Annotated in this window: 106 protein-coding genes, 3 tRNA genes and 1 riboswitch (2 of these 110 only partly in view); of the genes, 57 read left to right on the top strand and 52 right to left on the bottom strand. The window is 63.9% G+C overall.

Annotated elements, in window-relative coordinates; all coding sequences use genetic code 11:
• A protein-coding gene (locus tag RQP55_RS06925) for a leucyl aminopeptidase family protein (protein WP_315609458.1) crosses the window boundary here: on the bottom strand, window positions 1–28 show its 5' portion. It extends 1355 nt beyond the left edge of the window; only the first 28 of its 1383 coding nucleotides appear in the window; it begins with the start codon at window positions 26–28; the stop codon falls past the left edge of the window.
• Between the two features lie 50 nt (window positions 29–78).
• Between RQP55_RS06925 and RQP55_RS06920 the strand changes: the two genes are divergently transcribed.
• A complete protein-coding gene (locus RQP55_RS06920) occupies window positions 79–885 on the top strand; it encodes a DUF3298 and DUF4163 domain-containing protein (protein WP_315609457.1) in 807 nt (268 codons plus the stop codon).
• A gap of 45 nt (window positions 886–930) precedes the next feature.
• Window positions 931–1758 carry a type I methionyl aminopeptidase gene (gene map, locus RQP55_RS06915; RefSeq protein ID WP_315609456.1) on the top strand — a complete coding sequence of 276 codons (828 nt, stop codon included), beginning with the start codon at window positions 931–933 and terminating at the stop codon, window positions 1756–1758.
• Window positions 1759–1778: 20 nt separating this feature from the next.
• Here map and RQP55_RS06910 read toward each other — a convergent pair whose 3' ends face one another.
• Together RQP55_RS06910 and ccmA are read right to left on the bottom strand one after the other, a co-directional pair.
• The gene (locus RQP55_RS06910) at window positions 1779–2438 is read right to left on the bottom strand and encodes a heme exporter protein CcmB (RefSeq protein ID WP_315609455.1); all 660 of its coding nucleotides are present in this window, start codon (window positions 2436–2438) and stop codon (window positions 1779–1781) included.
• Window positions 2435–3013 carry a heme ABC exporter ATP-binding protein CcmA gene (gene ccmA / locus RQP55_RS06905; protein WP_315609454.1) on the bottom strand — a complete coding sequence of 193 codons (579 nt, stop codon included), beginning with the start codon at window positions 3011–3013 and terminating at the stop codon, window positions 2435–2437. The genes RQP55_RS06910 and ccmA overlap by 4 nt, the downstream gene beginning before the upstream one ends.
• A gap of 47 nt (window positions 3014–3060) precedes the next feature.
• Here ccmA and RQP55_RS06900 point away from each other — a divergent pair, with 47 nt between their 5' ends.
• Window positions 3061–3357: a 4a-hydroxytetrahydrobiopterin dehydratase gene (locus RQP55_RS06900; protein ID WP_315609453.1), complete on the top strand. Its 297-nt coding sequence runs from the start codon at window positions 3061–3063 to the stop codon at window positions 3355–3357.
• Window positions 3358–3380: 23 nt separating this feature from the next.
• On the opposite strand, the gene RQP55_RS06895 is transcribed toward RQP55_RS06900, so the two are convergent.
• From RQP55_RS06895 to RQP55_RS06880, 4 genes are all read right to left on the bottom strand, one after another.
• Complete coding sequence (locus RQP55_RS06895) at window positions 3381–3791, bottom strand: hypothetical protein (protein WP_315609452.1); 411 nt, start codon at window positions 3789–3791, stop codon at window positions 3381–3383.
• A gap of 1 nt (window position 3792) precedes the next feature.
• Window positions 3793–4599, bottom strand: a complete 807-nt coding sequence (locus RQP55_RS06890; protein ID WP_315609451.1) for a DNA/RNA non-specific endonuclease — start codon at window positions 4597–4599, stop codon at window positions 3793–3795.
• Window positions 4600–4685: 86 nt separating this feature from the next.
• Window positions 4686–5492 (bottom strand): SDR family oxidoreductase, encoded by an 807-nt coding sequence (locus RQP55_RS06885; protein ID WP_315609450.1) that lies wholly within the window; start codon window positions 5490–5492, stop codon window positions 4686–4688.
• A 40-nt stretch (window positions 5493–5532) separates the two neighbouring features.
• Window positions 5533–6150, bottom strand: coding sequence for a DNA-3-methyladenine glycosylase 2 family protein (locus RQP55_RS06880; protein WP_315609449.1), 618 nt, complete (start codon window positions 6148–6150; stop codon window positions 5533–5535).
• A gap of 88 nt (window positions 6151–6238) precedes the next feature.
• Between RQP55_RS06880 and RQP55_RS06875 the strand changes: the two genes are divergently transcribed.
• The 29 genes from RQP55_RS06875 to RQP55_RS06735 all read left to right on the top strand — a co-directional run bounded on the left by RQP55_RS06875 (window position 6239) and on the right by RQP55_RS06735 (window position 36509).
• A complete protein-coding gene (locus tag RQP55_RS06875) occupies window positions 6239–6556 on the top strand; it encodes a 2Fe-2S iron-sulfur cluster-binding protein (RefSeq protein ID WP_315609448.1) in 318 nt (105 codons plus the stop codon).
• A 63-nt stretch (window positions 6557–6619) separates the two neighbouring features.
• Window positions 6620–7627, top strand: a complete 1008-nt coding sequence (locus RQP55_RS06870; RefSeq protein WP_315609447.1) for a cysteine synthase A — start codon at window positions 6620–6622, stop codon at window positions 7625–7627.
• Between the two features lie 17 nt (window positions 7628–7644).
• The gene (locus RQP55_RS06865) at window positions 7645–7956 is read left to right on the top strand and encodes a hypothetical protein (protein WP_315609446.1); all 312 of its coding nucleotides are present in this window, start codon (window positions 7645–7647) and stop codon (window positions 7954–7956) included.
• On the top strand, window positions 7937–8668 hold the full coding sequence (locus tag RQP55_RS06860) for an ABC transporter (RefSeq protein ID WP_315609445.1): 732 nt from the start codon (window positions 7937–7939) through the stop codon (window positions 8666–8668). The genes RQP55_RS06865 and RQP55_RS06860 overlap by 20 nt, the downstream gene beginning before the upstream one ends.
• 330 nt (window positions 8669–8998) lie before the next feature.
• Window positions 8999–9496, top strand: coding sequence for a division/cell wall cluster transcriptional repressor MraZ (locus RQP55_RS06855; protein WP_315609444.1), 498 nt, complete (start codon window positions 8999–9001; stop codon window positions 9494–9496).
• Window positions 9493–10443, top strand: coding sequence for a 16S rRNA (cytosine(1402)-N(4))-methyltransferase RsmH (rsmH, locus tag RQP55_RS06850; RefSeq protein ID WP_315609443.1), 951 nt, complete (start codon window positions 9493–9495; stop codon window positions 10441–10443). Before RQP55_RS06855 ends, rsmH begins: the two co-directional genes overlap by 4 nt.
• Window positions 10440–10958, top strand: a complete 519-nt coding sequence (locus RQP55_RS06845; protein WP_315609442.1) for a hypothetical protein — start codon at window positions 10440–10442, stop codon at window positions 10956–10958. Before rsmH ends, RQP55_RS06845 begins: the two co-directional genes overlap by 4 nt.
• Window positions 10955–12679 carry a penicillin-binding protein 2 gene (locus RQP55_RS06840; protein WP_315609441.1) on the top strand — a complete coding sequence of 575 codons (1725 nt, stop codon included), beginning with the start codon at window positions 10955–10957 and terminating at the stop codon, window positions 12677–12679. The genes RQP55_RS06845 and RQP55_RS06840 overlap by 4 nt, the downstream gene beginning before the upstream one ends.
• Entirely contained in the window at window positions 12676–14127 is a 1452-nt protein-coding gene (locus RQP55_RS06835; protein ID WP_315609440.1) for a UDP-N-acetylmuramoyl-L-alanyl-D-glutamate--2,6-diaminopimelate ligase, read from the top strand. Before RQP55_RS06840 ends, RQP55_RS06835 begins: the two co-directional genes overlap by 4 nt.
• On the top strand, window positions 14124–15581 hold the full coding sequence (gene murF / locus RQP55_RS06830) for a UDP-N-acetylmuramoyl-tripeptide--D-alanyl-D-alanine ligase (RefSeq protein WP_315609439.1): 1458 nt from the start codon (window positions 14124–14126) through the stop codon (window positions 15579–15581). Before RQP55_RS06835 ends, murF begins: the two co-directional genes overlap by 4 nt.
• Before the next feature lie 7 nt (window positions 15582–15588).
• Window positions 15589–16659 (top strand): phospho-N-acetylmuramoyl-pentapeptide-transferase, encoded by a 1071-nt coding sequence (gene mraY, locus RQP55_RS06825; RefSeq protein ID WP_315609438.1) that lies wholly within the window; start codon window positions 15589–15591, stop codon window positions 16657–16659.
• The gene (murD, locus tag RQP55_RS06820) at window positions 16656–18002 is read left to right on the top strand and encodes a UDP-N-acetylmuramoyl-L-alanine--D-glutamate ligase (RefSeq protein ID WP_315609437.1); all 1347 of its coding nucleotides are present in this window, start codon (window positions 16656–16658) and stop codon (window positions 18000–18002) included. Before mraY ends, murD begins: the two co-directional genes overlap by 4 nt.
• On the top strand, window positions 18002–19219 hold the full coding sequence (locus RQP55_RS06815; RefSeq protein WP_315609436.1) for a putative peptidoglycan glycosyltransferase FtsW: 1218 nt from the start codon (window positions 18002–18004) through the stop codon (window positions 19217–19219). The genes murD and RQP55_RS06815 overlap by 1 nt, the downstream gene beginning before the upstream one ends.
• The gene (gene murG / locus RQP55_RS06810; RefSeq protein ID WP_315609435.1) at window positions 19216–20391 is read left to right on the top strand and encodes an undecaprenyldiphospho-muramoylpentapeptide beta-N-acetylglucosaminyltransferase; all 1176 of its coding nucleotides are present in this window, start codon (window positions 19216–19218) and stop codon (window positions 20389–20391) included. Before RQP55_RS06815 ends, murG begins: the two co-directional genes overlap by 4 nt.
• 11 nt (window positions 20392–20402) lie before the next feature.
• Window positions 20403–21815: a UDP-N-acetylmuramate--L-alanine ligase gene (gene murC / locus RQP55_RS06805; RefSeq protein WP_315609434.1), complete on the top strand. Its 1413-nt coding sequence runs from the start codon at window positions 20403–20405 to the stop codon at window positions 21813–21815.
• Window positions 21812–22708, top strand: coding sequence for a UDP-N-acetylmuramate dehydrogenase (murB, locus tag RQP55_RS06800; protein WP_315609433.1), 897 nt, complete (start codon window positions 21812–21814; stop codon window positions 22706–22708). Before murC ends, murB begins: the two co-directional genes overlap by 4 nt.
• Window positions 22705–23652 carry a D-alanine--D-alanine ligase gene (locus tag RQP55_RS06795; RefSeq protein ID WP_315609432.1) on the top strand — a complete coding sequence of 316 codons (948 nt, stop codon included), beginning with the start codon at window positions 22705–22707 and terminating at the stop codon, window positions 23650–23652. Before murB ends, RQP55_RS06795 begins: the two co-directional genes overlap by 4 nt.
• A complete protein-coding gene (locus RQP55_RS06790; protein WP_315609431.1) occupies window positions 23649–24845 on the top strand; it encodes a cell division protein FtsQ/DivIB in 1197 nt (398 codons plus the stop codon). The genes RQP55_RS06795 and RQP55_RS06790 overlap by 4 nt, the downstream gene beginning before the upstream one ends.
• Window positions 24845–26125 (top strand): cell division protein FtsA, encoded by a 1281-nt coding sequence (gene ftsA / locus RQP55_RS06785; protein WP_315609430.1) that lies wholly within the window; start codon window positions 24845–24847, stop codon window positions 26123–26125. Before RQP55_RS06790 ends, ftsA begins: the two co-directional genes overlap by 1 nt.
• A gap of 135 nt (window positions 26126–26260) precedes the next feature.
• Window positions 26261–27862, top strand: a complete 1602-nt coding sequence (gene ftsZ, locus RQP55_RS06780) for a cell division protein FtsZ (protein WP_315609429.1) — start codon at window positions 26261–26263, stop codon at window positions 27860–27862.
• Window positions 27863–27970: 108 nt separating this feature from the next.
• Window positions 27971–29773, top strand: coding sequence for an SPOR domain-containing protein (locus RQP55_RS06775; protein ID WP_315609428.1), 1803 nt, complete (start codon window positions 27971–27973; stop codon window positions 29771–29773).
• 107 nt (window positions 29774–29880) lie between these two features.
• A complete protein-coding gene (locus RQP55_RS06770; RefSeq protein WP_315609427.1) occupies window positions 29881–30387 on the top strand; it encodes a YbjN domain-containing protein in 507 nt (168 codons plus the stop codon).
• A 10-nt stretch (window positions 30388–30397) separates the two neighbouring features.
• Complete coding sequence (gene proC, locus RQP55_RS06765; RefSeq protein WP_315609426.1) at window positions 30398–31210, top strand: pyrroline-5-carboxylate reductase; 813 nt, start codon at window positions 30398–30400, stop codon at window positions 31208–31210.
• Window positions 31211–31316: 106 nt separating this feature from the next.
• On the top strand, window positions 31317–32063 hold the full coding sequence (locus RQP55_RS06760) for a Bax inhibitor-1/YccA family protein (RefSeq protein WP_315609425.1): 747 nt from the start codon (window positions 31317–31319) through the stop codon (window positions 32061–32063).
• Between the two features lie 163 nt (window positions 32064–32226).
• Entirely contained in the window at window positions 32227–32988 is a 762-nt protein-coding gene (locus RQP55_RS06755) for a hypothetical protein (protein ID WP_315609424.1), read from the top strand.
• Window positions 32989–33068: 80 nt separating this feature from the next.
• A tRNA-Ala gene (locus RQP55_RS06750) sits at window positions 33069–33144 on the top strand.
• Window positions 33145–33376: 232 nt separating this feature from the next.
• Window positions 33377–34432, top strand: a complete 1056-nt coding sequence (obgE, locus tag RQP55_RS06745) for a GTPase ObgE (protein ID WP_315609423.1) — start codon at window positions 33377–33379, stop codon at window positions 34430–34432.
• Between the two features lie 38 nt (window positions 34433–34470).
• Window positions 34471–35601, top strand: a complete 1131-nt coding sequence (proB, locus tag RQP55_RS06740) for a glutamate 5-kinase (protein ID WP_315609422.1) — start codon at window positions 34471–34473, stop codon at window positions 35599–35601.
• The gene (locus RQP55_RS06735) at window positions 35598–36509 is read left to right on the top strand and encodes an NAD(P)-dependent oxidoreductase (protein ID WP_315609421.1); all 912 of its coding nucleotides are present in this window, start codon (window positions 35598–35600) and stop codon (window positions 36507–36509) included. The genes proB and RQP55_RS06735 overlap by 4 nt, the downstream gene beginning before the upstream one ends.
• Before the next feature lies 1 nt (window position 36510).
• Here the strand turns inward: RQP55_RS06735 and RQP55_RS06730 are convergent, their stop codons facing one another.
• The 9 genes from RQP55_RS06730 to RQP55_RS06690 form a co-directional block, all read right to left on the bottom strand.
• A complete protein-coding gene (locus tag RQP55_RS06730; RefSeq protein WP_315609420.1) occupies window positions 36511–37296 on the bottom strand; it encodes a phosphoadenylyl-sulfate reductase in 786 nt (261 codons plus the stop codon).
• Window positions 37289–37717, bottom strand: coding sequence for a DUF934 domain-containing protein (locus tag RQP55_RS06725; RefSeq protein WP_315609419.1), 429 nt, complete (start codon window positions 37715–37717; stop codon window positions 37289–37291). The genes RQP55_RS06730 and RQP55_RS06725 overlap by 8 nt, the downstream gene beginning before the upstream one ends.
• The gene (locus RQP55_RS06720; RefSeq protein WP_315609587.1) at window positions 37710–39338 is read right to left on the bottom strand and encodes a nitrite/sulfite reductase; all 1629 of its coding nucleotides are present in this window, start codon (window positions 39336–39338) and stop codon (window positions 37710–37712) included. The genes RQP55_RS06725 and RQP55_RS06720 overlap by 8 nt, the downstream gene beginning before the upstream one ends.
• Window positions 39338–39634: a DUF2849 domain-containing protein gene (locus RQP55_RS06715; RefSeq protein ID WP_315609418.1), complete on the bottom strand. Its 297-nt coding sequence runs from the start codon at window positions 39632–39634 to the stop codon at window positions 39338–39340. The genes RQP55_RS06720 and RQP55_RS06715 overlap by 1 nt, the downstream gene beginning before the upstream one ends.
• Window positions 39631–40404, bottom strand: coding sequence for a uroporphyrinogen-III C-methyltransferase (gene cobA / locus RQP55_RS06710; RefSeq protein WP_315609417.1), 774 nt, complete (start codon window positions 40402–40404; stop codon window positions 39631–39633). Before cobA ends, RQP55_RS06715 begins: the two co-directional genes overlap by 4 nt.
• Before the next feature lie 66 nt (window positions 40405–40470).
• On the bottom strand, window positions 40471–41319 hold the full coding sequence (locus RQP55_RS06705) for a mechanosensitive ion channel family protein (protein ID WP_315609416.1): 849 nt from the start codon (window positions 41317–41319) through the stop codon (window positions 40471–40473).
• Complete coding sequence (metC, locus tag RQP55_RS06700; protein ID WP_315609415.1) at window positions 41316–42542, bottom strand: cystathionine beta-lyase; 1227 nt, start codon at window positions 42540–42542, stop codon at window positions 41316–41318. The genes RQP55_RS06705 and metC overlap by 4 nt, the downstream gene beginning before the upstream one ends.
• Window positions 42543–42566: 24 nt before the next feature.
• Entirely contained in the window at window positions 42567–43409 is an 843-nt protein-coding gene (sseA, locus tag RQP55_RS06695) for a 3-mercaptopyruvate sulfurtransferase (protein WP_315609414.1), read from the bottom strand.
• 139 nt (window positions 43410–43548) lie between these two features.
• Window positions 43549–44697, bottom strand: coding sequence for a hypothetical protein (locus RQP55_RS06690; protein ID WP_315609413.1), 1149 nt, complete (start codon window positions 44695–44697; stop codon window positions 43549–43551).
• A gap of 119 nt (window positions 44698–44816) precedes the next feature.
• On the opposite strand from RQP55_RS06690, the gene queF reads away from it, so the two are divergent.
• Window positions 44817–45275 (top strand): preQ(1) synthase, encoded by a 459-nt coding sequence (gene queF / locus RQP55_RS06685; RefSeq protein WP_315609412.1) that lies wholly within the window; start codon window positions 44817–44819, stop codon window positions 45273–45275.
• Between the two features lie 4 nt (window positions 45276–45279).
• On the opposite strand, the gene RQP55_RS06680 is transcribed toward queF, so the two are convergent.
• From RQP55_RS06680 to RQP55_RS06660, 5 genes are all read right to left on the bottom strand, one after another.
• Entirely contained in the window at window positions 45280–46434 is a 1155-nt protein-coding gene (locus tag RQP55_RS06680) for an acyl-CoA dehydrogenase family protein (protein WP_315609411.1), read from the bottom strand.
• A complete protein-coding gene (locus RQP55_RS06675) occupies window positions 46431–47420 on the bottom strand; it encodes an acyl-CoA dehydrogenase family protein (protein ID WP_315609410.1) in 990 nt (329 codons plus the stop codon). The genes RQP55_RS06680 and RQP55_RS06675 overlap by 4 nt, the downstream gene beginning before the upstream one ends.
• A 27-nt stretch (window positions 47421–47447) precedes the next feature.
• Window positions 47448–47523 (bottom strand) — tRNA-Thr (locus RQP55_RS06670).
• Window positions 47524–47553: 30 nt separating this feature from the next.
• Window positions 47554–48426 carry a hypothetical protein gene (locus RQP55_RS06665; protein WP_315609409.1) on the bottom strand — a complete coding sequence of 291 codons (873 nt, stop codon included), beginning with the start codon at window positions 48424–48426 and terminating at the stop codon, window positions 47554–47556.
• A complete protein-coding gene (locus tag RQP55_RS06660) occupies window positions 48423–49739 on the bottom strand; it encodes a replication-associated recombination protein A (protein ID WP_315609408.1) in 1317 nt (438 codons plus the stop codon). The genes RQP55_RS06665 and RQP55_RS06660 overlap by 4 nt, the downstream gene beginning before the upstream one ends.
• A 125-nt stretch (window positions 49740–49864) precedes the next feature.
• Here RQP55_RS06660 and RQP55_RS06655 point away from each other — a divergent pair, with 125 nt between their 5' ends.
• Window positions 49865–50323 carry a hypothetical protein gene (locus RQP55_RS06655; protein ID WP_315609407.1) on the top strand — a complete coding sequence of 153 codons (459 nt, stop codon included), beginning with the start codon at window positions 49865–49867 and terminating at the stop codon, window positions 50321–50323.
• Between the two features lie 3 nt (window positions 50324–50326).
• Here RQP55_RS06655 and RQP55_RS06650 read toward each other — a convergent pair whose 3' ends face one another.
• From RQP55_RS06650 to typA, 6 genes are all read right to left on the bottom strand, one after another.
• A complete protein-coding gene (locus RQP55_RS06650) occupies window positions 50327–51487 on the bottom strand; it encodes a glycosyltransferase family 1 protein (protein WP_315609406.1) in 1161 nt (386 codons plus the stop codon).
• 37 nt (window positions 51488–51524) lie between these two features.
• Window positions 51525–53111, bottom strand: a complete 1587-nt coding sequence (locus RQP55_RS06645; RefSeq protein WP_315609405.1) for a HAMP domain-containing sensor histidine kinase — start codon at window positions 53109–53111, stop codon at window positions 51525–51527.
• A complete protein-coding gene (locus RQP55_RS06640; RefSeq protein WP_315609404.1) occupies window positions 53108–53800 on the bottom strand; it encodes a response regulator transcription factor in 693 nt (230 codons plus the stop codon). The genes RQP55_RS06645 and RQP55_RS06640 overlap by 4 nt, the downstream gene beginning before the upstream one ends.
• 32 nt (window positions 53801–53832) lie before the next feature.
• Window positions 53833–55365, bottom strand: a complete 1533-nt coding sequence (locus RQP55_RS06635; protein ID WP_315609403.1) for a DUF4173 domain-containing protein — start codon at window positions 55363–55365, stop codon at window positions 53833–53835.
• 133 nt (window positions 55366–55498) lie between these two features.
• Complete coding sequence (locus RQP55_RS06630; protein WP_315609402.1) at window positions 55499–57310, bottom strand: DEAD/DEAH box helicase; 1812 nt, start codon at window positions 57308–57310, stop codon at window positions 55499–55501.
• A 5-nt stretch (window positions 57311–57315) separates the two neighbouring features.
• Window positions 57316–59145: a translational GTPase TypA gene (gene typA / locus RQP55_RS06625; RefSeq protein ID WP_315609401.1), complete on the bottom strand. Its 1830-nt coding sequence runs from the start codon at window positions 59143–59145 to the stop codon at window positions 57316–57318.
• A gap of 153 nt (window positions 59146–59298) precedes the next feature.
• Between typA and RQP55_RS06620 the strand changes: the two genes are divergently transcribed.
• The 5 genes from RQP55_RS06620 to RQP55_RS06600 all read left to right on the top strand — a co-directional run bounded on the left by RQP55_RS06620 (window position 59299) and on the right by RQP55_RS06600 (window position 67810).
• The gene (locus tag RQP55_RS06620; RefSeq protein WP_315609400.1) at window positions 59299–61929 is read left to right on the top strand and encodes a TonB-dependent receptor; all 2631 of its coding nucleotides are present in this window, start codon (window positions 59299–59301) and stop codon (window positions 61927–61929) included.
• Window positions 61930–62052: 123 nt separating this feature from the next.
• Window positions 62053–65034 (top strand): M16 family metallopeptidase, encoded by a 2982-nt coding sequence (locus RQP55_RS06615; RefSeq protein WP_315609399.1) that lies wholly within the window; start codon window positions 62053–62055, stop codon window positions 65032–65034.
• A gap of 96 nt (window positions 65035–65130) precedes the next feature.
• Window positions 65131–66504, top strand: coding sequence for a class II 3-deoxy-7-phosphoheptulonate synthase (locus RQP55_RS06610; RefSeq protein ID WP_315609398.1), 1374 nt, complete (start codon window positions 65131–65133; stop codon window positions 66502–66504).
• Complete coding sequence (locus RQP55_RS06605) at window positions 66501–67187, top strand: spermidine synthase (protein ID WP_315609397.1); 687 nt, start codon at window positions 66501–66503, stop codon at window positions 67185–67187. Before RQP55_RS06610 ends, RQP55_RS06605 begins: the two co-directional genes overlap by 4 nt.
• An 86-nt stretch (window positions 67188–67273) precedes the next feature.
• On the top strand, window positions 67274–67810 hold the full coding sequence (locus tag RQP55_RS06600; RefSeq protein WP_315609396.1) for a transglycosylase SLT domain-containing protein: 537 nt from the start codon (window positions 67274–67276) through the stop codon (window positions 67808–67810).
• Here RQP55_RS06600 and RQP55_RS06595 read toward each other — a convergent pair.
• From RQP55_RS06595 to yghU, 4 genes are all read right to left on the bottom strand, one after another.
• Window positions 67807–68784, bottom strand: a complete 978-nt coding sequence (locus RQP55_RS06595) for a quinone oxidoreductase (RefSeq protein ID WP_315609395.1) — start codon at window positions 68782–68784, stop codon at window positions 67807–67809. The genes RQP55_RS06600 and RQP55_RS06595 overlap by 4 nt on opposite strands.
• Before the next feature lie 72 nt (window positions 68785–68856).
• On the bottom strand, window positions 68857–70131 hold the full coding sequence (locus tag RQP55_RS06590) for an HD-GYP domain-containing protein (RefSeq protein ID WP_315609394.1): 1275 nt from the start codon (window positions 70129–70131) through the stop codon (window positions 68857–68859).
• Window positions 70132–70322: 191 nt separating this feature from the next.
• Window positions 70323–70397: transfer RNA gene (locus RQP55_RS06585), tRNA-Gln, on the bottom strand.
• 45 nt (window positions 70398–70442) lie between these two features.
• Complete coding sequence (yghU, locus tag RQP55_RS06580) at window positions 70443–71288, bottom strand: glutathione-dependent disulfide-bond oxidoreductase (protein WP_315609393.1); 846 nt, start codon at window positions 71286–71288, stop codon at window positions 70443–70445.
• Between the two features lie 126 nt (window positions 71289–71414).
• Here yghU and RQP55_RS06575 point away from each other — a divergent pair, with 126 nt between their 5' ends.
• Both RQP55_RS06575 and RQP55_RS06570 read left to right on the top strand, forming a co-directional pair.
• Entirely contained in the window at window positions 71415–71846 is a 432-nt protein-coding gene (locus tag RQP55_RS06575; RefSeq protein WP_315609392.1) for a hypothetical protein, read from the top strand.
• 230 nt (window positions 71847–72076) lie between these two features.
• Window positions 72077–73129, top strand: coding sequence for an aspartate-semialdehyde dehydrogenase (locus RQP55_RS06570; RefSeq protein ID WP_315609391.1), 1053 nt, complete (start codon window positions 72077–72079; stop codon window positions 73127–73129).
• Window positions 73130–73138: 9 nt separating this feature from the next.
• Here the strand turns inward: RQP55_RS06570 and RQP55_RS06565 are convergent, their stop codons facing one another.
• The 5 genes from RQP55_RS06565 to RQP55_RS06545 form a co-directional block, all read right to left on the bottom strand.
• Window positions 73139–73519 carry a copper resistance protein CopC gene (locus tag RQP55_RS06565; RefSeq protein WP_315609390.1) on the bottom strand — a complete coding sequence of 127 codons (381 nt, stop codon included), beginning with the start codon at window positions 73517–73519 and terminating at the stop codon, window positions 73139–73141.
• Window positions 73520–73533: 14 nt separating this feature from the next.
• A complete protein-coding gene (locus RQP55_RS06560) occupies window positions 73534–74427 on the bottom strand; it encodes a copper resistance protein B (protein ID WP_315609389.1) in 894 nt (297 codons plus the stop codon).
• A complete protein-coding gene (locus tag RQP55_RS06555) occupies window positions 74424–76163 on the bottom strand; it encodes a copper resistance system multicopper oxidase (protein WP_315609388.1) in 1740 nt (579 codons plus the stop codon). Before RQP55_RS06555 ends, RQP55_RS06560 begins: the two co-directional genes overlap by 4 nt.
• Before the next feature lie 55 nt (window positions 76164–76218).
• Complete coding sequence (locus RQP55_RS06550; protein ID WP_315609387.1) at window positions 76219–77304, bottom strand: branched-chain amino acid aminotransferase; 1086 nt, start codon at window positions 77302–77304, stop codon at window positions 76219–76221.
• A gap of 438 nt (window positions 77305–77742) precedes the next feature.
• Entirely contained in the window at window positions 77743–78267 is a 525-nt protein-coding gene (locus tag RQP55_RS06545) for a hypothetical protein (protein ID WP_315609386.1), read from the bottom strand.
• A gap of 47 nt (window positions 78268–78314) precedes the next feature.
• On the opposite strand from RQP55_RS06545, the gene RQP55_RS06540 reads away from it, so the two are divergent.
• The 6 genes from RQP55_RS06540 to RQP55_RS06515 all read left to right on the top strand — a co-directional run bounded on the left by RQP55_RS06540 (window position 78315) and on the right by RQP55_RS06515 (window position 82834).
• Window positions 78315–79082, top strand: coding sequence for a TlyA family RNA methyltransferase (locus RQP55_RS06540; protein ID WP_315609385.1), 768 nt, complete (start codon window positions 78315–78317; stop codon window positions 79080–79082).
• A gap of 75 nt (window positions 79083–79157) precedes the next feature.
• Window positions 79158–79712 (top strand): TspO/MBR family protein, encoded by a 555-nt coding sequence (locus RQP55_RS06535; RefSeq protein ID WP_315609384.1) that lies wholly within the window; start codon window positions 79158–79160, stop codon window positions 79710–79712.
• A 38-nt stretch (window positions 79713–79750) separates the two neighbouring features.
• The gene (locus RQP55_RS06530; protein WP_315609383.1) at window positions 79751–80011 is read left to right on the top strand and encodes an accessory factor UbiK family protein; all 261 of its coding nucleotides are present in this window, start codon (window positions 79751–79753) and stop codon (window positions 80009–80011) included.
• A 38-nt stretch (window positions 80012–80049) separates the two neighbouring features.
• Entirely contained in the window at window positions 80050–80649 is a 600-nt protein-coding gene (locus RQP55_RS06525; protein WP_315609382.1) for a DNA repair protein RecO, read from the top strand.
• Between the two features lie 12 nt (window positions 80650–80661).
• On the top strand, window positions 80662–81705 hold the full coding sequence (gene leuB / locus RQP55_RS06520) for a 3-isopropylmalate dehydrogenase (RefSeq protein ID WP_315609381.1): 1044 nt from the start codon (window positions 80662–80664) through the stop codon (window positions 81703–81705).
• A gap of 1 nt (window position 81706) precedes the next feature.
• On the top strand, window positions 81707–82834 hold the full coding sequence (locus tag RQP55_RS06515) for a glycosyltransferase family 2 protein (protein WP_315609380.1): 1128 nt from the start codon (window positions 81707–81709) through the stop codon (window positions 82832–82834).
• Here RQP55_RS06515 and RQP55_RS06510 read toward each other — a convergent pair.
• Window positions 82831–84114: a phospholipid carrier-dependent glycosyltransferase gene (locus tag RQP55_RS06510; RefSeq protein ID WP_315609379.1), complete on the bottom strand. Its 1284-nt coding sequence runs from the start codon at window positions 84112–84114 to the stop codon at window positions 82831–82833. The genes RQP55_RS06515 and RQP55_RS06510 overlap by 4 nt on opposite strands.
• A gap of 78 nt (window positions 84115–84192) precedes the next feature.
• Between RQP55_RS06510 and RQP55_RS06505 the strand changes: the two genes are divergently transcribed.
• From RQP55_RS06505 to RQP55_RS06490, 4 genes are all read left to right on the top strand, one after another.
• Complete coding sequence (locus RQP55_RS06505) at window positions 84193–85398, top strand: trans-sulfuration enzyme family protein (RefSeq protein WP_315609378.1); 1206 nt, start codon at window positions 84193–84195, stop codon at window positions 85396–85398.
• 3 nt (window positions 85399–85401) lie between these two features.
• Window positions 85402–86274, top strand: coding sequence for an EamA family transporter (locus tag RQP55_RS06500; protein ID WP_315609377.1), 873 nt, complete (start codon window positions 85402–85404; stop codon window positions 86272–86274).
• A gap of 73 nt (window positions 86275–86347) precedes the next feature.
• On the top strand, window positions 86348–86746 hold the full coding sequence (gene apaG, locus RQP55_RS06495; RefSeq protein ID WP_315609376.1) for a Co2+/Mg2+ efflux protein ApaG: 399 nt from the start codon (window positions 86348–86350) through the stop codon (window positions 86744–86746).
• A gap of 12 nt (window positions 86747–86758) precedes the next feature.
• Window positions 86759–87547 (top strand): LysR family transcriptional regulator, encoded by a 789-nt coding sequence (locus RQP55_RS06490; protein WP_315609375.1) that lies wholly within the window; start codon window positions 86759–86761, stop codon window positions 87545–87547.
• Window positions 87548–87556: 9 nt separating this feature from the next.
• Here the strand turns inward: RQP55_RS06490 and RQP55_RS06485 are convergent, their stop codons facing one another.
• Window positions 87557–88855: an amidohydrolase family protein gene (locus RQP55_RS06485; protein ID WP_315609374.1), complete on the bottom strand. Its 1299-nt coding sequence runs from the start codon at window positions 88853–88855 to the stop codon at window positions 87557–87559.
• A 158-nt stretch (window positions 88856–89013) separates the two neighbouring features.
• On the opposite strand from RQP55_RS06485, the gene RQP55_RS06480 reads away from it, so the two are divergent.
• The gene (locus tag RQP55_RS06480) at window positions 89014–89859 is read left to right on the top strand and encodes an alpha/beta hydrolase (RefSeq protein WP_315609373.1); all 846 of its coding nucleotides are present in this window, start codon (window positions 89014–89016) and stop codon (window positions 89857–89859) included.
• Here the strand turns inward: RQP55_RS06480 and RQP55_RS06475 are convergent.
• The 11 genes from RQP55_RS06475 to RQP55_RS06425 form a co-directional block, all read right to left on the bottom strand.
• Window positions 89856–90479: a trimeric intracellular cation channel family protein gene (locus RQP55_RS06475; protein WP_315609372.1), complete on the bottom strand. Its 624-nt coding sequence runs from the start codon at window positions 90477–90479 to the stop codon at window positions 89856–89858. The two genes, RQP55_RS06480 and RQP55_RS06475, sit on opposite strands and share 4 nt — an antisense overlap.
• Window positions 90476–91282 (bottom strand): hypothetical protein, encoded by an 807-nt coding sequence (locus RQP55_RS06470; RefSeq protein WP_315609371.1) that lies wholly within the window; start codon window positions 91280–91282, stop codon window positions 90476–90478. Before RQP55_RS06470 ends, RQP55_RS06475 begins: the two co-directional genes overlap by 4 nt.
• 7 nt (window positions 91283–91289) lie before the next feature.
• Window positions 91290–91493 carry a hypothetical protein gene (locus RQP55_RS06465; protein WP_315609370.1) on the bottom strand — a complete coding sequence of 68 codons (204 nt, stop codon included), beginning with the start codon at window positions 91491–91493 and terminating at the stop codon, window positions 91290–91292.
• A gap of 121 nt (window positions 91494–91614) precedes the next feature.
• Window positions 91615–93015: a dihydrolipoyl dehydrogenase gene (gene lpdA / locus RQP55_RS06460; RefSeq protein ID WP_315609369.1), complete on the bottom strand. Its 1401-nt coding sequence runs from the start codon at window positions 93013–93015 to the stop codon at window positions 91615–91617.
• A gap of 120 nt (window positions 93016–93135) precedes the next feature.
• Window positions 93136–94338 (bottom strand): 2-oxoglutarate dehydrogenase complex dihydrolipoyllysine-residue succinyltransferase, encoded by a 1203-nt coding sequence (odhB, locus tag RQP55_RS06455; RefSeq protein WP_315609368.1) that lies wholly within the window; start codon window positions 94336–94338, stop codon window positions 93136–93138.
• A 12-nt stretch (window positions 94339–94350) separates the two neighbouring features.
• The gene (locus RQP55_RS06450; protein ID WP_315609367.1) at window positions 94351–97191 is read right to left on the bottom strand and encodes a 2-oxoglutarate dehydrogenase E1 component; all 2841 of its coding nucleotides are present in this window, start codon (window positions 97189–97191) and stop codon (window positions 94351–94353) included.
• Window positions 97192–97260: 69 nt separating this feature from the next.
• The gene (gene sucD / locus RQP55_RS06445; protein WP_315609366.1) at window positions 97261–98151 is read right to left on the bottom strand and encodes a succinate--CoA ligase subunit alpha; all 891 of its coding nucleotides are present in this window, start codon (window positions 98149–98151) and stop codon (window positions 97261–97263) included.
• Window positions 98152–98177: 26 nt separating this feature from the next.
• Window positions 98178–99140, bottom strand: a complete 963-nt coding sequence (gene mdh, locus RQP55_RS06440; RefSeq protein ID WP_315609365.1) for a malate dehydrogenase — start codon at window positions 99138–99140, stop codon at window positions 98178–98180.
• Window positions 99141–99375: 235 nt separating this feature from the next.
• The gene (locus tag RQP55_RS06435) at window positions 99376–101301 is read right to left on the bottom strand and encodes a putative bifunctional diguanylate cyclase/phosphodiesterase (protein ID WP_315609364.1); all 1926 of its coding nucleotides are present in this window, start codon (window positions 101299–101301) and stop codon (window positions 99376–99378) included.
• 99 nt (window positions 101302–101400) lie between these two features.
• On the bottom strand, window positions 101401–101709 hold the full coding sequence (locus RQP55_RS06430) for a hypothetical protein (protein ID WP_315609363.1): 309 nt from the start codon (window positions 101707–101709) through the stop codon (window positions 101401–101403).
• A gap of 160 nt (window positions 101710–101869) precedes the next feature.
• Window positions 101870–103024, bottom strand: coding sequence for a cell wall hydrolase (locus tag RQP55_RS06425; RefSeq protein ID WP_315609362.1), 1155 nt, complete (start codon window positions 103022–103024; stop codon window positions 101870–101872).
• A 146-nt stretch (window positions 103025–103170) separates the two neighbouring features.
• Window positions 103171–103374: riboswitch (cobalamin riboswitch) on the top strand.
• 59 nt (window positions 103375–103433) lie between these two features.
• Here RQP55_RS06425 and RQP55_RS06420 point away from each other — a divergent pair.
• Genes RQP55_RS06420 through RQP55_RS06405 form a run of 4 tightly spaced genes read left to right on the top strand, consistent with a single transcriptional unit; the run spans window position 103434 to window position 107894 of the window.
• Window positions 103434–105284 carry a TonB-dependent receptor plug domain-containing protein gene (locus RQP55_RS06420; protein WP_315609361.1) on the top strand — a complete coding sequence of 617 codons (1851 nt, stop codon included), beginning with the start codon at window positions 103434–103436 and terminating at the stop codon, window positions 105282–105284.
• On the top strand, window positions 105281–106204 hold the full coding sequence (locus RQP55_RS06415) for an ABC transporter substrate-binding protein (protein WP_315609360.1): 924 nt from the start codon (window positions 105281–105283) through the stop codon (window positions 106202–106204). Before RQP55_RS06420 ends, RQP55_RS06415 begins: the two co-directional genes overlap by 4 nt.
• Window positions 106201–107163, top strand: coding sequence for an iron ABC transporter permease (locus RQP55_RS06410; protein ID WP_315609359.1), 963 nt, complete (start codon window positions 106201–106203; stop codon window positions 107161–107163). Before RQP55_RS06415 ends, RQP55_RS06410 begins: the two co-directional genes overlap by 4 nt.
• On the top strand, window positions 107163–107894 hold the full coding sequence (locus tag RQP55_RS06405) for an ABC transporter ATP-binding protein (protein WP_315609358.1): 732 nt from the start codon (window positions 107163–107165) through the stop codon (window positions 107892–107894). The genes RQP55_RS06410 and RQP55_RS06405 overlap by 1 nt, the downstream gene beginning before the upstream one ends.
• Window positions 107895–107947: 53 nt before the next feature.
• Here the strand turns inward: RQP55_RS06405 and RQP55_RS06400 are convergent, their stop codons facing one another.
• Window positions 107948–108724 (bottom strand): hypothetical protein, encoded by a 777-nt coding sequence (locus RQP55_RS06400; RefSeq protein ID WP_315609357.1) that lies wholly within the window; start codon window positions 108722–108724, stop codon window positions 107948–107950.
• A gap of 52 nt (window positions 108725–108776) precedes the next feature.
• A complete protein-coding gene (locus RQP55_RS06395; protein WP_315609356.1) occupies window positions 108777–108917 on the bottom strand; it encodes a hypothetical protein in 141 nt (46 codons plus the stop codon).
• On the opposite strand from RQP55_RS06395, the gene uvrA reads away from it, so the two are divergent.
• On the top strand, window positions 108916–111810 hold the full coding sequence (gene uvrA / locus RQP55_RS06390) for an excinuclease ABC subunit UvrA (RefSeq protein ID WP_315609355.1): 2895 nt from the start codon (window positions 108916–108918) through the stop codon (window positions 111808–111810). The two genes, RQP55_RS06395 and uvrA, sit on opposite strands and share 2 nt — an antisense overlap.
• 136 nt (window positions 111811–111946) lie before the next feature.
• Here uvrA and RQP55_RS06385 read toward each other — a convergent pair whose 3' ends face one another.
• Window positions 111947–112992: the 3' portion of a DNA sulfur modification protein DndB gene (locus RQP55_RS06385; protein WP_315609354.1), read on the bottom strand. It continues 412 nt past the right edge of the window; only the last 1046 of its 1458 coding nucleotides appear in the window; its start codon lies beyond the right edge, outside the window; the stop codon is at window positions 111947–111949.

The raw sequence follows: 112992 nt of genomic DNA, 5'->3' as shown, positions 1-112992 counted from the left end.
GCTGGATCGTTGCATGCTTATCGGTCATGGTCCTGCCATAGCCGCGCTTCGGCGCGAGGTGCGAGAGGAAATTGGCAAATGCGCAAGGCTTCGATCCTGTTCCTGCTGCTGCTGGCGGCCTGTGTTCCGGAAAAGAATGAGGCCAAGGTGCCAGAGGCCACCACTGCTGCCGCAACAGAAGCCGCTGCAACCGCTGCCGCCACGATCGCGCCGCTGGCCCGCAAAACGCAGGAGCGGACCTCTTCCTTCCTGTTCGAATACAACTATCCCGCTGAAGCTGCTGCTATCCCATCGTTGGTCGCTGAGCTGGAAGCAGATTTGGCCAAGCGACGGCGCGAACTGGCCGAAGCGGCAAAGGAAGGTCGCGCTTTGGCCAAAGAGTCCGACTTTGAATTCAACCCTTATAGCTACACGGTCAATTGGACTGTCGTGGCCGATTTGCCCGGCTGGCTGAGCCTGACGGCGGGGGCAGAAGAGTATACCGGCGGCGCCCACCCTAACCATTGGGCTCAGGCCCTGTTGTGGGATAAATCTGCCGACCAGAGCCGGGTGGCCTCCGATCTGTTCATTTCCCGTGCCGCACTTGCCTCGGCAATCCGCGAACCCTTCTGCAAGGCGCTCAACCGCGAACGGGCCGAGCGCCGGGGCGAGCCGGTCAGCGCGGATAGTGACGACCAGTTCGACCAGTGCATTGACCCGACAGCATCGACCGTGATCCTTGGCTCGTCGAACAAGCAACAGTTTGACCGGATCGGAATACTGATCGCACCTTACGAGGCCGGGCCCTATGCCGAAGGTGAGTATGAGATCACCTTGCCGGTAACCAAGGCGGTGCTGGCCGTGGTCAAGCCGCAATACCGGTCAGTCTTTGCGCTGGGCCGCTGAAGCCAGTCTCGCTTTTTGGCCCGGCAGCGTCTATATGGCGCGGCGATGACACAGTATCAGGTAGTAACCGGAACCGAGACCGTCCTGCGCGACGGCACGATCAAGCTGCATGGGCCCGAAGGGTTCGATGGGATGCGCCGCGCCGGGCGGCTCGCGGCCGAAATCCTTGATGCACTGGTCCCGCATGTCCAGCCAGGCGTTTCGACCCAGGAGCTTGATGACATTGTCCGGCAGATGACGCTGGATGGTGGCGCGGTTCCGGCCACGCTCGGCTATCGCGGCTATACCCATTCGTGCTGCATTTCGATCAACCACGTTGTCTGCCACGGCATTCCTTCGGACAAGGTCCTGAAGGACGGCGATATCGTGAATATCGACGTTACTCCGCTGCTCGATGGCTGGCACGGTGATACCAGCCGGATGTATCTGGTCGGCGATGTGCCGCTTAAGGCGAAGCGGCTGGTCGATGTGACCTATGAATGCCTGATGTTGGGGATCGAGGCAGCCAGCCGCCCCGGCGCGCGGCTGGGCGATATCGGTGCGGCGATCCAGTCCCACGCCGAAGGCAATCGCTATGGCGTAGTCCGCGAATTCTGTGGCCACGGCCTGGGCCGCCTGTTCCATGACGCCCCCGAAGTGATCCACGCTGCCCGCGCCGGCACCGGGCCGGAATTGAAGCCGGGCATGTTCTTCACGATTGAACCGATGATCAACCTTGGCAAGCCAGGGGTAAAGGTGCTGGAAGATGGCTGGACGGCAGTCACCCGTGACCGTTCGCTTTCTGCCCAGTTCGAACATTCGATCGGGATTACCGAAAACGGGGTAGAGATCTTCACCAAGTCGCCGAAGGGGCTGGATAAGCCGCCTTACTAAGCGGGCGTAACCAAGCCGCGTTACTGGCCCCGCGCGCTGCGGATTGCGGCGCCTGCTGCAAAAGGCGTGATCGCCAACAGCACCAGGCTGAACGCGGCGGTCAGGGCAATGCCGGCTTCTCCGCCAGCGGACAGGCTGCCTGCACCAAAGACCAGCAGCGGCACGGCCAGCGGAATGACCAGCAGGCCACCAAGCGCTGCACCGCCGCGCAAACCGGCCGTCAGCGCGGCAACCAGTACGCCGAGTGCAGCCAAACCGGGCGTTCCCGCGAGCAGACCGAGTTCAACGGCCGCCAACGTCGCCCCATCAATCCCGACCAGAGCGCTGGCGGGAAGCGCGGCCATCAGCAGCGCCGGAGCGAAGCTCAACCAATGGGCCAGCATTCGCGCAGTCATCGCCAGTTCTTCACTGATCCCGCGTAGCGCGAGCTGATCAAACAGGCCGAGTTCCAGATCGGGCTCAACCAGCCGGTCAAGCGGCAGGATCGCCGCCAGCAGCGCCGCAATCCACAGCACGCCGCCACCAGTCCGCGCCAGCACCGGCGCATCCGGGCCGACCGCAAAGGGATAGAGCATCGCCACTGCCAGGAAGAACAGCACCGGCAGCAAGGTCGCGCCGCGGCGCTCTCCGCCCAGCAGTAGGCCCAGGTCGCGGCGCAGCAGGATCAGGAAGTGCCTCATGCGGTATAGTCCGCCAGGTCAATCGCAGCCCCGCCGGGCAAGGCGATCGGCTGGTGCGAGGCAACCAGGGCAATGCCGCCCTGCGCGCAATGCTGCGCTATCAAAGCTTCGACCAAGGCAACGCCGCGCGTGTCGAGGCCGTTGAGCGGCTCATCCAGCAGCCAGATCGGCGCTTCCTGCCCCAGCAGACGAGCCAGGGCCGCGCGCTTTTTCTGTCCGGTTGAAAGATAGCGCACCGGCACTTCAAGCAGTCCGGAAAGGCCCAATCGGGCCAGTTCCGCGTCGCCCGGCCCATCAAGCCGCCGCCAAAAGCCCAGCGCGCTGCCCAGCGGCAGGCCGGGATCGAGGGCAGGGCGCTCATCAAGCAGGCCAACGCTGCCCGCGCGCTCAACCGTGCCCACCAGCGGGCGCAGCAGACCGGCGAGGATACGGATCAGGCTGGACTTGCCAATCCCGTTGGCCCCCTTGACCTGCATGGCCTGGCCGGCGGTCAGTTCCAGCGCCAGCCCGCGGAACAGCAGCCGCTCGCCGCGCTGGCAGGCAAGGTTGTTGGCAGAAAGGCGGCACGCTTGCATCGCCACGCGCGATAGGGGAAAGCGGGGCCACTGCCAAGGAGCCGCACATGTCGATCGCCCGCCTGACCGAAGCCGAACTGTCCGACCTGCTGGCGCGGCACCCACAATGGACCCTGCGCGGCGATGGCCTGGCGCTGCAACGGACCTTTCGTTTTGCCGACTTTAACGCGGCTTTCGGCTTTATGACCCGCGTCGCGCTCTATGCCGACAAGGCCGATCACCACCCTGAATGGTTCAATGTCTACAACCGGGTGGAGATCACGCTGACCACCCACGACGCCGGCGGCCTTTCCGCCCGCGACGCGGCAATGGTGGAGTGGCTGGCGGGGATCGGGGACGGCTGATCGATGAAGGCTAACGCAGCGCGCTAGTCAGGATAGACCCAGCCGTCAGACGAGCCATAATCTACTGGCTTCTTTCCGAGGTGCTTTTGTAGAAGCCGCATTTCGCGGTCGTGCCAGCTTTCCTCGGGATCAATTTCCGTCGGGTACGTAAAATTGAATGTAAAGTCCGCGTCATTGATGACGAGTTCGAAGTATTCCCAACGCTTCCCTTCAGGTTCGGCATGCCATGCATCGCACACCGGATCGGATAAATCATCCAGCATGTAGTGCCAAAAGATATGGTCGCCTTCGTCCGAGTAAACCGCGACGCTGACCATACCTCCATCGGTCATGCAGTAACTGAAGATCTTTCCTTTCGATTCAACATGATTGTCGATTGTCTCGACTATCCGTTGATAATGCGGATTCGCGATGTTTCCATTGCTGGCACTCATATCAAATCCCCTTCTCGTTCGGTATACTGATCGAGTGCTTTCGGCCATTGGAGTACCAAATGACATCTATTCGGCCTGGACGAGCAGATGCATTCTTAAACCGAGGTCTGATGTCGACGACCACCTTCTTTCCATGGCCAAGGTCTCTGGCCCATTCCGCTTCAAGCGCACGATATCGCCCGCGGTTCACATTTGCATCCTGAGCGAAATGGTTGAACTTTTCGCGCGGGCCGTTGAACCGGGTGGCAATGTAATGGCCGCCGTCATCTGTTGGCAGTCGATCGGGCCTCCCGGCACCGGACTGCATTGAGCGGCTTCGCGTTGAGCGCGGGCTATCGGTCAGTGAGCCAGTGATTTGCCGCGTGCGGTGCTGCGCATCCATGGCAAAGGCATAGCCATTGGCGTGAATGGTTTGGACGATCGGGCTGGGTGGTCTTGGGCGATGTGCACTGGAATCCGGCGAAACGACTGCGGGCGTGATTGGTTTCCGAAGTTGCGGTTTCGTCTTCGGTTTTTTGTGGCCAGGCGCATCCCAGGAACCTGACGCACCGCCGCCGCCAGTGTCACCGCCGCCGAAAACGCCAGTTGCACCACCACCGTCAAAACCCCGGCCGCCGCCGCCATAGCCACCAAACTTGGGCGGCACCTTCCTGCCCATGCCGGCCCGCGTGAAGCGGCCGTCTTCGATGTCGTGCCACGGATTGTACTTGAGCGCGAACGGGGCGGCAGGATCGCCCAGCATCACGCCGGTGCGCAGATAAATCTCAAATGCGCTCTTGCCGCGTTGCAGCCATTCTTGTGGAATCATCGCCAAACTCCAAATGGGTCGGCGATTCGGCTATAATATCAAATATTTGTGGGAAAACGAAAAACTGCCACAAAATCGGACGCGATTTACTGCCCCAGTGGCCTAAGCGTTGAACGGACCTGCTTGCGCAAGCGGCCCGGCATCCAGCGGCTGGCGAAGGCCAGGCGGTGGGCAGTCTTGCCAACGCGGTTGTGGAGCTGGTTGCCGTGGACGGCGGCCCAGGCGGTTTCGGCCACTTCGGTTACCGCGGTAATCTCAAGCCCGGCGCTCTGCACGCGGCCGCGGATGTCCTCGTTGGTGCCCTGGTTGGCAGTATGGTCCAGCAGCGGCGTATCGATGAAGGCGGGCATCAGACTGGCGACCTTGATCCCGTCCTCGGCCCATTCGCCATCCAGGCTTTCGGTGATCGCGCGCACGCCGAACTTGGTGGCGGAATAGACCGAGGCGCCCGGCGTGCCGTAAATGCCTGCGGCACTGGCGGTGTTAAGCAGACACGATCCGGGCGCGCTCGCCTTGAGCCAGGGATAGGCGGCCTGGGCACCGAACAGAACGCCCTTCAGGTTGATATCGAGGCAACGCTCGATCTCCTCAACCTTGTTATCGACCAGCGCGCCGCCCAGCGGAATACCCGCATTGTTGAACACCGCGTCGATCTTGCCACCTGCGGCCTTGGCAAAGGCGGCGAGGGCCTGATCCCAGGCGGCGCGATCGCGGACGTCTAGCTTGTGCTGCGAGGAAGCACCGGCTGGAAGAAGCGCCGCTGTTTCCTTCATCCCGCTTGCGCTGATGTCAGCCAGGCCAACAAACCAGCCGTTGGCGGCGAATTTCTGTGCCACAGCGCGGCCAATACCCGATCCACCGCCCGTGATGAAAATCGCCTTACGCTCTGACATGCCCCACTCCGAATCACACTTACACTGTTGTCAGCAGTGCTTACAGCGCCGGGTTGTTATAGCAATGCCAGGTAAAGATCGCGGTAGCGCCGCGGTGTGGACGCCAGGCTTCGGCCAATTCGCGGGTCAGCTTTTCAGATGGGCGCTCGGGCAGGTTGAGCAGTTTGTGCAGGCCGGCCTGCACGGCCAGGTCGCCCGCGGGCCAGATATCCGCCCGGCCTTCGGCGAAGAGCAGGTAAATCTCGGCCGACCAGCGCCCGATGCCCTTGATCTGGGTCAGTTGGGCGATGGCGGCTTCGTCATCGGCGGGGAGGGAATCGAAATCGAGCTCGCCGTTCACCACCAGCTCGCACAATGATCGCATATAGCCCTGCTTCTGCTTGGACAGGCCGCAGGCGCGCAGGGTGTCAAAATCGGATTCCAGCACTTTTTCAGGCGGCAGGTCAGGCCCCAGGTGCGCTTCAAACTTGCGCCACATCGATGCCGCAGCCGCTACGCTGACCTGCTGGCCCACGATCGTGCGCATCAGCGTGGCATAGCCGCGTGATCGGATCCGCGGTTCGGGATAGCCGGTGCGGGCGAGGGCCGATGCGAAGCGCGGCTCGATCTGCGCCACGCTATCCAGGCCGTGCTTCAGTTGCTCTGCGGTCAATCCCACTGGAAATGGTCCTGCTTGCCAAAGGAAAGCACCTTGGTTAGCAGCCGCGGCGTGGCGCCGATAGGGTGCAAGTAAGAGGAACGAAACGATGCCGAAGCTGGTAGTGGTCAATCGGGCTGGTGAAGAAAAGACGGTCGATGCTGCGGCCGGCCTGTCGGTGATGGAAGCGATCCGTGACAACGGCTTTGACGAACTGCTGGCGCTGTGCGGTGGCTGCTGCTCTTGTGCGACCTGCCACATCCATGTCGACGCGGGCTGGGCTGACAAGCTGCCTGCGATGAGCGAAGACGAAAACGATCTGCTCGATAGCTCGGATCACCGCAATGCAACCTCGCGCTTGTCGTGCCAGATCCAGCTGACGGACGATCTGGATGGCCTGAAGGTCGCGATTGCACCGGAAGATTGAGCTACTGACGGGCCAAGCGCAAATGCATTGCGCCGGGCCTGCAGCAGTCCTACCTCTCGGGCGATGACTATGGCGCTCGTACAGAACAGCACGCTCGACCTGATCGGCAACACCCCGCTTGTCCTGCTCAAGGGACCAAGCGATGCGGCTGGTTGCGAGATCTGGGGCAAATGCGAATTCACCAACCCCGGCGCCTCGGTCAAGGACCGCGCCGCGTTGTGGATCATTCGCGATGCGGAAGCCCGGGGCGAGTTGAAGCCCGGTGGTACGGTGGTTGAAGGGACCGCCGGCAATACCGGGATTGGGATCGCGCTCGTTGCCAATGCGCGCGGTTACAAGACCGTAATCGTCATGCCGGATAACCAGTCCAAGGAAAAGATGGACACCCTGCGCGCGCTGGGGGCTGAACTGGTGCTGGTGCCGCCAACCAAGTTCGCCGATCCGGCGCATTTCGTCCACACCTCGCGCCGGCTTGCCGAAGAGACCGATGGCGCGGTCTGGGCCAACCAGTTCGATAATGTTGCCAACCGCAAGGCCCACATCGAAAGCACCGCCCCCGAAATCTGGCAGCAGCTGGACGGCCGGCTCGATGGCTTCACCTGCGCAGCCGGTACGGGCGGGACGATCGCCGGGGTCGGGCTGGGGTTGAAGTCGTTTGATGAGAACATCCGCATCGCGCTGACCGACCCGCACGGCGCGGCGCTGTACAGCTATTACGCCTGCGGCGAGCTCAAGGCCGAAGGGACCTCTGTCGCGGAAGGGATCGGGCAGGGGCGGATCACGGCCAACCTTGAAGGCGCGCCGATCGACACCCAGTTCCGCATCGCCGATGAAGAAGGCTTGGAATGGGTTGCCCGGCTGCTGCGCGAGGAAGGGCTGTGCCTGGGCCTGTCATCGGGCATCAACGTGGCCGGTGCGATTGCACTGGGCAAGCAGTTGGTAGCCGAAGGGCGCCAGAATGTTCGGGTCGCAACGATCCTGTGTGACACCGGCTTCCGTTACTTGTCATCGCTCTACAATGCCGAGTGGCTGCGCGCGAAGGGCCTGCCGGTCTTTCCCTGGCTGGCCTGATCGGTTAGGCTCAAACGATGGCAACGCAGCCTAACCGCCCTGATCAGCGTCCGGTCCCGCAGCATTTTGAGCCGCCGACCGCGCGTGAACTTCGCGCTCAGGCAGTGCAGCGGCTTCAGGCCGGGCTGTTCGGCCTGGCGGCCATTGTCCTGCTGGTTGGCTTGGCGAATATCATTAATGATCGGGCCCGGTCTTCAGAGAGCCCTGCTCCAGCTTCAGCTGCTCAGGCCAAGGCCGATGACCGGGGCGATCCGCTGGCCGACATTGGCGTGGTTCCAGCGGCGGCGCCAAGCGCTTCACCCAAGTCCAGTGTCGCGCCCAAGAATTAGGCGGCTGGCGCCGGTCCTGCTCTCAGCAGTCGCGCTGGCGATCTTTGCCTGGACACTTCGCCCGAACCCAAGCGTACCGCGCGAGCCGGTCGGCCTGTTTAGCTCAATGCCAATCCTGTGGGGTGAAGCAGATGGGCTGAGTAACCTGTTGTCGAATGATCGTGCGGCGCACCGGATCAAGTTGGCACTTTCCGCGCGCGGGCCGATCATGCCGCTGGACACGCTGGAAGCGCTGCCATCAGAGCTGCGGCAGTTGGTGATCGTACAGCCCCGGCCGCTTTCGCCGGTAGAGAATTTCAAGCTGGATGGCTGGGTGCGGGGCGGGGGGCGCCTGCTTTTATTGGCTGATCCGATGCTGACTGAACCATCGATCTATGCGCTTGGTGATCAGCGCCGACCGCAGGATATCGTGCTGCTTTCGCCAATTCTGGCCCAATGGGGGCTGGAGCTGACTTTTGACGAGTTACAACCAAGCGGATTGCAACGCCATTCGATTGGAGGCGTGACGGTCCCAGTCAGCCTTGCCGGGGCATGGCAAACCCGTAACGCGAATTGCCGCATTGATGGGGCGGGCGTCCTGGTTACCTGCCAGATCGGGAAGGGGCGTGTGGTCGCCCTCGCTGATGCCGAAGTTGCTGCTGCGCAAGACCCTGAGGGGCTGCGCGAGCCAGCTCTGGCCAGCATGCTTGACCGGGCCTTTGGCAGGCCCTGATCGGGACATTCCGGGGAAAGTACGGGAAGGAACCCGCCGACTGGCCGAGTCGGACGGTAAACTGCTGATTTTTTGTAAGAACAAATCGGCAACAAAATGCTGTATGGCGCTCGCCATATTGTTTCCATGACAAGAAAATCAATTATTTAACGACTTATCCCGCATTTTCCCGCAAAAATCCCTTCCATCCCCGGGCTGTGGGGGTTAAGAAATCATTTCATCGAAAGTGAAGTTTGCCTTCGTGCCCCGCGCAGGGGTCCCGGTCGCCAGCGAGGCGATTGGAGCGGAGGGGGTTTTAACCGCCGGTTTTCGGCATTTGGGGCAGGTGGCGTGGAGGCGGTTCGGCCGATCAGCTATAGCGGACAGGGCTTCTCGCTCCTTGGCGAGAAGGGTCGGTTCGTGCTGCCGCCAGACTTCCGCAAGGCTGTCCGCGATTCCGGTCTTGGTGAGCGGGTGCTTTGCCTGGCCAAGCATCCCCGCTGGAAGTGCCTGATTGGGTTCGGTCTGGGCCGCGTCAACGAATTCGAGGCTGAGCTTGACCGTGAAGAGCGCATCGCGCTTGAGCGCGGGGCCGAATATGATCGCGAACTGCGGGCCAATCAGCTTTATGGCTTCGCGCGCGTGCCTTTTGATGATTCCGGTCGCTTTGTCCTTCCGGATCGGTACTTCAAGCTCGGTGGGCTGGTTGGCGCTGCGTTCTTTCAGGGGGGCGGTAAGTCCTTCACGATCTGGAATCCAGAAGAGCTCGCCAAGATGGGTGCTGGTTGGGAAGATGCGCAGGAGGCCTGCGCAGAACTTGCCGCCCAGGCCGGAAAGGCCCGCAAGTGAGCGCGGCTCCTCACATCCCAGTTCTGCTTGATGAGGTGATCGCTGCGCTTGCGCCGGCTCCCGGGGCAGTGATTGTCGATGCCACGTTTGGTGCTGGCGGCTATACGCGTGCACTGCTTAATGCCGGAGCGACGGTACACGCTTTCGATCGCGATCCCGATGCGATCGCCGCTGGTCGGACTTGGCCCGAATGCAACGAGCAACCGCCGCGGCTGGTGCTGCATCCGCGCCGATTCTCAGAAATGCTTGCCGCGCTGGCCGAGGCTGGAGTGGGTCGCGTCGACGGCATTGCCATGGATATCGGCGTCTCCTCGATGCAGCTCGATCAGGCTGACCGCGGCTTCGCCTTTGCGGTTGATGGCCCGCTCGACATGCGGATGAGCCAGGACGGCCCAAGCGCGGCTGACTTCGTCAATACCGCGCCCGAGGGTGAGATCGCTGACGTCCTGTTCAACTATGGGGAAGAGCGGCAGTCGCGTCGTGTTGCCCGTGCTATTGTCGCGGCGCGCCCGCTGGAAACCACCGGTCAGCTTGCTGCTGTGGTCCGCAAGGCGCTGGGCCACCATCCGGGCATGCCCAAGGATCCTGCGACCCGCAGCTTCCAGGCCATCCGCATCCACGTCAATGCAGAGCTGGATGAGTTGAACGCCGCGCTTGATGCGGCCGAGCAGCTCCTTGCGCCAGGTGGCCGGCTGGCCGTTGTCAGCTTCCACAGCCTTGAAGACCGAATTGTGAAGCAGTTCCTGCGCGAAGCTGCAGGGGCCCTCGCTAACACATCGCGGCATCTGCCGCAGGTTGCGCCTGCTGCCGCGCCGACCTTCGATCACATCGCCAAGGCGGTTCGTCCTTCGACTGTCGAGATCAACCGCAATCCCCGTGCACGTTCGGCCACCCTGCGGGCCGCCGTGCGCACCGCTGCTCCCGCTCGCCATAGGAGGGCTGCATGAATCTGACCCGTGACCGGATGCGTTCAATCGGTTGGGTGGCACTTCTTGCCATCTGTGCTGCGTTGACCCTCGTGCTGATGGTCCGCGTCAACGCGGTGAAAAGCGAGGTGCAGCTTGCCCAGCGCCAGATCAATGCGCTCAAGCAGGAAAAGCTGTTCCTCGAGACCGAGTTTCAGACACGCGCGAGCCAGCAGCAACTCCGCAACCTCAACGCAATCGAGTTTGGCTATCAGGCGCCGAGCGCCGGCCAGTACCTTGAAGGCGAACGCCAGCTCGCCGCGCTTGGCAAGGTTCGCGGACCTGACGCGCCGAGCCCGATCCGCGTTGCCAGCGCGGCCGAGGCCATTGGCGATCAGAATCCAATCCAAGCCATGGTATCGCCGCTGACCGGCCAGGCGATCTCTGCCAAGGCCAAGGTGGCGGATTCCCGCGATGCTGCAGAGCGGGCCACCACTCCGGCCAAGCTTAGTGCCCGGCTCACCAGGCTTGATCGGGCGGAGGTCCGCGCCGAATGAACACCCTGGCGGTTTCCAGCATTGTTGCCTCTGGCCGGGTGGAAATCGCCAACACACGCCGCCAGGCCTTGACCATGGCAAAGGCCCGAATTGTTCTGGTTTGCGGCCTGTTCACTCTGTTTGCCGTCGTTGCCCTGCTGCGGGTGATTTACCTTGGGCTGTTTGAAGGTACACCTGCCAGCGCCAGTGCGTTTGGCCTTACCCCGCAACGTGGCGATATTGTGGATCGCAATGGCATCCCGCTGGCCCGCACCTTTCCTGCTTATTCGTTGTGGTACAACCCGGACGCCCTTGGCGACAATGGAACCCCGCTGGTCCGCCCGGTGGGCGAGGTCGCGGCCGCGCTGAACCGGATTTTCCCCGACATGGATGTCGCCCAAACGGCCGCACGGCTGGCCTCGGGTCGATCAGGCTATCTGCGCCGTCGGATCCTGCCAGAGGACGCCAACCGGGTCCATGCTCTGGGCGAGCCGGCGCTGGAATTTCCGAGGGAAACGGAGCGGTTTTATCCGCAGGGTTCGCTGGCTGCCCATGTGCTTGGGTTCGTGGGTGCCGATGGCCGTGGACATGTCGGCATGGAGGGCGTCTTTGATAAACGCCTGACCGATCCGGCCACCCGGGGCACCCCGGCCGTGCTCTCGCTCGACAGCCGGGTCCAGGGCGCGCTCGAAGACGAATTGCTCAAAGGCATCGCCGATACCAACGCCAAGGGCGCGGCTGGACTGGTGCTGGATGTGGAAACGGGTGAAGTCCTGGCGCTCGCCTCGTTGCCGTCATTCAACCCGAACCTGATCGACAATGCCAGCGCCGGCAACATCTTCAACCGCGTCACCAACCAGGTTTACGAGCTTGGCTCAACCTTCAAGCCGATCACCGTTGCTGCAGCGATTGACGCCGGTACTGTCACCGACCTTTCACGCCGCTATCACTCGGGCCGACCGCTGGAAATCGGCGGCTTTCGCATTCGCGATTCGCATAGCTTCGGGGCATCGCTGAACGTGCCTGAGGCGCTGATCCACTCGTCCAACATCGTCACTGCGCAGATTGCCGATGAGCTCGGCGGTGCGCGGCTGAACGCGACGATGCGCTCGCTCGGCATGAACGAGCGTCCCTATATCGAACTCCCGGCGCGGGGTTTCCCGCTTTGGCCGAAAGGTGACTGGGCCCGGATCACGACTATGACCGTGTCTTACGGCCACGGCATAGCCGTCACCCCGCTGCACCTTGCCACCGCCTATGCCGCGCTGGTGAATGGTGGGTTCTGGCGTCCGGCCACGCTCCGCAAGGTTGGCCCAGGCCAAACACCCAAGGGGCGTCGGGTGTTCAAAGCTTCGACCAGCGCGCGTATGCGCCAGCTGTTGCGGATGATCGTCGTCGATGGCACCGGCAAGAAAGCGGATGCCGTGGGCTATCGGGTTGGCGGCAAGACCGGTTCGGCCGAAAAGCCCGGCGTCGGCGGCTATCAGCGGAGCTCGCTGGTTTCTACTTTTGCTGCCGCTTTCCCCATGGATAATCCGCGCTATGTGCTCATTGCCATGCTCGATGAGCCGCAGGGCACCGCCGCAACTTCCGGTCAGCGTACGGCTGGCTGGACCGCGGCGCCGATTGTCGGACGGGTCGTGCCGCGCATCGGTCCGCTGCTCGGCATCATGCCTGAACCGCACCGCGATGTTGATATTTCAGACCTCTCGCCGCTGGTTGGCAGTGGAGAGGGTGAATGAATCTGGCGCAGCTGGCAAAGCTTGCCGGCATTCCCCTCGCCAGCGCAGCCGATGCACCGGTAACAGGCTTCGCGATCGATAACCGCAAGGTCGCACCCGGCACGGTGTTTGGCGCATTCCAGGGCGCGGCAGCAAATGGTGAGGACTTCATTCCTGCTGCCATCGCGGCCGGTGCTATTGCCGTCGTTGCCTGTCCTGAAGCGAAGGTAGAAGGCGCAGTTCACATTGCAGCCGCCAATCCTCGCCAGGCTTTTGCCCGGCTGGCCGCGCAGTTCTTCACGCCCGTGCCGGCCACGCTGGTGGCGGTCACCGGCACCAACGGCAAGACGTCCACGGTTGAGATGACGCGCCAGATCTGGCGCATGGCCGGCCACAGCGCCGCATCGATCGGCACGCTGGGGATCACCACTGCGGACGAGAGCGTCTCCACTGGGCTGACCACCCCCGATATCGTCACCTTCCTCGCCAATATGAGCGGCCTTGCCCGCGAAGGGGTCACCCACGTTGCCTATGAAGCATCAAGCCACGGCTTGGCGCAGTATCGCAACGAAGGGCTGATGGTTGTTGCCGGTGGCTTCACCAATCTCAGCCGCGACCATCTCGATTATCACAAGACCATGGAAGACTACTTCGCGGCCAAGATGCGGCTGTTTGACGAAGTGGTTGCCGATGATGGCACGGCGGTGATCTGGGCCGACGACGAATGGTCCGATCGCGCAATCAGCCATGCCGCCAGCCGCGGACTCAAGCTGCTTACCGTTGGTGAGAAGGGCGAAGCCATTCGCCTGGTTAGCCGTACGCCGGGCCAACTCGGGCAGTTGCTGGAACTGGTCCATGGAGGCCAGAGCCGCACGGTTAACTTGCCGCTGATCGGGGCGTACCAGGCCGCCAATGCCCTCGTCTCTGCGGGGCTGGTTCTGGCGACCGGGGGCAATGCGGCGCAAGTGTTCGATGGGCTTTCCCGCCTGCAACCCGTGCGCGGGCGGCTTGAACGCGCGGCGATCAGCCGGGCCGGCGCGCCGGTCTATGTCGACTATGCCCATACCCCCGATGCGCTTGAGGCAGCGATCGCCGCACTGCGCCCGCACTGCTCTGGCCGCCTGATCGTCGTGTTCGGCGCGGGCGGGGATCGTGACCAGGGCAAGCGACCGGAAATGGGCCGGGTTGTTGCCGACCAGGCCGATCTGGGCATTGTCACCGACGACAATCCTCGCAGCGAAGATCCCGCCGCAATCCGCGGCGCGATCCTGGCTGGCGGCGTCGGGAAACTGAACGAAACGGGCGATCGCCGCGCGGCCATTGCCGCCGCGATTACCGCAGCCGGGCGCGATGACATCGTGCTGATCGCCGGCAAGGGCCATGAACAGGGGCAGATTATCGGCGCCGGGGAAACCATGCGTGTGCTGCCATTCGATGACGTTAGCGTAGCCAGGGAGTGTGCTGCATGAATGCCTTTGCCCGGATCCTTGAGTGGCCGATCGAAGTCGAAGATGCGCATGGTTTGGCGCTGTGGACAGCGGGCGAGATCGCCGCGGCGACCGGCGGCACGGCCAGTGGCGACTTTGCGGTCTCTGGCGTCGAGATCGACAGCCGCGACGTCATGGAAGGTGACCTGTTCTTTGCCCTCAAGGGCGAAGCGATGGACGGGCACCGCTTTGTCGACGCGGCATTCGCCAAAGGTGCGGCCGCTGCCGTGGTTGACCGCCCGATCGATGGGCCGCACATTCTGGTTGAGGACACCTCCAAGGCGCTTGAGCTGTTGGCCAAGGCCGCGCGCGAGCGCACGCTGGCACGGGTAATCGGCGTCACCGGCTCGGTCGGCAAGACCGGGGTCAAGGAAGCGATCTTCGCCGCGCTCGACCGTTCAAGCCGTGGGCGCGCGCATCGGTCGGTCAAGAGCTACAACAACCATGTCGGCGTGCCGCTGAGCTTGGCCCGCACCCCGGCGGGGACGAAGTTCGGCGTCTTCGAAATGGGCATGAACCACGCGGGCGAAATCCGTGCGCTGACCAGCCAGGTGCGCCCGCATGTCGCGCTGATCACCACCATCGCCCCGGCTCATATCGAAAACCTGGGTTCGATCGAGGCTATTGCCGATGCCAAGGCCGAGATCTTCGAAGGGCTGGAGCCCGGCGGCACTGCAATCGTTCCGGCAGATGTTGCCCAATATGGCCAGTTGCGCCGCACCGCCGAACGGCTGGGGGTGAAGATCGTTTCCTTCGGGCGCAGCGATTTTGCCGATGTCCGGCTGCTTGATGCGGTCCCGGCCCCCGGTGGCGGCTCGCTGGTGACGGCAGACATGGGCGATCGCCGCCTCTGCTACACCGTTGCGACCCCTGGCGAGCACTGGGTCGTCAATTCGCTGGCGGTCATTGCCGCCGTGCGGGAACTGGGCGGTGACCTTGGTGCAGCCGGTCTGGCTCTGGCTGAGCTGGAAGGCCTCAAGGGCCGGGGTGCTCGGCATCGGCTGTCGGTCGATGGCGGTGTCGTACTGCTGATCGACGAGAGTTATAACGCTAACCCCGCCTCGATGAAGGCTACCCTTGCCGAACTCGGCAAGACTGTCGCCGCGCGCCGTATCGCCGTCCTCGGCGCGATGAAGGAACTGGGCGATCATGGTCCGGCCTTCCATGCCGACCTCGCTGTCCCTCTTCGGGACGCAGAGGTCGATCACGTGGTGCTGGTGGGCGATGAGATGCTGCCATTGGCTCGGGAACTGGGGAAATCAGCCACTACGGCGCTTGGCAAGGCCATGTCCTTCGCTCATTGCCAGACGGCTGGGGAAGCATTGGCGGCACTTGCGGAACTTGGTCTGCGGGCCGACGATGCCGTACTCATCAAGGGGTCGAATTCCGTTGGGTTGGGGGCCGTCGTCGCCGCCCTGACGCAGAACAAGGATTGAGATCAGGATGCTTTACCTGATCGCCGAATACTTCGAGTTTTCGGGGCTGGCGAACCTTATCCGCTATCAGACGTTCCGCGCGGGCGCAGCATTGATGACGGCACTGGTGATCGGCCTGATCATCGGTCCGAAGTTCATCAACATGCTGCGTGTCCGCCAGGGCAAGGGGCAGCCCATCCGCGAGGATGGCCCGCAAAGCCACCTGGCCAAGCGTGGCACGCCGACCATGGGCGGGCTGATGATCATGATTGCGCTGGTCGTGTCGATGCTGTTGTGGATGGACCTGTCCAGCCCGCTCGTCTGGGCTTGCCTGATGGTCACCAGCGGGTTTGGCCTGATCGGGTTCCTTGATGATTACGACAAGGTCAAGAAGCGCAGTACGGCCGGTGTTTCGGGTCGCGCACGGCTGGCGGCTGAATTCTTCGTCGCCGGGCTCGCATCGTGGATCATCGTCAGCCAGACCAGCACCAACCTCTATGTTCCGTTCTTTTCGGGTCATTATATCCCGCTGGGGCCAATCTACTTCCTGTTCGCCGCCTTCGTGATTGTTGGTGCCGGCAATGCCGTGAACCTGACAGACGGGCTTGATGGCCTGGCGACCATGCCGGTGATTATTGCCGCCGGTACCTTTGCCATCATCGCCTACCTTGCAGGCCGGGCAGACTTTTCGGCCTATCTTGGCATTCCACACATTCCGCGCGCCGGTGAACTTGCAATCCTTTGTGCGGGGATCATGGGTGCCTGCTTGGCGTTTCTGTGGTTCAATGCGCCGCCAGCGGCCGTGTTCATGGGCGATACGGGCAGCCTTGCCTTGGGTGGTGCACTGGGTGCCATTGCCGTTTCCTCGCGTCATGAGATCGTGCTGGCAATCGTGGGCGGCCTGTTTGTGGCCGAGGCACTTTCCGTGATTATCCAGGTTGCCGTTTACAAGCGTACCGGCAAACGGGTGTTCAAGATGGCGCCGATCCACCATCACTTCGAGCAGTTGGGCTGGAAGGAATCGACTGTGGTGATCCGCTTCTGGATCGTCTCTATCGTCCTGGCCTTGATCGGCTTGTCGACGCTCAAGCTGCGATGATTACGACCTCCGCCTTTGCCGGCAAGCGCTATGCCGTCCTCGGACTTGCCCGCTCGGGCATGGCTGCGGTGGAAAGCCTGCTGGCGGGCGGGGCGGAAGTAACAGCTTGGGACAGCCGCGAGGAACCACGTCGCGCGCTGGAGGGGCGGGTCGAGCTCGCCGATCCGCTGGGCATCGACTTGGCTGGCTTTGCCGGTGTGGTCGTTTCGCCCGGTGTGCCGCTGAATAGCCACCCGATTGCATCTCACGCCGAAGCCGCCGGTGTGCCGGTGATCGGTGACATCGAACTGTTCGCCTTGGCCCGACCGGATTTGCCTGCGCACCGCGTGGTTGGGATCACCGGGACCAACGGGAAGTCGACCACGACGGCGCTCGTCCACCACGTGCTGCAAAGTGCTGCCCTGCCTGCGCGAATGGGTGGGAATATTGGCTTGCCGGTTCTGGGGCAGGCGCCGCTGCCGCCGGGCGGCGTCTATGTGCTGGAGCTGTCGAGCTATCAGATCGACCTGACCCATTCGCTGGCCTGTGATGTCGCGGCCTTGCTGAACATCACCCCTGATCACCTTGACCGCTACGACGGGTTTGAAGCCTATGCCGCAAGCAAGGCGCGCCTGTTCGCGATGCAGGACGCGGATCAGTTTGCCGTGTTTGGAGTTGGCGATTCCGAAACCCGCAGCGTTGCGGAGCGCGAGTTGGCGCGCCACCTGCCCGGCAAGGTGCAATCGGTTGATGGGGCTGATCTGTTGTCGCTCCAGCCCGACTGGCCGACACTGCAGGGCCCGCACAATCTGCAGAATGCCGCCGTCGCCGTCGCGATAGCCGAGGCGTTGGGTCTGACCCAGGCCCAGTGGGCCCCGGCCCTGGCCAGCTTCCGCGGCCTGCCGCACCGGATGGAACGTGTTGCTGAGGCCGGCGGTTTGCTGTTCATTAATGACAGCAAGGCAACCAATCCGGCCTCGACTGCCCCGGCGCTGGCGGCGTTTCCTCCCAATCCGAACAAGCGCGTCCACTGGATTGTTGGCGGCCTGCCCAAGGGCGATGATCTGGATGAATGTGCCCCGCACTTCGGTAATATTGCTGCGGCCTATACCATCGGTGAGGCTGGCCCGATGTTTGCTGATTTGCTGCGTCCGCATATGCCGGTGACCCGCAGCGAGATGATGTGTGATGCAATCCAGCAGGCCATGGCCGCGGCCCGGCCTGGCGATGTTATCCTGCTTTCTCCGGCATGCGCCAGTTTCGACCAGTTCCGCGATTATGAGGCGCGTGGTGACAGCTTCCGTCAGATTGTTCACGCGCTGACGACTGACCAGGGTTCGCCCGCTGCCGAAGGATCGCGCTGATGGCTACGCATCCGCCTTTCGTTCCTCGCGCCGGACAGGCGCCGCAGGCGGGGTTGCCGCGGCAGCGCAACCGGCGCAGCGAATTTGCGATCTGGTGGCGCGAAATCGACCGGGTACTGCTGGGGCTGGTCCTGTTGTTGATGGCCTTGGGCACTCTGGCCGTCGCGGCGGGATCCCCAGCCAGCGCGCAGCGGCTTTCCACTGCGCGGGTCAGGCTGGATGATCTCCACTTTTTCTACCTGCACCTGCGCTGGCAATTTGTTGGGTTGCTCGCCATGTTCGGAGCTGCGGTCCTGCCAAGAGACATGGCACGCCGCGTTGGGATTCTGCTGGGCGCGGCCATGTTGGTTGGGCTTTTCCTGGTGCCCATTTTTGGCTCGACCGTGAATGGCGCCAAGCGCTGGCTTAACCTGGGTTTCTCGCTCCAGCCTTCCGAATTCCTGAAACCGGCTTTTGCGATCTGTCTGGCTTGGATCCTGTCGTGGCGGGCCCGCGACCCCAAGCTGCCGGTCCTAGCACTCAGCACTGCGGTCATGCTCTTGGTGATCTGTCTGCTGATGCTGCAGCCGGATCTGGGTTCGGCAATCCTGTTCGCCGGGGTCTGGTTCGTGCTGGCTTTGCTGGCAGGTATTTCAGTCCAGCTTATTGGCCTGGTAATCGCCGGCGGCCTTGGAGCGGTGACCCTTGCGTATATTTTCTATGAGAATGGTCGCAATCGCATTGACGCTTTCCTGGGCGGCGGCACGGCATTCGATCAGGTTGACCTGGCCAGCCGCACGTTGCTCTCGGGGGGGTGGACCGGCACCGGTATCTGGCTTGGCAAGCGCAAGATGGCACTGCCCGAAGCCCACACCGACTATATCTTCTCCGTGATCGGGGAAGAGTTCGGCCTGGTGATGTGCATGGTGATCTTGGCGCTTTATGTTGCGATCGTGCTGCGCGTCCTGTTGCGCTTGCTTAAGGAGGAAGACCTGTTCACCACTCTTGCCGCGGCCGGCTTGACCGCCCAGCTCGGCGGGCAGGCCTTCATTAATATCTTGGTGAACCTGCAGCTGTTCCCGTCAAAGGGGATGACGCTGCCGCTGATTTCATATGGCGGATCGTCCACGATTGCGCTTTGTCTTGGCGTGGGCCTGCTGCTGGCGATTACCCGCCGCAACCCGTTCATCGAGCGTGAGCAATTCAAGATCGACAACCTGGGAGACCTGCTGCGATGACCGGCGTGACGCGGCACTATGTCCTGGCTGCCGGTGGAACCGGTGGGCACCTGATCCCGGCTTTCGCTCTGGCCGTAGAGCTGGAGCGGCGCGGTCACCATGTTGCGCTGGTCACTGACACGCGCGGGGCCAAACTGCCCGGCAAGCCAGACAGCCTGGTGGCGCACATTCTGCCGGCTGGCCGGATCGGCAAGAACCCGCTGCATTGGCCCAAGGGCTTCGGGGCGATCCTTGAAGGCAAGCGGATGGCCGAAAGGTTGTTTGAAAGCTTCCAGCCGTCCTGCGTGATCGGCTTTGGTGGCTATCCCGCATTCCCGACGCTGTGGGCCGCCACGGCCACTGGCGTGCCGAGCGTGATCCACGAGCAGAACGCCGTGCTGGGCCGGGTTAACCGGCTGCTGGCCAAGCGGGTCGATGCGATCGCCACGTCTTGCAAGCAGGTCGATCGGCTCAGGGCCAAGTTCGCGTTGAAGACGCATCTGGTCGGCAACCCGGTCCGGGCAGAGGTGCTGACGCTTCGGAATGAGCCGTTCCCGCCCTTTACCGAGGACGGCCTGCTGCGCGTGCTGGTGACCGGCGGCAGCCAGGGTGCAAGCGTGCTCGCGCATGTCGTGCCCGATGCGCTCGCCATGCTCCCCGCCGCCCTGCGCAGCCGCCTGCAGGTGACGCAGCAGTGCCGGCCCGAGGATATCGAAGCCGTGCGTGCCCGCTATGCCGGGCATGATATCCCGGCCGAATTGGGCACCTATTTCGAAAACATGGCCGAGCGGCTGGCTGATACCCACCTGTTCATCGGTCGCGCCGGCGCCTCGACCATCGCCGAACTGACCGCAGTCGGTCGCCCGGCAATCCTCGTCCCGCTGCCAATCGCGACGGATGACCATCAGGCGGCCAACACGCGAGAAATCTGCACTGCCGGCGGGGCACGGATGATCCGGCAAGACAAGTTTACCGCACCCGAACTGGCCAAACAGATCCTGGCGATTGCGCAGAGCCCGGAAACGCTGGCCAATGCGGCCCACGCCGCCTGGAATTGCGGTTATCCCAAGGCGGTGCAGGACCTGGCGGACCTGGTTGAAAGCTTTGGCGGTGCACCGCTGATGGATGTGATCCGTGTGGCTGAATCATCGACAGCGGGCGTCGCCTTGGGCGGTGCGGCGGCGGCTGGTTAGGAAGACAGGTAATGAAGGGCGTTGGCACAGACATCGGCACGATCCACTTCGTCGGTATCGGCGGGATCGGTATGTCGGGCATTGCCGAGGTGATGCACAACCTAGGCTATTCGGTGCAGGGCAGTGATATCGCTGAAGGCTATGTTGTCGAAGGCCTGCGCGCGCGCGGGATCAAGGTGATGGTCGGCCACAAGGCCGAGAATTTGGGCGATGCCGCGGTTGTGGTGACCTCCACCGCGGTAAAGCGCGAGAACCCTGAAGTTGTTGCCGCGCTGGAACACCGCGTGCCGGTGGTCCGCCGCGCCGAGATGCTGGCCGAGCTCATGCGGCTCAAGCGCACGGTCGCGGTTGCCGGCACGCACGGCAAGACCACCACAACCTCGCTGGTTGCCGCCCTGCTTGATGCGGGCGGGGTCGATCCGACCGTGATCAACGGCGGGATCATCAATTCCTACGGTTCCAACGCCCGCCTTGGCGAAAGCGAATGGATGGTGGTCGAAGCGGATGAGAGCGATGGCTCGTTCCTGCGGCTCGACGGGACCATTGCCGTGGTCACCAATATCGATCCTGAGCACCTGGATCATTACGGCAGCTTCGATGCGATCAAGGACGCCTTCGTCGAATTTATCGAGAACGTGCCATTTTATGGCTGTGCTGTTCTTTGCATCGATCATCCCGAAGTCCAGGCTGTCATTCCCAAGGTCCGCGACCGCCGCGTCGTGACCTATGGATTCTCAGCCCAGGCTGACGTGCGCGGTGAGAATGTCACCCCGTTCCCCGGCGGCAACCGTTTCGACGTGGTGATCCGCCAGCGCGATGGCTCCTCGCGGCGGATCGAGGGGATCGAATTGCCGATGCCCGGTCGGCACAATGTTCAAAACGCGCTTGCCGCGGTGGGTGTGGCGGTTGAAATGGGCTGCGCCGATAGCGTGATCCAGACCGGCTTTGCCAAGTTCGGCGGGGTCAAGCGCCGCTTCACCAAGGTGGGTGAGATTGATGGCGTGACGATCATCGACGATTACGGCCACCATCCGGTTGAAATCCGCGCCGTTCTGGCTGCTGCGCGAGAGGGCGTGCAGAACCGGGTTATCGCCGTGGTCCAGCCACATCGCTTTACCCGCCTGCGTGACCATTTGGCTGAATTTCAGGCCGCCTTCAATGATGCCGATCTGGTTTATGCCGCTCCGGTCTATGCCGCGGGCGAAGCACCGATCGATGGCGTTGATTCCGGCGCTTTGATCGAAGGCATCAAGGCTCGCGGCCACAGATCGGCACACCTTATTGCTAGCGCCGATGCCCTTGCGGCAGAGCTTGCTAATGTTGCCCAGCCGGGGGACATAGTGGTCTGCCTGGGGGCGGGGGATATCACCAAGTGGGCTGGCGGACTTGAGGCTGCTATCCGCGTCTTCCGGACCGGCGGATGAACACCGCGACGCTCCCCTCTGTCCGGGGCAAGCTGACCCCTGCAGCCCCACTCGCCCCGCTGGTCTGGTTCAAGTCCGGCGGCGCAGCCGAATGGCTGTTCGAGCCGAAGGACCTTTCGGACCTGCAGGATTTCCTGCGCACGCTTGATCCGGCCGTGCCGGTGATGGCCCTTGGCCTTGGCTCCAACATGATCGTCCGCGATGGTGGGGTGCCGGGTGTCGTGGTGCGGCTGGGCAAGGCATTTGCCAAGGTTGCCCGCACTGATGACCTCACGCTCGAATGCGGTGGCGGGGCAAGCGGCATTCTGGTTTCATCAACCGCGCGCGACAACGGCATTGCCGGGCTTGAATTCCTGCGTTCGATTCCGGGTACGGTGGGTGGCTTCGTGCGGATGAACGGCGGGGCCTATGGCGGCGAGGTAAAGGACATCCTGGTCGATTGCGATGTGGTGTTGCGGTCGGGCGCGCTGGTTACCCTGCCGGTCGCCGATCTGCATTACACCTACCGTCATTCCGAATTGCCGGAAGGTGCAATTGTCGTGGCGGCACGCTTCCGCGGCCATCCCGGTGAGCCAGGGGCCATCCAGACGGAGATGGACCGGATTTCGGCCAGCCGCGAAGCCAGCCAGCCGCTGCGCAGCAAGACTGGCGGATCGACTTTCAAGAACCCGGCTGGGCACAAGGCGTGGCAGCTGGTTGACGAAGCCGGGTGCCGGGGTCTTCAGCTTGGGGGCGCCCAGGTCAGCGAGAAGCACACCAACTTCATGCTCAATCTGGGCGAGGCGACCAGCGCCGATATCGAAGCCTTGGGCGAGGAAGTGCGCCGCCGGGTTAAAGCGAAGTCGGGCGTTGAGCTCGAATGGGAAATACAACGAGTAGGTAAGCCGAAGTGACCCTCCCCAAACTTCACGTCGCAGTCCTGATGGGCGGCTGGTCGAATGAACGGCCGGTCTCGCTGATGAGCGGGGAAGGGGTGGCCAAGGCACTGGAAGAGCGCGGCCACCAGGTTACGCGGATCGACATGGACCGCGATGTTGCGAGCAGGCTGGCGGCAGCGAAACCCGATGTGGTGTTCAACGCGCTTCACGGCACCCCGGGTGAGGATGGCTCGGTTCAAGGCCTGATGGATCTGATGGGGCTGACCTACACCCATTCGGGCATGGTTTCTTCCGTCATAGCGATCGACAAAGAACTGACCAAGCAAGCGCTGGTCCCGCATGGTATTCCGATGCCCGGCGGGCGGATCGTGCCCGTTGCAGAGATCTTCCAGAAAGATCCGCTTGAACGGCCCTATGTGCTGAAGCCGGTCAACGAAGGATCCTCCGTTGGCGTGGCCATTGTCATGGCTGATGGCAATTACGGCAACCCGATCAGCCCCGATGCCAAGGGCCCTTGGCAGGAATTCGACCAGCTCTTGGCCGAACCTTACATTCGCGGGCGCGAACTGACTACGGCAGTACTGGGCGACCGTGCGCTGATGGTTACCGAGCTGCGCCCGAAGTCCGGCTTTTATGATTTCGATGCCAAGTACACCGAAGGCATGACCGAGCATGTCTGTCCGGCCGACATCCCGGATGAGATTACGCAGGCCTGCCTCGATCTGGCGTTGCGTTGCCACCAGCTTCTGGGGTGCAAGGGTTGTAGCCGTACCGATTTCCGCTGGGATGACGAGCGCGGGGTCGAAGGCCTTTTCGTGCTTGAAACCAACACCCAGCCGGGCATGACTCCGCTCAGCCTGGTGCCCGAACAGGCACGGCACCTGGGGATTGAATATGGTGAACTGGTCGAGATGATCATCGCCGAGGCCCTTGCCGATAAGCAGGGGGGCAGGCGATGAGCCAGACGATCAAGCGGGGCGGCAGGGGCGTCCGCAAGGTTGCTGCAACCCAAGGCAAGGCCCGCCAGGTCCGCGCGGCCAAGACCCGCACCGGCTCCGTAATTGGCACGGTATTGGGCTGGTTGCCAATCAGTGAAGCCCAGTGGCAACGGATATTCCTAGCAGCCATTCTTAGCGGTGCAGCCGCCCTGGCTTGGGTTGTGGCAAGTTTTGCCGGAGTGCCGGCCCTGGCCAACGCGCAACTGGCCGCTGTTTCGCGCAATGCCGGGTTCGAGGTTCGCCGGGTCGAGGTGCGGGGAACAAAGAACCTGAACGAGCTTAAGGTCTATGAGCGCGCCCTGGCCGAGCGTGAGCGGGCCATGACGATGGTCGATGTCGAAGCCCTGCGGGCCGAGCTGCTCCAGCTCTCGTGGGTCGAAGATGCCCGTGTTTCACGTCAGCTGCCGGATTCACTGGTGATCGACATTGTCGAACGCAAGCCGGCAGCGGTGTTGCGCAAGGTCGATAAGCTGGTGCTGATTGATGCAACCGGTCACGAACTCGAAGTGGTCGGACCAGCCCGCGCCCAGGGCAAATTGGTCGTTTCGGGCCTTGGCGCCGGTCAGCAGGTTGTTGCGCTTCAGAACCTCCTCTCTGCTGCGCCTGCGCTTAAGCCGCAGCTGCGCGAGGCAGAATGGGTTGGCAACCGCCGCTGGAACTTCACCTTCAAAACGGGTCAGGTGCTGGCACTGCCTGAAGGTACTGAAAGTTCCGCAAAAGCGCTCATGACCTTCGCTCGGCTCGATGGCGTTAACCGTCTGCTCGGAGGCAAGGCTGCCGCATTCGACATGCGGGCCGGTGATCGGATCTATCTGCGCGTCCCAGGCCGGACCGATCCTGTAGAGCAGCAGGCACCCCAGCCCGTGGCCATTGCCGCTGCCGATCAGCCTGATGACGTTGTCGGACCTGCAAAGGTAGAGCCGAAGGCACAGGTTGAAGCCAAGCCGAAGGCCAAGTCAGAAGCCAAGCCTAAATCCGAAGCCAAGCCCAAAACGGAAACCAAGCCGAAGGCTGAGGCCAAGTCCAAGGCGGAGACTAAGCCGAAGGCTGAGGCCAAGCCCAAACTCCAACCCAAGACCAAGTCGGAACCCAAGACCGAATCCAAGTCAAAGGGTGGTGCTAAGCCCGCCGCCGCGAAGGGAGCTAAGGGCTAATGGCTACAGCCCGCATCGTCCGAACCTTTGGCGCGGTGAATATCGGCTCGTTCCGAATCTCGGCGATGGTCGCCGGGCTGACGGAGACTGGCGAAATGGTGGTCTTGGGATCGGGGCACCGCGCAGCCCAGGGTATCAAGCGCGGCTATGTTACAGATATGCAGGCCGCTACCTATGCCGTGCGCGACGCGGTGGAGCGGGCCGAAAAGTTGGCCAATACAGCGGTCAGCTCGGTCTGGATTGGCTCTTCCGGAGCTGGGCTGGCGAGCCAGGTGGCCCAGGTTGAAATCGACATCGGCGGTCGTCGCATCGAAGAAGACGATATCGAGCATCTGCTGGTGGCCGCACAGGGTGTGATCCAGCCCGATGGGCGCATGGTGCTCCACGCCCAGCCTGCCCATTACACGCTTGATGGTGCCGATGGCGTGTCCGATCCCAAAGGTCTGCATGCCGAACGGCTCGGCGTTGATATCCATGTGATGCTGGCGGACGGTGCGCCGATCCGCAACATTACCGAGGCCGTGCAGAATGCGCACTTGCAGGTTGAGGCCGTTGTCGGTTCGCCGATCGCCGCAGGCTATGCCTGCCTCAGCCCGGAAGAGCGCGACCTTGGGGTTGCCCTGGTTGAATTTGGTGCGGAGGTAACCAATGTCTCGGTTTATGCCGCCGGGATGTTACTTGGGCTCGTAACAATCCCGATGGGCTCGGGTGACGTTACCGATGCGATTGCTTCGGCCTTCGGGATCCGCCGGTTCCAGGCCGAACGACTGAAATGCGTCCACGGCTCGGCCATCGCCAGCCCCTCGGACCACCGTGAGATGATCCCGGTGAATGCTCCGGGCGATGAAATGACCGGGCCGATTGCGCGCCATGCCGACGACAAGAACCGGATTCCGCGGGCCGAGCTGATCTCGGTCATCACGGAACAGATGGCGCGGCTTATGGATGAGGTTTCGCGGGCCCTGAAGTCGCTTGGCTTTACCGGCCAGCGCGGGCAGCAGATTGTGCTGACTGGTGGCGGAGCAGAGCTGGCGGGCCTGGCTGACTATGCGCAGTCTGCTTTGGGCAAGCCGGTTCGCATCGGTCGCCCCCTGCACATCAAGGGGTTGCCCGAAGCCCATGGTACGCCAGGTTTTTCCACGTTGACGGGTCTTGTCCTCTACGCTGCAGCCGACCCCCTCGACATCCGCAAGGTTGGCCGTGCCAAGCAGGACATTACCAGGTTCGACAAGCTTGGGATCGTCGGCCGGGTCTATCGCGCGCTGCGGGAATATTTCTGAATTCCACGCCAGCGGCCTGAAACCTCGGGCCGACTGTGGACAACGTGGCATTGCGGGTTGGAAACTTTGAATCTTGCGGTGCAGTAACCACGTCAGTTGTGGGAATTGTATCCGCTTGCCGGACAGGAGCGCGCCATGAGCATCAATATCGGACCGCCAGCTGTTGAAGAGCTGCGTCCCCGTATCACCGTGATCGGGGTGGGCGGTGCGGGCGGAAACGCCATCGCCAACATGATCACCGCTGGCATCGAAGGCGTTGATTTTATTGTTGCCAACACCGATGCGCAGGCGCTGAATAACTCAATTGCCGAGCATCGGATCCAGCTTGGCCCGGACATCACCCAGGGGCTGGGTGCCGGTTCGCGCCCCGAAGTGGGCAAGGCTGCGGCTGAAGAAACCTTGGCTGAGATTGATCGTGCCCTCGATGGCGCGCACATGTGCTTCATCGCTGCCGGTATGGGCGGCGGCACCGGCACTGGTGCGGCTCCGGTCGTTGCCAAGGCTGCCCGTGAAAAGGGCGTGCTGACCGTAGGCGTGGTCACCAAGCCGTTCCTGTTCGAAGGCACCCGCCGCATGCGCTCGGCCGAAGCTGGGATCGAAGAGCTTCAGAAGCACGTCGACACGCTGATCGTCATTCCCAACCAGAACCTGTTCCTGGTGGCGAAGGCGGAGACGACCTTCAAGGAAGCCTTCCACCTCGCAGACGAAGTGCTGCAGCAGGGTGTCCGCTCGATCACCGACCTGATGGTCATGCCGGGCCTGATCAACCTCGACTTTGCTGACGTTCGCTCGGTCATGGCCGAAATGGGCAAGGCGATGATGGGCACTGGCGAGGGCCACGGTGAAAACCGCGCGCTCGAGGCGGCCGAAAAGGCCATTGCCAACCCGCTGCTCGATGGCGTGTCGATGCAGGGTGCCAAGGGCGTGATCATCTCGATCATCGGCGGCGAAGATATGAAGCTGCTTGAGGTCGATGAGGCCGCGAACCACATTCGCGAGCTGGTCGATCCGAACGCCAACATCATCTGGGGCTCGGCCTTCAATCCTGACCTTCAGGGCAAGATCCGTGTCTCGGTCGTTGCCACGGGTATCGAACAGAGCGCGGCCCAGGCCGAAGAAGCCAGCCGTCCGTTCAACCTGACCGCCGCGCGCGGCCCGGTTCGGCCGCAGGCTGAGCCCCAGCCGATCCAGCCGCTGTTCGAGCGCACCCAGACTGAGCCTGAGCGCGTGGCCGAACCGGTAGCAGAGGTTGCTCCGGAACCGGCTCCTGCGGCTGAGGAGCCTCCGGTTGCGTTCACTTCAGGTGAAGCCGCTTGGGAAGCGACCCCGGCTGCGGAAGAGCCGCAGGCGGAAGCTCCGGTTGAGCCTTTGGAACTAGAGTTCGAGGCCGATGAGCCGGCAGCGGAAACCGAAGCGCCGGTAGCCGATGAGCTTCTCCTCGATGCCTCGCGCTTGGTTGAAGAAGATCAGCCAGTTGCTGGCGGAATGCCAGAGCGTCGCCGCGGTCTTGTTTCGAGCGATAGCGGCGAAGCTGCTGCACTGGGTGAAGAGGCTCCGGCCGCACCTGTGGCCAAGGCTCCGCGGGTGTCTTCGGGCGGGGCGACCTTGTTTGAACGCATGGCCAACCTTTCACGTGGCGGACGTTCGAAGGACGAGAATGAGGATGATGAAGGGGACGATGGCGACGGTCCGTCGATCAGCATCCCTCGCTTCCTGGGCCGTCAGAACAACCAGTAATATGAATTGTACCCGGCGGTTCGGCGCAAAGCCGTTCCGCCGGTGGCAATTTTGGACTATTCGCTGTGGGCTGCCGGTTCAGGCGGTCACTCTTGCATCAGGGTCCCGATGTCCGCCACTATCCCGGCCAGACTGGTCCGTTTCGCGCTCTTAGCCGGGACTTCGTTTGCCATCGGTCTGGCGCCACTATCGGCGCAGGCCGACGATGATGAGATCGACACGGTCAGCCAGCCTGTGGTTCAACCCTTGCCTGGCGGACCGGGCATGCAACTCAATTCAGCGTTGGGGAAGTTGGCCCGGAGCCCGCGCGACGTGGCAGCGCTGGTTGAAGCGGGGCAGGCTTCGGCCGCGATTGGCGATGCGGAAGCGGCCATCGGCTTCTTCCGCCGCGCCGACCAGCTCCAGCCGGCCAATGCCAACATCAAGGCGGGGCTGGCCGGTGCCATGGTCCTCGGCGAGGACCCCTATTCAGCAATTCCGCTTTATGCAGAGGCGGAGCGGATTGGCCCGATCGAGCCACGGCTGCTGTCGGACCGCGGCCTGGCATATGACCTGGTTGGCGATAACGAGCTGGCACAGCGGTATTATCGCCAGGCCCTGGCCGCCAGCCCGGATGATGAAACCCTGCGCCGACTGGCTCTCAGCCAAGCTATTTCGGGTGACCGAAAGGGCATGGAAGTAACGCTCAGTCCGTTGCTCCAGAAGCAGGACAGGGCGGCTTGGCGGACACGCGCACTTGCTTTTGCGATCCTTGGTCTCGCTCCCGAGGCTGAGGCAATCACCCGAGCCAACTTGCCCGAGGCGGCTGCCGGCGGGATGGTTGCCTATTTGCGTTATATGCCGCGATTGACCCGGGCTCAGCAGGCTGCGGCTGCCAACCTTGGGCACTTCCCGCGGGCTGCAGAGATTGGGCGAGACGATCCTCGCATCGCTGCCTTTGTCCGGCCAAAGGCAGCGCTTGCCGCGGCCGAAAAGCCTGTGAGTGCGGCAACAGCGGCCTCGCGCAGTGATCGCTCCAGCCGCGCGCGTAGTCGCATGATTCCGTCGGATGTGCTGCCTGAAACCGCCAAGGGGGCGGCGGGGCGGGTCGATGTTCGGCCCACGCCACCTGAACCCCAGCCGGCGCGCGTAGCACCTGCTGTCGCGCCCGCGCCCGCGCCGGCCCCGGCCCCGGCTTCAGCTCCAGCTTCGACAGAGCCTGCGCCGGTACTTGCTACAGCAAGCGCGCCTGCACCCGCAGGCCCGGGCTTCGCTGTGCTGGACAGCGCCGATGATAAGCCTGCGTCGCCGGCGCCCGTGCCTAACCTCGCGCAAAGGGACGGGGCCGCGGTTGCTGAACCCGCGCCGACCCCGACCGCGACCTCGGCATCGACATCAAAGCCGACAGTCACGGTAATGCCTGCTCCTGCGCCCGCGCCTGCTCCTGCGCCGAAGAAGCCGCGCAATCTGGCAGATGTCTTCGCTGATCTCGCGCCGCCCAGCCGCGAAATTGAGCCAACCGCCGGTGCTGTCGATTTGCGGCGCCTTGCACCTACCCGGCCCAAGGCCGACGATGCAGCCAAGGTCGACGCCAAGATCGATCCCAAAACCGGTAAGCCCAAGGAACCGGCGAAGAGCCCCGCGGCCAGCCAGCCGAGCAGGATCTGGATCCAGCTAGCCGCCAGCCGCGACAAGGCTGGACTGACCGGTGATTTCCGCCGACTTGGCCGCAAGGATCCAGAATTATTCAAGGGGCGCAAGGGTTTCACCAGCGCCTGGGGGGCGGCAACCCGCCTGCTGACGGGGCCGTTTCCAAACGAAAAGGCCGCCACCGGGCTGCTTGCCCAACTCAAGAAGGCCGGGATTTCCGATGCCTTCGTGTGGACCAGTCCAGCTGGCCAGGTGGTCGACCCGTTGCCCGCTACGAAGTAACGCGAGCAGGTCTTTTCCACACCTTGTGAACAGGGTTGTATAGTTTTGCGCAGTTGCGAATAGGCTGCGCATTGTCCCCGCACCCGTTCCCAACGCATCCAGCGTCCATGATACAGGGCAACCGCGATTATCAGCGCGACGAGGATGCGGCTCCAGTCGACATGCTTGCGTCGCTTTTCGAAGCGCGCGGCTGGCCCTGCGAGTTCGTGGGCGAGGACGAGATCTCGGGAGAGATCAAGGGCAGCTGGGCCAATTATACGGTGCGGGGCATCTGGCGGCGGGAAGACCATGTCCTCCAGCTGCTGTGCCTGCCCGATATCCGGATACCCGATGACAAGCGCACCGGGGTTTATGAGCTGCTGTCCCTTGTCAACGAACAGCTATGGGTTGGCCACTTCGATATTTGGTCGAATGGTGGCGTGCTGCTCTATCGTCATGGCCTGTTGCTGGGCGATGAGGGGCTGCTGAGCCTTGCTCAGGCACAAGTCGCGGTCGAAGCTGCGATCGAGGAGTGCGACCGGTTCTATCCAGCTTTCCAGTTCATCCTATGGGGTGACAAGACCCCGGCTGAGGCGCTGGCTGCTTCGCTGGTCGATGCTGCCGGGGAAGCGTAAGAGCTTGCCGATGGGCAAGCTTGATTCGATCCTGATCGTTGGATGCGGCAACATGGGCGGGGCCATGCTGCGCGGTTGGCTGGCTGCCGGATCAGATCCGGCACGATTCACCGTTGTCGATCCCTTGCTGGCAGAGGTGCCAACAGGAGTGACTTTGCTTCGCGAACTGCCGCAGGGCAATTTCGACGGGGTCTTGCTGGGGGTAAAGCCGCAGGGCTTTGCCGAGGTCGCGGCCGTACTCGCGCCGCGCATCGACCGGTCTGTGCTGGTGCTGTCTATGCTGGCCGGGATCGAACTTGCCGGCCTTGCCAAAGCGCTTCCTCAGGCCCGTGGCTGGGTGCGGATCATGCCGAACCTGGCCGCGGCGCTTGGCAAGTCGCCGATGGCGCTGGCCGGCCGCGAGGTTGACCAAGCGTTGCAGGACGAAGTCTCGATGCTGCTGGCGCCGCTTGGTGCGCCGGAATGGATCGATGAGGTGCAATTCGATCTGGCAACGGCCCTGGTCGGTTCGGGGCCGGCCTTCGTCTACCGGTTCATTGATGCCTTGGCGGCGGGTGGGGCGGCCTTGGGCTTCACGCCCGAACAGGCCGAACGGCTGGCGCTGGCCATGGTGGAGGGCGCAGCCGAGCTGGCCCGGCAATCGGCTCATTCGCCAGCCGAGCTGGCCCGGATGGTCGCCAGCCCGGGCGGGACAACCGAAGCCGGGCTCAAGGTTCTGGACGCCGATCAGGCGCTTGAACGGCTGGCGAGCGCAACCTTGCGCGCGGCGCGGGACCGCGGGGCAGAGCTGGCCGCTTTTGCCGCTGCGCCAAAAGATTCCTAATCAGGACTAATACGTTCCGATTTCGCTTGAAAGCGAGTCCGATCTTACCGATATTCCACGCATCGGGCAGCTATCGGGCTGTCTGCAATATGGAGTTTAAGTCATCATGGCTAATTGGAACGATCCCCAGCCCACCAAGACGGGCTTCGGTGCGTCCCCCAGCCTCAATGGCGAAGTGCTTGGCACTGGCACGACCTATGACGCGGGTCTGCGCAAGCACATGCTCGCCATCTATAATTACATGGCCTCGGGCGTGCTGCTTTCAGGCATTGTCGCGCTGCTGTTCGCCAGCTCGGGTCTGGCCGCTCAGGTCCTGGCTACCCCGCTGAAGTGGGTGATCATGTTGGCTCCGCTGGGCTTTGTCTTCGGGATGAGCCTGGGTGCCAACCGCATGGCTACCAGCACGCTGCAAGCGCTGTTCTGGGGCTTCTGTGTGGTCATGGGTCTGTCGCTGTCGTCGATCTTCCTGGTCTTTACCGCCAGTTCGATCGCCAGCACCTTCTTCGCGACCGCCGGTGCCTTCGCGGGCCTGAGCCTCTATGGCTACACCACCAAGAAGAGCCTGTCGGGTATGGGTTCGTTCATGGTGATGGGCCTGATCGGCATCCTGATCGCGATGGTGATCAACATCTTCATGCAGTCGACCGCGCTCCAGCTGGCGATTTCGATCCTTGGCGTGGTGATCTTCGCAGGCCTTACCGCCTGGGATACGCAGCGGCTGAAGCAGGAATACGCCATGCTGCAGGGCACGGAGTTCGCCGGCAAGGCGGTGGTGCTGGGCGCGCTGACGCTTTACCTGGACTTCATCAACATGTTCCAGTTCCTGCTGAGCTTCCTCGGTAACCGCGAGTAACCTCGCGGCCCGCATTATCGGGCTTTGATCGTGCCCGGCGCGCTTTTCGGCGCGCCGGGCATTTTCTTTAGAAAAGTCTGAAGTTAAGAAGCCGCTTCAGCTTCGCGCAAGGTCGCAGCGGGTAGTCTGTCCACGCTCATGGAAGTGGTTCAGGGAGAGGACTGTGCAGAAGATTAGCGGGCTTTTTAACACTGCCCTTGTAGCGGGCGCGCTGTCATTGCTGTTGGTCGCCACCACAGCCGATGCCAAGAAGAAAAAGGCTCCCCCACCGCCGCCACCGCCGCCGGCGCAGACTTGGGTCTTTGTGCCCTGGAAGCCAAGCCCGCCCAATAATGCCTCACCCAATTTCGCCACGCCGCCGGTCGGGGCCGATGGGCTGCGGGTTAGTGTCAACCGCAACATTTCGTCAGCGCAGATGACCTGGAACCTGCGTTCGGGCTATAATGTGGCGGCGCTCAATTGCCTTGAGCCGCGGCATGCGAAGATCGTGGTGAACTACCGGGCCTTCCTGCGCACCCATGCAAAGGCGCTGCGCGCGGCCAATCTTAAGGTCGATAGCGAATGGCGCGGCAAATATGGGGCAGGGTTCATCAAGGCCCGCGAAAAGTACATGACCGAGGTTTACAACCGCTTCGCCATGCCGCCGACGCTATCAGCCTTTTGCGATGCGGCCCTGGCGGTCAGTAACGATGCCAAGCTCGTCAAGCCGGGCCAGCTCGACCGTTTCGCTGCAACGAACCTGCCCAACCTGGAAATTGTGTTTGACGATTTTTACAGGCGTTACGATCAATACAAGACCGAGCTGGCGGCCTGGGAGGCCAAGTGGGCGGGGTACACGCCGGGTACGAACATCTTGGTCCCGGTAACCAGCCCGCTCGCGATTGCCGAAGCTCCGGCGGCAGAGAGCCGCCCGCTTACGCCCTAACTTTGCTCTTCCATGGCCGTGGGGCATTCGCTAAGGGATCGCCTCGCAACGGGCGGCTTGCCGCCTGCTCGCACTGGAACGGGGCCGTAGCTCAGATGGGAGAGCGCGTCGTTCGCAATGACGAGGTCAGGGGTTCGATCCCCCTCGGCTCCACCAGTGTTATTGGGCTGTGATTTGCCCCCGGCCGGGCTGCGAACGGCGGTGTTCTGCGCTTCCGGTGCTTACGACCAGCAGGTCGCTCCGCTCCGGTTCTCGAACCCCGCCATTCTCGCTCCGGCCTGAGCCAAATCCCAACCCGATAACGTGCGGCAAGCTCAGACTCCGCTCTGGCTGAGCTTGCCGAAGCCCTCGCGCGACATTTTCCTCCAAACCCGTTAGAACCCTTCCCATGCATTTTCTCGACCAGGCCAAGATCTACATTCGCTCGGGGCAGGGCGGCCCCGGCGCGGTAAGCTTTCGGCGTGAGAAGTATGTCGAATATGGCGGACCCGATGGCGGCAATGGCGGCAAGGGCGGGGACATCATCTTTGAAGCCGTCGCCGGCCTCAACACCCTGATCGATTTCCGCTATGCCCAGCACTTCAAAGCGCCCCGCGGCGTCCATGGATCGGGCAAGGATCGCAACGGCGCGGCTGGCAAGGACTTGGTCATCAAGGTCCCGGTCGGCACGCAGATCATCTCTGACGAAGACCGCGAAACGGTGCTGCTGGACCTGACCGAGGCCGGCCAGCGTGTCACCTTCCTTGAGGGCGGGCTCGGTGGGCGCGGCAATGCCAGTTACAAGACCAGCACCAACCGCGCCCCCCGCCAGCATCAGCCGGGTGAGATGGGTGAGGAAATGTACGTCTGGCTGCGGCTGAAGCTGCTGGCCGATGTCGGCCTGGTCGGCCTGCCCAATGCGGGCAAGAGCACCTTCATCAACAAGATCACCAACACCAAGGCCAAGGTTGGCGATTATGCCTTCACCACGCTGAAGCCGCAGCTTGGCGTGGTCCGTCATCGGGATCGTGAATTCGTGCTGGCCGACATTCCCGGGCTGATTGCCGGGGCGGCTGAAGGCGCCGGCATTGGTGACCGCTTCCTCGGCCATATCGAGCGCTGCCGAGTGTTGGTTCATCTGATCGATATCAACGGGACCGATCCGGCTGAGGCGCTTGAGATCATCGAGGACGAACTGGCCGCCTATGGCAACGGGCTGGATGAAAAGCCGCGCCTGATTGCCCTGAACAAGGTGGACACGGTCGATGCCGAGCTGGTCAAGATGTTCATTAAGGAACTGAAGGGGGCCGGCGCAAAGAAGATCTATCCGATCTCTGGCGCGACGGGCAAAGGCATGGACGCCCTGCTTGATGCAGTGGTCGAATATCTGCCTGCCGCCACCGTGACCGAACGCCCGGATGGCGAGCGGGAAGAGGGCGAGGACAAGCCCTGGTCACCGCTCTAACCGTTGCATCCCGCGCCGATTCCCTTAATCGGCAAGGCATGAAGATTACCTGCCTGTCCGATCTGGCCGATGCCACGCTTTGTCGCCGCCTGGTGATAAAGGTCGGCTCGTCCTTGCTGGTCGGCAAGGACGGCGTGCGCCGGTCCTGGCTGGTCGGATTGGTGGAAGAGATTGCCGCGGCCCGGGCGCGCGGACAGGAAGTGATCGTGGTGTCATCCGGCGCGATCGCCCTGGGCGCGGCAACCTTGCGGTTGGAGAAGGGCGGGCGCGGCAGCCTGGCCGATGCCCAGGCGGCGGCAGCGGTCGGTCAGATCGCCTTGTCGAGCCTTTGGGCCGAACTGCTCGGTATGCACGGCCTGACGGCGGCGCAATTGCTGCTGACGCTGGAAGACCTTGAGGATCGGCGGCGCTACCTTAACGCCACGGCCACGTTGACCCGGCTGCTCGATGCCGGGGCCGTGCCGGTGATCAATGAAAATGACAGTGTCGCCACGCAGGAAATCCGCTTTGGCGATAACGACCGGCTGGCGGCGCGGGTCGCCCAGGCGGCCCAGGCCAATGCCGTGCTGCTGCTGTCCGATGTCGATGGCCTGTTTGATCGCAATCCGGCCGAACCCGGCGCAAGTCTGCTTTCGGAAGTGCGCGGCGTCACAGCCGAAGTTCATGCCATGGCGACGGGCGGTTCCTCATCGGGCATGGGCTCGGGCGGCATGACTTCAAAGCTTCAGGCGGCCGAAATTGCCGAACGCGCCGGGATTGCGCTGGCGATTGCCAGCGGCCTGCATGATGCCCCGATCGCCCGCGCGACAGCGGATGGGATTGGCACATTGTTCGTGCCGCGTCGCAAGGATGCCGGGCGCAAGGCCTGGCTGGGCGGACGGTTGCGGCTCAAGGGTGCGCTGGTGATCGATGCCGGTGCGGCGCAGGCGCTGGCCAAGGGCTCCAGCCTGCTGGCGGCGGGGGTGATCCGGGTCGAAGGAGAATTCCAGCGCGGCGATGCGGTGGCCATTCGCAACGATGCGGGCGAAACGCTCGCCAATGGCCTGGCCGAATACGATGCCGCTGAATGCGCCCGGCTGATGGGCCGCAATTCGGCCGAACACGCTGCCCTGCTGGGCTATGCGCCGCGTTCCGCGGTCGTCCACCGCGATCAGATGGTGGTGCTGTGACGATTGCCGTTACCGGGGCAACCGGCTTTGTCGGCCAGGCCCTGCTTGACTGCGCTGCCAGGGCGGGAATTGCGGTGCGCGCCTTGACCCGCCGCGATCAGCCCGCGCGTGACGGGGTGGAATGGGTTCGCGGTGACCTTGATGACCAGGCCGCGCTCCGCCGCCTGTGCAAGGGCGCCGAAGCGGTCATCCATGTCGCCGGGGTGGTCAATGCCCCGGATGCCGAAGGGTTCGAGCGCGGCAATGTTGCCGGCACCTTGAACGTGATCGAGGCCGCCCGCGCCACTGGCATACCGCGGCTGGTCCACGTGTCCTCGCTATCCGCGCGCGAGCCGGACCTGTCGGCCTATGGTGCCAGCAAGGCCCGCGCCGAGAAGCTGGTCCGCGCTAGCGGGATCGACTGGACCATCGTCCGCCCGCCCGGCATCTATGGCCCGCGCGACACCGAATATTTCGAGATGTTCCGCCTTGCCCGCTGGGGCCTGCTGCCCGTGCCGCCCAAAGACGGACGCAGTTCGCTGATTCATGTCGACGATCTGGCCCGGCTGCTGCTGGCGCTGTTGCCAGCCAGCGAGGAAGTTTCCCATCAGATCTATGAGCCCGATGATGGCCGCAAGCAGGGCTGGAGCCATTTTGAGCTGGCCCGCACTATCGGCTGGGCCATGGGCCGGCGCCCCTGGGTGATCCACCTCAGCCGCGCCTCGCTTGAACGGATTGCCCGGGCGGACCGGTTCGTGCGCAAACACAAGGCCAAGCTCACGCTCGATCGGGTTGGCTACATGTCGCACCCCGATTGGGTCGTCACCCGCGGCTCGCGCCCGCCCGCGGGCCTGTGGCAACCGCTGATCCCCACGCGCGACGGGCTGAAAGCCACCGCCGAATGGTACCGCGCCAGCAACTGGCTGTGATTTAGAACGCCGGATCGTATCCGGGAGGAAGATCGCTGGCAGCGCCATCGACATGGATGCCGCATTCGGTCTTGTCCCACCCCTTCCAGCGGCCCGAACGCGGGTCTTCGCCCGGCGCGACCTTGCTGGTGCAGGGCGAGCAGCCAATCGAGGGATAGCCTTGCGCGACCAACGGATGGGCTGGCAGGCCGGTTGCCGCGAAATAGGCGCGGATCTGATCGCTTGACCAGGTAACAAGCGGATTGATCTTGAGTCGGCCCTGCGCGTCGGTCTGATCCAGCTCGAACGTCTGCAAGCCGGCGCGGGTTGCGCTCTGGAAGCCCTTGCGGCCGGTGAAGCTGGCATCGAAATGCATCAGCGCAGCGGCCAGCGGCTGGACCTTGCGCAGATCGCAGCAGCCATCCGGATCATAGGACCAGCGCAGCCCGGTTTCGTCGCGCGCGGCAAGCGCCTGGGGCTGGGGTGCCAGGTTGACCAGGTTGGTCATGCCCAGCCGCTGCATGATCTCGTCACGATAGGCCAGCGTTTCAGGAAAGTGCTTGCCCGTATCGAGGAACAGCACCGGGACCGAACGGTCGATCGTGGCGATCAGGTGGAGCAGCACGGCGCTTTCCGCGCCGAAGCTGGATACCGCGGCAATATCACCGGCCAGACCTTCGCGCAGGACGGCACGCAGGATGGCCAGGGTGGGGGCACCGGCAAAGCGCGCATTGAGCGTCTCGACATCGGCCGCGGTGAAACGCGGGCCAGTGTCGAGCACGTCAAGGCGCCGTGCCGGTTCAGCCATGCCGCTTTGACCAGATCGCGGCACGGCCGTCGGTGGTCGGCTGGTAAACCTCGGCATAGCGGCCCAAGGCGTTCTCGGCATCGACCGGATCAAGCGGCACTTCCGGCGCAAAGGCATCAAAGCCGCAGCGACGCAGATAGGCCAGCTGATCCACCAGCACATCACCCACGGCGCGCAGTTCGCCAGCATAGCCGGCTTCGCGCAGGATCCGCGCAGCCGAGTAGCCTCGGCCATCGCCGAACACCGGGAAGTTCACCTCGATCAGTTGCAGCCGGGCCAGGTGCGGGATCAGGTCCCGTGCATCATCACCGGGCTCAAGCCGGACCGCGGCGGCGTTGGTCTGCTCGCCAAAGGCATCGACAGTCACGCCGGGGTCGGCCACGGGCTCGTCATTACGGAAGCGGAACTGGACTTCAGCCATAAATCGCCTCCTTGAACGGGGCCATGCCAATGCGGCGGTAAGTGTCGAGAAAACGTTCATCATTAGCGCGGTTTGCAAGGTAAACTTCGGTCGCCTTCTGAACCGCTTCAACAATACCGTCCTCGTCAAAGCCGGGGCCGGTGATCGTACCAAGCGAGGTATCTGCGCCCTCGCAGCCGCCGAGCAGGAGCTGGTAATTCTCTACCCCCTTGCGGTCCACGCCCAAGATGCCGATGTGGCCGGCGTGGTGGTGGCCGCAGGCGTTGATGCAGCCGGAAATCTTCAGCTTCAGCTCACCAATCTCCTGCTGCTTGCCGGCCAGCCGCTGGCTGATCTTTTGCGCCACCGGGATCGAACGGGCATTGGCCAGGCTGCAATAGTCCAGCCCCGGGCAGGCGATGATATCGCCAACCAGGTCGAGGTTTGCCGTGCCCAGCCCATTGGCTTCCAGCACTTGCCACAGCGCATAGAGATCGGCCTTCTTCACATGCGGCAGGACGATGTTCTGGGCATGGGTCACCCGCAGCTCGTCAAACGAATACTGCTTGGCCAGGTCGGCCATCAGGCGGATCTGCTCACCCGTGGCGTCACCCGGAATGCCGCCAACCGGCTTCAGGCTGATCGTCGCGGCGATATAGCCGGGCTGCTTGTGCGCCAGGCAGTTGTTGTCCACCCACAGCGCGAAATCGGGGTCGCTGCGGTCCAGTTCGTCGGGTGCGCCGGCATCGAACGGTGGGTCGGCGAACATCGCCTTGATCCGCTCCAGTTCGGCCAGCGGCGGCTCGATATTCTGGCTCAGGAGATGGGCAAATTCGGCCTCAACCTGGCGGGTATATTCTTCCTTTCCAAGCTCATGGACCAGAATCTTGATACGCGCTTTGTACTTGTTGTCGCGGCGGCCGTGGCGGTTGTAAACGCGCAGGCAGGCCTCGGAATAGGTGATGAACTGGTCAATCGGCACGAAGGGATTGATGCAAGGCGCGATCATCGGAGTGCGGCCCATGCCACCCCCGACATAGAAGGCCGCGCCGATCTCGCCCGCGTCGTTCTTCACGATCTGGATGCCAATGTCGTGCAGCTTCATCGCCGCGCGATCGATGTCCGATGCGATCACCGCCATCTTGAACTTGCGCGGCAGGAAGCTGAATTCCGGGTGGAAGGTGGACCACTGGCGGATCAGTTCGGCATAGGGGCGGGGATCGACCACTTCGTCCGCCGCGGCGCCGGCGTATTGGTCCGACGTGGTGTTGCGGATGCAATTGCCGCTGGTCTGGATCGCATGCATCTCAACCGATGCCAGGTCGGCCAAGATATCGGGCGCGTCTTCCAACTTGATCCAGTTGTACTGGATGTTCTGGCGCGTGGTGAAGTGGCCATAGCCGCGGTCATACTTGTCGGCGATATCGCCCAGCATCCGCATCTGCGCGCTCGACAGCGTGCCATAGGGAATGGCGACCCGCAGCATATAGGCATGCAGCTGAAGGTAGAGCCCGTTCATCAGCCGCAGCGGCTTGAACTGGTCTTCGGTGATGTGGCCTTCCAGCCGGCGGCGGACCTGGTCGCGGAATTCCTCGACGCGGGCATCGACCATCGCCTGGTCATACGTGTCATACTTGTACATCAGATCACCCAATCGCCAGCGGCAGGATCGGCCGGCTTCAAAGTCAGGTCGGGGCGCACGGTGGGGCCAAGGGCGCGGATGCGTTCCTTGATGTGCGCGGGGCGAACGCCGCCATCATCCTTGGCCGCGTCGATCGCATAGGCCGCGTTGACTCGGCGCGCGGCCAGTTCGCGGGCCAGGATCGTATCGGCATGATCGCCAACATCGACTGCGTCTTCGACATGGAGCGACCACTGCACGCCGTCCCACCAGGTAACGGCGCCGGTCTTCAGGTCATTGCCGGTCAGGATCTTCACTCTGCTGCCTCCAGCGCCAGCGCGCGCAATTGTTCGATTTCAGGTTCGGCGGTCACTTCGCCGATGATGATGATGGCCGGGCTCTTGACCTTCTCGCGCGCGACCAGGTCGGGCAGGCCGGCCAGCGGGCCGCGCAGCACGCGCATCTGTGGCCGCGTGGCGTTTTCCACCACGGCCACCGGCATATCCGGGGCGAGCCCGTCCTCGATCAGCTTGTCGGCAATCGCCTCGGCCGTGGCCAGGCCCATATAGATCACCAGCGTGCGGCCCTGCCCGGTCAGGCCGGCCCAGTTCTGTTCGGACAGGCCCTTGCACTGGCCGGCCACGAAACTGACGATCGAAGCCGAGCGGCGATGCGTCAGCGGCATTTGCGCAGCAGCGGCCGCGCCGATCGCCGCGCTGATCCCGGGTACGACCTCCACGGCCACCCCGGCGGCATGGCAGGCCTCGGCCTCTTCGCCGCCGCGACCAAAGATGAACGGATCGCCGCCCTTGAGCCGGACGACTTCGCTGCCGGCCAGCGCTTCGCGCACCAACAGGGCGTTGATCTCTTCCTGCGGCATGGTGTGGCGCGAGCGCCGCTTGGCAACGGAGATCAGCTTGGCCTCAGGCCGGGCCAGGGCAAGGATCGCCGGATCGACCAGGCCATCGTGGACAATCAACCGCGCGCGCATGATCAAGCGCGCCGCGCGCAGCGTCAGCAGGTCAGGATCGCCGGGGCCGGCACCAACCAGCCAGACCTTGCCGGCATGGGAAGAAGGATAGCTCATCCTGCCAAACTGCGCGCTTGGGCGCGCCGCTGCCAGCCAGAATGCCTTTGCAGGGGCTAAGGATAGCTATTGCGGCTGCATCTGCTCCGGCGGAACGGGCAGCGCGACACCGTTATCCCGGAACAGGTGCCAGACATTGCGCAGAATGGCCGAGCGGATCATGCCGGTGCCGATTTCGGGTTGGCTGATCGAAACTTGGATCTCGAATTCGATGGCCTTTTCGGCAAAGTTTACCAGCCAGACCGCCGGTTTGGGCTCGGGCTGGACGCGCTCAACCCCCGCGACCGCCTGCAGCATCAGCCGCTCCGCCAGCTCCAGGTCATTGCCATAGGCCAGGCGAACGGGGACCTTCAGCCGCTCATCCTTGGTGCTGGCGGTCCAGTTTTCGACCGCCGAGGTCATCAGCACCTCGTTCGGGATCAGGTACTTGATGTGATCGCGGGTGGTTACGGCGACGGCGCGGATGCCGATCCGGTTGACCTTGCCCACGGTTTTGTCCGCTCCGGTGCCGACGGCGATCACGTCACCCGGCTCGATCGAACGGTCCATCAGCAGGATGATGCCCGAAATCAGGTTGCCGAGCGTCTTTTGCAGGCCAAAGCCGATGGCCAGGCCGAATGCGCCGGAAAAGACCGTCAGCGCGGTCAGGTTGATGCCAAGCACATCGACCCCGAACAGCACCAGCGCGGTCCACAGCGCAATATTCGCCAGCTTTTCGCCCAGCACCTGCTGTGCCAGATCGAGCCGGGTCATGCGGCGGAACAGGCGGCGGACCAGCCGGCTCAGCGTCCAGCCGATCACCGTGATGCCGATGACAACCGTGAGGACCTTGAACCCGCCGAGCAGCGAAAGGTGATAGCCGCCGATATCAAAACCGACGGTATCAAGCCAACCGAGGAACTCGGGCCAGCTCATGCTGCGGTCCAGGCGGCAAGGCCGCGTTCCAGGTCAGCGATCAGGTCAGCCGGGCTCTCCAGCCCGATCGACAGCCGCACGCCAAAGCGGTCGGCACTGTCCATGCCGGGCAGCGGCCATTGCGTGGCGCTGCGCAGTGCTGCCGGGTCAATCGGCGTGACCAGGCTTTCGAACCCGCCCCACGAATAGCCGATCCCGAACAGGGTCAGCGCATCAATAAAGGCATCGCGCGCCTTGCCGTCCTTGCCCTTGAACACCAGGCTGAACAGCCCGCAGCCGCCGCTGAAATCGCGCGCCCACAAATGATGGCCCGGCGATCCTGGCAGCATCGGGCAGAGCACCCGCGCCACTTCCGGGCGGGCATCGAGCCACTGCGCCAGGGCCATGACGCTGGCGGTCTCGCGCTCCAGCCGGAGACTCATCGTTCGCAGTCCGCGCAGGGCCAGCGACGCATCGTCGGGCGAAACAACCTGGCCCAGCGCCTGGGCCGTCTTGCGCAGCATGGCGTAGAATTTCTCGCCCGCTGCGGCGCTTCCCATCATCAGGTCGGAATGGCCACCGACATGCTTGGTCAGGCTCATCACCGCGATATCAGCGCCGCGCTCCAGCGCCGGGAAGGCAAGCGGCCCAGCCCAGGTATTGTCGAGCACCACCGCAATCCCGCGCGCGTGCGCAAGGGCGGACAGCGCCGGCACGTCCTGTACCTCCAGCGTCAGGCTGCCGGGGCTTTCCAGCAGGACGGCTTTGGTTCGATCGCAGGCGGCCGCCGCGAAGGCTTGCGGATCGAGCGGATCGAACCAGCGGGTCTCGATCCCGAAGTCTTTGAGCAGGCCGCGCGCCATGAGGCGGGTCGGCTCATAGGCATTGTCGGTCATCAGCAGAACATCGCCCGGCCGCAGGACAGCCAGCAACGCCCCGGCAATCGCCGCAACGCCGGAGGGATAGAGCACGGTGCCTGCCGCGCCGGGTTCCAGTTCGGTCAGGGCATCGGCCAGCGCCCATTGGGTGGGAGATCCCCGCCGTCCGTAATAAAAATGGCCGTCCTCGTTGGGCTTGCCGGCATGGACCGCTGCTGCATTGGGATAGAGGTGCGTTGAGGCGCGCCAGACTGGCGGGCTCACCACCGATCCCGGCTGGCTGGGCGTCCCGGTCCATTCTGCGCTGCGCCCGGCTCCGACAAGGCGGGTGGCCGGTGCGATATTGTCAGGAGATTTCTTGGCCAAGCCCCGTCCGTTCGTACTCGTTATTCAGGCCGCGCCGGTCGCCTTCGGCGTTTCCGGATCGGCCCCCCATTCGGTCCAGCTTCCGTCATAGAGCCTGCCGTCTTCCTTGCCCAGCAAGTGCATCGCAAACAAGAGGACACAGGCCGTAACACCGCTGCCGCAGGTGGTGACAACCGGCCGGCCTAGGTCAATCCCAGCTGCCGAAAAGGCTTCTCCCAGCCCGGCCGTGTCCTTGTAGGTGCCATCGGCATTGAACAGCGCCGAATAGGGAAGGTTCCGCGCGCCGGGGATATGGCCGGCGGCAATGTTCGGCCGGGGATCGGCTTCCTCGCCGGTAAAGCGCGCCGCACCGCGGGCATCGAGCACTTGTTCGGCAAGACTGCCGACATTGGCCAGCATCTGCTCCTTTGTGCGGACCTTGCCCTCTTCCTGCCAGGCCGTGAAATGGCGGTGGCGCAGCGTTTCGCGCCCTTCGGCGAGTGGACGGCCCTCGGCCTTCCACTTGGCGATTCCGCCATCAAGGATGGCGACATCGTGCGCCCCGAACAGCTTGAGCATGAACCAGGCCCGCGCCGCGGTCTTCACCGCGCTGTCATCGTAGATCACGATCCGGCTGCCATCGCCAAGCCCCAGCGATTGCATCCGGCTGGCAAACTTTTCCGGCGGGGGAAGGGTGTTATCGATCGGCGAAGCGGTATCGACCAGATCGGCCAGGTCCATGAAGACCGCGCCCGGGATGTGACCCGCAAGGTATTCTTCCAGCCCGTTCCGGCCTGCCGCGGGCAAGTGCCAGCTGGCATCGACGATCCTGAGATCGCTCGCGCCCATTTCGTTGGCCAGCCATTCAGTGGTGACAAGACTATCCATATGAAACCTTGCGTCCTCCTCACGCTTGCCGACTGTGCGTGCTGTACACGTCGTGTCCGGGCCAGTGCCGCGCTCCTCTTCGCTGCACTTGCGAACGAAGGCTTAACCCGCAAGGCAGCCCGCGTCCATGGCAATTCGGTCAGCCGACCGCGCGTTGCCCCAGCTTGCCGAAAGTGCGCGGTCCCAGGTCAAGCCGGAACGGGCGCAGCGCGCCGCCCGGCTGCTCGGGCAATTCGCCAATTACGAAGGTCTGGGCGAGGACCAGCGGTTCGCTCGCTGCCTGTGCCGCTTCCGTCCGGAGCCGCACGAGCGGAACGAAATAGGCGGTGTTGCCCGAGCGGATCGGCGTGATCGCGGCAAGCGGCAAGCGCATTTCGCCCGAAAAATTGGCGGTTTCGCCCGGGGCCAGTTCCAGCAGGGCGTGGCGCAGGTCCAGCCGCTGCGCGGTATTGGCTATCTGCTTTTCGACCGGCAGCGAGGCGTGCGCGGCAACCATGTCGCCCTCAACCGCGATTGCGCTGAGCGTGGTCGTACCATGGTTGGTCAGGGTCAGGTTATAAGCCAGGGTAGTCGCCACCAGCGAAGCATCAAGACGGCGGGCCTCAAGGGCGATGTGCAGGCCCGTAGGCTTGGCCGCCACAACCGATTCTGCTGCCGAAGTCGGGGCAGGGGCGGGAGTGGGCGCGGCCTTGGGCGCGGCTGCGGGCGACCCTTCGGGCTCCATCGCCGGCACGACGGGCGCTTCGAACGTTACGTCCGGCTTCCTGCCGGGCTGGCGCCGCCGCCAGAGCAGCCCGCCAACCAGAGCGAGCAGCGCCAACGCGCCAACCAGTGCGCCGGTGGCAAAGGCGGCCCAGTTCGATGTACCGGCAGGTTCGGCGGCTGGCGCACTGGCCGTTGCAGCAGGGGCGGCAGTTGGAATGACCGGTGGCAAGTCGCTTTGTGCGGCAGGAGCGGTTGCGCTCGGCCGGATCTGAGGGGCGGACGTAGCACTCGTGCTGGCCGTCGATGCAGGCCGGGCGGCAGCAGTCTGGCGCACGGCCGGTTGGCGTGGAGCGGCAGAAGGTGCGGCCCGCGTGGCTGGCGCGGTGCTGGGCTGCGCCGTCGCCGATTGGGTCGGACGCGGCTGGACAACCGGGGCGTCGCTGTCAACCGGACCAGCAGGCCGCGCGGTGGGGCTGGGCGAGCCGGGAGGCAGGTTGAACACGTCCTGTGCCAGCCCCGGGACTGCGGCACATGCCAGCCCCACAGCCAAACCTGCCTGAACGATCCCCAAACCTGTTTTCACGCTGTTCACTTCCTTCGCTTGTCCGCGCCGCAGGCACGGGCTGCCCTGAATAGGGTGTGAACCCGCCGCTTCCAACCGGTGGCTTGTGTCGGCAGCGCGTTCGGGGCATGGCCTGTGCCATGTCGGACACACTTCAGCCCCTGCACCTTGGTCAGACCAGCGCGCTTCCCGCTTCACCGGAAGAAGCCGTTCTGGACTATGTTCCCAACCCGCGCCCGAGTGCGCTTTATCTGGCGCGCTTTGCGGCGCCGGAATTCACCTCGCTCTGCCCGGTCACCGGCCAGCCCGATTTCGCGCACCTGGTGATCGATTATGCGCCGGGGCAAACGATCGTTGAATCGAAAAGCCTGAAGCTGTTCCTCGGCAGCTTCCGCAATCACGCGGGCTTCCACGAAGACGTAACGGTTGGCATCGGCCAGCGCCTGTTTGACGAGATGCAGCCCCGCTGGCTGCGGATCGGCGGCTACTGGTATCCGCGCGGCGGCATCCCGATTGACGTGTTCTGGCAGAGCGGCACCCCGCCCGAAGGCCTGTGGGTGCCGGACCAGGGTGTTGCCGGTTACCGCGGGCGCGGTTGAACGATCAGCGGGTGCCAAGCCCGCGGGCGATGATCCCGCGCAGGATTTCCCGCGTGCCGCCGCGCAAGCTCCAGCTTGGCGCATTGTGGACGATGTTGGCGAGGACCGAGGCATAGGCCCCGGCCGCGCGCGGATCGGGTTCGGCGTCAATCAGCTCGCGCGCCACATCCGGCAGCGCTTGTTCGAACAGCGCGCCGACATCCTTGACGATGGCCGCCTGGAGGTTGGCGTTCTGATGCTCTTGCAGCATTCCCGCGACCGAGCGTGACAGGCGGCGCAGCACGGCGAGCCGCGCGGTGACGCGGCCGACGGTGATCTGCGCGGCATCGCTGTCACGGCCCTTGAGCACTTCGATCAGCTGGACCATCAGTTCGATTGACGAGAGGAAGCGTTCGGGGCCAGAGCGTTCAAAGGCCAGCTCGCTCATCACCTGATCCCAGCCCTGGCCTTCTTCGCCCAGCAGCATGTCGGCAGGGACAATCGCGTCCTCGAAATGCATTTCGTTGAAGTGGTGCTGGCCCGCCAGGTCGATGATCGGTTTGATCGTCAGGCCGGGGGTATTCTTCAGGTCAACCAGCAGCTGGCTGGTGCCAAGATGGCGATCAGCCGGAGTGCCGCTGGTGCGGCAGAACAGGATCACATAGTCCGCCTCATGCGCGAAGCTGGTCCAGACCTTGGTCCCGGTAACGCGGTAGACATTGCCGTCCTTCACCGCTTTGGTGCGGGTGGCGGCAAGGTCGGAACCCGAATCCGGCTCGCTCATCCCGATCCCGAAGGAAAGTTCGCCCGCCGCGATGCGCGGCAGGAAGGCCTGCTTCTGGGCTTCGGTGCCGAACTTGAGGATCGACGGGCCCGACTGGCGGTCAGCAATCCAGTGCGCGCCCACGGGAGCGCCTGCGGCCAGGCATTCCTCAACAATTACGGCGCGTTCAAAGGCGCTGCGTTCGTGCCCGCCATATTGCTTTGGCCAGGTCATGCCGAGGTAGCCGGCCTGCCCCATTGCCCGGCTGAAGCCGCGATCATAGCCGTACCAGTTATCACTGCGCTGGCGCGGGGTGCGATCCTTCAGCTGCTGGTCAAGGAATGTGCGGAACTCGGCACGCAGCGCGATAACCGCGTCGGTGTCAGCCGGCGGGGCGGGAAACGGAATTGCGCTCATAGTGCAGTCACCATCGGCCAATAGCCCGGGCCGCCCGCCGCCAGCGCGGCGGAACCCAGCAGTTTCGCCCAGGATACCTGGCCGCCGAACTCGTCGCGCCAGGCCCACAGGGCAGTGGTGTAAAGGTGGAGGCGGTGCTCGCGAGTAAAGCCGATCGCGCCGTGCATCTGGGTGGCAATCGCGGCCCCCGCAGTCGCCGCCTCGCGGGCGCGCAGCGTGCCGGCGGCAACGCCATGCAGATCATGGCGGGCAAGGGCTTCCCCGGCCAGATCAGCCGCGGCGGTGGCGCAGGCCAGCTCGCCCGCCAGCTTGGCCAGCTCATGCTGCACTACCTGGTTCTTCTGCAGCGGCTTGCCGAATTGAACGCGGGTGGCGGTGTGGTTCAGCGTCATCTCGAGGGCGGCTTCAAGCGCCCCGGCAATCTGGTATGCACGCACGGTTGCACCCGATGCCAACGGGCACCAGGGCAGCGCGGCTTCGGCATCGATCGCCCAGTCGATCGCCAGCGTCGGGCGCGGGTTGAAGTTGGCAGCAGTGCCGGCCTCGGCAACGGTCCAGCCAGTGCGCGGTACCCGGTAAAGCCTTTCGCCCACCCCAAGCGCGAGGCAATCGAGGTGCTCGCCCCACGCGACCCGGGCGACAGTGCCGGTCAGGCGGCCATTGGTGACGGACAGATCGTCGGCGCGGGCAAGACCCGCGGCACCTGCGGCCAGCGGCAGGCCTGCAGCGGCAAGTAGCTGGTTGGCGGCCATCGTTTCGGCCACGGGGAGCGGCATAGCGTGGCTGCCCAGCAGGCGCAGCGCTTCGCCGGCTTCGGCAAAGGACAGGCCGAATCCGCCCTGATCCTCGGTCAGCAGGGCCAGCGGCAGGCCCATTTCCTCAACTTCGGCCCACAGCGCCGGAAGCCACTGCCCTTCGCGCGCGGCGGCATGCACAGCATCATTAAGCGATCGCTCAAACAGCCGCGTGATCATTTCTGCAAGCATCGCGTGCTCGTCCCTGCGATTGTGGTCTGGTGCCGGCTACAGGATTCGAACCCGTGGCCCCCTGATTACAAATCAGGTGCTCTACCAACTGAGCTAAGCCGGCAACGTGGTCTTTGTGCTGGTGTCCTTAGCGTCAGGCAGCGCCAAAGGTCCACCCCTCTGTTTGGGCAATTGCAGGTGTAAGTCCACAAGGGCTCCAGAGAGCGGGGTCATGCGCGGCATTGCGCAGCCAGGCGGCGGTAATCAAGGCATCGGCGGCATGGTCGGTTATCGCACCCGAGCCAATGGCCGGAGCCGAATCCAGCACCCCTAGGGCGGTATTGAGATCGGCATGGTCACGAATCTTGGATGCGCCAGTGCGGCGGCCCGCGGCGCGGGCAGCAATCGTGGTGTAGATCTCGCACACCACCGAGCCATTGGGCGGCAGCGGATCGATCGGCCAGACCGGCAGGCGGCCCTCGAGCCGGTGCAGCAATCGCATGCCAGTCAGACTCGATTTGCCGACCTGCGCGGCGCCGACCAGGTTGAAGTTGGAATAGGGGCGGCAGCCCATTGCTTCCTGTGCACGCTCAGTCACGCGGAAGCGGCCGCGTCCCCCGCCGAACAGATCACCCTCGCGGCCGCCGTGGCGGCGAAAATGGCGCGAGGCTGCGGGGTGATCGACCAGGCTGCCGGCGGAAAGGTGCAAATCATTGGCGCAGATGCGGTCAATCAACGCCCATAGTTCGCGGGCGCTGCCCGGACTTTCGGCCCAGCCGGGGAAGAAGCTGCCTGCATCAGCATGGGCTAGGCTGATCCCCATATCGAAGCCGACTATGGTGTTATCGGGCAGTTCGCTGAGCAGCCAGTCGAGCACTTCGGGGCGCGACCAGCGATGGCCGGGGCGTACCAGTTGCGGCGCGGCACGGCCCGAACTGCACAGGGCGATTGCGATGCCGTGATGCCGCTCTCCGGCCGCGCCTGACCAGTCAATCGCAACGAATGTCTCAAACCGACGGGTTGTCATTCCCCGCGCAGCTCGCGGCGTTTCTTGTCCCAGTAATCAAGCCGTTTGAGGACTTCGCGCTCAAACCCGCGTTCGACCGGACGATAGTATTCCTGCGCGCCCATCCCTTCGGGCCAGTAATCCGCGCCGGAAAAGCCGTCTTCGGCCTCGTGGTCATAGGCATAGCCTTGACCATAGCCGATGTCCTTCATCAGCTTGGTCGGGGCATTGAGGATATGGGCAGGCGGGGAGAGCGAGCCGGTTTCCTTCGCGCTCTTCCACGCCTCCTTCTGCGCCACATAGGCCGCATTCGATTTGGGTGCGGTGGCAAGGTAGAGGCAGGCTTGGACGATCGCCAATTCGCCCTCGGGGCTGCCTAGGAACTGATAGGCTTCCTTGGCGGCGAGGCACTGGGTCAGAGCCTGCGGATCGGCCAGGCCGATGTCTTCGCTGGCAAAACGCACCAGCCGCCGCAGCACGTAAAGCGGCTCTTCACCCGCAGTCAGCATCCGAGCCATGTAATAGAGGCTCGCCTGCGGATCAGAGCCGCGTAGCGCCTTATGCAGCGCGGAAATCAGATTGTAGTGCCCGTCGCGATCCTTGTCATAAACCGCCACGCGGCGCTGCAGGAAAGCCCCAAGGCCGGCCGGATCGAGCGGCTTAGGGATCTTGGCATTGTAAAGCGTTTCCGCCTGGTTGAGCAGGAACCGGCCATCGCCATCGGCGCTTGCCACCAGCACCTCGCGCGCATCGGGGGTGAGGGGGAGGGGACCAGCCAGGGTTTCGGCGCGGGTCAGCAATTCATCCAGGGCCCGAGCATCAAGCCGGTGCAGTATCAGCACCTGCGCGCGGCTTAGCAGCGCGGCGTTAAGTGCGAAGCTGGGGTTCTCGGTCGTCGCGCCAACCAGCGTGACCGTGCCCTTTTCAACAAAGGGCAGGAAGCCATCCTGTTGCGCGCGGTTGAAGCGATGGATTTCGTCCACGAACAGGAGGGTGCGCTGCCCCATTTTTGCCGCGGTCTCTGCTTCGGCAAAGGCCTTTTTAAGGTCCGCCACACCCGAGAACACCGCACTGACTGAAACGAAGCGCATACCCACGGCGTCGGCCAGCAACCGGGCCGTGCTGGTCTTGCCGGTGCCGGGCGGTCCCCACAGGATCATACTGGAGAGGCGCCCCGCCGCAACCATCCGCCCGATCGCGCCTTCCGGTCCAGTCAGGTGCTCCTGCCCGATCACTTCGCCAAGGTTATGCGGGCGCAGCCGATCGGCCAGCGGTGCGTCTTCGCTTGGTTCTTCCGGGGCGGCGGGCAGGTCTTCGGCAAACAGGTCGGCCATCGGGCCTGCATAGGCCAGTTTGCCGGGCAGGTTAATCGCCTAAACTTGCCCGATCCCCCGGATATTGCTGATCCTGCCATGTGTGGTACCCTCGCGTTATCCCATATGGGATGGGGAGAAGTGCCATGAACGATGCAAATACTGCGGCTCGTCCGGGAGCAGGATACTGGATCGCCGCGCTGGTCAGCCTTGCTTGGAACAGCTTTGGTGGGGTCGATTACCTCATGTCGAAGCTGCGCAACATGGATTACCTGACTGGCGCGATGGGCAGCGAAGATGCGGCAAGGCAGGTGCTGGCCATGCTCGATGCCATGCCGATTTGGGCTCATTTCCTTTGGGGGCTGGGGGTCTGGTCCTCGGTTCTGGGCTCAATCCTGCTGCTGGTTCGCTCTCGCCATGCAGCCGCGGTCTTCCTGGTTTCGCTGATCGCCGCTGCGCTCAGCTTCGCCTATCAGGCCACGCTGACTTTTCCTGCCGCGCTCGACACCACGGCCAACAAGATCATGCCGCTGGTAATCCTGGCGGGGATTGCGGTGCAGTGGTGGTGGGCCCGCAAGCAGCAGGCCAAAGGCTCGTTGAAGTAAGGCTCAGCGACTGTTCAGCGCGGCCTTTTGGCGGATCAGCCGGATATAGGTATCGGCAACGACCTGATTGATCTGATCCCACGAGAAATCGCGGCTGCGCCGCTCGCCCGCTTCGCCATGGGTGCGGCGCAGCGCCGAATCCTGGATATAGGCCTGCAGGGCCTCTGCGAACTGATGAACCGCGCCGGGGCGGATCAATTGCCCTGATCGCCCATTTGCGACCAGATTCTGGCTGCCAGTGGCCGCCGCCGCAACCACCGGCAACCCGCTGGCCATCGCTTCCAGGCTGACATTGCCGAAGGTTTCCGTGGTGGAGGGGAAGAACAGCACATCCATGCTGGCTACGGCCTTGCCCAGGTCCTTGCCCGCCATGAAGCCGGCAAAGGTTGCCTGCGGCAGACGGGCCTCCAGCCAGGGCCGCGCCGGGCCATCGCCCACGATCAGCGTGCGGTGCTTGATGCCCTTGCGGCGCAGTTCGTCGATCGTATCGGAAAAGACATCCAGTCCCTTTTCCATCACCAGCCGGCTGTGGAAGCCAACCAGTACTTCGTCATCGCCGATCCCCAGGCTGCGACGCCACTCCATCGACCGATGCGACGGATCGAAAATTTCGCGATCCACCCCGCGCGACCAGATATCGATATCATAGTTCATCCGCTGGTCGCGCAGGACCTGGGCCATCGATTCAGAGGGTGCGACCAGCGCGTCGCAGCGACGATAGAGACGCCGAAGTCCAGCCTCGACCAGCGGTTCCAGCCAGGCCAGGTTGTAATACCGAAAATAGGTTTCGAACCGGGTGTGGACCGACCCGAGCACGGGAATGTGCCGCTGGCGCGCCCAGCTTACGGCGCGATGTGCCACGAAGTCTGGTGACGATATCTGCACCACATTAGGGTTGAAGGCCTTGAGATCGGTGCGCACCCGCGGGCTCAGAAAAACTGGAACGCGGTACTCGCCACGTCCGGGAAAGGCGAACGACGGTACGCCAACAAGGTCACCAGTCGGTGGGAAGGCGGGTTCAGGCACTACGGGCGCATAGACCCGCACTGCAGCGCCTTGGCGCAACAGATAGCCAACAAGCCGGTTCAGCGCCTGGTTCGCGCCATCGCGGACATAATTGTAATTGCCGCTAAACAGGGCAATGCGCAGGTCGCTGGTCTCCATCGCAAAGGCCCTAGCCGATTGCTGCGTCAGGTGCGAGTCAGGTGCGGGCGAGCGGAAGCGTCAGGACCAAGGTTGTCCCCACCTCGCTGGGTGCAAGTTCAAGCCGCCCAAAGCTGTTTTCCGCCAGTGCCCGGGCGATCGGCAAGCCCAATCCGCTGCCGCCATCGGAGCGCTTGCTGGTGAAAAAGGGATCAAACACCCGCTCGCGATCAGCCTCGGGGATGCCCAGGCCATTGTCTGCCAGCGCGATGCGAACTTCGCCACCGGTCACGGTCGCGCCAATCGCAAACTGGTTGGCTCCGGCCTGCCGGGCGTTTTCGGCCAGAGTAGTGATGATCGCTTCCAGCGCAGCGGTTTCGATAGCCAAGGGCGGTAGGCCGGCGGGCAGATCTGCCACAATGGCGAAGTCATCGTGTCGCAGGACCGAGGATAGTGCCGCCAGCATTGGCGCCAGATTAGCGCGCGCGGTGGGATCGGCCCGTCCCATATCCGCCATGGCCAGTTCCATTAGCCGGCTGACAAGGTGCGATAGCCGCCCGGCATCGGCAGCCATGTTCCTCAGAAACCGCTGGCGCTCATCCTCGGCCATGCTTGCGCCGTGATCCTGGAGCAGTTCGATCCCGCCCGAAAGGCCTGCAAGCGGGGTCTTGAACTCGTGGCTCAAGGCCGCCGCAAAGTCGCGCAGATAGCGCGAGCGCCGGGCAATCGCCGCCGACATCGCCGCAAAATCATCGTAAAGGCTGCCGATCTCGCGCACTTCCAGCGTCGGACGGGGGGGAGCGGCGTGGCGGCCCTGCGCCAGCGCCCGGCTTGCCTGGCTGAGCCGCTCAACTGGGCTAACAATGGCGCGGGCGAGCACCGCGGTCAGCACCACCAAAAGCGAAAAGATCCCCGCCACGCCGAGCGCGATCTTGCCGCGATCCTCCCACATTCCGCGGAACAGGGCGCGCGGGGACCGCGAGACCAGCACGGCTCCCACCACCTTGCCGCGCACCATGATCGGGCGGGCCTGATGCATCCGGATCGAGGTGGCGCGGCTGATCCAGTCAAGCGGCGTATCACGCAGATAGGCGTCATTATGGCGTAGTACGGTGCGCGAGGTGCCCGCCAGGGCGCTGCGCACCTCTGGGACTTGCGCAAGGCTCAAACCCCTTTCGCGCCCATTAAGCAGCAGCCCGTGGTGATCGAGCAGCAGGATCGAGGCCAGCGTGGCACGCTTGGTCTCGGCAACGGCCGGGGCAATCCGCGCGGCGACCATTTGCGCGACCGGATCGACGCGGGCGACACTGGTGCTGGCAGCGGGCCGTTCCGGCAGGACAGGCGATGAGCGCAGGTCGACACCCGTGGGCACATCGTCAAAACTCTCACGCGGATCGTCCGGTTCGTCGATCGGAGCAACCGCTGTGGGCCCAGGCCAGAGCAGCGCCGCACTGGCGGCAATGGCCGCGCTCTGCGCAGTGAGTTCGGCTTCGGTCCGCCGGATCAGGGCGTTCTCGTAAACCCGCAGACCCAACGCGGCGATGCCGGGCAGTGCAGCCACGAACAGCAGCGTTCCAAACAGCAGCCAGCGCAGCCGCGGTACCGGCCAGAGCCGCAAGGCAAGACGGCGCAAGGTTTCGATCATACCGGGGTACAGGGGCCGAGCCGGTAACCCACCCCTGCGCGCGTTTCGACCAGGCTGTCACACCCGGCCTCGGCAAATTTGCGGCGCAGGTTGCGGACATGGCTGTCGATTGTCCGATCGGTGATCGCAAAGCCTGGGCCGTGCAGCCGGTCAATCAGCTCATCGCGCGAGAAGAAGCGCGTTGGCGCTGCGGCAAGGGTCCGCAGCAGGGTAAATTCAGTAACGGTCAGTGCCACATCGCCGCCCTGCCAGCGGGCCGCCCAGCCATCAAGATCAAGCGCCAGCCCGCCGCGGCCAAGCGGTTCGCCTGCAGGCGCGGTATGCCGCACCGAACGGCGCAGGATCGCCTGCGCGCGGGCAACCACTTCGCGTGGGGAAAAGGGTTTGATCACATAGTCGTCGGCACCCAGCTCGATCCCCAGCACGCGGTCCAGCTCATCATCGCGGCTGGACAGGAACAGGATCGGCAGGTCCGAACTGGCGCGCAGGCGGCGGCATACTTCGAGCCCGTCCATCCGCGGCATGTTGATATCCAGCACCACCAGGTCCGGCGGATCGTGGCCAATCATGGCCAGGGCATCCTCACCGTCGCCGGCTTCCGCCGTGGCAATTCCCGCCTTGTCGAAGGCGAAGACCAGCACCTCGCGGATATGCGGGTCATCATCAACAATCAGGACGCGGCGGTTCATGGCCTTGCCTTGTGCCGGTTCCGGCCCGCCAGTCAACCGGGCTCGCCCGCTGGGGCCGGCGGGGCCTGATAGGGCACGCCAGAACAATCGAAGCGCTGCCCCGGATAGTCGCGCACCGGGCCGACCAAAGCCTGGGCCCGCGTCAGGCGGCGCTGGCCAAGCAGGGTCCAGCCCCCTTCATGCAGCAGCTGGGCTTGCCGGTATTGGACCATCTGGCGCAGTGTCTTGACCCGCGCCAACAACACCGGCTCAAGCGGGCGGCCTTCCAATTCGATCAGCGGCAGCAGCGATGACGTGCCCAGTTCAGCGAGATAGCACAGGTCGATCCCGGCGCCGGTATCATCCACCTCGCGGGCGTGGCGCACGTTCCACTGCGCGGCCAGCGCGCCGGTATCGACAAAGGCATAGCCCAGCAGCAGTGTGGCCACGGCAACGCAATTGGCATTGATCAACCAGGCGCCCGACTTTTCCTTCAGCAACCGCCACAGGATAATCCCCAGGCCCAGCGCTACCAGCACCATCCAGGCCAGCGCCGCAATCCGCAGCCGGGTCAGCGAATAGGCATCGATGTAATCGTATAGGCGCAGCATCGCAGAGGCGACCAGCACCACATTCTGCCCGATCCACAGCATGACCAGCCGCCTGACCAGCGGGCTGGCGGCGGTCTGCGACCCAGGGCGCAGCGTTACCAGCACGAACAGTCCGGCCAGTAGCGCCGTAAGCACCAGCGGATAGGCGCCGCGGTGGGCATAGTCGGCCAGGGTCATCCCCTGCGGCAGCGGCACCAGACCCCATAGCCAGGCCAGGTCCATGGCGTTCTGCATCGCAAACAGCAGATTGAAGAGCACCAGGCTAAGCAGGACCGAGACCGGGTTGACGCCCGGCAGGCGAAGCTCGCCCGAGCCGCCGAACGTGCCAAACATCGGCATAGTCCGGCGCGGCCGCAGCACTCCCCAGCTGATCACCGAAACCACGCCCCAGAAAGCGATCCGTTCGAAGGCCAGGTCAGCAGGCAGGGTCAGAGAGAGGCTGGCGAAGAAGCTTTCGATCACCGGGTTGGCCGAAGCGAATAGCATCAGGATTACCGCGGATCCCACCAGCGGCAGGATCAGCGCGGGCAGGGTGCGGCGCAGGCCCTGTACCGCAGCGGGCTTGCGGCGGTGGACGCGGGCGAGCTTGAACAGGTCGATCAGCGGGCCGAACAGCGCCTTGAAGCCGTGCGCAAACAACCGCTGCGCCCAGCGCCAGCCATCATCGAAGCGGGCGGTGCCTGGCAGCAGGATCGCGAGGCCCAGGGCGATCCAGAACAGCAGGAAGGGCAGGATCGTGGCATCGATGGCCATTGCTCCAGCCATCATCACGGCGAGGCTCAGCGCCGCTAGCGCCCGCCGGTCATGCCGCAGCGCCGGCATTGCCAGCCCAGCGGCCAGCGCCAGGACGGCACCGAAAAGGCCCAGCCAGCCATGGCTGTGCCCGCCTTGATAAAACACCCAGTCGGCCAGCGCGACCAGCGCGGCGGCCAGCACCAGTTTGATCCAGAACCCGCGGTGATGGACGCCGCCCATGCAAAATCTCCCGTGATTGCGGGATCGCTTCTAGCCCAGCGCAGCGCAGAGCGTACTGGCGCTGGCGTGGGCATGGTGTGCAGATTTGGTGCAGGCGGGAACGCGCTCGACCTTCCCGCCCACAGTCATGCGGTCAAGCCTGACGCGGGCCCTTGCGGTGGGGCTTGGGCTTGCCCTTGAACGGCGGACGACCGCCGCCGGGACGGGGGCCGCGGTCATTGCCGCGGTTGCCCGGATGGCCGCCACGATTTTCGCCGCGTGGGCGGTTTTCGCGGGCTGCGTCGCGCGGGGTTTCGGGGGAAAGGTCGATCGTGATCCCGCTCTCATCTTCGCTGCCCGGCTGGGCCGTGCGGGCAACCGCGGCGCGGAACTTGGCTTCCAGGGCGCGCGGGATTTGGAAGAAAGTTTCGTTTGCGGCGATACGGATCGCGCCGATCTCGTTGCGGGTCACATGGCCGCGACGGCACAGCAGCGGCAGCAGCCAGCGCGGATCGGCGTTGTGGCGGCGGCCAATGTCCATGCGGAACCAGACGGTATCGTCAAAGCCTTCGCGGTGGTGGACCGGCCGCGCCTGCCCATCGGGCTTGGTGCGCGCCGACATGTCGATCAGTTCTTCGGGTTCGGGCAGGCGGCTGGCATGGGCGCGAACCAGCGCCAGAGCCAGGTCTTCCGGGCCCATCGTCGCCAGCAGCCGGCCCGCCAGTTCGCTTTCAGCCTCGCTGGGTTCGATTGGCGCGGTCAGCGTGGCGATCAGGCGTTCGTGATCTTGGGCGCGGATCGCCTCGGGGCCGGGCACATCCATCCATTGCGCGTCGATCCGGGCGCCGCGCAGCATCATCTCCACCCGGCGGCGGCGCGGGTAGGGGACGATCAGAACGGCGGTGCCCTTCTTGCCGGCACGGCCGGTCCGGCCCGAACGGTGTTGGAGCGCTTCCGCATCGCGCGGGATCTCGACGTGGATCACCAGGCTGAGCGAAGCGATGTCGATCCCGCGGGCGGCAACGTCGGTCGCCACGCAGACGCGCGCGCGCTTGTCACGCAGGGCCTGCAGCGCATGGTTGCGCTCATTCTGGCTGTGCTCACCCGACAGGGCAACCGCCGCAAAGCCGCGCTCAACCAGCGTGGCGTGCAGGTGGCGGACATTGTCGCGCGTGGCGCAGAACAGGATCGCCGTTTCCGCCTCGTGAAAGCGCAGCAGGTTGACCACCGCGTTTTCGATGTCGGAGGGCGAAACAGTTACCGCCTGATAGGCAATGTCGCCGTGGCCCTGCTCGTCACCCACGGTGGAGATCCGCAGCGCGTCGTGCTGATAGCGTTTGGCCAGCGCCACGATCGGCTTGGGCAGGGTGGCCGAGAACAACAAGGTGCGGCGATTGGCCGGGGTGGCGTCAAGCAGTTCCTCAAGATCTTCGCGGAAGCCCATGTCGAGCATTTCGTCAGCCTCGTCGAGGACGACGAAGTTGAGCGCCGACAGGTCAAGTGCGCCGCGTTCCAGGTGATCGCGCAGGCGGCCCGGTGTGCCGACCACGAAATGGGCGCCCTGGTAAAGCGCACGACGTTCACGCGAAGGATCCATCCCGCCGACGCAGGTGGTAACAGTGGCGCCGGTGCCCGCGAAGAGCCAGGTCAGCTCGCGGCTGACCTGCAAGGCCAGTTCGCGGGTAGGGGCTACGACCAGGCCCAGCGGTGCCGCAGCCCTGGGCAGGGCCTGCTCATCGCCGAACAATTGCGCGCCCATGGCAAGACCAAAGGCAACCGTCTTGCCCGAACCGGTCCGGGCCGAGACGACCAGGTCGCGGCCCTCGGCTTCGGGTTCGATCACCGCCGCCTGAACGGCAGTCAGTGCAGTATAGCCGCGCGCGGTGAGCGCGGTGGCAAGGGCGGCGGGAAGGGCGGCAAATGGCGCGGCTGACGCTGCACCAGGCAGCGAGCCTGATTGTGCCATGATAGTTATGCCATTTCCTTCTTGCGCGACGCCTTCTTCCGCTCATGCGGATCGAGGATCGCCTTGCGCAGCCGGACCGATTGCGGGGTCACTTCGACCATTTCGTCATCGTCGATATAGGCAATCGCCTGTTCGAGCGTCATGATCCGCGGCGGGGTGAGACGGATTGCGTCATCCTTGCCGGTCGAGCGGAAGTTGGTCAGCTGCTTCGACTTCATCGGATTGACTTCAAGGTCTTCGGGCTTGGCGTTTTCGCCGATGATCATGCCCTCATAGATCTTGTCCTGCGGACGTACGAACAGCACGCCGCGGTCTTCCAGGCTGTTGAGCGCATAGCCCACGGCCTCACCCGCGCAGTTCGAGATCAGCACGCCATTGGGGCGGCCTTCGATCGCACCCTTGTAGGGACCGTACTTTTCGAACAGGCGGTTCATGATCCCGGTGCCGCGCGTGTCGGACAGGAATTCACCGTGGTAACCGATCAGGCCGCGCGAAGGGGCCGAGAAGGTGATGCGGGTCTTGCCGCCGCCCGAGGGGCGCATATCGGTCATTTCCGCCTTGCGCAGGGCCATCTTGTCGATGACCGTGCCCGAGTGCTCATCGTCCACGTCGATCACGACGGTTTCGTAAGGCTCGGTGCGCTGGCCGTTTTCCTCGCGGAACAGCACGCGCGGGCGGCTGATGCCCAGCTCGAAGCCCTCGCGGCGCATCGTTTCGATCAACACGCCCAGCTGCAGTTCGCCGCGGCCGGCCACATCGAAGCTGTCCTTGTCGGCAGATTCGGTCACGCGGATGGCCACGTTGCTCTCCGCTTCGCGCATCAGGCGGTCGCGGATCATGCGGCTCGTCACCTTGCTGCCTTCGCGGCCGGCCATCGGGCTGTCGTTAACGGCGAAGCGCATCGACAAGGTCGGCGGGTCGATCGGCTGGGCGTAAAGCGGTTCGGTTACCGACGGATCGGCAATCGTGTTGGCCACGGTTGCTTCGGTCAGGCCAGCCAGCGAGATGATATCGCCAGCGCGGGCTTCGTCCACGGGAACGCGTTCCAGCCCGCGGAAGGCCATCAGCTTCGAGGCGCGGCCGGCTTCGATCACGTTGCCATCGGCATCAAGCGCGTGGATCGGCGAATTGACCTTGACCGTACCCGACTGGACCTTGCCGGTCAGGATGCGGCCCAGGAAGTTGTCGCGATCAAGCAGGGTGACCAGGAACTTGAACGGGCCGTCAACATCGGCCGCCGGGGCAGGGACGTGGTTGACGATCTTTTCGAACAGCGGCGTCAGGGTACCTTCGCGCAGGTTCGGGTCTTCATTGGCATAGCCATTGCGGCCTGAGGCATAGAGCACCGGGAAGTCGCACTGTTCATCGCTGGCATCGAGGCTGACGAACAGGTCGAACACTTCGTCCAGCACTTCCTGGATCCGCTCGTCCGGGCGGTCGACCTTGTTGACCACCACGATCGGGCGCAGGCCAAGGGCCAGCGCCTTGCCGGTGACGAACTTGGTCTGCGGCATCGCGCCTTCCGAGCTGTCGACGAGCAGGATCACGCCGTCGACCATGCTGAGGATGCGCTCAACCTCACCGCCGAAGTCGGCGTGGCCGGGGGTGTCGACGATGTTGATGCGGGTGCCATTCCACTCGACCGACGTGCATTTGGCCAGGATCGTGATCCCGCGTTCCTTTTCCAGGTCGTTGGAATCCATCGCGCGTTCTTCCACGCGCTGGTTGTCACGGAAGGTGCCGGACTGGCGGAACAGCTGGTCAACCAGCGTGGTCTTGCCGTGGTCGACGTGGGCGATGATGGCGATATTGCGCAACGGCAGCGGGGCGGACATTCGGTAGGCCTTCGGTTCAGGAGAGGGCGGCGATCTTGCTGCGCCGCAACATTTGCTGGCGCGCCCCCTAGCCGAAGCGGACCTTGCGGGCAAGTGAATCGGTATCTTGTGCGGTATTGGTATTTTGTTTCGTAGGCGCTAGAGGGCCGCTCCATGAAAAAGCATCTCATCCGCGCCGCCTTGCTCGGCGCCGTCGCCCTTCCCGTAACCGCTTACGCTCAGGAAGCCAAGGTAGAGGAAGCCCAGCCGGCTCCCGCCGCAGCTGAAACCGATGTCGCCGAAGGCAACGAAATCGTTGTTACTGCGACCAAGCGTGAGCAGACCCTGCAGGACGTGCCGGTCGCCGTTTCGGTGACCACTGCCGAAACGATCGAGCGCGCCCAGGTCCGCGACCTGAAGGATCTGCAGACCCTCGTTCCGGCCCTGCGCGTATCGCAGCTGCAGTCGAGCGCCAACACCAACTTCATCATCCGCGGTTTCGGCAATGGCGCCAACAACCCCGGCATCGAGCCCTCGGTCGGCGTGTTTGTCGATGGCGTTTACCGCAGCCGCACCGCGGCTCAGATCGGTGACCTGCCTGACGTCCAGCGCGTTGAAGTGCTGCGCGGCCCGCAGTCGACCCTGTTTGGCAAGAACGCCAGCGCCGGCGTGATCTCGATGGTCACCCGCGAGCCGTCGTTTGACTTCAAGGGCAGCGTCGAAGCCAGCTATGGCAATTACGATGCCCTGGTCCTCAAGGGCTATGTGACCGGCCCGATCAGCGACAAGGTTGCCGCCAGCATCGCCGGCGGGATCAACAAGCGCGATGGGTACATCACTGACCTGGGCTACAATGGCACCGCCAACGAGCGTGATCGCTGGTTCGTCCGCGGCCAGCTGCGGATCGAGCCGAGCGACGTGCTCAAGGTTCGCCTGATCGCCGATTATGACAAGATCAACGAAGTGTGCTGCGCCGTTGTCAATGTGCGCCGTTCGGCGGCCACCACCGCGATCGAAGCACTGGGCGGCAAGGTCAACAACAGCGCGACGCCGTTCGCCGGGGTGTCCTATTCGAACTTCCCGTCGACCAACGACATCCAGAATTGGGGCCTGTCGGGCCAGATCGATTACCAGGTCGGCCCGCTCAAGCTGACCTCGATCAGCGCCTACCGTTCCAGCTCGAACCTGACCAACCAGGATTCGGACTTCACCAGCGGCGATCTGATCGGCCAGAACCGCGGCGATGTGAACATCGATACCCTGACCCAGGAACTGCGCCTGAACGCCAGCTTCCTGGACGTTGCCGACCTGATGATCGGCGGGTTCTATTTTGACGAACACGTCAAGTACAACAACGCCCTGACCTATGGCACGCAGTTCCGCCCCTATGCGAACCTGCTTGCGAACGGTGCGATCTCGCAGGTTGAAGCAGCGATCCTGGGCGTTCCCGTCGGGACCTTCCAGAAGACCGGCCAGGGCATCTTCGACAACACCCAGATGGACAACCAGGCCTGGTCGCTGTTCGGCAACCTTGACGTCAAGCTGGGTGACAAGCTGACGTTGACCCTTGGTGGTAACTACACCAAGGACCGCAAGGACGTGACCACCGCGACGGTCAGCACCGATACCTTCTCGGCGCTTGACTTCGTGACGATTGGTGGCGCGGTGATCCGCAGCACGGCAATCGCCACCCAGGTCGGCAGCCTGCTTGGCGTCGGCACGGCTAACGCCAGCCAGATCGCGGCGTTCGCCGCCGCACAGCCGACTGCCTATGGCGCCATTGTCTCGGGTTCGACGGCCTATGCCAATGCCAATGCAACCAACCCGGCGGTCAATTCGCTGCTTGGCCTGCGCGCGCTGCAGTTCCTGCCGCCGTTCCTGAACATCCCGAACGCCGTTGAAAACGGCAAGTCGCGTGATGGCAAGTGGACTTGGACCGCGCGTCTCGCCTGGGAACTGAGCGACACGATCAACACCTATGTGTCCTATGCCACCGGCTTCAAGGCGAGCTCGTTCAACCTTTCGCGTGACAGCCGCCCGCTAGCGAGCGACCTGCCTGCCTTGCGTACCGCTGGCCTGGCTCTGCCCAACCTGACTACGGGTTCGCGCTATGCCGGTCCGGAAAACGCCAAGGTGTTCGAACTGGGCATCAAGGCTAACTGGGGCATGGCCAGCGCCAACCTGACGCTGTTCAAGCAGACCATCACCGGCTTCCAGTCGAACGTCTTCACCGGTACCGGCTTTGCGCTGGCGAACGCCGGCAAGCAGTCGACCAGCGGGATCGAATTCGATGGTACGATCAAGGCAACCAAGGCGCTTAGCCTGAATGTTGCGATGGTCTATCTTGATCCCAAGTATGACAGCTTCACCGCTTCTGCCGTGGGTGATCTTTCGGGCACCCGCCCGGCCGGTATCCCCGAACTGTCGACCACGGTTGGTGCGCAGTGGAACCAGGAACTGGCGAATGGTGACCGCGTGATCCTGCGTGGTGACTGGCACATGGAATCGGAAGTCCAGATCACCGAAGGCCTGCCGGCCTTCATCCAGCGCAACGCGCTGGGCCAGGTGATTTCGAACCAGCCGGCTTTCGATGCGGCCCGCCCGTTCACCCGCGAAGTGAGCGAAATCAACGCTTCGATCACCTATGCCATGACCAATGGCGTGGAACTCAGCCTGTGGGGCCGCAACCTCACCAACAACCGCTACCTGATCCAGATCTTCGATTCGGTGGCGCAGTCGGGCTCGGTTTCGGCTTATCCGAACCAGCCGCGCACCTATGGCGCCTCGCTCCGCTTCAAGTGGTAAGCTGAGCCACACGGCAAAAAACGCGAAGGGGGCGGGCAACCGCCCCCTTTTGCTTTTGGGGAACCGAAGAAGACCGCAGGCTATTCACTGGCCCTTCACCTTTGCGGGGCTTATAGCCAGACCATGCGATCATCGTTCAGCGCGCTGCGCCGTCTCGTCCTTGTTCTTCCGCTGCTTGCGCTGGGCGTCCAGCCGATCGCCGCCAAGACCAGCGTCGCCGCCAAGGCGCGCAAGACGCCAGCGGCCACCGCGGCGCCGGCCAAGTCGACCTCGGCCCCCTGGCTCTATCGCGGCAGCGACGTTCCGCAGGACAAGGAATGGGTGTTCGGCGAATTGGCCAACGGCGTGCGCTATGCCGTTCGCAAGAATGGTGTACCGCCGGGGCAGGTCGCGATCCGCGTGCGGATGGATGTCGGCTCGCTGCATGAAGAGGATGGTGAGCGCGGCTTTGCCCACTTGCTGGAGCATCTTGTCTTCAGGCAGTCACGTTACCTGAATGAGGCGGCGGCAATTCCAACCTGGCAGCGTCTTGGCGCAACCTTCGGTAGTGACACCAATGCTGAGACCAGCCCAGTCTCGACGACTTACAAGCTAGACCTGCCCAATGCGACGCCGGACAAGCTTGATGAATCGCTCAAGCTGCTGTCCGGCATGATGATTGCCCCGGCGTTGACCGAAGCGAACGTCCGCACCGAAGTACCGATTGTCCTGGCTGAAAAGCGCGAGCGGGGTGGCCTGGCAGAACGAGTTGCGGAGGCAACCCAGCAGACCTTGTTTGCAGGACAGCGTCTGGCGATCCGCCCGGTGATCGGCACGACTGAAACCCTACAGGCAGCAAACCAGGCTTCAGTTCGTGCGTTTCACCAGCGCTGGTACCGCCCGGAAAACGCGGTGATCATTGTGGTTGGCGATGTTGAGACGACTGAAATCGAGACAATGGTGCGCCGGCACTTTGCCGACTGGCCCACCGTCGGCAAGTCGGCGATGGCACCGTCATTTGGCGATCCGGTTGCTCCGAATGGAAGCAGTCCGGATAATCCAGTGGGTCCGACCCGCGTGGTGGTGGAACCGGACCTGCCGCGCGGCGTAACCTTTGCGGTTATGCGGCCGTGGCGACCGGTGCAGGATACGATTGCCTACAATCAGGGGATCATGCTGGATTCGCTGGCCCAGGCGATCATCAACCGGCGGCTGGAGGCGCGCGCGCGCGCGGGCGGCAGCTTCCTGTTTGCCCAGATTAACCAAGAAAAAGTGAGCCGCTCCGCGGATGCGACGTTTGTTTCGGTGACCCCGTTGGATGAGAACTGGGCCAAGTCTCTATCCGAAGTCCGCGGCGTGATTGCCGATGCCCTGGCGACGCCACCCAGCGAAGACGAAATTGAACGCGAAGTGGCTGAATTCAACGTGGCGTTCGAAAGCGCGGTTGAGCAGCGCCGCTTGCTCGCTGGGGCCAAGCTGGCGGATGACATGGTCACCGCTCTGGACATTCGAGAGACAATTGCCTCGCCCGAAACCGTGCTGGAAATCTTCAACACCTCGCGCAGCCTTTTTACGCCCGAGGCCGTGCTGGATCATACCCGCCTTCTGTTCAAGGGGGCCGTTACCCGCGCCGTTTACGTGACACCCAGGGCCGGTGAGGCCGAGGCTGCTTCATTGGCTGCGGCCTTGGCCAAACCGGCTGTGGCTGATCCGAAGGCACGCCCTGACAGCAAGCCCGTGTCCTTCGCCGAAATGCCTGCGCTGGGTGCCCCGGGCAAGCTTGTTGGTCAGACCCAAACCGGGATCCTCGGCATCGAGCAACTGGAATTCGCGAATGGGGTGAAGGTCTTGCTTTGGCCCACCACAGATGAGCCGGGCCGGGTCTCGGTCAAGGTTCGGTTCGGTGCCGGCTTCCGCGCTTTCACAGGCGGGGATGCGGCCTATATCGCGCTGGGCGACATGGCGCTGGTCGGTTCCGGGCAGGGCCAGCTTGGCCAGGAAGAGCTCGACCGGATCAGCACTGGCCGCAAGATGGGCTATGATTTCGCGATCCAGGATGCCTCGTTCCAGTTCTCGGCCGATACCCGGTCAAGCGACATGGCCGATCAGCTCTATCTATTCGCGCAAAAGTTCGCCCAGCCGCGCTGGGATAGTGGGCCGGTGCTGCGCGCCAAGGCCGCGGCGCGACTGCGTTACGAGAGCTTCTCTGCCTCACCCCAGGGCGTGCTCGAACGCGATCTCGAATTCCTCCAGCGCGGGCGCGATGCGCGGTTTCGCACGCCAACCCCGCAAGAGGTTGAAGCCGCCACCCCCGATGGGTTCCGCCAGGTCTGGCAACCGATCCTTGAACAGGGCCCGATCGAGGTCCAGCTGTTCGGCGATTTCACCCGCGAACAGGCCGTCGCCGCGCTTGAACGCAGCTTCGGCGCGCTTGCCCCGCGCCAGCCTTTTACCGCGCCGCTGGCTTCGGCGCGGGTGGCAACCTTGCCGCCCTCGATCCAGCCGGTGGTGCTCAATCACCGCGGCGATCCAAGCCAGGCCGGGGCGGTGATCAGCTGGCCCACCGGGGGCGGAATGGCTGGCATTGCCGAGAGCCGTCAGCTCGAAATTCTGTCTAACCTGTTCCAGAACCGCCTGCTTGATGCGATGCGCGAAAAGCTGGGTGAGGCTTATGCGCCGCAGGTTTTCAATGCTTGGCCGCAAGACCTGGAAAATGGTGGCTCGCTGACCGCAATGGCCCAGATTTCAACCAAGGCCGTGCCGATGTTCTTTGCCACGGCAGAAGAGATCGCTGCGGACCTCGTAGCCCGTCCACCCAGCGCCGACGAGCTGGAGCGCGTGGTTGAACCGCTGCGCCAGCAGATTTCTCGCGCCAGCACCAGCAGCGCCTTTTTCATGTTCCAACTGGAAGGGGCGTCAAGCGAGCCGAGCAAATTCGCGGGCCTGCGCACCCTGCTGCCGGACTATACCCGGACCACGCCGGAGCAGATGCAGGCGCTTGCCCGCAAGTACCTTCAGCCGGGGCGGTCATGGCGTTTGCAAATCATGCCGCAGGGGCCGGCAATTGCCGGTGCCCCGGTCATGGGGGCGAAGCCGGTGGCTGTCGCTCCTGCCGAAGGTCGCTAGACGACATTTTATTTCTCGATCTGGCTGATCGGCTTTTCGTCTTTTGCAATTGCGGTCGGGCGGCGCTATGGCGCGCGCTCGAAAAGGAGCAGTAAAGTGGCAAGTAATTGGACCCCCGAAAGCTGGCAGGCATGTGAAGCCCGGCACTTGCCGGTCTATCCAGACAGCGCAGCGCTGGGCAAGGTAACCGGTACGTTGACCACTTTCCCGCCACTCGTTTTTGCCGGGGAAGCGCGCGCCCTCAAGGCTGATCTGGCCCAGGTTGCCGCGGGCAAGGGCTTCCTGCTGCAAGGCGGCGATTGCGCCGAAAGCTTTGCCGAATTCCACCCGAACAACATCCGCGATACCTTCCGCGTGTTGCTGCAGATGGCGGTCGTGTTGACCTTTGCCAGCAAACAGCCGGTGGTGAAGGTTGGGCGGCTGGCCGGACAGTTCGCCAAGCCGCGCAGCTCGCCAGTCGAAGTAATCGATGGCGTTGAGCTGCCGAGCTATCTGGGTGACAACATCAACGGGATCGAGTTCACGCCCGAGGCCCGCATTCCTGATCCGCAGCGCCTGCTGCAGGCCTATTCGCAGTCGGCGGCCACGCTAAACCTGGTGCGTGCTTTTTCGACTGGCGGCTATGCCAACCTGCGCCAGGTCCACCAGTGGACGCTTGATTTCATGGGCCGCTCGCCCTGGGCGGACAAGTTCGCCGAAATCAGCACCCGGATTGGCGAGGCGCTGGACTTCATGGAAGCCTGCGGCATCGACCCGCGCACTGTGCCGCAGCTGCAGGGGACTAGCTTCTACACCAGTCACGAGGCGCTGCACCTGCCCTATGAGCAGGCCATGACCCGACAGGATTCGCTGACTGGCGACTGGTACGATACCTCGGCCCATATGCTGTGGATCGGTGATCGGACGCGTTTCGAAGGTTCGGCCCATGTCGAATACCTGCGCGGTGTTGGCAACCCGATCGGCTTTAAGTGCGGGCCCAGCCTGCAGCCGGATGAACTGCTGCGCCAGCTGGACTTGCTCAACCCGGGCCGCGAAGCTGGCCGGATCACTCTGATCAGCCGCTTTGGCGATGACAAGGTGGAGGCCGGCCTGGCCCCGCTGGTCCGCGCCGTGAAGCGCGAAGGCCATCCGGTGGTTTGGTCCTGCGATCCGATGCATGGCAACGTCATCAAGGCGGACAGCGGTTACAAGACCCGCCCGTTCGATCGGATCCTGCGCGAAGTGCGCGGCTTCTTTGCCGTCCACCGCGCCGAGGGCACCCACGCGGGCGGCATCCACATCGAGATGACCGGCCAGGATGTGACCGAGTGCGTGGGCGGGGCCGTGGCGATCAGTTCCGAAACGCTGGCCGACCGTTATCACACGCACTGCGATCCGCGGCTCAATGCGGCGCAGTCGCTGGAACTGGCCTTCCTGCTGGCCGACATGCTCAACGCTGAAGCGGTCGACCGCGGCCAGCGCGCGGCGTGATCACGCGTGAGCTGCTGGGCAGCGCCCAGGTCCCCGGCGGCGAGGAGCTGAAGCTCTTCGCCCACGGTCGCGATTTCATGATCGTGATGGGCCATAACGAGCTGATGAGCACGCGGATGCGCGGCTCGGAAGAGGCGTTGGCAACGATGACGCTCGACCGGCTGCAGGGCAAGGCTGCGCCAAACCTGTTGATCGGCGGCTATGGCATGGGCTTCACCCTGCGCGCCGCCTTGGCCCGGCTGGGGCCGCAGGGGCGTGTCACCGTGGCCGAACTGGTGCCCGAAATCATCCAGTGGGCGCGTGGGCCGATGGCCGAAGTGGCTGCCGGCTGCCTCGATGATCCGCGCGTGACGCTGCGGATGGATGATGTTGGCGATGCAATCCTGCTCGCGCCCGATCCATTCGATGCAATCCTGCTTGATGTCGACAACGGGCCTGACGGCCTGGTCCGCCCCGAAAACAACCGGCTTTACGGCAAGGCCGGCTTGCACAACGCCCGCAAGGCGCTTGCCCCCGGTGGCGTGCTGGCGATCTGGTCAGCCGAACGCGACGACAAGTTCGTCCGCCGGATGGAAAGCGTCGGCTTCACGGTCGACGAGGTCGAAGTCCGTGCCCGCTATGATGCCAATGGCAAGGGCAAGGGCCCCCGACATGTGATCTGGTTTGCGACCGAAAATACCTAGGGAATTCATCGGATTGTGCGGATTTGCATGATCTGAAACACTCGCGCCATCATGCTGCAAGGCGGCAGGCAATGGTGGAGGGTGACATGCAATTGGCCTGGGGAAACAAGGTTAGCCAGACGTTCTGCGATCGGGTCCTTTGGATCCAGCAGGACCTTGGGCTTGATGCCAGCGGATTGATGGCCTGCATGGCCTGGGAATCAGCCCGAACCTTTAGCGCCAAGGTTATGAACACCACGTCGCACGCGATTGGCTTGATCCAGTTCATGCCGTCGACCGCATCGGCCATGGGTACCAGCACCGAAGCCCTTAGTAAGATGACGGCAGAGGACCAGCTGCATTATGTCTGGCAGTACTTTGCCCCCAACAAGGGGCGGCTGAAGAACCTGGGCGATATCTACATGGCGATCCTGTGGCCGGGCGGGATTGGCAAGCCGGATTCAACGGTGCTGTTCGGGCGCAATGGTCCCTTTCCGGTGCAATATGCACAGAACCAGGGGCTGGACGTGAACCATGATGGCAACATCACCCGCGCCGATGCAATCGTGCGGGTGCAGCAGCATCTGCAGATGGGGATGCAGGCGGGTTTCTATCGCGACATGGGGTCAGCAGGCGCGACCTAGGGCAGCAGCAGCGTCGATCCCACGGTCTTGCGTGCTTCCAGGTCGATGTGAGCCTGGGCCGCGTCGGTCAGGGCATAGGTCTGGCCGATCGAGACCTTGAGCACGCCCTTGGCCACCATATCCCAGACCCGGGCTGACCCGGCGCGAGCCTCTTCCGGATCGCGGTAATAGTCATAGACGCCGGGTCGGGTGACGAACAGCGAGCCGCGCGTGGCCAGGTCGCGCAGGGCCACCCCGGTCACCGGACCGCTGGCATTGCCAAAGCTCGCGATCGTGCCGCGCGGGGCCATGCAATCCAGCGAGGTGCGCCAGCTGGCCATGCCGACCCCGTCATAGGAAACGCGCACGCCCTTGCCGCCCGTGATCTCGCGAACCTTGGCGACAAGATCGGGGTCACCCGACAGGAATACGGCCTCGGCCCCGCAGGCCTGAGCCAGGGCGACCTTGTCTGGCGAACCGACTGTCCCGATCACCCGCACCCCGCGCGCCTGCAGCCATTGCAACAACAACTGGCCAACGCCGCCTGCCGCTGCCGGGACCAGCACCCATTCGCCTGCCGCAGCCGGGGCGCAGCGCTCCACGAGCATTTCCGCCGTCGCCCCCTTGAGGAAGGCGGCTGCTGCAGTTTGGGAATCGACCCCGTCGGGCAAGGCGTAAACGTCGCGAGCCGAGACGATCCGTGCCGTCGCATAGGCCCCCGGTGCGCCGCCGAAAGTGGCGGCCCGCATGCCCGGAGCAAGGTGGCCAACCCCTTCGCCCACGGCTTCGACTACGCCGGCTGCCTCAAACCCCAGGCCAGTGGGCAGCTTCGCGGGGTAAAGCCCGGTACGGAGATAGGTGTCGATAAAGTTCAGCCCGATCGCCTCGTGCCGCAACAGCACCTGGCCTGGTCCTGGGGCGGGCAGATCAACCGTCTGCCATTGGATGACTTCGGGGCCGCCATTGGCGGCGATGAAGGCCTGGACTGCTTGCATGGGTGGGCTCTCCTGTGGCGAACAGACTAGCCGCTTGGTGCGCCTTCTCAAGCCTGCTGTACTCGGTTGCTGCTAGCCTCCCTTGGCCAGACTTGCCAGCATGCGCGTGCGCAGCTTCATCGTTTCCTCAGGGTCGAAGCGGGACAGATCGGCAAGACCGACGATCTCGTCCGCCCCGAAGCAGTTTGCCAGGTCTATGTCCTCGCTGCGCAGGCTCTTGCCTGTAGTCAGCGAGAAGAACGGGCGGACCGTGGGCTTGCTGATGTCGGTCGGGTTCTGGTCAATCACCAGCGCCAAGCGCGCGCTTTTGAGTTCGACGAAAGTTCCGATCGGGAAGGTGCCCATGCACTGCACGAATGCCGCAAAGACCTCGGGATCGAAGCGGCCGCGCTGGGCCGACATGGTTTGGAGAACCGTTCCGGGATCAACCACGCCGGATCCGGGCATAAAGCTGGCCAGCTCATCATAGGCGTCGCAGATCGCGGCCATCCGGCTCAGCAGCGGGATATCGCTGCCGTTCAGCCGCGCGGGATAACCTTGGCCATCGCTGCGTTCGTGGTGGTGGCGGGCAACCATGCTGATTGCAGCGGGAAGACCACTGGCTTCCAGAAAGTTTACCCCAAGTTCGGCGTGCTGCATCAGCAACTCAGCGGGCAGCCGGCGGTGGTCGTTGCCAAAATCAGCCAGATCAACGGGTAGCAGATTGACCCCGACATCGAACATCAGCCCGGCCAGTCCGGCTTCACGGATTTCGTTTGGCGAGAGCTTCAGTGCGCGCGCAAGCGAGATCATCAAGGCCGAACAGGCCAGTGCATGGCGATAAAGAAATTCGTTGTCCTGCTTGCACCGCATCAAGCCGTTAAAGGCATGCGGATTGCGCTGGACCGATGCAAAGATGTCTTCGATCACCGGCTCTACCGCTTGCGCCGGGATTGTCTTGCCCAGTCGCATTTGGAGAAACACCTTGGTGACCACCTTGCGTCCGCGGTCGGCAGTGCGTGCGGCATGGCCAAATTCGCGGGCCATGGTTTGCGGCGCGGTTGAACGATAATCAAATTGCGCGGGGGTATTCGCTGCAGCAACCCGGCGCCGCTGCAAGAGTGGCTTGGGTGCGGAAACTGGCGCGGATCGCACGGCTGGCGCATCGCCACGCCGGAGCAATACGTCGCAGCCTTTCGAAATGTCGATCACGACTGCATCGATATCGGCATCGCGAAGGTCATCGAGAGTGCCCGGATCGTCGAGAATGAATTTCGACTTCCAGAATGGGTGCTTGAACCAGCTGCCTTCCAGCTTGTGCACAAACATGCCCATTTCGACCTGTGAGGGGCTGATTCGCTTTAGCATTCCCGTCTGGTCCCCAAGTGGCTGAATCCAGACGCAGTTATTGCTGCGGACTTTGCTCCGGGCTTAGGAGTGTCCTAGGTATTTGTCCGGAACAATGCCTTGGCCGTGCGCAAGGGAAGCCTTGGCGCAAGCCATACCCACGCCGGTGAAAGATCAGCCGAGCGCTGTATCGAAATGAGCGAAGAGGATGCTGGCTGGGGCGGAAGGATTCGAACCTTCGCATGCCGGTACCAAAAACCGGTGCCTTACCGCTTGGCTACGCCCCAGCAACCGCGCGGCCTTTAGCATGCCGCGCGGCATAGGGAAGGGGGCTATTGCTCTTCTGGCAAATTATCGAAATCTGCAGCAGAGTGACGCTCGATCACGCCGGTCGGCAGGTTGACGCGCAGTCCGCGCTTTACCGCGGGACGAGCCAGGATTTCTTCCACCCAGCGGCCCAGATGCGTATATTCGTGCATCGACAGGAATGTTGCCGCATCGCCATAGGCCTTGCCCCGATAAAGCAGCCCAAGCCAGGCAAAGGCTGCCATGTCGGCGATCGAGTATTCATCGCCGGCCAGGAAGCGCGCCTCGGCCAGGCGCTTGTCGACCACGTCGCACAGCCGCTTGGTTTCCATCGCATAACGATCGATCGCATATTCGATCTTGAACGGGGCATAGGCATAGAAATGCCCAAAACCGCCGCCGATGAACGGCGCGCTGCCCATTTGCCACATCAGCCACGATAGGCATTCTGCCCGGCCCTTAGCGTCGGCCGGGATGAAGGCGCTGAACTTTTCGGCCAGGTGCAGCAGGATCGCACCGCTTTCAAACAGACGGATCGGTTCCGGCCCCGAACGGTCCATCAGGGCGGGGATCTTGGAGTTGGGATTGATCGCCACGAAACCCGATCCGAACTGGTCTCCTTCGCGGATGTTGATCAGCCAGGCGTCATATTCCGCTCCGGCATGCCCGGCCTCCAGCAATTCCTCCAGCAGGATCGTCACCTTCTGGCCGTTGGGGGTGCCCAGCGAATAGAGTTGGAACGGATGCTGCCCGACCGGCAGTTCCTTGTCATGTGTTGCGCCGGAAACCGGCCGGTTGATGCTGGCGAATTGCCCACCGTTTTCCTTGTTCCAGGCCCAGACCTTGGGCGGCGTGTACTCGGCATCGGCCATCGCGGGGCACCTCTCATTGCAATTTGAAACGCGATGGTGGCGGCGCGGCGGGTCGAGTGCAAGAGGGTGCAGCGTCCCGGGCAGAGTTTACGAACTGTTAGGCAAGGTCACCTAAACCTTGCCGCGATGGCATCGCTTGCGTTCAACTTCTTCCGCGCCTTGCGCTCCGCGCCGGTCCAGCCGCCGGAACAGCCGGAAATGGTCGCTGCCGACGCCGCAACCCAGCGCGACATGTCGGGCGAAATTCCGCGCAAGTGGCAACTGCTGGATGCGCTGACCGCCGAGCTGGGCCAACTGGCCGGGGTGCCGACTATCGTCAGGCGGGCCGAGCCGCAGTTCTTTTCCAATACCGCAGAACTTGCCGGCGGCGAACTGCGCGATGCGATCGCGGCGGAACTATCGGACATGGTCGACCAGCTTGACTCTGCGGTTGAAGCGTTCAGCCGTTCCAGCCGGCTCAGTCGGGGCGATCTCAACCTGATCCACAACCTGCTTGATCAGATAACGGCAACGCGGATGCGCATGCTGGCCGCGGTTCCCGCCGCCGCCGCTGTCTAAGGCGCAAATACGCCGTTTACATTGCAGTGCAGCACGGCTAGGGGCTCGCGTCATGCTGATGGCCATTACCAAGCCGATTACCATTAAACCGACTCGCTGCGGCGGGGCGGTTCGTGGTGCGCGCTGGACCAAGGCGTAATCCAAACGAACCAAGCCCCGCGCAAGCTGCGGGGCCTTCATCAGCAAGCGCCAGGTTACCGCAGCTCCCGCAAAGACTGGAGATGTGACACATGGTGCAGAGATTTTCCGATAGCCAGCAACTGAACGTCGGCGTGGTCGGTGCAACCGGGCTGGTCGGCTCGATGATGCGCGAACTGCTGGCAGAGCGGAACTTTCCGGTTGGTACGCTGCGGTTGTTCGCCTCTGCCCGCTCTGCCGGTAAGCAGGTGGATTTCAACGGCCAGCCGGTGACCGTCGAAGATGCCGAGACGGCGGACTTTGCCGGGCTTGACGTGGTGTTCTTCTCGGCCGGGGGTTCCACCTCCAAGGCCCTGGCACCCAAGGCTGCCGCGGCCGGAGCGATCGTGATCGACAACAGCTCGGCCTGGCGCAGCGATCCGGACGTGCCACTGGTCGTTGCCGAAGTGAACCCCGATGCCCTGGCCAACATCCCCAAGGGGATCGTTGCTAACCCCAATTGCACCACCATGGCAGTCATGCCCGCGCTAAAGCCGCTGCACGATGAGGCGGGGCTGAAGCGGCTGGTCGCCTCAACCTACCAGGCGGTGTCGGGTGCTGGCCTGGCCGGGATCGAAATCCTGGCCAAGCAGCTCGCCCATGTCGGGGACCGCGCGGCCGAACTGGCCCGCAATGGCCACGCCGATTTCCTGCCCGCCGCTGAAAAGTGGGCCGCGCCGATTGCGCACAATATCGCCCCGCTCAACTATGTGCTGGGTGAGGACGACTACACCGAGGAAGAGCTCAAGCTGCGCGATGAAAGCCGCAAGATCCTGAATATCCCGGGTCTGCCGGTTTCGGGCACCTGCGTGCGCGTGCCGGTTTTCACCGGCCACGGCATCTCGGTGAATGTGGAATTCGAACGCCCGATCTCGGCCGCGCGCGCGCTCGAACTGCTCGAAGCGGCTCCGGGCGTGGTCGTGACGGCGGCACCGGATTCGCTTGCTGCAACCGGGATCGACCCGGTGCTGGTGGGCCGCGTCCGCCCCGATCGCTCGGTCGAACACGGCCTTGCGCTGTTCGTGGTGGGCGACAACCTGCGCAAGGGTGCCGCCCTTAATGCCGTGCAGATTGCCGAAGTGCTCTGTGGACGTCCGGTTCAGTAACTTTTGCGGTTATTTGACGTTGAAAGTCAGCTTGCCGGTCATCTTGTGACCATCACCGCCAGTCGACTGCCACCGCCCCTCATAGGTGCCGGTGCGCAGCGGCTGGCGCAGGTTGAGCGTCAGCGTCTTGTTGCCGTTCGACCAGACCGGGACGAAGTTCTTGATTGGCATGATCCCGTGGTTGGCATGACCGGGCATGGCCGTCATCACCAATTCCACCCCGGACTTGGCCGGGTTCAGCGCGTCGGAGAAATTCAGCACCACGGCCTTGGGGGCATTGGCCGTACTGCCTTCGGCCGGACTGGCGCTGGCGATCTTCACATGGGCCAGGGCCGGTGCCGACAGGGTCAGCGCGGCCGCGGCGAGCAGGGTGGGGAGGCGAAGCGACATGGGGCTACTCCTAATCAAAACCAGAACCGGATGCCCATGACCACGCTGGTCACGCTGGGGTCCTCGCCCGCCAGACGGGCATAACGGGCGCTATCGCCCAATTTCCAGCCCTGTTCGATCCCCACATAAGGAGCGAATTCGGGCACGATTTCATAACGCAGCCGCAGGCCCGCTTCGATCTTGTCGATCCCGGCACCCTGCTTGCGCGCCGGGTTGTCCTGCGCGGTCAGGCTGATTTCCACCCGCGGCTGGAGGATAAGCTTCTGGGTGATCCGCTGGTCCACCTCGGCCTCGACACGGGCAGTCAGGTCCCCGCGCTGCGACAGGAACAGTGCGGCATCGACTTCGAACAGATAGGGTGCCAGGCCCTGAATTCCGACCACGGCATGGGTATCGGTCTGGCCTGCCAGGTCCTGCCGCACGCCGACTTGCAGATCCCAGAACGGTGCGACCGCCTTGGACCAGAGTGCCTGCACTTCGGCATCCTCGACGCCGTCACCCAGTGCCGCCTCGCCCTCGCTCTTCAGCCAGAGCTTGCTGGTCGGATTGCCGTAATAGCCCTGAACATCCCATAGCAGGCCATCATGGCCCTGGCGCGCCTGAAATTCGAGCCGGTCGGCCTGGAGCCAGGTGGTAACCGTGCTACCATGCTCGCGCTTCAGGGCGCTGCGCGATGGGGCCATCGCTTCGGCTCCCCAGATCGCATCAGCGGCGCGTGGCGGGCCTGATCCGGCCTCTTCGGGCGGCGGCAATTCCATCGTCGGGCCGGGTGAGGGATCGACCGGCTCGGGCTGGGCCTCGCCCGACGGCTGCTGCATCTGGTGCCCGACGTGCGCATCATGGCCGCCATGGCTCTGTGCCCAGGCCGGGGCGGCCAGCAGCGCGCTCAGGATAACCAGGCGCCTCACTTCGTGCCCTCCGGTCCCATCACGGTCACGATCTGCATCATCCCGCCGTGCATGTGGTACAGCAGGTGGCAGTGGAACGCCCAGTCGCCCGGCTCGTTGGCGGTGAGGTCAAAGCTCGCGCTCGCGCCCGGCTGGACGGTAACGATGTTCTTACGCGGCTGGTGAGCCGGGCTCTGGCCGTTGACCAGTTCGAAGAACATCCCGTGCAGGTGGATCGGGTGGGCCATCATCGTGTTGTTGACCAGCTTCACCCGCACCCGCTCGTTCCAGGCAAAGCGGATCGGCACATCGCTGACGGCGTTGAACATCTGCCCATCGAACGACCACATGTAGCGTTCCATGTTGCCGGTCAGATGCAGTTCGAGCAGCCGGCCTGGCTCGCGGGTGTCCTTGTTGGGCACCAGGGCGGCCAGATCGCGATAGGTCAGCACGCGGTGGTCGACATCGCGCAGGCCAATTCCCGGATCGCCCATCTTGTCTGCAGGGGCCATCGAGACCATGTCGATCCCCGGACCGACCCTCACGTCAGGCGGCAGCAGGCTGATGTCGCGCATCGGCATGCCATCCATGCTTGTGCGGGCCTTGCCCCCGCCATCATCGTGGCCGTCATCGCCGTGGTTCATGCCCATGTCAGCCATGGTCAGCAGCGGTGCCTTGCGCAGCGGCGGCACCGGCGCGCGCTGGCCTGGTGTGGTGGTCAGCGTGGCCAATGCCATCCCCGAACGGTCCATCGCTTCGCAGACGATCGAGAAGGCAGTGCCATCCGGCTCAACCAGCAGGTCATAGGTTTCGGCCACCGCGACCTGCAATTCCTCCACCGTCACCGGCTTTACCGCCTGGCCATCGGCGGCCACGACGGTCAGTTTCAGGCCCGGGATGCGGACGTTGAAGAAGGTCATGGCCGATCCGTTGATCAGCCGCAGCCGCACGCGCTCACCGCGGCGGAAGAGGAATTCCGGCGCTTGCAGCGCGGGAAGGCCATTGGCGAGGTAGGTATAGGTCGGCGCGCTGACATCGGCGATATCGGTTGGCGGCATCCGCATCTGCGCCCACATCCGCCGCTCGGCCCCGCTCAAGCGGTAACCATCGGTCCAGGTGGTCTTCTGGCGGTTGAAATAGCCTTCGCCCGTGCGCAGCCGGTCAAAGATCTGGTGCGGGTCCATCGCCGTGAACTCGCTCAGCAGCAGCACGAATTCGCGGTCGGACTGGATCGGATCGGGCTCGGCCGGGTCGATGATCAGCGGGGCATAGTGGCCCGACTGCTCCTGCAAGCCCGAGTGGCTGTGATACCAATAGGTGCCCGACTGGCGCAGCGGGAACTTGTACGTGAATGTCTCGCCCGGCTTGATCCCCGGGAAGCTGACGCCCGGAACGCCATCGAACTGGAACGGCACCAGCAGCCCATGCCAGTGGATCGAGGTGTCCTGATGCAGGCGGTTGGTAACGCGCAGGGTTACCTCATCCCCTTCCTTCAGGCGCAGCAGCGGCCCCGGAACCGTGCCGTTGACTGCCACGCCCAGCCCGCGCCGCCCGGCCACCTCGCGCAGGCCATCGGCCACGGTTAGGTCGATCTGCTGGCCCGTCAGCACGCCAAATCCCGCCGGGATCAGTGGTCCCTTCGGCAGACGATGACGCCCTCCATGCGCCATGCCGTGGCCCTGTGCCCAGGCGGGCAGGGGCGCCAGGGCAAGACCGGTACCAGTGGCGGCAAGAAACCTGCGGCGGGAAAACTGCATGGCCGACAGATGGGGGCGATCCCCGCCCATGGCAATACGGTCCGATGGTCGGGGGTTAGAGCTTGACCACCCAGCCGTGCGGATCCGGCGCTTCGCCGCGCTGGATCGATACCAGGCGGCTGCGCAGCTTCTGGGTGATCTGGCCAGGGCCGCCGCTGCCGATCATGAATTCGCCATCGCGGCCGGCAACCTTGCCAACCGGAGTAACGACCGCCGCCGTGCCGCAGGCAAAGGTTTCAAGCAGTGCGCCCGATGCGGCGTCGGCCCGCCACTGGTCCAGGCTGTAGGGTTCTTCCGAAACCTTCAGGCCTTCTTCCGCAGCAAGCTGCAACAGGCTGTTGCGGGTGACGCCGGGCAGGATCGTGCCGGTCAGCGGCGGGGTGACGATTCGGCCATCGGCCATCACGAAGAACAGGTTCATGCCGCCCAGTTCCTCAACCCACCTGTGTTCGGCGGCATCCAGGAACAGCACCTGATCGTGGCCCTTGGCAAAGGCCTCGGCGGTCGGGACCAGGCTGGCGGCATAATTGCCGCCGCACTTCGCTGCGCCGGTCCCGCCGGGGGCCGCGCGGGTATAGTCCGACACCCAGATCGAAACCGCGGGAGCGCCCGACTTGAAGTAATTGCCGGCCGGGCTGGCGATAACGATGAACTTGTATTCCTTGGCCGGGCGCACGCCCAGGAAGGCCTCGGTCGCGATCATGAAGGGGCGCAGGTACAGCGAGCCGCCTTCAACCGTAGGAAACCAGTCCGCATCCACCGCAACCAGCTGGCGGATCGCCTCGATGAACAGGTCCTCCGGCAGTTCGGGCATGGCGAGCCGCTGGGCCGAAGCGTTAAAGCGCCGGGCGTTAGCTTCGGGCCGGAACAGGGCCATCGTGCCATCGGCCAGGCGATAGGCTTTGAGCCCTTCGAAAATCTCCTGCGCATAGTGCAGCACGGCCGCCGCCGGATCTAGCGCGATCGGCTGGCGTGGGCCCAGCGTGGCCGAATGCCAACCCTGGCCCTCGGTCCACTCGATCGTCACCATGTGATCGGAAAAGATCTTGCCGAACCCCGGATCGGCCACCAGCCCGCTCCGCACCGCTTCCGCCGTCGGGGCAGGGTGGGGCACATGGGCGAAGGGCAGGGCGGCAGACATCGAACGCGGGTCCTTTCAGGCTTTGTAGCTTGGCCTCTGGGTGAAAATTACCCGCGAGACAAGAAAAAGGTAATTATCGTGCAGGGCAAAATGAGAAGGGCGGCCCCGGCAACCCGAGAACCGCCCTTCGCATGGTCAGCGGCCGGAAGCGCCGCTCACGAAACCTCTATCGCCGGGATTAGCGTCAGCGATAGTGCTCCGTTGTGCGGGTTACCGACCTCCCTGCTGAACCATGAGACATCGGTCACCTCCTTTCGCGCTGTTGAGCCAAAGACTCCCTTTCCGGGGAGCCGGGGCCATCGGCGAAGCCCGATGGGCCTTGGTATGGAATGTGAATCATTCCGGGGCGGACAACAAGTCCTGCTTTTGGATTTTTTGGCTTGTGTTTCAGAAATTTCGCTGATCATCCACAGCCCTGTTGCCGCGGACGAAGCCGGATTACCGACAGTCTTCAACCACCCGTGCGACTTCCGGCCAACTCGGCAGATAGCTGGGGACCTGTCCGGCGATCTCGATTACGAACCGCCCGCGCGATGTGGCCATGGCATCCAGCACCGGCGCCCGGGCCGGCAGGGTTACTGCCGCGCCATTGGCTGTGGGTTCGGCCATCAGCGGGAAAGTGCCCGCTGAAGTCGTGACGCCCATCGGGGTTGCACCGGTGATCGAACCGGCATGGATTAGCTGCACACTGCCGGGAGCGGCGCAGGTTAGTGTGACCTGCGGCGCCAGGCCGGCCTGCGCAAAGGTGGCCGTCGATTGACCGACAATCGTGGCCCAGCGCCAGGCGCCCGGGTTAAGCGGCATATCGCGCCAATCGGAGAGCGGGCGTGGGCCGGGGAGCGGAGCCGGCGCTGCTGTCTCAGCCGGCGGCGGCGGGGCCGGAGCGGGCGGGGGCACCTTGGGCGCGCAGGCGCTCAACAGCGTCAGCATAAAGCAGCTGGATAGCAGGACATTTGCCTTCATGGCCGCACTATGGAATGAGGCCGGCCAAGCGACAAGCCCTGCCAGTCATGAACCAGCCCCGATCCGCCAAATCGCCCAAGACGCGCGTTGACCAGTTGCTGGTCGATCGCGGTCTTGCCGAAAGCCGTAGCCGTGCCCAGGCATTGGTTCTGGCTGGATTGGTGTTCAGTGGTGAAACCAAGCTGGCCAAGCCCGGGCACAGTTTGCCCACCGATGCTCCGCTCGACGTGCGCGGGCGCGATCATCCCTGGGTCTCGCGCGGTGGGATCAAGCTGGCTCACGCGATCGAGCAGTTCGGGCTTGATCCTGCCAAGGTTACGGCGATGGACATCGGCAGTTCGACGGGCGGCTTTACCGATGTCCTCCTGCAAAAGGGCGCAGATCACGTGTTTGCGGTCGATTCCGGCACCAACCAGCTCGCCTGGAAACTGCGTCAGGATCCGCGCGTAACCGTGCTCGAACAGACCAGTGCCCGCATCTTGACCCCGGCAGAGATCGATCGCCCCTGCACCTGGGTTGTTTGTGACGCCAGTTTCATTTCGCTTGCCAAGGTATTGGAAGTGCCATTGAAACTGGCTGCGGCCGATTGTCAGCTGGTCGCCCTGATCAAACCGCAGTTCGAAGTTGGCCGGGGCGAAGTCGGCAAGGGCGGGGTGGTCCGCGATCCCGCCTTGCACGCCCGCGTCTGCGATGAAGTGCGGGTCTGGATCGAAGGCCTGGGCTGGCAAGTGCAGGGGATAGTCGAAAGCCCGATCACCGGCCCCGAAGGCAATGTCGAGTTCCTGATCGCGGCCCGGCGCCACGATCACGGTTGAGGGCGATTGCCTAGTCAGCCAGACCCGGCCATATCCGCACTGTTCTCCGCCTCTTGGGCGAATCGGAGGAAATACATGTCGGCTCTTGCCTCGCCTGCGCAATTGCGCGCCAGTTTCATCCGCTGGGCGCTGTTCCTGGTCCCGGGAATCGTGCTGCTTGGCGCAATCAGCGGTACCGCGGGTGGCGGAGCCGGTACCCCATGGTTCGCCGCTCTCGAAAAGCCGTCGCTGTTCCCGCCGCCGATCACCTTCGGGATCGTCTGGACGATCCTTTATGTGCTGATGGGCTTTGCGCTCGTGCTTGTTGTTACCGCCCGGGGCGCTGCCGGGCGGCGTTTGGCGATCAGCGCGTTTGTGATCCAGCTGACGCTCAATCTCGCGTGGACCCCGCTGTTCTTCGGAGCGCACCAGATCACCGGGGCGCTGCTGCTGCTGCTGGCAATCGATGTGGCCGTGCTGGCAACATTGGTGCTGTTTTGGCGGGTGCGTCCGCTGGCGGGCATGCTGCTGCTGCCTTACCTGGCTTGGGTTCTGTTCGCAGCGGTGCTGAACTGGCAGTTCCTGCAAGCCAATCCTGATGCAGAGGGACAGGATGTTTCGGGCGCTGTCTCCACCGTTACGTTCGAATAGGGCTTGAACGCGCCCGCACACGGGACCATTTAGCCGCCATGCAGAGCCAGAACCCTCTCTTCGCCGATCTTGCCAAGCTGCTGAACAGTGCCGCAGGAACCTTTGCCGGTGCCGGTCGCGAAGCCCGCGAAAGCGCGCGTGAGCGTTTCCGCGAGGCGATGGGCGGGCTCGACTTCGTCAGCCGCGAGGAATTTGACGCAGTCAAGGATATGGCAGCGAAGGCTCGCGAAGAAAACGAAGCACTGGCCGAACGCATCGCCGCGCTAGAAGCTGCGCTTAAGGCGAAGCCCAAGAAGTAGGCCTCCCCAAGCACGCCGCTGCGGTCTAAGGCCTGGCCATGGACCTACGCATTCCCGCCATAGTCTGTGCTGCCCGTACCCACGGCGAGACCGGTGTGATCCTGCGCATCTTGAGCGAGGATCACGGCCTGATCGCCAGCTATGTCGCAGGTGGACGGGGGCGCACGCTGCGTCCGGTCCTGTTGCCGGGTAACCTGATCGAAGCAGAACTGCGCGCCAGGCCTGGTAGCCAGCTGCCTTCGGCGCGGGTCGAACTGGTTGCCAGCCGCGGCCCGTGGCTGACCGAACCGCTGCCCGCGGCGGCGATTACCTGGGCCACCACGCTGGCGGCCGCAGCCTTGCCTGAGCGTCAGCCCTTCGCCGCGCTCTATCCGGCGCTGGTCGCGCTGCTTGATGCGATCTGCCACGCGCCGTCGGCACGCGGCTGGCTGCCGGGAATGACTGCGTTTGAGGCGCTGCTGCTGCGTGAACTGGGTTATGGGGATGTTGAACGCTCGGCCGATCCTGACTGGAACGCCCAACTGGCGGTCTTTGATCGGCTCGGCCCTCTCGTGGCGCGCTATCCGCTTGCCGATCGGAGAAGCGATGTTATGGCGGCGCGCGCCATGCTGCGGGAGCGGCTTGGCCGGATTGACTAGGTTGGGGACTACATGAAAATCGCGGTTTTTGCAGGCGACGGCATCGGCCCGGAAGTGACGCGCGAAGCCGTGCGCGTTGTCGAGGCGCTTAATCTGCCGGATCTGGTCATGTTTGAAGGCGATGTTGGCGGCGTTGCTTATAAGCGCCACGGCCACCCCCTGCCGGCCGAGACGCTCGCAATCGCTCGGTCCTGCGATGCGATCCTGTTTGGCGCAGTCGGCGATCCGGACTGCGATCAACTGGATCGCCACCTCCGTCCGGAACAGGCAATCCTTGGCCTGCGCAAGGAACTGGGACTCTTCGCCAACCTGCGCCCTGCCAAGGTCTTTGCCGGACTGGAGGATGCCTCTGCGCTGCGCCCCGAAGTGGCCAGCAAGATCGACCTGTTGATCGTCCGCGAACTCAACGGCGATGTCTATTTCGGTGAAAAGGGCATTCGCACCTTGCCCGATGGCCGCCGCCAGGGTTGGGACGTGATGTCCTATGCCGAAGACGAAGTCCGCCGCATTGCCCATGTTGGCTTCCGTGCGGCGATGGGCCGGGGCAAGAGGCTGTGTTCGGTCGACAAGGCCAATGTCCTTGAAACCTCGCAGGTCTGGCGCGATGTCATGATTGAAGTGGCCAGCGAATACCCCGAGGTTGAGCTGAGCCACATGTATGTCGACAATGCGGCGATGCAGTTGGTCCGCAATCCGGGCCAGTTTGACGTCGTGGTCACCGGCAACCTGTTTGGCGATATCCTGTCTGATCAGGCCTCCATGTGCGTGGGCTCGATCGGCCTGCTGGCTTCGGCCAGCCTGTCGGACGGCAAGATGGGGCTGTACGAGCCGATCCATGGTTCTGCCCCGGATATTGCGGGGAAGGGGCTGGCTAACCCGATGGCCACGATCCTGTCCGCCGCCATGCTGCTGCGCCACTCGCTAGGGCTTGAGGCTGAAGCCGCGCGGATCGAGGCGGCCGTGGCAAAGGCCTTGGCTGACGGTATCCGCGGGGGTGACCTTGGCGGCAACCATGGCACCGCCGCGATCGGCGATGCCGTGCTGGAGCGGCTGTGACATGACCATCCGGCTTGGCGTTGTCCTTCCGACTTATAACGAGCGCAAGAACCTGCGCTCAATGGTGGCGCGGCTTGACCAGGCGCTCGCCGGGATCAGCTGGGAAGTCATCATTGTCGATGACAACAGCCCCGATGGCACCTCTGACGAAGCGCGCGCGATTGCGCAGGAAGATCCGCGCGTCCGTGTGATCCAGCGGATCGGCCGGCGCGGCTTGTCTTCGGCGGCAATCGAGGGAATGTGCGCCACTGCCGCCCCGATCGTGGCGGTGATGGATGCCGATCACCAGCACGATCCTGCGTTGCTGCCGCAGATGCTCAGCGCGGTTGAAAGCGGGGACTATGATCTGGCCTATGCCAGCCGCTTTGCCGATGGCTCCAGCACCGCGGAATGGGGGCGGCCGGACCGGGTCAAGGCCTCCAACTTTGCCAATCGCATCGCCAACAAGGTGACCGGTGTTGAACTGACCGACCCGATGAGCGGTTACTTCATGCTGCGCACGGAAACGCTGCGGGCCGATGCCCACCGCCTGTCGGGCGTGGGCTTCAAGATCCTGCTCGATATTCTTGCCACGGTCGATGAGCCGTTGCGCATCAAGGAACTCCCAATGAATTTTGCCGCCCGCGCCGAAGGGGAAAGCAAGCTTGACCGCACGGTCGTCTTCGAATTCCTGATCGGACTTTATGACAAGTGGCTCGGCCGCTTCATCCCGACCCGGTTTGCCCTGTTCGGCACGGTTGGTGCGCTGGGCGTCTTCGTTCAGTTGGGCGCGCTGTGGGTGATGCTGCACCTCGTGTTCGGGGAGCGCTTCGTTTATGGCAACTGGGACGAAAGCACGACCTTCAATGTCGCCAACTCGGTCGCGGCGATTGTCGCGATGACGTTCAACTTCGTGCTCAACAACGAGCTGACCTATGCCGACAAGCGGCTGCGCGGGTTTGGTCCGCTGGTACGCGGCTGGGCGCAGTTCGCGCTGACCTGCTCGCTGGGCCTGTTGACCAATGTCGGCTCGGCCGCGGTGCTCAAGACCATGGGCTTCCACGATGTGATCGCGGTGGTGGTCGGGATCGTGCTGGGTTCGGTCTGGAACTTCGCGCTGTCGAACAAGTTCGTCTGGGGCAAGTACTAGCGCCAGCTGCGCAGCCACATCCACGCTTCGAAACTTGGTCGCCCGCAGCACAGCGGGCCGGCCGAAAGGATCGGGTAGAAGTGGATGAACATGCCCAGGCTGATCGCCAATGCGGCGGCCGCCAGCCAGCGCCAGCGGTCAGCCCGTTGCCACAACCCTTCCAGCGCCAGAGCCAGGCAGACCATCAGGAAGGTCCCCGGCAGCAAGTAGTGGTAATAGAACTGCACCGGCTTTGACGAGAGCGCCCAGAAGGCGATCTGGATCGCGTAGAGCCCGGCAAAGATCCATGCCTCTGTCCGCCCGCGCCAGCCGGCCCACAGGCACCAGCCAAAGGCGGCCAGCCCGGCCAGCATGGTGAAGGGATTGCCGATCAGCAGGATCCCGCGCTGCGCCCCGTCCACCTGCTGGTACAGGAACCAGATTGCCCGCCAGTTGCCGATCCATTGGTACCACCAAGAGCGATAGGGGTGCGGCCGCGTCACGCTGTCCTGCAATTGCAGCATGTAGCTGTGCCAGCCAACCGGGTCCCACGGATTGACCGGGTCCTTGGCCCAGAAAAAGGCCGGCCAAAAGGTCAGCCAATAGACCACCAGCGGCACCAGGCCGAGCCAGATCCCGGCCTCGACCAGGCTGATCCCCGGCACGGCCCCGCCTTCGCGCTGGTACAATCCGCGCCATCCGCAATCGCGCAGTTTCCAGCCCAGGAAAGCCAGCCCCGGCACGGCCAGCAGCGGCGCGACCGACCATTTCGCCCCCAGCGCCAGCCCCATGGCAACACCCGCCGCGGCCAGCCGCCAGCGGCCTTGCTGCGGCAGGCGGACGGCGCTGGCCGCCAGCCACAGGCTGACCATGCCGAACATGGCCATGAACATGTCGAGCATCGCAATCCGGCTCTGGACGAACCAGGCAAAGTCGGTTGCCACCAGGAACATGGCGACGAGCGTGACCAGCCGCCGTCCGGTGACAAACCATACCAGCCGGCCCAGCGCATAGAGCCCGATCGCCCCGGAAATAGCCGAAGGTATCCGCCAGTTCAGCGGTGCATCGCCCAACCAGCGGATCGCGGCGGCGATAATCGACTTGCCCAGCACCGGGTGCTCGGGATTGAACCGCACACCTTCGTTCTGGTGGCGGGCCGCCGTCACGTAATGGATTTCGTCGAAATAGATCTGCGACGGGATGCCCAGCCGCCACCACAGCAGCGCCAGGAACAGGATCGCGATCACCGCGCACCAGTCGGCCGGGTCCTGTTCCTGAGTAAAGCGGGGCGCGGCGAGCATGGCCGGGGATTACCGGCGCCGTGCCAAGGTGGCAATGCTCTTGCGGCGCCTGCGCCGCGGTCCTAGAGCCTGCGCATCATGAAGCGCACCACCGGAACCGACCGTTCGATCACCGCCAAATGGCGACCCGCCACCCGCGCCGTTCGCGGCGGAACCTGGCGCAGTGAGCATGGCGAGACCAGCGAGGCGCTGTTCCTGACCTCTGGCTATACCTACGATTCCGCCGGCGAAGTCGCCGCGCGCTTCGCCGGTGAGGCCGAAGGCATGACCTATTCACGCCTCCAGAACCCGACCGTGGCGATGCTGGAAGAACGCATTGCGCTGATGGAAGGGGCAGAGGCTTGCCGCGCCCAGGCCACCGGCATGGCGGCAATGACCACGGCGCTGCTGTGCCAGCTGTCCGCTGGTGATCACGTGGTTGCCGCGCGCGCCGCCTTTGGTTCGTGCCGCTGGCTGGTCGATAGCCTGCTACCGCGCTTCGGGATTGAAACGACCACGATCGATGCGCGTGACAATGCCAAATGGGAAGCCGCGATCCGGCCCAACACCAAGGTGTTCTTCTTCGAAACGCCCGCCAACCCGACGATGGACATCGTCGATCTGAAGTTCGTCTGCGATCTGGCCCGCAGCCGCGGGATCACCACCGTGGTGGATAATGCTTTCTGCACCGCGGCCCTGCAGCGGCCGATGGAATTCGGCGCCGATGTCGTTGCCTATTCCGCGACCAAGCTGATGGACGGGCAGGGCCGCGTCCTGGCCGGGGCGGTCTGCGGCTCGGCGCAGTTCATCAACGATGTGCTGATGCCTTTCCAGCGCAACACCGGGCCAAACCTCTCGCCGTTCAACGCCTGGGTGGTGCTGAAGGGGCTGGAAACGCTGGACCTGCGCGTCAAGCAGCAGAGCGCCAATGCGCTTAAGGTCGGCCAGTTCCTCGAAGGCCGGGTTCCCAAGATCCTCCACCCCGGTCTTGCCAGCCATCCGCAGCACAACCTGGCGATGCAGCAGATGGACGCCTGCGGTTCGATCTTTGCGTTCGAAGTAAAGGACCGCGCCCAGGCCCATGCGCTGCTCGATGCGCTGCAATTGATCGATATCTCGAACAACATCGGGGATTCGCGCTCGCTGATGACGCACCCTGCCTCAACCACGCATTATTCCGTCAGCGCCGAGGCGCGCGCCGAAATGGGTGTGACCGAAGGCATGCTGCGGATCAACATCGGCCTCGAAGATCCGCAGGACCTGATCGAAGATCTCGACCAGGCGCTCAAGGCGGCCGGGCTCTGACGTTTGGATAGCCTTTCCCTGCTGCTGGTCTTGCTGGCAGCGGTCTGCCACGCCACCTGGAACCTTGCGGCCAAGCGGTCGGCCCACGCCGGTGGGGTCTTCCTGTTCTGGTCGACCTTGCTGTCGTCCATTGCGTTCTTGCCCTGGGCGCTGTGGATCATGGCCGGGGCCGGGTTTCGCTGGAACTGGCTGATGCTCGCTGCGATTTTGGCCAGCGGCTGTCTGCACCTTGGCTATAGTTTCGCGCTTCAGACCGGATACCGCAAGGCAGACCTTTCGGTGGTCTATCCGATTGCGCGGGGCACGGGCCCGCTGTTGTCCTCGCTCGGGGCCTTCCTGCTGCTGGGCGAAGCGCCGGGGCCGCTGCGTCTGTTGGGGTTGTTGAGCGTTGTCGGCGGCATCCTGCTGATCGCAACCGATGGCCGTTGGTCCACCTTCGCCCGGCCCGGGGCAATGACCGGGCTGCGTTGGGGAATGCTGACGGGCGGGTTGATCGCTACGTACACTCTGGTTGATGGCTCGGTGGTGAAGCTGCTGCTCCTTTCGCCGGTGGTGCTCGATTGGGGTGCCAATGTTGTCCGGACCATGCTGCTGGCCCCACAGGTGCTGCGCGATCGCGCTGGCGCGATGGCGGCAATGCGCGGTCACTGGCGCAGCGCCTGGATAGTCGCCCTGCTGGCGCCGTTTGGCTATATCCTGGTGCTCTGGGCCATGCAGCGCGGCGCGCCGCTTAGCGTGGTTGCCCCGATGCGTGAAATGTCGATGATGCTGGTCGCGCTGCTGGGCGTGGTACTGCTGCGCGAACCAGTCGGTGGGGCGCGTTTGGCGGGATGTGCGCTGATGTTCGGCGGGGTATTGCTGCTTGCAAGCTCCTGATTGGTCGCAATCGATCGCCAAATTGGCCCCACTAACCATTGTCGCCGCGCCACCCAGTCGCTACCTTTGAGTCATGAAGCAGCTGTTCCAGCACGCCGCCACGACCAACGGGATAACCGTGCGTGTCACGGTCAATTTCCTGCCCGAACAGTCACAGGTCGAAGCCGGCAAGTGGTTCTGGGTCTATCATATCCGGATCGAAAACCATTGCGATCAGGCGATCCAGCTGCTGACGCGCCATTGGCAGATCACGGATGGACGCGGCATGGTCAATTTTGTTGAGGGTGAGGGTGTGGTTGGAGAACAGCCCATTCTCCAGCCCGGTGCCAGTCATGACTATGTTTCGGGCTGTCCGCTGGCGACACCGCATGGCTCGATGGAAGGGTTTTATACCTTCCGCTGCGAGGACGGCTCGCTGGTTGAAGCGGCGATTCCCTTCTTCCCGCTGGCGGCGCCTGCCACGGCAGGCTAAAGCGCCTGCGCGATGAAGCGCACGCACCTGCCCCTGAACGCCTTGCGCGTATTCGATGCCGCGGCCCGGCACCTGTCGTTCACCCGCGCCGCGGATGAACTGGCGGTCACCCCGGCCGCCGTCGGCCAGCAGATTCGCGCGCTGGAAGACTTGCTGGGCGTCGTGCTGTTCCGCCGCACGCCCAAGGGGCTGGAGCTGACGGACGAGGCCACGGCCGGGCTCGAATCGCTGCGGACGGGCTTCCTCCATTTCGAGGATGCCGTGCGGGCAATGCAGGCCGGGCAATCGAGCCACGTCTACACCATTTCCGCCCCGCGCGATTTCTTTGCCGCCTGGCTTGCCCCGCGGCTTGCTGAATTCCGCAAGGCCAATCCCGAGGTCCGCTACAGCCTGATCAACGACGAAACGGCCGATTTTACCGAGGCCAACCTCGATCTTGCCGTGCGCTGGGCCGAAGGTCCGGGTGAACTTGAAGGCGTGGCCCTGGGCACGGCCGAACAGATGATCGCGGGCACGGGGGACTGGATTGCCTGGCCGGGCGATCCGCATCCTGAAGGCGAAACGGCCGCCGCACCAAGCCTGCAGGCCGGGGATGCCGGCCAAGCCCTGGCTGCGGCCGCTGCGGGAATGGGCAAGGCCCGTGTACCGGCGCAATTGGCCCAGACCTGGGCCGGGGCCGGGCGCGGAGTAGCGCTGAGCGATCCCGAACCCTGCCGCCGCGCCTACTGGCTGGTCGCCCCGCTGCCGCAGTGGCGGCAGAAGAAGGTCAAGGCGCTGGTCGCCTTCCTGACCGGCAACTGACCGCTGGGCCTAGTCTGCGACGATCACCTCGCCGCGGGCCATCACGAACTTCATCGCCTTCAGCACCTTCACGTCGGCCAGCGGATCGCCGCTGACGGCGATGATGTCAGCGGCCTTGCCGGCTTCGAGCGTGCCGGTTTCCTTGTCGACGCCCAGCAGGGCCGCGGCATTGACCGTGGCGGCCTTGATCGCTTCAGCCGGGGACATGCCGAACTTGACCAGCAGTTCGAATTCATCGGCATTGCGGCCATGCTTCGAAACGCCGGCATCGGTGCCATAGGCAATCTTCACGCCCAGCGGATAGGCAATTTTCAGCGAATTGCCTGTGATTCCGATGCGCCAATCGATCTGGGCCTTGATTGCGGGGGGATAGGCATTGGGGTTGGCGGCAAGGCGCTCAAGATAGCCGTTCACCGTGCTGAGTGTCGGCACGTAATAGGTTCCGGCCTTGGCCATCATCTTGGCGGTTTCTTCATCGATGGTGGTGCCGTGCTCGATCGAATCCGCGCCCGCGCGCACCGCCAGCTTGATCCCGTCAAGCCCGTGGGCGTGAACCGCAACCTTGCGGCCATAGGCATGGGCTGTCTCGACGAGAGCTTTGGCCTCATCCTCAACCATGCGGGTGGCCAGGCCCGTGCCAGAGTTAACGCCGCCGGTGGTGGCAAACTTGATCACGCCAGCGCCGCGGCCGATCTGGCGGCGCACCGCACGGCGGCAATCATCGGCCCCATCGCACAAGTTTTCTGTGCCGATCAGGCCATGCACTTCGTCTGCCAGACCAACCCGGCCATCCATGTGGCCACCCGTGGTAGAGATTGAATCCCCGGCGTCGATGATCCGCGGACCCTGCACCCAGCCGCGCTTGATCGCTTCCTTCAGCGCCAGCACCTTTCCGCCTTCGTCACCCAGGTTACGCACCGTGGTAAAGCCGGCGCGCACGGTCTTCATGCCATTCCAATAGGTTTCCAGCGCGTGCATCGGCATGCCTTCGGTCACCATGGCAACAATGCCTTCGTTCCCGGCGCGGTCGCTGGAAAGGTGGGTGTGGCTGTCAATCAGGCCAGGCAGGACTGTCTTGTCCTTCAGGTCGATCGCCTTGGCTCCTGCGGGTGCCGGAACATAACCATCCTGCAACGAAACGATCTTGCCATCGGCCACAACGATGGTCGTCGCCCCGCGCGGTGCCTGGCCCGGAATGGCAATCACGCGGCCGGCGTGGATCCAGGTCTGCGGCGCGGCCGATTGGGCCTGGGCCGCGACCGGCATGGCAGCAAGCGTGATGGCGATGGCAAGGGTGGAGATCTTCATTGTGGCGGCTCCCTGAAAGTGCATTGCGCCGACCCTAGCGAGGGTGGGACACCGCGGCAACGCCACCATGGGCTGTGTCGTTGCCGAACCGGTGGATTATTAATCGTTCGATTAAATTGATGATTGACCCACCTGCGCGGCACAGGCATCCCGACAGCATGATGGGGGAAACGATCCGCATTCCGATCGCTGGTGGGCTGAGCCTGGCGGCCGATGTCGCCGGGCCGGCTGAGGCGCCAACCGTGATCCTGGGGCATGGCGGCGGTCAGACGCGCCATTCCTGGGACAAGGCGGAAGAACAGCTGGCCAAGGCCGGTTACTTCGCCATCAATTATGATCTGCGCGGGCATGGTGACAGTGATTGGTCAACCGATGGCGATTACAGCCTGGAAGCCCGGGCGGACGATCTGGCCGCCGTGGCCCGGGTCGGATCGCCAACCTTCGCGCTGGTCGGCGCTTCGCTGGGAGGGATCACGGCGATGGTCGCCGCCTCGCGCGGGTTGAGCCCGGCAGCGCTGGTGCTGGTCGATATCGTCCCGAAAATGAGCGCCCGGGGCGTGGCCAAGATTACCGCCTTCATGACCGGCAATCCCGATGGCTTTGCCAGCCTTGAAGCCGCCGCCGATGCGATCAGCGCCTATTACCCCGACCGGCCCCGGCCCAAGGATCTTTCCGGCCTGAAAAAGAACCTGCGGCAGGGGGGTGACGGGCGCTGGCGCTGGCACTGGGACCCCAGCTGGATGCATTCGCCGCGCGGCGATCCGCGCGAACTGTTGAACATCATGGATGCCGCCGACTGGACCGACCGGGTGCCAACCTTGCTGGTGCGGGGCATGAAGAGCGATATCGTTGATGACGATGGCGTAGAGGATTTGCGCCGCCGCATTCCCAAGCTGGAAATCGCCGATATTCGCGGCGCCGGTCACATGGTGGCAGGTGACAAGAACGATGAATTCAATGGCGCGGTGATCGATTTCCTGCGCCGCGTCATGCCGCCGACCTAACCCGCATCCCGGCCATAGGCGGGCAGCGCGAGACCGGAATGGATCGCCCAGCCACGCAGCGCAAAACCGGCCAGCGCGGCCCCGCTGAAAGCGATCTCGCGCGGCAGGCCGAATAGTTCTCCCAACGCGCAAAGACTGGCCGAAAGTGCGGCAGCCGTTACGTAAAGCTCTGGCCGCATCAGGATCGACGGGCGGCCTGCCAGCACATCGCGGATGATCCCGCCAACGCAGCCAGTGATGACGCCCATCAGCACGGCCGGTACCGGGGGCAGGCCATAGGCCAGCGCCTTGGCCGTGCCGAGCACGGCATAGGCGGCAAGCCCAGCGGCGTCGGCCCATTCGAGCAGCGTACCTTCCCACCACTTGCGCGGGGTGAACCAGGCGAGCAGCGCGACGCTCAGGCAGACCGGCGCCACCCACGGATCGCGGACCCAGAACACCGGCGCCCCGATCAGCAGGTCTCGCACCGAACCGCCACCCACCCCGGTGATCAGGGCAAAGAAGCTCATCGTCACGAAGGTCTGGCGCAGTCGCGCTGCCAGCAGCGCTCCGGTCAGTGCGAAGACCGCCGTGCCAGCCAAGTCAAATAGTGGAGGTAGGGTGGGAATGGCGGTGCTCATTGGCTCTCGCTCTGGTAGCGCAGCGCGGCGAGCGCCAGGCCAAAACCCAGGATTGGCGCGGCACCATAGCCGATCAGGATGGCGGGATAGGACCCTGCAAAGGCCATCAGCCCGGCAGCAAGGAGGAACGCCGCGAGCGGCGCTGCGGCCACCTTGGCCCGGCGCAACAGCAACAGCGGCGTCAGGCTTGCTGCAACCAGCGCCAAACCGGCGGCGGGATTGAGGGTCAGGGCATCGCGCTGGACGCCTTCGACAAAGCGGACAGGGGCCAGGTGATCCGGCTGGGCAATTGCGGCTACGCAGGCGCCAAGGCCGATCACCAAGGCCGTGATAGACAGGCCGTCGCGACGCGTGAGCGCGAGGACTGCGGCACTGGCCGTCAAGGCAACCGTGGCTGCGCGATCCGGCTGAAGCATGGTTGCCATCAAGCTTGCGACGATCAGCGCGGCGCCAGACCTGGCCGGCAGTCTCGCCGCCAGCGTAACCAGCAGCGGCAGGATCAGATAGCCAAGGTGCAACCGCAGTGGTCCCAGCCCGATCCAGCGGCGGACACCCTCAACCGGCACGCCAGCCAGCGCTGTTGCCCACAGGCCAAGAACCAACGCCCCGGCGAGGACCAGCACCCCGCGCTGGGAGCGCGGGAGTGGGAGCAATGTTGCCAGCGCCAAGGCAAGGACCAGCGCCAGCGCATTGACCGCAATCCAGGCGGTCGGCGCCCCGCCCACAGTCATCCACGCGAGGCCAGCTACAACCGGCACGACCAGCGCAGCGAGTGTGGCCAAAGGCAGTCGAACGCCGGCCATCGCCGGATCAGTCCTCGATCAGGTCCTGCAGCTTGGTCATCAGCGCCTGGATGCGCGTTGCGGCTTCGGTGAAGGTGTCGACATCATCGCGCTTGTTGTTGGCGCGGGCTTCCTTGGCGGCTTCAACATAGCCCTCAAGATCGACTTCCAGCGCATCGACCAGCATTTCGATTTCGTCGCCAGTCAGCTTGACGGTGATGGCATTGGACATTGGTATTCTCCTGATCTGGCAGAAAGCCAGTGCTAGCCGGTCCGACCGAACTTGGCCACCGGTCGCGTTATCGCCTTGCGGACCGCCAACTGCACTAGCAGCGCGGGGTCAGCGCTGCGCCTCAGATGTGAATCGGCTTACCGGTAACCGCCATGGCCGCTTCCTTCACCGCTTCGCTGTGGGTCGGGTGGGCATGGCAGGTATAGGCGATGTCTTCGCTCGTCGCGCCGAATTCCATCGCCTGGGTCGCCTGGGCGATCATTGTGCCGGCAACGGTGGCGATGCACCATACGCCCAGCACCTTGTCGGTCTTGGCATCGGCAATGATCTTCACGAAACCGTCGGGTTCGTGATTGGTTTTGGCGCGGCTGTTGGCCATCATCGGGAACTTGCCGACCTTGATCTCGCCCTTCTCGCGGGCCTGCTCTTCGGTCAGCCCGACCCCGGCGAATTCAGGCGTGGTATAGACCACGCCCGGGATCAGGTCGTGGTTCACAATTCCGGTCAGCCCGGCGATGTTCTCGGCCACGGCAATGCCTTCGTCCTCGGCCTTGTGTGCCAGCATCGGACCCGGGATGCAGTCCCCGATCGCCCAGACGCCATCCACCTTGGTGCGGAAATCGTGATCAGTCTCGATCTGGCCGCGGGCGTTAAGTTCCAGCCCGATCGTCTCGATCCCCAGGCCTGCAACGTTGGGACGGCGGCCAATGGCGACCAGCACGCAATCGGCTTCCAGCGTTTCACTGGCACCGCCCTTGGCCGGTTCCAGCGTCAGCGTGGCCTTCTTGCCCTTGATCGCAGCGCCGGTCACCTTGGTGCCCAGCTTCAATTCCATGCCTTGCTTCTTGAAGATCTTGGCCGCTTCCTTGCGGACATCGCCGTCCATGCCGGGCAGCAGCTGGTCCAGGAACTCGACCACGGTGACCTTGGCACCGAGCCGGCGCCAGACCGAACCCATTTCCAGGCCGATCACGCCGCCGCCGATCACCACCAGGTGGTCCGGCACCTTGCCCAGCGCCAGCGCGCCGGTGCTGTCAACGATTACGCCCTTGTCGTTGTCTACCTCGACCCCGGGAAGCGGGGTGACGCTGGAGCCCGTGGCGATCACCACGTTCTTCGCGGTGTAGTCCTTGCCGGCGACAGTGACGGTGTGCGCGTCCTTGAACGCGCCATAGCCCTTCAGCCAATCGACCTTGTTCTTCTTGAACAGGTATTCGATGCCCTGGGTCAGGCCCTTGACCGCATCGGCCTTGTCCGCCTGCAATGCCGCAAGGTCGAGCTCGACCTTGCCCAGCTTCACGCCATAGCGGGCGAGGGTGCCATTGGCGGCTTCCTCAAACTTTTCCGAACCGTGCAGCAGCGCCTTGGACGGAATGCAGCCCACGTTGAGGCAGGTCCCGCCCAGCGTCTCGCGCGCTTCGACGCAGGCGGTCTTCAGGCCCAGCTGGGCAGTGCGGATCGCCCCGACATAGCCACCCGGGCCGGCGCCGATGAAGATCACGTCATAGTCGTATTCAGCCATGATGGCCTCCCTTGCGCGCCGGCTTCGACAAGCGCAGCCTGAGCGGGGCAGTGTAATCAAGTTTCAGCACAACACCCGCCCATCTGTGAGCCTGTCGAAGGATGTTGCACCTGCATCGCCTTAAAGGTCGATCAAGATCCGGGTGGGATCCTCGATCGCTTCCTTGATGGTCTTGAGCGCGGTAACGGCTTCGCGGCCATCGATCAGGCGGTGGTCATAGGACAGCGCCAGATACATCATCGGGCGGATCACGATCTGGCCATCGCGCACGACCGGCCGGTCCTCGATCCGGTGCAGGCCCAGCACGGCTGACTGCGGCGGGTTGATGATCGGGGTGGACATCAGCCCACCAAAGATCCCGCCGTTGGAGATGGTGAAGGTGCCGCCCTTCATGTCGTCCATCGTCAGCGAACCTTCCTTGGCGCGCTTGCCAAGGTCGGCGATGGCCTTTTCGATATCGGCAAAGCCCATGGCATCGACATTGCGCACGACCGGCACAACCAGGCCATTGGGCGCCGAAACCGCGACCGACAGGTCAACATAGGGGTGATAGACGATCTCGTCGCCTTCGATCCGGGCGTTGACCGCCGGGATATCCTTCAGCGCCAGACAGGCCGCCTTGGCAAAGAACGACATGAAGCCAAGCTTCACGCCGTGCTTCTTTTCGAACACGCCTTTGAACTTCTCGCGCGCTTCGATCACGGCGGACATGTCGCAATCGTTGAAGGTGGTCAGCAGCGCGGCAGTGTCCTGCGCGTCCTTCAGCCGCTTGGCGATGGTCTGGCGCAGGCGGGTCATCTTGACCCGCTCTTCGCCGCGATCACCGGCAACGGCGGGAGCCGGCGCCGCAGCAGCAGCGGCCGGAGCCGGGGCTGCGCTCTTGGCGGCGGCGGCAGCCACAACGTCTTCCTTGGTCAGGCGGCCGTCCTTGCCGGTGCCCTTGATCGCCGTCGGATCGACGCCATGCTCCAGCACGGCGCGGCGCACGGCAGGGGAGAGCACAGCAGCATCGCCCGCCGGGGCGGCGGTCGGTGCAGGAGCCGGAGCCGGTGCAGCGGCAGCAGCCGGAGCGGCAGTCGCAGTGCCGCCCGCCTCAACCGTTGCGATCACCGCGCCAACCGAAACGTTATCGCCCACCTTGGCGAGGTGCTGGCCCATCACGCCGGCGACCGGCGAGGGCACTTCCACCGCCACCTTGTCGGTTTCGAGGCTGGCAATCGGCTCGTCGAGCGCGACCGCTTCACCCGGCTGCTTCAGCCATTCGCCGATGGTGGCTTCGGCCACGGATTCGCCCAGGGTCGGGACTTTGACTTCGGTAGACATGATATTGCTTCCTCAGGCTTTCTTTTGCCGGCGGATTTCGGAACGGACCGAGGTGCCCAGCGCATGGCCGATCAGGGCACCCTGTTCACTGGCGTGGCGGCTGGCGAGGCCCGTGGCGGGCGAGGCACTGGCGGCGCGACCGGCATAGCGGGCGCGGCCCACCTTGCTCTTGGCTGCAGCCAGGGCTTCCTCGATCAGCGGTTCGACAAAGAACCAGGAACCGTTGTTCTTGGGCTCTTCCTGGCACCAGACCACGTCTTCCAGATGCTTCATCCGCGACAGGCGCAGGGCCAGCGGCTCGCCCGGGAAGGGATAAAGCTGCTCAAGCCGGATGATCTGGGTGTCGGTGATACCGGCCGCGTCGCGGGCTTCCATCAGGTCATAGGCAACCTTGCCCGAACAGAGCACGACGCGGCGGGTCTTTTCGTCCGCGGCCCCGTTGATGTCGGACAGGATCCGCATGAAGTGCCCTTCGCCCACGAATTCGTGCGCTTCGCTCTTGGCCAGCGGGTGGCGCAACAGCGACTTGGGGGTCATGATGATCAGTGGTTTGCGGAACGGACGGTGCATCTGCCGGCGCAGCACGTGGAAGTAATTTGCCGGCGTGGTGATGTTGCAGACCTGGATATTGTCCTGCGCGCAGAGCTGCAGGAACCGCTCAAGCCGGGCCGAGGAGTGTTCCGGCCCCTGGCCTTCATACCCGTGCGGCAACAGCATGACGAGGCCATTGGCGCGCAGCCACTTGGCTTCGGACGCGGCAATGTACTGGTCGATCATGATCTGCGCGCCGTTGGCGAAATCGCCGAACTGCGCTTCCCACAGCACCAGCGTCTTCGGGTCGGCGCTGGCATAGCCATATTCGAAGCCGAGTACGCCGTATTCTGACAGCGGGCTGTCATGCACTTCGAACTTGCCGTGCGGCACGGTCGAAAGCGGTACGTACTTGTGCTCGTCGGTCTGGTCGACCCAGACCGCATGGCGTTGGCTGAAGGTGCCGCGGCCTGAATCCTGGCCCGAAAGGCGGATGTTGTAGCCTTCCGATGCCAGGCTGCCAAAGGCGAGGGCTTCGCCGGTCGCCCAGTCAAAGCCGGTGCCGGTGGTGAACATCTCGCGCTTGGCATCGAGCACGCGGGCCAGCGTCTTGTGGATCGTCAGCCCTTCAGGAACCGTGGTCAGCGTGCGGCCCAGGCTGTCGAACAGCTTCTGTTCGATCCCCGTCGCCACGTTGCGGCGCGCGGTTTCCGGATCGGCCGGCTTGTTGAGACCGGTCCAGCGCCCGGCGAACCAGTCAGCCTCGTTGGCCTTGTAACCCTTGGCCGCATCAAATTCCTGCTCAAGCACCTGGGTAAAGCGCATTTCCGCTTCGCCGGCCCAGTTCGCATCGATCACGCCCTGGCTGATCAGCCGGTCGGCATAGAGCTTGGCCACGCCGGGGTGCTGGCGGATCTGCTGGTACATCAGCGGCTGGGTGAAGCCCGGCTCGTCGCCCTCGTTGTGGCCGAAGCGGCGATAGCACCACATGTCGACCACGATGTCGCGGCCGAAGGTCTGGCGATAGTCGATCGCCAGCTTGCAGGCGAAGGTCACCGCTTCGGGATCATCGCCGTTGACGTGCAGGATCGGCGCCTGGACACCCTTGGCCACGTCCGAGGGGTAGGGTGATCCGCGCGAGAACTGCGGGCTGGTGGTGAAGCCGATCTGGTTGTTGATGATGAAGTGGATGCAACCGCCGGTGTTGTAGCCCTTCACGCCCGAGAAGCCGAAGCATTCCCAGACAATGCCCTGACCGGCAAAGGCGGCATCGCCGTGGATCAGCACCGGCAGGACCTGCTTGTGCTTGAAGTTGCCGTTCTCATCGCGGCCGATATCGTCGCGGAAGGCCTGCTGGGCGCGGACCTTGCCGAGCACCACCGGGTCCACCGTTTCCAGGTGAGACGGGTTCGGCACCAGGCTCATGTGCACCTTGATCCCGTCGAACTCGCGGTCGGTGCTGGTGCCCAGGTGGTACTTCACGTCGCCCGAACCGCCCACGTCTTCCGGGTTGGCCGTGCCGCCCGAGAATTCGTGGAAGATTACGCGATAGGGCTTGGCCATCACGTTGGCGAGGACGTTGAGGCGGCCGCGGTGGGCCATGCCATAGACGATCTCGCGCACGCCGCGGCTGCCGCCATACTTGATCACGGCTTCCAGCGCCGGGATCATCGATTCACCGCCATCCAGGCCGAAGCGCTTGGTCCCGACGTACTTCTTGCCAAGGAACTTTTCGTACTGCTCGCCGCGGATCACCGCGCCCAGGATCGCCTTCTTGCCTTCGGGGGTGAAGTCGATCGACTTGTCGCCGCCCTCGATCCGCTCCTGGATGAAGCGGCGCTCCTCCACGTCGGCGATGTGCATGTATTCAAAGCCGACCTTGCCGCAGTAATTGCGCTTCAGGATCTCGACCAGCTCGCGCACCGTGGCCCATTCCAGACCCAGCGTCCCGCCCAGGTAAACCTTGCGGTCCAGCGCTGCGCCGGAAAAGCCGTGATAGGCCGGGTCAAGGTCTGCCGGCAGGTTCTGGTGGCTCAGGCCCAGCGGATCAAGGTCCGCTCCCAGATGACCGCGCACACGATAGGTGCGCACCAGCATCATCGCCCGGATCGAATCCGCGGCGGCTTCCTCGATCGCGCGCGGGTCCATGGCCGCGCCCGATTTGGCTGCCGCGGCCTTGATCGCCACCTGCATTGCCGTGGGATCAAGCGCCTGGGTCAGGTCATCTTCGGCCGCGCCGCCGACCTGCGGCCAGTTGCTGCGCGCCCACGAAGGGCCCGGCTGCGGATCGTCGGGAAGGAAATCGTGCAATTCGTTACCCATAGGGGTCCATCCTGGGGGAGGAGGGGTTGCGGAACACAAGCCACGGGCCTGCGCGCAACCCCTTAGGGATCAGGCCAGTTCCTTGAGCACTTCGGCGAGCGTTTCGCCGAGCAGGCTGGGCGAGTTGGACACGCGGATCCCGGCAGCTTCCATTGCCGCGATCTTGCTTTCCGCATCACCCTTGCCGCCCGAGACGATTGCCCCGGCGTGGCCCATGCGGCGGCCCGGAGGCGCCGTGCGGCCAGCGATGAAGCCAGCCATCGGCTTCTTGCGACCGCGCTTGGCTTCGTCGATCAGGAACTGGGCAGCCTGCTCTTCAGCGTCGCCGCCGATTTCGCCGATCATGATGATCGACTTGGTTTCGTCATCGGCCAGGAACAGTTCGAGCACGTCGATGAAGTTGGTGCCGTTGACCGGGTCACCGCCGATGCCGACCGCAGTGGTCTGGCCCAGGCCGATGTTGGTGGTCTGGAACACGGCTTCATAGGTGAGGGTGCCCGAGCGGCTAACAACGCCGACGCTGCCCTTCTTGAAGATCGAGCCCGGCATAATGCCGATCTTGCATTCGTCCGGGGTCAGCACGCCGGGGCAGTTCGGGCCGATCAGGCGCGACTTGGAGCCCGAGAGGGCGCGCTTCACCTTGACCATGTCAAGCACCGGAATACCTTCGGTGATGCAGACGATCAGTTCCATCTCGGCGTCGATCGCCTCAAGGATCGCATCGGCCGCACCCGGAGGCGGAACGTAGATGCACGAAGCGGTCGCGCCGGTCACGGCCTTGGCTTCATGAACGGTGTCAAACTGCGGCAGGCCGATGTGGGTCGTGCCGCCCTTGCCGGGGGTCACGCCCGCAACCATCTGGGTGCCATAGGCCAGCGCCTGTTCGGTGTGGAACGTACCGGTTGCGCCGGTCATCCCCTGGGTGATGACCTTGGTGTGCTTGTTGATAAGGATCGACATTATTCTGCTCTCCCGGGGAGTTGTTCTTAAGCCAGCGAGCCGTCGATCGCCTTGCAGGCGACCAGCAGTTCCTTGACCGCATCGACCGAGATCTGCAGGCCGGCCTTGTCGGCCTCGTCCAGTTCGATTTCGATCACCTGTTCCACACCGCCTGCACCGATCATTACTGGCACGCCGACATAGAGGCCGTCGACGCCATACTGGCCATCAACATAGGCGGCGCAGGGCAGGATGCGCTTCTGATCGTTCAAATAGGCTTCGGCCATTGCGATGCCCGAGGCCGCCGGGGCGTAAAACGCCGAGCCGGTGCCAAGCAGGGCGACGATCTCACCGCCACCGCCACGGGTGCGCTTGACGATCGCGTCAATCTTTTCCTGGCTCGACAGGCCCATCTTCACCAGATCGGGAACGGGGATGCCGTTGACGGTCGAATAGCGCACCACCGGCACCATCGTGTCACCATGGCCACCAAGCACGAAGGTGTTCACGTCGCGAACCGAAACCTGGAATTCGTCAGCGATGAAGTGGCTGAAGCGGGCCGAATCGAGCACGCCGGCCATGCCAACCACCTTGTTGTGCGGCAGGCCCGAAAATTCGCGCAGTGCCCAGACCATCGCGTCGAGCGGGTTGGTGATGCAGATCACGAAGGCATTGGGGGCATTGTTCTTGATGCCTTCGCCAACGGCCTTCATCACCTTGAGGTTGATGCCAAGCAGGTCATCGCGGCTCATCCCCGGCTTGCGGGCGACGCCAGCGGTCACGATGATAACGTCAGCACCGGCGATGTCGGCATAGTCATTCGAACCGATGATCTTCGCGTCGAAACCTTCAACCGGACCACATTGCGACAGGTCCAGCGCCTTGCCCTGGGGCACGCCTTCCATGATGTCGAACAGGACGATATCGCCCAGTTCCTTTTGCGCGGCGAGGTGGGCAAGCGTGCCACCGATGTTACCGGCACCGATGAGGGCGATCTTCTTGCGAGCCATAATGAGACCTGTCCTTGTCCGTATTTGCGGGATCAGCGTCTGGCGTTCGGTATAGGCCCCAACCATCCCGCAAGGCGCAAGGGGCCAACCGGCGGGTTAAGGGTGCCCTAAGCCGGAGAAATGGCGATTGCAAGGCTGTAAGCCCTTGAAGGGGGAATTATCTTTGCAAACGCTTCGCAATTGCATTTACTCTGACAATTTGCTGTTGCTGCAGCGGCGCGAGCTGGAAAAGTCATTAACCTGTTGCGCGTTGCGGCTCCTGCGTCTCGCGCTCCTGCGCAATCAGCATTGCGGCAAGATAATCGGGCACGGCGCGGCTGAAGTAGTAACCTTGGCCCAGCGTGCAGCCAGCCGTGCGGACAGCCTCAACCTGCTCCACTGTTTCCAGACCTTCGGCAACAATGGCCATGTCGAGCGTAGATGCCATGCCCGATACGGCGCGGATAATCGCGTCGCTTTTCTTTCCGGCATTGGGGCCAGAGACAAAGCTGCGATCGACCTTGATCTTTCCGAAGGGATACTTGTTGAGATAGCCAAGCGAGGAATAACCGGTTCCAAAATCATCAAGGGCAAATCGCACGCCCGCCTCGGAAAGCTCGGCGATGAAGTCTTCGGTCTGCTGCGAATGATCCAACAAGACCGTTTCGGTGACTTCCAATTCGAGCCGGCTTGGGTGAAGCTTTGCTTCGCGCAAGGCGTTCAGGATGCCCAGCGCGGCCCCGGGGGCTTTGATCTGTAGCGGGGAAAGATTGACCGCCACCGTGATGTCTTCCGGCCAGCCTGCCGCTGCCTTGGCCGCCTGGGCCGTTATCCAGTTGCCCAGCGTGATGATTGCGCCGGTCTCTTCCGCAACGGGAATGAATTCGTCGGGTCGCAGTTCCCCCTTTTCGGGGTGGAACCAGCGGACCAGAGCTTCAAAGGCTTTGATCCGGCCCGTGCCCAGATCGACGATCGGTTGAAAGAAGATCGAAAGCTCATCGCGTTGCACGGCAACCCGCAATTCGGCCTCGATTTCACGTCGGCGCACCAGGTCGCGGCTCATTGAGCTGTCATAAAAACTGACCTGGTTCCGGCCGTTGACCTTGGCATGGTAAAGCGCAAGATCCGCCCCCAGCATGACGCTTTCCAGGTCCTGGCCATCGTCGGGCATCAGGGCGACACCCATCGAGCAGGCGATGTCCAGTCGATCGTTTTCCAACCGCATCGGGCGGGTAATCTCACCCAGCACCGCCAGGGCAATTGTTTCAACCTCGCGGCGGTCCTTGACGTCGCAGGCCATGATAAACTCGTCACCGCCGAACCGACCGATCACGGCATCCGGTTTGGCCTGGCTGCGCAACCTTTGCGCCACTTCGGTCAGTACCCGGTCGCCGGCCTGATGGCCCAGCGCATCGTTTACTTCCTTGAACCGGTCCAGATCGCACCAGAACAGGGCTAGCTTGGGCGCTGTTCGAGGACGGGACAGGTGCTCAACCAGATTATGGTTCAGACCGGCCCGGTTGTTCAGACCGGTCACCACGTCGGTGCGGGCCAGGTGCTGCATCTTTTCGGCCAGCCGCGCGCTGGTTTCAGCGGCCGAGATCGAATCGCTCAACGTGCGGAAGATCTGCATCGAGATAGAGATCATGCCGACAAAACAGATGACGGTCGCGGCTGCCAAAGTACGGGCGGCCAGATCACCAGTTTGCCACAAGGCAATACAGATCGGGGTAAAGGTCAACAGCATGCCGGCAACCGAGATCAGCGGTCGCCCAGCGTTGCGGGATGCCATGCCGCCCGCATAGCCGATTGCGTAGCAGGCCATCAGCATCTGGGCGAACAGCGGGATCTGGCAGGCAATGGTCAGCGCGGTGAAGACGCCGACGACAGTCGTATAGGAAAAGGCGCCCAGTTCGTAGAGCAGTTCCAGCCGTGTGGTGTCGCGCAGCTTTAGCCGGGGCAGGGCAAAGGCCAAGAGGACCCGGGTCAGGCCGATCCCTGAAAGCAGCAGGGCAAACTGCCAGATCAGACTGTTCCCGGCATAGGTTGCGGCAACCAGCGCGGCGATAATGCCGTTGGCAGCGCCGGCGGTCAGCGAGCCGGGGTTGGCGTACAGGTTATCGACCAGCGTCCGCCGGACCCGCTCATCGAGCGCGTTGGTTCGGAACAGTACCCGCAGCAAGGTTTGCCAGCGCCTGATTTTCCGCTCCCTTCGTAACCTGCGCAACTTACCGCACAGACATCACCGAATGGTTAATGGGCCGGTTACCAATTGGCCGGATCAGGCGTTACCGGCATCGACCCTGGCAGACAGTATGCGCGCCATACGCCGGTCGAGCGTGTGACAGATGGCCAGCCAATGCAGGTAGGAATGCCGGTCACCCTGAAAAAATGCCCGCTCGGCATTTGCGCGGGCTATGGTCGCAGCCCCCAGGCCATGCTCGGCAAAATGCCGCAAGGCGGCGCGCAACTCGCGTTTGATGGCCAAGGGCCCATTGTCGTTGGCGGCCTGTCCAATGACCAAGCGCCGCCGGGCGGGATTGGCCACGGCGACAAATGGAGAGCTGGCAGCAGCAAAGAGGATCGTCATGACAAGCCTTAACTGAGCGCGACCGACACTGCTCCTAGCCTGGCATGGGCTAAGGGTTCGTGCGGAACTATGGTTGACACGGTTTAACCGGCCCCGCTTAACCAACAGTCCTCGCGAAAATATCGGAAAACACCTGCGAATGTCCGGCGGTAGCGCCCGGTCAGGTACTGGGCTGGCTGATCCAGCGTCCGGAGTTTCGGAATTCCGGCATTACGCCGTTGTCCTGTGGCAGGCCGTCTCCGCGATAGAGTGCCTCGCCGCCGCGGCGCTGCACTTCGGGTGCATAGCTCGGCGCGGCGTGCTGGCGCGGCGCGGGCAGTCCGGCATTGCCGGTGCCAGCCAGCCCGGAAGCTGTACCGTTGGCCTTGAGCCCCGCTGCAAAGGCCTTTTGCAACGCCAGCGGATCAAGCGCGCTGTTGGGCTGGCGGTCAGCGGCGGCATTGCGCTGGTGCGGCGCTGCCACCGGCTCGCCCCCGGCATAGGCAAAGCGGAAAGCGCCGGCCTCGCCCGCTGCGCCGCCAAACCGATAGAAGCGGTGGGCGCCGATGGTGATGATGTGGCGCAGGCTGGGCGCCCAATAGGGCGAGACGGCGATGGTGTGGTAATGGGTTGCCAGTCCAACGCTGCGCTCGACATAGCCGGATAGGGCGGCGCGGGCGACATTCTGGGCGCGAAACCAGAACATTCGGTTCGGTGCACGAGCGAGCGAGCCATCGCAAGTGAAGCTGAATTGGCATCCGGTTGAACGTTCTGACCCTTGGTAAACCACACCGCAAACGGTGTTCGGGTAACTGGGATGAGCCACCCGGTTCAGCACCACCTGCGCCACGGCGCGCTGACCCTGATCGCTCTCGCTGCGGGCTTCGTAATAGATCGCCGCGGTCATGCATTCGAGCGCGCGCGACCGGTCGACTCCCGAATTGTCGATCCGCATGGCCCGCGCAATTGGCCCGGCGAGTTGGTCCACCAGGAACTGGCCCCCGTCGGCATCGCTGCGCATCTCCACCAGCGGTGGCAGGGCCTCGTCCTGCGCCAGGTAATAGAACGCGGAGCCGGGAAAACTCTCACCGGGGCGCTCGAACGGCAGTGGTTCCACCGCAATATCGGCGCTGCCGGCATTGCCAATTCCGAATGCATCCCAATCACCGGGCGCGGCCAGCGCCGGCACGGCAAAAGCGGCAAACAGCACCAACGCCCGCCGACCACGGTGGCGGCGTTGCAGGCGCAGCCCCAGCGTCGGCACACGGCGACGCTTGAACTGCGCGCCGAAATCGCGCGGCCGTGGCTCAAGGCTGGGGTTCGGGTGGGCGGACATTCGGTTCCTGCTGGGTACGCGCCAAGCGCGTAGGCCAAGGACGAACCGCCGCGCCACTGCGCCATTTGCGCCGTGCCGAAGCGGGACGAACCCGCGGGTTAGCGTTAAGCGGTTAAAAACTTGCCCTCGCCGGGCACCCGGCCTAAGCCAAGGTCCACGTCACGGGTTGTCCGGCGAAGGCCGGGCCTAAGAGGGAAGGGGGTTCCAATCCCCCGCTGCCCCCGCAACTGTGACCGGGGAGCCGAACCTCCACATGCCACTGGGAAGCCCAAGCAATTGGGCGGACTGGGAAGGCGGGGCAAGGCGTTGATCCGGGAGCCAGGAGACCTGCCTGAGACGGTCGTTCCGCAGCCGGGCGGGGTGTACCGGAATGCAGCAGAGGAACCGCAATCCCGCGGGGCCTTCCGCCATGAACGGCAGTTCGTTCATGATGGAAGGAATTCGTGTGAAATATCTGCTTTTACTGACAAGTTCCGCAATCCTGGTCGCTCCAGCGCTGGCCCAAGACCGGCAGGATGGGGAACCGATCACCGTGGTGGCCTCGGGCACGGCGCAGCCGGTTAGCCAGACGGGCCAGTCGATCAGCGTGATCGATGCGGACCAGATTGCCGCCGTTCAGGGGCCGGACCTGATCCGCGTGCTGGAGCGCCTGCCCGGCGTTTCGCTCGCCCGTTCGGGGCCGCTGGGCAGCCAGACCAGCCTGTTCGTGCGCGGGGCCAATTCGCAGCAGGTGGTGGTCACCCTCGATGGTGTGCGGCTGGCCGATGTCGCCGCACCTTCGGGCGGGTTCGACGTTGGGACGATGGTCACCGGCGGGATCGACCGGGTCGAACTGCTGCGCGGGTCCAACTCGGTGGTCTGGGGTTCCGATGCGATTGGCGGGGTGCTCGCCCTGACCAGCGCCGAATTCAGCGGGCTGCGCGCCGGGATCGAATATGGCGCCAATGCCACGCTCAGCGCCGATGCCGCACTCGGCACGCAGGGCAACGGTTATGGCCTGACGCTCAGCGGCGGCCATGTCCGCAGCGATGGCATATCGGCCTTTGCCGGTGGGACAGAGCCCGACGGCTTGCGCCAGTGGCATGGATCATTGCGCGGCCGCGCCGATCTGAATGACCGCCTGACACTGGTCGCTGCCGCGCGCTATGCCGATCACCGCGTCGATTTCGATGGTTTCCCGCCGCCCGCCTACAGTTTTGCCGATACCCCCGAATACCAGGCCACTCGCCAGGGTTCGGGCCGGGTCGGGCTGGACTACGCGGCTGGCGCGACCATGCTCAAACTGGGCGTGGCCTATTCCGACACCCGCCGCGATTACTTTGACGATGCCGCCAGTGCCGCCCCGAACTTTGCGACCGCCGGCAAATCATGGCGTGCCGATTTGTCCGGCAAGGCCGACCTGACCTCAGCGGTCACGCTGAACTTCGGCGCGGATAGCGAATGGACGCGCTTTTCGACCAGCTTCGATCCCGCCAAGGCAGCGCGCATCGCCAGCGCGCATGTGCTGCTGGGTTACCATGTGGGCGGCCTGCACCTGTCGGCCGGGACGCGGATCGATGATCATGACCGGTTCGGTACCCATTGGACCTTCGGGGCCAATGGCGCGATCGACCTGGCCCAGAACCTGCGCCTGCGCGCCGCCTATGGCGAAGGGTTCAAGGCACCGACACTGTACCAGCTTTATGGCTATGGCGGGAACCTGGCGCTGCAGCCTGAAACCAGCAAGGCCTATGAGGCCGGGCTGGAATACGGCGCGCATAATGGCCATGGCCTCATCGCCATCACCCTGTTCCGCCGCGATAGCCGCAATCTAATCGACTATGTCTGGCCGGATGGATACTTCAACACCGGGCGCACCCGGGCAGAGGGCGTGGAAATGGAAGCAGGCGCTGCCCTGACTGACCGGCTCCAGGCCCGCTTTGCCTATACCCATCTCAAGGCCACCGACCGGGCCGCAGGCAAGGACCTGCCCCGCCGCCCGCAAGACCTTGTCAGTGCCGGGCTGGATTGGACCACGCCGCTGGCCGGGTTGACTCTGGGTGCCGATTTGCGCCTTGCCGGGGACAGTTATGATGATCGCGGCAACGTCACCAGGCTCGATGGCTATGGCCTGCTGACTCTGCGGGCCGCCGTGCCGCTGGATGCGCGATTTGAGCTGTATGGACGGATCGAAAACGTAACCGACAGCGGATACGAAACTGTTGCCAACTACGGCACCTATGGCCGCTCGGCCTTTGTCGGGGTGCGGGCAAAGTGGTGAGGCGCTGGGGCAGCCTTCTGACGCTGGTCCTGGCCGGCTGCGCCGCCGCGCCGGCGCAACAGGCTGCCCCGCGCTATCCCACGATCGTCAGCCTTAACCCCTGCAGCGATGCGATCCTGGCCGAAGTGGCCGATCCCGCCCAGATCCTGGCGATATCGCATTACAGCCAGGATCCGGCCGGATCCTCGATGGATCTTGCCACGGCTCGTCGGTTCCGGTCGACGGGCGGCGCGGTGGAGGAAGTCCTGGCCCTCCGGCCCGATGTGGTGGTCGATGGGACTTTCACGCCCCCCGCTACCCGCGCTGCGCTGGAGCAACTGGGCCTTAAGCTGGAACAGATGCCGATTGCCGCGACCGTGCCCGATAGCCTGGCTCAGATCCGGCGTCTTGCCGCGCTGGCCGGCCATCCGCAGCGCGGCGAAGTGCTGGTGCGGCGGATCGAGGCGGCGCTGGCCGCCAGCAAGGCACCGGCAGGCACGCCCGTCCCTGCCATCGTTTGGCAGGGCGGCGGGATCGTCGCCGGGGAGGGGACTCTGATCACCGCATTGCTGGACCACGCCGGCTTTGCCAACGCCGCCGCTGCACGCGGCCTCTCGCAGGCGAGCCACCTGCCGCTGGAGGCCATGCTGGCCAATCCGCCGCAGGTCATCTTTGCCGCCGGTAACAGCCACGGTGAGGAAGACCGCCTGCTCGGCCATCCGGCATTGGCGGGTTTGAAGAACACCACCCGCGCGCCGCTGGAGCCATCTCTGCTGTGGTGCGGTGGGCCAACCATCCCGAAGACGCTGGCGCGGCTGGCCGAAGTGCGCCGGACGATCCCCCTCCCGCTTGCGGGAGGGGTTAGGGGTGGGCCTTCTTCTACCCGCCCGATAAAGGGCCCACTCCCCCCCTCTCCCGCAAGCGGGAGGGGAGAGAAATGACCCGCCCCGTTGCCTTGCTCCTCGCCGCCCTGACGCTCGCTCTGCCGCTCTCCCTGCTGGCAGGACGGGTGTGGATAGATCCTTCCGCGCCGCTTGGCCCGCAAGCCAGCCTGATCCTGGCCGAACTGCGCTTGCCGCGCGCGCTGCTGGCCGTCCTGCTGGGGGCGGGGCTGGGCGCAAGCGGGGCAGCGATGCAGGGTTACCTGCGCAATCCGCTGGCCGATCCTGGCCTGTTCGGGATTGCCCCCGGCGCCGCGCTGGGCGCGGTGCTCAGCTTCTGGACCGGCTGGGCCAGCACCGCCTGGGTGCTGCCCGCCTTTGCCCTGATCGGCGCGGGCGGGGCCATGCTGCTTTTGACCCTGATCGCCGGCAGGCAGGGCGGGGTCGTGCTGTTCACCCTTGCGGGCATGATGATCGCCAGTCTTGCGGGTGCATTGATGAGCCTGGCGATCAGCCTGTCGCCCACGCCCTTCGCGATGAGCGAGATCGTAACCTGGCTGATGGGCGCGCTGACCGATCGCTCGTGGCGCGAAGTCTGGATTGCGGCGCCGCTGACGCTGGCCGGGATCGGCGTACTGCGTATGGCCGGCCGTGGTCTGGACGCGCTCACTCTGGGCGAAGCTGCCGCGCGATCGCTCGGCCTTGATCCGCGCCGCCTGCAACTGCTGCTGGTGTTGGGGGTGGGGCTGACCGTGGGCGGCGGCGTGGCCGTGGCCGGGATCATCGGCTTTGTCGGGCTGATGGTGCCGCATTTCGTCCGCCCCTTCACCGATGGCCGGCCCAGCCGTCTGATCGTGCCTTCGGCGCTGGCCGGGGCGCTGCTGGTGCTCTTGGCCGATTGCCTGTGCCGGGTGCTGCCGCTGGCCGGGGGGGAACTGCGGCTGGGCATTGCGCTCAGCCTGCTGGGCGCGCCCTTCTTCCTTCACCTGTTGCTGCGCTTGCGGCGGGAGCTGGTGTGATGCTGGCGACCGAAGCCCTTGTCCTGCCCCACCGGTTGCGCGGCGTCTCGCTGAGCCTGCGTCCGGGCGAAGTGACCGCGATCTGCGGCCCCAACGGGGCTGGCAAGTCCAGCCTGCTGTCCTGCCTGGCCGGGTTGCTGGCGCCCGCGACTGGCGCAGTAATACTGCACGGCGCGCCGCTTGCCGCCATGCCGCTCGAAGCGCGGGCCCGCACGCTTGGCTATCTGCCGCAGACGCCGGAAGTGGCCTGGGATGTTTCCGTCCAGACCCTGGCCGGGCTGGGCCGACTGCCCTGGCGAACCGGTGCGGCAGAGGATGCCGCCGCTGTCGATGCTGCGCTGTCTGCACTGGACCTTCCGGCCTTCGCCCATCGCCCGGTCTCGCAGCTTTCGGGCGGCGAACGCGCCCGCGCCTTGCTCGCCCGCGTTTTGGCCGGAACCCCGCGCTGGCTGCTGGCCGACGAGCCGCTGGCCAATCTCGATCTGGCCCACCAGCTGGCCCTGCTTGGACACCTGCGGACTTGCGCCGCGCAGGGCATGGGGGTGGTGCTGGTGCTGCATGACCTGGCGCTGGCGATGAACCATGCCGACCGGGTGGTGGTGCTGGATCAAGGGAGCGTGCAGGCGGATGGTCCGCCCGAACAGGCCCTGGCCGAAGCCGTCCTGGCGCAGGTCTGGGGCGTCAAGGCCCACTGGCTGGGCGATCCGGGGCAACGCGCGCTGGCGGTTTGACCACCCCATCAACAAGCCCATCAGGGCTGGACTTGCGCTGCGCCGACCCGCAATCAGCCTTCGGGAGAGACCGTAACCTTGCCGCTCGGCTGGGAGCGGCCTGCACCGGCGCCAGCATTGGCATTTACGTTGACCCCGCCCTGGCCATCGCCGCGTCCGTCGTTCTCGTTGGTTGCCTTAAGCTTCGCACTCTTGATCACGCTGCGCGCCAGCGAGAGGATCGATTGCGGGCTGCATTGTCCCTGGTTGTCGATCAGGTGCAGCATGGCGCGTTCAAAGGTGATCTTGTCCTGTTCGAAGACCTTGGTGGCGTGGGCATCCTGCGCCTTGAGCGTCATCACCTGGACCGCGCCGATATTCTCCACCCCGAACAGGAAATGCTCATCATAGATGTTGAGCGCCGCCGTCGTCGCGGCTGATCCGATCGCCAGCGATGTGATCAGGTCTTCCTTGGCGCTGGGGTTCTTGGAAAAGTCCTGCAGGCCCAGGATCCCCGTCATCAGCGCGGTGATCGGTACCAGCGCGCTGCGGATGATCTGCGAACGGCGCTGGTTCTGGCCCATCTGGGCGAAGTAGTTTTCGCAGAAGCTGTAATTGTACATGAACCCGCTGCGCAGCATCTGTGGCACAAAGGGATTGTCAGCCGAGGGGTTCTTGTTGCGATAGGCTTCGGCCTGCTTGAAATCATTGATAAACATGTCAATGTTGCTGGAGCTGAGCGTGGCCGGGCGGGCATCCTTGGTGACGATCCGTTCCGGCCCCTGGAAGCCGTAACAGCCGGCCAGGATCAGCGTCAGCGGCGCGGCCGCGAGGGCAAGGCTTTTGCGCATGGTTTTCCCCTGTGATTCAAGCGAGTCGCGTTAAATATTTGATATATAATGGTTAACTGATTTGCCCGATCTGCCAAGCGCAAATTTCGGCCGGCAGATCAGCGCGGCGCGGATCGCCCTGCGCCTTGTCTTGGCGGACACCGCCTTCCGGCCCCCTTGCGGGAATCGAACATATCTGGAACAGCGGTGCCATGTCGCTCAGTAAAATCGTCGTGCGCGGGGCGCGCGAGCACAACCTCAAGGGCATTGATGTCGAGCTGCCGCGCGATGCGCTGATCGTCATCACCGGCCTGTCCGGCTCGGGCAAGTCGAGCCTGGCCTTCGACACGATCTATGCCGAGGGCCAGCGCCGCTATGTTGAGAGCCTCTCGGCCTATGCGCGCCAGTTCCTTGAGATGATGCAGAAGCCCGATGTCGAACATATCGACGGCCTCAGCCCCGCGATCTCGATCGAGCAGAAGACCACCAGCCGCAACCCGCGCTCCACCGTCGCCACGGTGACCGAGATCTATGACTATATGCGCCTGCTCTGGGCCCGCACCGGCGTGCCCTATAGCCCGGCCACCGGGGAGCCGATCTCTGCCCAGACGGTCAGCCAGATGGTCGACCGGGTCATGGCCCTGCCCGAAGGGACGCGTGCTTACCTGCTCGCCCCCGTGGTCCGCGGCCGCAAGGGCGAATACCGCAAGGAGCTGGCCGAATGGCAGAAGGCCGGCTTCACCCGCGTGCGGATCGATGGCGAGTTCTACCCGATCGAGGACGCCCCCGCGCTCGACAAGAAGTACAAGCATGACATCGAAGTCGTGGTCGATCGCATCGCCGTGCGCGAAGGAATCGAAACCCGGCTGGCCGACAGCTTTGAACAGGCGCTGAAGCTGGCCGATGGGCTGGCCTATATCGACCTGGCCGATGGCAATGTGCCGGGGCGTGAAGGGGAAAAGGGCGGCGCCATGAAGGGTGCCGGCCTGCCCGATAACCGCATCGTCTTCAGCGAAAAGTTCGCCTGCCCGGTCTCTGGCTTCACCATCGAAAGCCTGGAACCGCGGCTGTTCAGCTTCAACGCGCCAATGGGCGCCTGCCCGGCCTGCGATGGCCTGGGCGAAAAGCTGCTGTTCGATCCCCAGCTCGTCGTCCCGAACGAGGCGCTCTCCCTCAAGCAGGGCGCGGTCGTGCCCTGGGCGAAGAGCAACCCGCCGTCGCCCTATTACATGCAGGTCCTCGCCAGCCTGGCAGAGGAGTTTGGCTTCAGCCTTGATACCCCCTGGCAGGATCTGCCGGTCGAGGTGCGGATCGTTATCCTGCACGGCACCGCCGGCCGCCCGGTCAACCTCACCTTCATCGACGGGAAAAAGGCCTACACGGTCAAGAAGCCGTTCGAAGGCGTGATCGGCAACCTCAACCGCCGCATGCTGCAAACCGAAAGCGCCTGGATGCGTGAGGAGCTGGGCAAGTTCCAGACCGCGCAGCCGTGCGAAGTGTGCGAGGGCAAACGGCTCAAGCCCGAGGCGCTTTCGGTCAAGGTTGGCGGGGCAGACATCTCCTCGATCACGCGCCTGTCCGTCTCCGATGCGGTCGCATGGTTCGGCGCGCTCGATGGCCAGCTCACCAGCCAGCAAAGCCAGATCGCCCGCGCGATCCTGAAAGAGATCAACGAGCGGCTGGGCTTCCTCAACAACGTCGGGCTCGATTACCTCAACCTCGATCGCACCTCGGGCACGCTCTCGGGCGGGGAAAGCCAGCGCATCCGCCTAGCCAGCCAGATCGGCTCGGGCCTTTCGGGGGTGCTCTATGTCCTCGATGAACCCTCGATTGGCCTGCACCAGCGCGATAACGATATGCTGCTGATCACGCTCAAGCGGCTGCGCGATCTGGGCAATACGGTGATCGTGGTTGAGCATGATGAGGATGCAATCCGCGCCGCCGATCACGTGGTCGATCTGGGCCCCGGCGCCGGAGTCCACGGGGGGGAGATCGTCGCCCAAGGCACGCTTCAGGATATCCTGACAGCCAAGGACAGCCTGACCGGCCAATACCTTTCCGGTACCCGGCGGATCGAGGTGCCGGCCAAGCGCCGCAAGGGCAACGGCCACCACCTGACCGTGCACAATGCCCGCGCCAACAACCTGCGCGGGGTCACGGCGCAGATCCCGCTCGGCACCTTCACCTGCATCACCGGCGTTTCGGGTAGCGGAAAGTCCAGCCTCACGCTCGATACGCTCTATGCCGGCGCGGCCCGCGCGCTTAACGGCGCCCGCGTGATCGCTGGGGCGCATGACAAGATCACCGGCCTTGAGAAGTGTGACAAGGTGATCGAGATCGATCAAAGCCCGATCGGCCGCACCCCGCGCTCCAACCCCGCCACCTATACCGGCGCCTTCACCCAGATCCGCGACTGGTTCGCCGGCCTGCCGGAATCTGAGGCGCGCGGGTACAAGGCCGGGCGGTTCAGCTTCAACGTCAAGGGCGGGCGCTGTGAAAAGTGCCAGGGCGATGGCCTGATCAAGATCGAGATGCACTTCCTGCCCGACGTATACGTGACGTGTGAGGAATGCGGCGGCAAGCGCTACAACCGCGAAACGCTGGAGGTAAAGTTCAAGGGCCACTCGATCGCCGACGTGCTCGACATGACGATCGAGGACGCGGAAGAGTTCTTCAAGGCCGTTCCCCCGATCCGTGACAAGATGCACATGCTGAACGAGGTCGGCCTTGGCTACGTCAAGGTCGGCCAGCAGGCCACCACCCTCTCGGGCGGCGAGGCGCAGCGCGTCAAACTCGCCAAGGAACTCAGCCGCCGCTCAACCGGGCAGACGCTCTACATCCTCGATGAACCGACCACCGGCCTGCATTTTGAGGATGTCCGCAAATTGCTCGAAGTGCTCCACCGCCTGGTTGATCAGGGCAATTCGGTCGTGGTGATCGAACACAACCTCGATGTGATCAAGACGGCGGACTGGATCATCGACCTCGGGCCGGAAGGCGGCGTGCGGGGTGGGGAGATTGTGGCGGAGGGTACGCCCGAGCAGGTGGTGAAGGTGGAGCGTAGCTTTACCGGGCGGTATCTTGCGCCGTTGCTCGACCAGCAGTGATTGCCTGTCCCGGCCTTTTTCTGGGGCCAAAGCTGGTATAGGAGGTGGAGCGGATCTACCGGGCGGTATCTGGTGCGGATGTTTGTAAATGCTAGCTAAGACAAAAAAAGGGCGGAGAACTCTCCGCCCTTTTTGATTAGTTTGCTTCGCGGCGGCTTGGCAGACCAGTCGACCAACGGATCATGTCGGCAAGAATAGGGTAGATGTCATTGTGCTTTGCGCCAAAGCGCATGTATGAACCCTGGATAGAGCCAATGTCCCGATTAACTCCATCTTGGTCTTCGGGAAGGTAAGCGTCCAGGCCTTTGAGGTTCGCGTCGACCTTTTGGCCCTCAGTTAGATTATAGAAATTCCACATCGGGTTTGTATGGCTGAAGTCAACATCTGCAACCTTACTTAGAAACTCGGAAAACAGTTCTTCCGCATCTTCGGGACGACGGTTACTAAATTTGAGATCATATGTAATCTTTGCGAGCGCCTTGAGAACGACTGGCTGCGACGCAACAGTCTTTTCCTTAGCCCTGCTTTCGCCAAAGTTAGGAATTTCGGCGATACGTTGCCACAATTCCTGGATTGTCGGCTCCCGCGGCTCAACGACCGCAGGGGTCGCTCCCGAGATATTACCCTTATTCAGGAAGGCGATCGCATTGATTGCAACTACGTCCTTCAACAAAAGGGCACCGGTATCGTCCGACCAGTCCTTAGGTTCAACTTCAGTGATCGAAATCCCCAAGTCACTAACCAATTTGTTCTTGATAAAATGAGTAATCGGGTTTGAGCCATCGAACTGGAATGCAAGAGATGCGTCAACCTTTTTTCCTAGTCGATTCAGGTCATGGAATAACTGCCGTTCCTGGTCGATGTTGAGTCCGAGGTGAACTTCAACCGTGAGCGTCGCATAGGAACGAGCAGCTTCATAGGTCTCATTCCAAACCACCATTTCCTGTTCTGAAACAGCCTGCCCCTTGTTTGGGTAAAGCACTGCGCCCTTACTTGGATAGCGACCTGTTTGACGGACACCCTCAAGGAACTCGATGCAAAGGTCTGCAGCGTGCCGACGGTGTTGGCCGTCGATCACCCACAGGATGTGTCGCTCCGCAAGAAAGACTTTGAACCCTGCGGTTTCTCCCTGCCACTCCATGCGAACGCCACGGATGTCGGCACCGCCTTCAGAAACACCGC

This window comes from Novosphingobium sp. APW14 (assembly GCF_032337075.1).
Classification (GTDB): Bacteria; Pseudomonadota; Alphaproteobacteria; order Sphingomonadales; family Sphingomonadaceae; genus Novosphingobium.
This window is presented reverse-complemented; position numbering and strand designations above follow the sequence as displayed.

What these genes read in the sequence shown, in the direction of transcription:
- RQP55_RS06410 (WP_315609359.1), top strand. Translation starts at nt 106,201, where the DNA reads ATGACCCGCCCCGTTGCCTTGCTCCTCGCCGCCCTGACGCTCGCTCTG.
- RQP55_RS06845 (WP_315609442.1), top strand. Translation starts at nt 10,440, where the DNA reads ATGAATCTGACCCGTGACCGGATGCGTTCAATCGGTTGGGTGGCACTT.
- RQP55_RS06910 (WP_315609455.1), bottom strand. Translation starts at nt 2,438, where the DNA reads ATGAGGCACTTCCTGATCCTGCTGCGCCGCGACCTGGGCCTACTGCTG.
- RQP55_RS06395 (WP_315609356.1), bottom strand. Translation starts at nt 108,917, where the DNA reads ATGGCACCGCTGTTCCAGATATGTTCGATTCCCGCAAGGGGGCCGGAA.
- RQP55_RS06660 (WP_315609408.1), bottom strand. Translation starts at nt 49,739, where the DNA reads ATGGCCGACCTGTTTGCCGAAGACCTGCCCGCCGCCCCGGAAGAACCA.
- RQP55_RS06665 (WP_315609409.1), bottom strand. Translation starts at nt 48,426, where the DNA reads ATGACAACCCGTCGGTTTGAGACATTCGTTGCGATTGACTGGTCAGGC.
- RQP55_RS06425 (WP_315609362.1), bottom strand. Translation starts at nt 103,024, where the DNA reads ATGTCCGCCCACCCGAACCCCAGCCTTGAGCCACGGCCGCGCGATTTC.
- RQP55_RS06565 (WP_315609390.1), bottom strand. Translation starts at nt 73,519, where the DNA reads ATGTCGCTTCGCCTCCCCACCCTGCTCGCCGCGGCCGCGCTGACCCTG.
- ftsZ (WP_315609429.1), top strand. Translation starts at nt 26,261, where the DNA reads ATGAGCATCAATATCGGACCGCCAGCTGTTGAAGAGCTGCGTCCCCGT.
- RQP55_RS06465 (WP_315609370.1), bottom strand. Translation starts at nt 91,493, where the DNA reads ATGTCCAATGCCATCACCGTCAAGCTGACTGGCGACGAAATCGAAATG.
- RQP55_RS06655 (WP_315609407.1), top strand. Translation starts at nt 49,865, where the DNA reads ATGAACGATGCAAATACTGCGGCTCGTCCGGGAGCAGGATACTGGATC.
- RQP55_RS06890 (WP_315609451.1), bottom strand. Translation starts at nt 4,599, where the DNA reads ATGATTCCACAAGAATGGCTGCAACGCGGCAAGAGCGCATTTGAGATT.
- yghU (WP_315609393.1), bottom strand. Translation starts at nt 71,288, where the DNA reads ATGGCCGATGCCGAGTACACGCCGCCCAAGGTCTGGGCCTGGAACAAG.
- RQP55_RS06640 (WP_315609404.1), bottom strand. Translation starts at nt 53,800, where the DNA reads ATGAACCGCCGCGTCCTGATTGTTGATGATGACCCGCATATCCGCGAG.
- RQP55_RS06525 (WP_315609382.1), top strand. Translation starts at nt 80,050, where the DNA reads ATGGACCTACGCATTCCCGCCATAGTCTGTGCTGCCCGTACCCACGGC.
- RQP55_RS06720 (WP_315609587.1), bottom strand. Translation starts at nt 39,338, where the DNA reads ATGTACAAGTATGACACGTATGACCAGGCGATGGTCGATGCCCGCGTC.
- sseA (WP_315609414.1), bottom strand. Translation starts at nt 43,409, where the DNA reads ATGGATAGTCTTGTCACCACTGAATGGCTGGCCAACGAAATGGGCGCG.
- RQP55_RS06870 (WP_315609447.1), top strand. Translation starts at nt 6,620, where the DNA reads ATGACTATGGCGCTCGTACAGAACAGCACGCTCGACCTGATCGGCAAC.
- RQP55_RS06615 (WP_315609399.1), top strand. Translation starts at nt 62,053, where the DNA reads ATGCGATCATCGTTCAGCGCGCTGCGCCGTCTCGTCCTTGTTCTTCCG.
- RQP55_RS06530 (WP_315609383.1), top strand. Translation starts at nt 79,751, where the DNA reads ATGCAGAGCCAGAACCCTCTCTTCGCCGATCTTGCCAAGCTGCTGAAC.
- RQP55_RS06840 (WP_315609441.1), top strand. Translation starts at nt 10,955, where the DNA reads ATGAACACCCTGGCGGTTTCCAGCATTGTTGCCTCTGGCCGGGTGGAA.
- RQP55_RS06545 (WP_315609386.1), bottom strand. Translation starts at nt 78,267, where the DNA reads ATGAAGGCAAATGTCCTGCTATCCAGCTGCTTTATGCTGACGCTGTTG.
- cobA (WP_315609417.1), bottom strand. Translation starts at nt 40,404, where the DNA reads ATGAGCTATCCTTCTTCCCATGCCGGCAAGGTCTGGCTGGTTGGTGCC.
- odhB (WP_315609368.1), bottom strand. Translation starts at nt 94,338, where the DNA reads ATGTCTACCGAAGTCAAAGTCCCGACCCTGGGCGAATCCGTGGCCGAA.
- RQP55_RS06600 (WP_315609396.1), top strand. Translation starts at nt 67,274, where the DNA reads ATGCAATTGGCCTGGGGAAACAAGGTTAGCCAGACGTTCTGCGATCGG.
- RQP55_RS06760 (WP_315609425.1), top strand. Translation starts at nt 31,317, where the DNA reads ATGGCTAATTGGAACGATCCCCAGCCCACCAAGACGGGCTTCGGTGCG.
- RQP55_RS06920 (WP_315609457.1), top strand. Translation starts at nt 79, where the DNA reads ATGCGCAAGGCTTCGATCCTGTTCCTGCTGCTGCTGGCGGCCTGTGTT.
- leuB (WP_315609381.1), top strand. Translation starts at nt 80,662, where the DNA reads ATGAAAATCGCGGTTTTTGCAGGCGACGGCATCGGCCCGGAAGTGACG.
- murC (WP_315609434.1), top strand. Translation starts at nt 20,403, where the DNA reads ATGAAGGGCGTTGGCACAGACATCGGCACGATCCACTTCGTCGGTATC.
- RQP55_RS06555 (WP_315609388.1), bottom strand. Translation starts at nt 76,163, where the DNA reads ATGCAGTTTTCCCGCCGCAGGTTTCTTGCCGCCACTGGTACCGGTCTT.
- RQP55_RS06400 (WP_315609357.1), bottom strand. Translation starts at nt 108,724, where the DNA reads ATGCGCAAAAGCCTTGCCCTCGCGGCCGCGCCGCTGACGCTGATCCTG.
- obgE (WP_315609423.1), top strand. Translation starts at nt 33,377, where the DNA reads ATGCATTTTCTCGACCAGGCCAAGATCTACATTCGCTCGGGGCAGGGC.
- RQP55_RS06430 (WP_315609363.1), bottom strand. Translation starts at nt 101,709, where the DNA reads ATGACGATCCTCTTTGCTGCTGCCAGCTCTCCATTTGTCGCCGTGGCC.
- RQP55_RS06505 (WP_315609378.1), top strand. Translation starts at nt 84,193, where the DNA reads ATGAAGCGCACCACCGGAACCGACCGTTCGATCACCGCCAAATGGCGA.
- murF (WP_315609439.1), top strand. Translation starts at nt 14,124, where the DNA reads ATGAATGCCTTTGCCCGGATCCTTGAGTGGCCGATCGAAGTCGAAGAT.
- RQP55_RS06775 (WP_315609428.1), top strand. Translation starts at nt 27,971, where the DNA reads ATGTCCGCCACTATCCCGGCCAGACTGGTCCGTTTCGCGCTCTTAGCC.
- RQP55_RS06730 (WP_315609420.1), bottom strand. Translation starts at nt 37,296, where the DNA reads ATGGCTGAACCGGCACGGCGCCTTGACGTGCTCGACACTGGCCCGCGT.
- RQP55_RS06480 (WP_315609373.1), top strand. Translation starts at nt 89,014, where the DNA reads ATGATGGGGGAAACGATCCGCATTCCGATCGCTGGTGGGCTGAGCCTG.
- RQP55_RS06675 (WP_315609410.1), bottom strand. Translation starts at nt 47,420, where the DNA reads ATGCTTGCAGAAATGATCACGCGGCTGTTTGAGCGATCGCTTAATGAT.
- RQP55_RS06420 (WP_315609361.1), top strand. Translation starts at nt 103,434, where the DNA reads ATGAACGGCAGTTCGTTCATGATGGAAGGAATTCGTGTGAAATATCTG.
- apaG (WP_315609376.1), top strand. Translation starts at nt 86,348, where the DNA reads ATGAAGCAGCTGTTCCAGCACGCCGCCACGACCAACGGGATAACCGTG.
- RQP55_RS06835 (WP_315609440.1), top strand. Translation starts at nt 12,676, where the DNA reads ATGAATCTGGCGCAGCTGGCAAAGCTTGCCGGCATTCCCCTCGCCAGC.
- RQP55_RS06635 (WP_315609403.1), bottom strand. Translation starts at nt 55,365, where the DNA reads ATGGGCGGCGTCCATCACCGCGGGTTCTGGATCAAACTGGTGCTGGCC.
- murB (WP_315609433.1), top strand. Translation starts at nt 21,812, where the DNA reads ATGAACACCGCGACGCTCCCCTCTGTCCGGGGCAAGCTGACCCCTGCA.
- RQP55_RS06705 (WP_315609416.1), bottom strand. Translation starts at nt 41,319, where the DNA reads ATGAGCTGGCCCGAGTTCCTCGGTTGGCTTGATACCGTCGGTTTTGAT.
- RQP55_RS06450 (WP_315609367.1), bottom strand. Translation starts at nt 97,191, where the DNA reads ATGGGTAACGAATTGCACGATTTCCTTCCCGACGATCCGCAGCCGGGC.
- map (WP_315609456.1), top strand. Translation starts at nt 931, where the DNA reads ATGACACAGTATCAGGTAGTAACCGGAACCGAGACCGTCCTGCGCGAC.
- typA (WP_315609401.1), bottom strand. Translation starts at nt 59,145, where the DNA reads ATGTCCGCCCCGCTGCCGTTGCGCAATATCGCCATCATCGCCCACGTC.
- RQP55_RS06510 (WP_315609379.1), bottom strand. Translation starts at nt 84,114, where the DNA reads ATGCTCGCCGCGCCCCGCTTTACTCAGGAACAGGACCCGGCCGACTGG.
- RQP55_RS06645 (WP_315609405.1), bottom strand. Translation starts at nt 53,111, where the DNA reads ATGATCGAAACCTTGCGCCGTCTTGCCTTGCGGCTCTGGCCGGTACCG.
- RQP55_RS06590 (WP_315609394.1), bottom strand. Translation starts at nt 70,131, where the DNA reads ATGCTAAAGCGAATCAGCCCCTCACAGGTCGAAATGGGCATGTTTGTG.
- RQP55_RS06485 (WP_315609374.1), bottom strand. Translation starts at nt 88,855, where the DNA reads ATGAAGATCTCCACCCTTGCCATCGCCATCACGCTTGCTGCCATGCCG.
- RQP55_RS06490 (WP_315609375.1), top strand. Translation starts at nt 86,759, where the DNA reads ATGAAGCGCACGCACCTGCCCCTGAACGCCTTGCGCGTATTCGATGCC.
- RQP55_RS06630 (WP_315609402.1), bottom strand. Translation starts at nt 57,310, where the DNA reads ATGGCACAATCAGGCTCGCTGCCTGGTGCAGCGTCAGCCGCGCCATTT.
- RQP55_RS06575 (WP_315609392.1), top strand. Translation starts at nt 71,415, where the DNA reads ATGGCATCGCTTGCGTTCAACTTCTTCCGCGCCTTGCGCTCCGCGCCG.
- mraY (WP_315609438.1), top strand. Translation starts at nt 15,589, where the DNA reads ATGCTTTACCTGATCGCCGAATACTTCGAGTTTTCGGGGCTGGCGAAC.
- RQP55_RS06475 (WP_315609372.1), bottom strand. Translation starts at nt 90,479, where the DNA reads ATGAGCACCGCCATTCCCACCCTACCTCCACTATTTGACTTGGCTGGC.
- RQP55_RS06770 (WP_315609427.1), top strand. Translation starts at nt 29,881, where the DNA reads ATGATACAGGGCAACCGCGATTATCAGCGCGACGAGGATGCGGCTCCA.
- RQP55_RS06570 (WP_315609391.1), top strand. Translation starts at nt 72,077, where the DNA reads ATGGTGCAGAGATTTTCCGATAGCCAGCAACTGAACGTCGGCGTGGTC.
- ccmA (WP_315609454.1), bottom strand. Translation starts at nt 3,013, where the DNA reads ATGCAAGCGTGCCGCCTTTCTGCCAACAACCTTGCCTGCCAGCGCGGC.
- RQP55_RS06535 (WP_315609384.1), top strand. Translation starts at nt 79,158, where the DNA reads ATGTCGGCTCTTGCCTCGCCTGCGCAATTGCGCGCCAGTTTCATCCGC.
- RQP55_RS06540 (WP_315609385.1), top strand. Translation starts at nt 78,315, where the DNA reads ATGAACCAGCCCCGATCCGCCAAATCGCCCAAGACGCGCGTTGACCAG.
- RQP55_RS06515 (WP_315609380.1), top strand. Translation starts at nt 81,707, where the DNA reads ATGACCATCCGGCTTGGCGTTGTCCTTCCGACTTATAACGAGCGCAAG.
- murD (WP_315609437.1), top strand. Translation starts at nt 16,656, where the DNA reads ATGATTACGACCTCCGCCTTTGCCGGCAAGCGCTATGCCGTCCTCGGA.
- RQP55_RS06595 (WP_315609395.1), bottom strand. Translation starts at nt 68,784, where the DNA reads ATGCAAGCAGTCCAGGCCTTCATCGCCGCCAATGGCGGCCCCGAAGTC.
- RQP55_RS06875 (WP_315609448.1), top strand. Translation starts at nt 6,239, where the DNA reads ATGCCGAAGCTGGTAGTGGTCAATCGGGCTGGTGAAGAAAAGACGGTC.
- mdh (WP_315609365.1), bottom strand. Translation starts at nt 99,140, where the DNA reads ATGGCTCGCAAGAAGATCGCCCTCATCGGTGCCGGTAACATCGGTGGC.
- murG (WP_315609435.1), top strand. Translation starts at nt 19,216, where the DNA reads ATGACCGGCGTGACGCGGCACTATGTCCTGGCTGCCGGTGGAACCGGT.
- ftsA (WP_315609430.1), top strand. Translation starts at nt 24,845, where the DNA reads ATGGCTACAGCCCGCATCGTCCGAACCTTTGGCGCGGTGAATATCGGC.
- RQP55_RS06620 (WP_315609400.1), top strand. Translation starts at nt 59,299, where the DNA reads ATGAAAAAGCATCTCATCCGCGCCGCCTTGCTCGGCGCCGTCGCCCTT.
- proC (WP_315609426.1), top strand. Translation starts at nt 30,398, where the DNA reads ATGGGCAAGCTTGATTCGATCCTGATCGTTGGATGCGGCAACATGGGC.
- RQP55_RS06900 (WP_315609453.1), top strand. Translation starts at nt 3,061, where the DNA reads ATGTCGATCGCCCGCCTGACCGAAGCCGAACTGTCCGACCTGCTGGCG.
- RQP55_RS06865 (WP_315609446.1), top strand. Translation starts at nt 7,645, where the DNA reads ATGGCAACGCAGCCTAACCGCCCTGATCAGCGTCCGGTCCCGCAGCAT.
- RQP55_RS06650 (WP_315609406.1), bottom strand. Translation starts at nt 51,487, where the DNA reads ATGGAGACCAGCGACCTGCGCATTGCCCTGTTTAGCGGCAATTACAAT.
- RQP55_RS06790 (WP_315609431.1), top strand. Translation starts at nt 23,649, where the DNA reads ATGAGCCAGACGATCAAGCGGGGCGGCAGGGGCGTCCGCAAGGTTGCT.
- sucD (WP_315609366.1), bottom strand. Translation starts at nt 98,151, where the DNA reads ATGTCGATCCTTATCAACAAGCACACCAAGGTCATCACCCAGGGGATG.
- RQP55_RS06885 (WP_315609450.1), bottom strand. Translation starts at nt 5,492, where the DNA reads ATGTCAGAGCGTAAGGCGATTTTCATCACGGGCGGTGGATCGGGTATT.
- queF (WP_315609412.1), top strand. Translation starts at nt 44,817, where the DNA reads ATGTCGGACACACTTCAGCCCCTGCACCTTGGTCAGACCAGCGCGCTT.
- uvrA (WP_315609355.1), top strand. Translation starts at nt 108,916, where the DNA reads ATGTCGCTCAGTAAAATCGTCGTGCGCGGGGCGCGCGAGCACAACCTC.
- lpdA (WP_315609369.1), bottom strand. Translation starts at nt 93,015, where the DNA reads ATGGCTGAATACGACTATGACGTGATCTTCATCGGCGCCGGCCCGGGT.
- RQP55_RS06680 (WP_315609411.1), bottom strand. Translation starts at nt 46,434, where the DNA reads ATGAGCGCAATTCCGTTTCCCGCCCCGCCGGCTGACACCGACGCGGTT.
- RQP55_RS06405 (WP_315609358.1), top strand. Translation starts at nt 107,163, where the DNA reads ATGCTGGCGACCGAAGCCCTTGTCCTGCCCCACCGGTTGCGCGGCGTC.
- RQP55_RS06725 (WP_315609419.1), bottom strand. Translation starts at nt 37,717, where the DNA reads ATGGCTGAAGTCCAGTTCCGCTTCCGTAATGACGAGCCCGTGGCCGAC.
- RQP55_RS06895 (WP_315609452.1), bottom strand. Translation starts at nt 3,791, where the DNA reads ATGAGTGCCAGCAATGGAAACATCGCGAATCCGCATTATCAACGGATA.
- RQP55_RS06470 (WP_315609371.1), bottom strand. Translation starts at nt 91,282, where the DNA reads ATGGCCGGCGTTCGACTGCCTTTGGCCACACTCGCTGCGCTGGTCGTG.
- proB (WP_315609422.1), top strand. Translation starts at nt 34,471, where the DNA reads ATGAAGATTACCTGCCTGTCCGATCTGGCCGATGCCACGCTTTGTCGC.
- RQP55_RS06815 (WP_315609436.1), top strand. Translation starts at nt 18,002, where the DNA reads ATGGCTACGCATCCGCCTTTCGTTCCTCGCGCCGGACAGGCGCCGCAG.
- RQP55_RS06550 (WP_315609387.1), bottom strand. Translation starts at nt 77,304, where the DNA reads ATGTCTGCCGCCCTGCCCTTCGCCCATGTGCCCCACCCTGCCCCGACG.